We start from the raw sequence: 114646 nt of genomic DNA on the forward strand, positions 1-114646 counted from the left end.
GAAATAGCCGATGGCGGCGATGATGATCGTGCCGCAGCCGATGCCGCCTGCCTTGCCGGCGCCCCCGCTGGAGCGAACCTGGATATTGTCGGTATTGAATGGATTTAGCCGCATTCCTGCATCCCCCGCGATTGACCGTTCAGCGCTGCTGCGCAATGGCTTGTATGTTACTCACAACACTTGAGGCCACAAATGTTTCTCGAAGGAAAGCGCGCACTTGTCACCGGATCGACTTCGGGCATCGGTCTGGCGACTGCCCGGGCCCTTGCGGCAGAAGGCGCCGAGGTCGTCCTCAACGGCTTCGGAGACGAGGGCGAGATCGCCAGGCTTTGCGAGGAACTGGGCGCGACCCACTCGGGTGCGGACCTGACCGATGTCGCCCAGATCGAGGCGATGATGGCCGACAGCGGCGGGATCGACATCCTCGTCAACAATGCCGGGATGCAGCATGTCGCCCCGGTCGAGGAATTCCCCATCGCCAAGTGGGACACGATCATCGCGCTGAACCTGACGGCCGCCTTCCACACGACGCGGCTCGTGGTGCCGCACATGAAGGAGAAGGGCTGGGGCCGTATCATCAACACCGCCAGCGCGCACTCCAAGGTCGCCTCTCCCTTCAAGAGCGCCTACAACGCCGCCAAGCACGGCCTCGACGGTTTCACCAAGACCATCGGGCTCGAACTGGCGCCACATGGCATCACCGCCAACTGCATCAGCCCGGGCTACGTCTGGACCCCGCTGGTCGAAAACCAGATTCCCGACACGATGAAAGCGCGCGGGATGACCCGCGACGAAGTCATCAACGACGTGCTGTTGGTGAAGCAGGCCACGAAGAAGTTCGTCCAGCCGGAAGAGATCGGTGCGCTCGCGGTATTCCTCTGCCGGGAGGAGGCGCAGAACGTCAACGGCGCGAACTGGAGCGTCGATGGCGGCTGGACCGCGGAGTAATCCTCCCCGAGCCACTAGCTAATCCCGCGAAGCGTCGTTACATGGGCCGCCACATTTACTCCGGCAGGCGATTCTCCCAGTGGCATCCATCGACATCCCCCTCGGCCTCACTTTCGACGACGTTCTCCTGCGTCCGGCAGAGAGCGATATCCTGCCCTCGATGGCCAAGACCATCACGCGGCTGACGCGCGACATCCAGCTCAACATCCCGGTCATCTCCAGCGCGATGGACACGGTGACGGAAGCCGACATGGCGATCGCCATGGCGCAGCTTGGCGGCATCGGCGTCCTGCACCGCAATTTCGAGGTGAAGGACCAGGCGGCCGCCGTGCGCGCGGTGAAGCGCTATGAAAGCGGCATGGTGGTCAACCCGATCACCATCAATCCCGAAGCGACGCTGGGCGATGCGCAGCAGATCATGACTGCCAACCGCATCAGCGGCATTCCCGTGACGGATCGCGGCGGCAAGCTGGTCGGCATCCTCACCAACCGCGACGTGCGCTTCGCCGAAAATCCCAACCAGCCGGTCAGCGAGCTGATGACCACCGAAAACCTCGCCACCGTGCCGCTGGGTACCGGGCAGGAAGAGGCACGCCGGATGCTGCACCAGCGCCGGATCGAGAAGCTGCTCGTGGTCGACGATGACGGTCGCTGCGTGGGTCTCATCACGGTGAAGGACATCGAGAAGGCGGTGGCCTATCCCGATGCGACCAAGGACCTCAGCGGGCGCCTGCGCGTCGCCGCTGCATCGACCGTCGGCGACAAGGGTTTCGAGCGCACCGAAGCGCTGATCGATGCCGAAGTCGACGTGGTGGTGATCGACACCGCCCACGGCCACAACAAGGAAGTTTCCAAGGCCGTCGAACGGGTCAAGAAGCTGTCCAACAGCGTGCAGGTGATCGCGGGCAATGTCGCGACCGCCGAAGCCACGCGCGCCCTGTGCGATGCGGGCGCAGACGCGGTGAAGGTCGGCATCGGTCCGGGCTCGATCTGCACCACGCGTGTGGTCGCGGGTGTCGGCGTGCCACAGCTGACGGCAATCATGGATTGCGCCGAAGCGGCAGAAAAGGCCGGTGTTCCGGTCATCGGCGATGGTGGTCTTCGCACCAGCGGCGATGCGGCCAAGGCGCTCGCAGCAGGTGCCTCCAGCGTCATGATCGGTTCGATGCTGGCAGGCACCGAAGAAGCGCCCGGTGAAACCTTCATCTACCAGGGCCGCAGCTACAAGAGCTATCGCGGCATGGGCAGCGTGGGTGCGATGGCGCGCGGCAGTGCCGACCGCTATTTCCAGGCCGATGTCAGCCAGCAGAAACTGGTGCCCGAAGGCATCGAAGGACAGGTGCCCTACAAGGGTGCCGCCGCTGCCGTGGTTCACCAGCTCGTCGGCGGGATCAAGGCCGCCATGGGCTACACCGGTAGCGCCACGATCGACGATCTGCGCAAGCGCGCGCAGTTCGTGCGCATCACCAACGCGGGCCTCACCGAAAGCCACGTGCACGACGTTTCCATTACCCGCGAAGCGCCGAATTACCCTTCGCGATAACCCATGGAACTTTTCGTCCCTTTCATGCTGTTCGTCCTCAAGATCGTGGACGAGCAGCCGGTGCACGTCGTTCTCGAACGCCAGGCTATCCTGTTCGAGAGCCAGGAAGAGTGCTTCGCCGCTGCAGACGCGATGCTCGACGAAATTGCGCGCGAGGCCCACATGGAGCGCGACGATTTGCGCCACTGGTGCCTCCCGATGCCCGACCCGAGCGAGTTCGAGCAATTGATCGAACGGCGCGATACCGCGAAACGCGAAGGAAAATGACCCCCGCCGCCAGAGTCCAGACCTCGATCGAATTGCTCGATGCGATTATCGCGTCGGCACGGTCGAAAGGCGCGCCAGCCGACCGCATTCTCGCAGAATGGTTTCGCAACAACCGGTTCGCCGGGTCCAAGGACCGCCGCGCCATTCGCGAGCTGGTTTATGCGGCCATTCGCGCATGCGGTCCGGTCCCGAAAACGGGCCGCGCCGCGATGCTGCGCCTCGCAGAGACGGACGAGCATATCCGCGCTCTGTTCGACGGATCGAACTATGGTCCGGCAGAATTGGCTGGCGATGAACCTGTCGCGGCAGGCGGAATTGCGCCCGACTGGCTGGAGCGAAAGCTCGCCGGATCGGATATCTCGGGAGCCGAAGCGGGGGCTTTGCTGGACCGAGCACCGCTGGACATTCGCGTCAACACGCTGAAAGCCGAGCGTGCCACCCTGGCGCTCCCGGTCGAAAGCACACCTACCGCTGCGCCGAATGGCCTTCGCCTTGAAGCTGGCACGCAAGTCGAGCAGTGGCCGGAGTGGCGCGAAGGCAAGGTCGAGATCCAGGACACCGGCTCCCAGATCGCCTGCCTTGCCGTCGGCGCGCAGCCGGGTGAGACCGTCATCGACCTGTGTGCGGGCGGGGGCGGCAAGACCTTGTCGCTTGCAGCAGCAATGGACAATCTCGGCCGCCTTGTCGCCAGCGATACCGATCGGAATCGCTTGTCTGCCCTGATGCCGCGGGCGGAGCGAGCCGGGGCAACCAATATCGAGACGGTGCTGCTCAATCCGGGCCAGGAGCTAGAGGCGCTGTCAGGTCTCGAAGGGCAGGCGGATGCAGTCCTGATCGACGCCCCGTGTTCGGGCGTCGGCACCTGGCGGCGCAATCCCGAAGCGCGCTGGAGGCTGGACGAGAAGGAATTGTCCCGCCTCACCGACCTGCAGGCCCGCCTGCTCGACATCGGCGCTCGCCTCGTGAAGCCCGGTGGGCGCCTGATCTACGTCACCTGCTCCTTGCTGGACGAGGAGGGCGCGGACCAGTTCGACGCCTTCATATCGCGCAGCGAAGGTTTCAGCGCCGCAGCGATGGATCTCCCCGCCGGACTTGCACGAGGGCAGGGCATCCGCCTCACCCCGCACCACGACGGGACGGACGGTTTTTTCATCGCCCGTGCAGAAAAGTCGTGATAGCCTTGTGACATGGCCGATCCGCGCCCAACTGCGACTACGCCCCTGACGGAGACGATAATGCGTTTTGCTCCCGCCGCTGCTGCCCTTTCGTTAGCCCTCGCGCTTACGGCGAGCGTCAGCTGGGGGAACGAGCGCGATCCGGCGCCGCGGGCAGGTGTCTTGATTGCGGAAGGCCAGTCTGCGCTGGATGCCGGCGATACGCAGGGCGCAATCGACGCGTTCGAGGCCGCACTGGCAGTCGATCCCGGGTACACCCCCATTTTCATCCACCTCGCCGAAGCGGCGCGGGCGGATAACCTCCAGGGCAAGGCGATCCGCTATTATCGCGAGGCGCTCGACCGCGATCCGCAAAACCTCGTCGCCATGGCTGGCGAAGGTGCCGCGCTGGCAGAAAAGGGTGCCTTGGAAAAGGCGCGCGAAAAGCTGGCGGCGGTCCAATCGCTATGCGGCGAAACCTGCCCCGAAACGCAGCAAATCGCGGCCGCCATCGCCGCAGGTCCGCGCACTCCTGTGATGACCGCCGAGGCGACCCTGCCGGAAACGCAGGGCGTGCAAGCCAACTAAGCGGTCAGACCAGTTCGCGGAACGCCTCGACGACGGCGCGATAGACGCGCTTCTTGAACGGCACAATCAGCTCGGGAAGCTGCTCGGGTTCGGCCCATTTCCAATCGCAGAATTCCGCAGGATCATGGGCGTTGAGGTCGATATCCTCGTCGCTGCCGGAGAAACGGGCGAGGAACCAGACCTGCTCCTGCCCGCGATACTTCCCGCCCCATAGTTTGCCGATCAGTTCTTCGGGCAGGTCGTAGCGCACGGGTTCCGCCATGCGGTCGATGATGGCGACGTGTTCGGGCCTCGCGCCGGTTTCTTCCGCCAGTTCGCGCAGGGCGGCCTGGTCGAGGTCTTCGCCTTCGTCGACACCGCCCTGGGGCATCTGCCACCAGTCGCCTTCCTTGTTGTCGATCCGGCGACCGACGAACACACGCCCGTCGCCATTGACTAGCATCACACCGACGCAAGGCCGGTAACCCAGTTCACTCACCTGTAACGCTCCACCATCAGCTTGATCGCATCGAGGAAGGCATCGAGATCCTTCTGTCCGCTCGGTATCGCTTTTCTCAGCGTGGTAAAGCCGTGAATGATCCCGGGAAATTCGAGATAGATGACTTCGGTGCCCTGCTGGATCAGGTGCGAGGCATATTCGCGGCCTGAATCGCGCAAGGGATCGAGGCCTGCCGTGCACACCACTGTGGGCGGGGTATTGCTGCAATCGCCGACCATCGGCGTATTGCGCGGGTCCTTGGGGTCGCCGCCATATTGCTCGGTAAACCAGGCCATCGCCGCACCGGTGAGGAGGAACCCTTCGGCGAAGTCCTTGAGGCTGCGATGCTGCGACACGTCGCTCGCCACCGGATATATCGGTGCCTGGACGATGACCGGCACGTCGGCAGGTTCGTTCACGAGCTGGTTGGTGGTGACGATGGTGAGGTTGCCGCCCGCACTGTCACCCGTGATGACGAGCCCGGTGATTTCGCGGCCTAGCGCTTCGGGAGAGGATGCCACCCAGCGCGCCGCGGCCTCGCAATCGTCGGGTGCGGCGGGGAAGGGGTGTTCGGGCGCGAGGCGGTATTCGACCGACACCACGGGCAGATCGAGCTGGTGGGCGATTTCGGTGCAGAGCGAATCGTAAACCTCGATATCGCCGATCACGAAGCCGCCGCCATGGATGAACACCACGCAGGGACCGGCATCGCGCGTTTCCTTGGCGTCGTAGAAGCGCAGCGGAATGTCGCCTGCGGGGCCGGGGCAGGTGAGGTCCTTCTTCACCGCCAGGTCGCGGGGCGGGGCTTCTGCCAGCTGGCCCATGGTCTTCATCTGCACACGGCCTTCGACCGCGCCGACTTCCTCGACGCCCTTGCCGCCGATCTGCTCCAGCATGTCCAGGAAGCCGCGCACATCGTCGCGCACAAAATGTTCGGTATCGGCCATGGCGTCTCTCTCCTCTTTCGTTGCGAAAAGAGACTTAGCGTGTCGGCTACGCTTTTCCACTGCGCTTTTTACCGCTAGCAGAGAAACTTCATTGCGAGAGGAGGGAGCGGGTCCTAGGTGGCGCTCCCATTGACAATGCGCCGTGAAATTCGGTGCGCGACAAGGAATTGACCGGATGGCAACAGCCGCCCCGAGCGACGCCGACCGGCCGCATAGCGGCCTTCCCGCAAGCCCCGAAGCCGTGGTTGTGCGCTTCGCCGGAGATTCCGGCGACGGCATGCAGCTGACCGGCGGGCAGTTCACGCTCTCCACCGCGCTGGCGGGTAACGACCTTGCGACATTCCCCGATTTCCCGGCGGAAATCCGCGCGCCGCAAGGCACGCTGTTCGGTGTTTCGGCCTTCCAGATCAATTTCGGCAGCCGCGAGATCAATACCGCAGGCGACGCGCCCGATGTGCTGGTGGCGATGAACCCTGCCGCGCTGAAGGTGAACCTTGCCGCCCTGAAGCCCGGCGGCCTGATCATCGCCGACACCGGCGCCTTTACCAAGCGCAACCTCGACAAGGCGCATTACGACGCCAACCCGCTCGAGGACGGCAGCCTTGCCAAGTTCGACGTGCTGGCTTTCGACATTTCCGAGAAGACGATCGAGGCGGTGAAGCCCTTCGGTCTCGGCAACAAGGATGCGCTGCGGTCCAAGAACATGTGGACGCTGGGCCTTGCCCTGTGGATGTTTGATCGCCCGCGCGAGCCGATCCATGACTGGCTGAAAGCGAAGTTCAAGTCGAATCCCGATATTGCCGATGCCAACATCGCCGCGCTCGATGCAGGTCATGCTTATGGCGAGACGGCGGAACTCGCCGGTCCGCTCAAGCAGGTCCATATCGACCCGACGCCCAGCGCGCCGGGCCTCTATCGCACCGTTACCGGCGCGGAAGCCGTCAGCCTTGGCCTCGTCGCGGGTGCGCAGCTGGCCGAACTGCCGATGTTCTTCGGCGGTTATCCCATCACGCCCGCTTCGGCGATCCTCCATCACCTCGCGCGGCTGAAGGAATTCGGCGTCACGACCTTCCAGGCGGAAGACGAGATCGCCGCGATCTGCGCTGCCATCGGCGCGAGCTATGCCGGCCAGCTGGGCGTGACCTCGTCCTCCGGCCCCGGCATTGCGCTCAAGACCGAAGCCATTGGGCTCGGCATCATGACCGAACTGCCGCTGGTGATCGTGAACTCGCAGCGCGGTGGCCCCTCGACCGGCCTGCCGACCAAGACCGAACAGAGCGACCTTTACCAGGCCGTTTATGGTCGCAACGGCGACGCGCCCATGCCGGTGATCGCGGCCCGCAGCCCCTCCGACGCCTTCGAAGTCGCTATCGAGGCCTGCCGCATCGCAACCCAGTACATGACGCCCGTCATGCTGTTGACCGACGGCTACATCGCCAATGCGGCTGAGCCGTGGAAAGTGCCGAACCCGGCCGATTTCGAGCCGTTCCCCGCCCAGTTCCTGACCGAACCGCGCGGCGAGGAATTGCTGCCCTACAAGCGCGACGAGAAGGGCGCGCGTCCGTGGATCAAGCCCGGCACGCCCGGCATGATGCATCGCATCGGCGGCATCGAGAAGCACGAGCTTACCGGCAACATCGATTATTCGCCCGACAACCACCAGCGCATGACCGACCTGCGCAAGGCCAAGGTCGACAATATCGCCGTGCCCGACCAGGACGTCTGCCTCGGCGAAACGTCCGGCAAGCTGGCCGTGGTGGGCTGGGGTTCGACCTATGGTCCGATCCATCGCGCGGTCGACAATTGCCGCGCAAACGGCATGGACGTGAGCCACATCCATGTTCGCCACATCTGGCCGATGCCGAAAAATCTGGGCGACCTGCTGCGCGGGTTCGACCATGTGCTGGTGCCGGAAATGAACACCGGCCAGTTCAAGACGGTACTGCGCGACCAGTTCCTTGTCGATGCCCAGCCGCTCACCAAGACCAGCGGCCAGCCCTTCCAGATCGCCGAACTGGAACGCGAGATCGGCAAGTTCTTCGACGGCGTCCCCGGCAACGAAGGCGGGCAGGTCCCCGCCAACGACCAGCAGCTTCCGAGCACGGATGGAGGTGCGAAATGAACGCTCCCGTTAAAATCGAAACGACGCTCAAGGATTGGGAAACCGACCAGGAAGTTCGCTGGTGTCCGGGGTGCGGCGACTATGCCATCCTCAAGGCCGTGCAGCGCACGCTGCCGCAGCTTGGGGCAGACCCGGCGAACACGGTTTTCATCTCGGGCATCGGTTGTTCGAGCCGTTTCCCCTATTACATCGAAAGCTACGGCTTCCACACTATCCACGGCCGCGCGCCTGCTTTCGCGACCGGTGCTAAGCTCGCCAATCCGGACCTCGACGTCTGGCTCGTGACGGGTGACGGCGATGGCCTGTCCATCGGCGGCAACCATTTGATGCATGTCCTGCGCCGCAACGTGAACATGCAGATCATGCTGTTCAACAACGAGATTTACGGCCTCACCAAGGGCCAGGCCTCGCCGACCAGCCGCGAAGGCACCAAGTCGCCTTCCACGCCTATCGGCAGCTACGACCATCCGGCACGCCCGGCGGCATTCGCCCTTGGGAGCGGCGCGCGCTTCATCGGGCGCGGGTTCGACGTGTCGAAGAACTTGCCCGACGTGCTCAAGGCAGCCCATGCCCACAAGGGCGCGGCCTTCATCGAGATTTTCCAGAACTGCATCGTCTACAACAAGGACGTCTTCAACGATTTCGCAGCGCCCAAGGGCGCGGAAGATCGCCAGCTGTGGCTGGAAGAAGGCAAGCCGATGCTGTTCGCTGGTGACACCAAGGGCATTGCGCTCAATCGCGAGACGCTGAGCCTGGAAGTCGTCGATGTGACGGATGGCGATTGGGAAGCGGCGGGCGTGATCGTCCACGACGTCACCAACCGCTCGGTCGCGCATATGCTGATCGAAATGCCCTTCGGCCCGTTTCCGATGGCGCTCGGCGTCCTGTACGACGATCCGCGCCCGACGTTCGAGGACGCGGTAATCGAAGAGCGCAAGAAGGCGAGCGAGGGCAAGGAAGCCAATCTCGCCAAGCTGCTCGGCAAGGGTCAGACTTGGACCGTCAGCGGAACGGCGCAGGACCCGGTCTAGAGGCCGGGATAGCCCTGCCACATGGATAATCTGACGCACAGCCTCGTTGGCGCGCTGATCGGACAGGCGGGACTCAAGAAGAAAACCGGGCTCGCCATGCCCGCGCTGATTATCGGTGCGAACCTGCCCGATGTGGATGCAGCATGTTTCTTCTGGCTTGAAGGTGTGGAGCATCTCGGCTTCCGCCGCGGGATTACGCACGGGCCGCCTGCGCTGGTGCTGCTGCCGTTGCTCCTCGCGGGGCTGCTCTACGGCTTCGATCGCTGGCAGGCGAGCCGCGGGAAAAGGCCCGAGGGCCGCTTGCCGGTCAGCTTCAAATGGCTGTTCCTGTTGAGCTTTATCGGTTGCCTGACTCACCCGGCGCTCGACTGGCTGAACGTCTACGGCATCCGCCTGCTCGAGCCGTTCAGCAGTCAGTGGTTCTACGGCGACACGCTGTTCATCATCGACATCTGGTTGTGGCTCGGGATGGGCTTCGCGACATGGTTTTCCCTGCGGCGCGAGAAGCGGGGCGGGGAATGGAAGCAGCCTGCGCGCATCGCGCTTTCTCTCGCGGGCATTTACATCGCTCTGCAAGGCTTCATCACGGGCAGTGCGGAGCGCGGCGTCACCGGTAGTCCGACCGGCACCGAGATCGTGATCGCCAGCCCGCCGCCGCTGTGGTCGTGGGAACGCGACATAATTACCGGCGGGAACGGCCTCTACACGCTTGGCGAGGATACCACCTTTCCCGGCGTGCCGCTCGACCGCTGCGATCTCGAGCGTGCTCGGTCTGCGGATAGCCAGATCGATGCCTTCCTGTTCTGGGCCAGAACGCCCTATATCGTGCCTGAAGAAGACGGCACGTTTTGGCTGAGGGATGCGCGCTTTTCCGATCCCCGCGCCACGGGGCGTTTCGAGGTGAGGCTGCCGTCCGACATTTGCGAAGGCGTGAAAACGGAACCGTCGGGAGGGAACGGCGGTTAGATCCGCATGAGCTCTCCCCAAATCGTCTGGCTGCGGCGCGACTTGCGCATGGCCGACCAGCCCGCCCTCCATGCCGCCGCCCAGGCCGGTCCCGTCATACCCGTATTCGTCCTCGATCAGGACCGGGCAGGCGATCATGCCTATGGCGGCGCCTCGCTGGTGTGGCTGCATTATTCGCTGGAAAGCCTCGGCAAAAGCTTCGGCAGCCGCCGCTCGAAAATCGTCCTGCGCAAAGGCGATGCGCCGCAGATCCTGGCCTCGATCGCCGATGAGGTTGGGGCAAGCTGCATCCACGCCATGCGCCACTACGAGCCGTGGTGGAAAGAGGCAGAGGACGAGCTTCGCGATGCGCTGGGCGAAGATCGCAAGCTGTGCCTCTACGACGGAAATTACCTGCTGCCGCCCGGCTCGGTGACGACAGGCTCGGGTGATCCGTACAAGATCTACACGCCTTTCTCGAAGGCCATGCTGGAAGTGATGCCCCCGCGCGACGTGCTGGGTGAGCCGGAGACTATCTCGTCGCCCGAAAGCTGGCCGGAAAGCGATGAACTTTCCGATTGGGACCTGCTCCCCACAAAGCCCGACTGGTCAGGGGGCATCCTCGATTTCTGGGAATTCGGCGAAGCCGCCGCACACGAACGGCTCGACTGGTGGACAGACGAGGTCGCGGACTATGACGAGGGCCGCAACTTGCCATCGAAGGACATCACCTCGCGGCTCTCACCGCACCTTCACTGGGGCGAAATCAGCCCGGCGCAGGTCTGGCACAAGCTCAAGGACAAGCGCAGCGAGGGTTGGAAAACCTACGCGAAAGAGATCATCTGGCGCGACTACGCGCAGAACGTGATCAACCAGTTCCCCGACTATCCGCGCGAGAGCTATCGCGATTACGACGAGCGGACCTTGTGGCGTAATCCGAATGCCGGGCACCTCATCGAAGAGGACCTCAAGTGCTGGCAGCGCGGGATGACCGGCTACCCCATCGTTGATGCGGGGATGCGCCAGCTGTGGCAGACGGGCTGGATGCACAACCGCGTGCGGATGATCTGCGCCAGCTTTCTCGTCAAACACCTGCTGATCGACTGGCGCTTCGGCGAGCAGTGGTACTGGGACTGCCTGGTGGATGCGGATTACGGCAACAATGGCGTCAACTGGCAATGGATCAGCGGCACCGGCGTCGACAGCAATATGTTCAGCCGTATCATGGCCCCGCTTACGCAGAGCGAGAAGTTCGATGCCGCGGACTATATCCGCGAATACGTCCCGGAACTGGAAGGCCTTTCCGACAGCATTATTCACGATCCGCCGGACGAGAAGCGCGGCGATTATCCGGTAAAGATGATCGGGCATAAGGAAGCGCGTGAACGGGCCCTGGAAGCGTATAGGGCAAGCAAGTCGTAGCGGACTTGTCGCCCGCTTCGCCGCACGGCATAGCGGCGCCCATGGACATGCCAACCAGCCAGCGCGGACGCGACCTGCTCGACGGGGCGAAACCTTTCGCCCGCAAGCCGGGATTTCTGGCACGGCTAGTCGCTCCCGGCTTCGGCAAGATCCTCGATCGTATCGACGAGGCGATCGTCTCCGGTGCGATCCGCGCAACTTTGCCAGATGGTACGAAGCGTGTCCTTGGCGGCCGCAATCCCGGCTTCGAGTGCGACGTCGAGTTGCGCAGCTGGAATGCGCTGGTGCGACTTGCGAGCAATGGCTCGGTAGGTTGGTACCAGGCGTGGGAAGCGGGAGAGTGGTGGAGCCCCGATCCCGTGCCGCTGTTTGCCTTGTTCATGCTGCATGCGTCCCGCCTCGGCGACACGGCGCGGGCCAAGGGGCCTTTCCGCCACGGATTGAAACTGGCCCATCTGATCAATCGCAACACGCATGAAGGCGCGCAGAAGAACATCAGCGCGCATTACGATCTCGGAAACGATTTCTACGCCGCCTGGCTCGATCCGACGATGAGCTACTCCTCAGGCTTGGAAGTCGCTGAAAACGACCTCGAAGCCGGTCAGAGACGCAAGTGGGATGCCTTGGCGTCAAGGCTCGGCGATCACGAGCGCCTGCTCGAGATCGGGTGTGGATGGGGAGCGCTGGCGGATTTCTTTGCATCACGAGGCAGTGACGTCACGGCGATCAGCCTGTCCGACGAACAGCTGCAATGGGCGAGGCAGCGCCACAATCCGGCGGTCGACTTCCGCAAGCAGGACTATCGCGACACCGCAGGCAGCTACGATGCCATCGTCAGCGTGGAGATGGTCGAAGCGCTTGGCCGGGAATACTGGCCCACCTTCATGGACTGCATCGCGCGCAATCTGAAACCGGGTGGACGCGCCGCAATCCAGTACATCTCGATGCGCGACGAGCTGTTCGACGAGTATGCGAAGAGCGCCGATTTCATCCAGGCCTATATCTTCCCCGGCGGCTTGCTGATCAGGACGAGCGAGTTCCGCAAGCTCGCGGAAGAGCGCGGCCTTGCGTGGCGCGACCAGGCCGATTTCGGGCTCGACTACGCGGAGACCCTGCGCATCTGGCGCGAGGCATTCGACCGCGCCGAATGCGATGGCGAATTGCCGCAAGGTTTCGATGCGCGGTTCTGCAATCTGTGGCGCTACTACCTGATGTATTGCGAAGGCGGCTTCCGCGGGGGCGGCATAGATGTGCACCAGGTAACACTGGTAAATGAGGGAGAGAGATGATGCGTGCGATACTTGCTTCGATGACCGCCCTGGCCGTGGCCGGTTGCTCTGCAGCCTATTCGGGTCCGGTCGAGACGGCCGCCGCTACACCCCCCGCCGTCACGCAAAGCATGCCCACACAAATGGCCAGCATGGATCCGGGCGATTCGATCCTCTTCTGGAGCGACGAGCGCCGATCCGCTGCTTTCCGTGACATGGAATCCCTGTTCCCGGGCCTGGAAGTCGCGCCGGCCAATACGGTTCGCACTTTTCCACGCGGTGAAAGCCTTGATGCCGAAACCGTCGCCGCGATACGCAGCTTCATGGCCGACACGCAGGCCGGCGGGGTAATGGTGCTCGAAGACGGGAAGGTCCGGTTCGAGGAATATGGCCTGGGCCTCGGCGCGAAGGACCGCTGGACGAGCTTCTCCGTCGCAAAGAGCTTTACCTCATCGTTGCTCGGTTCGGCGATCGAGGATGGCTACATCGAAAGCCTCGAAACGCCAGTGACGTCGATAATTCCTGCGCTCGCGGGCACCGCTTATGATGGCGTCACGGTTGGCCAGATCGCCACGATGACGTCGGGTGTGGCGTGGAACGAGGATTACACCGATCCCAACAGCGATGTTGCGAAAATGCTGGCCATCGCGCCGGTTGCAGGGGAATCGCAGGCGGTGACCTATGCCCGCACGCTGACGCGCGAGGCGCCGGCGGGTGAGAAATGGGTCTACAAGACGCTGGAGACCAATTTGCTCGGCCTCATCGTCGAGGAAGCTACCGACAAGTCGCTTGCTGCCTATGCGGCGGAGAAGATCGTGGAACCCGCAGGCTTCGAAGGCGGGCTGTTCTGGATGCAGGACCTGACCGGCGGCAATATTGGCGGCTGCTGCCTTTCGCTGCGTTTGTCGGACTATGCCCGTTTCGGCCAGTTCGTGCTCGAAGGCGGGGAGGGTGTAGTGCCCGAAGGCTGGTTTGCCGATTCAGGCGCGGCGCAGGTTTCCTTCGCTCCCAATGCGCCGGGCTTCGGATACGGTTACCAGTGGTGGGCTTACCCGCAGGGTGCCTACGGTGCGCAGGGTATCTTCGGCCAGGCGATTACCATCGTGCCGGAAAGCGATCTTGTTGTGGCAGTGGTCAGCAATTGGCCGACGGCAACGAGCAACGCCTATCGGGGCAAGTTCCGCGATCTCGTCTATGGCATTGCAGCCGAAGCGGATTGAACCTCGAAACGAGTGGTGGCGGAGGCCGGTAGGGCGCACCGCCACCGACGACGAGATACCGGACGAAGGTTCAGGCCAGCGCCCAGCGGTCGCCGCCATTGCGTCGGCACTGTCGCCTGTCTCGCGAAGTCAGTAGGGGCGGTAGGCACCTTCGCCGCTGTAACGGGCGAGGATATTGTCGTGGACGATCGGCGAAAGTAGTTCGCTGAATGCGCAACCGACCATGCAGTTTTCCCACCACACGACCTGCGCCTGCAGCGATTCCAGGCCGGGCAGGGTGAGCCAGCACATCTGGCCTTCGTGCATCCGGTTGATGGCCGCTGCCGAGAAGCCGGAGATCGACAGATCGTGGACCACCGTCTGGAACGCGCGGCCACCGCTGGCGCGAAGCTGGCCGGGGATGGTGAGCTTGGTACGCGGTGCGCACCGGTCTTCCTGCGCTGCTACCGAGTAGCGATCCTGGGTCTGGTAGGTCATATCCGGCACCTTGCTGAGACTGAGTTATTCCGAAACTGCACGTCCGGGTAAAAACGCGCGTGTTGTTTAGCGGAATCTCTCTCAGGAGGATTACGGAAGAGTCGCGGTTTAGGGTTAACCTAGCTTTCGATCCGCTCTCGGTGACGGGTCTCGAAATCGTTAACCAGCAGCTCCACGAGGCGCGAGCCAACCGCTTGAGGCGGCTTGACCGTCTGCGGGTCTTCCCCGGGATAGGCCTTTGCCCGCATGGTGGTGCGCGTTGCGCCCGGATCGATGATCGCCACGCGCACGCCGGAGATTTTCTCGACTTCCTGTGCATAGGATTCGAGCAGATTGTCGAATGCGGCCTTCGTACTGCCATAGGCCGACCAGTAGGCTCGGGGCGTTTCGCCGACACTGCTGGTCAATCCGATCACGCGCCCTGCATCCGCACGCTTCAACAGCGGGTCGAAATTCGCCAGCAGCGCCTGCGTCGCCAGCACGTTGACCGTGACCGCCTGGCTCAATTGCTTGCCGTCGATCTGCGTAACCGGTGTCAAGGCCGGAAGGTAAGCTGCGGAAATAACAAGGATATCGAGCTTGTCCCAGCGGCCCGAAATAGCCGTCGCCAAGCGAGCGATGCCGTCGCTTTCGGCCAGGTCGACAGGGGCGATGGTCGATGCCCCGCCAACGGCATGGATCTGGTCCTCGACCTGCTCGAGCGCCCGGACATCCCTGCCGGTAAGGACCACGTGCGCGCCCGCTTCGGCAAGGGCGATGGCCGTTGCGGCGCCGATACCCTTGCTCGCACCCGTGACCAGGGCGAGTTTTCCATCGAGCGGTTTCGTCATGTCAGGCGACCTTGTTTACCGGAAATGCGAGCTGCTTCTGCTTGTCGTCGCGCCGGTTGAGATCGGTCAGCGAGGTGGGATAGTCCCCGGTGAAGCAGGCGTCGCAGAATTGCGGACATTCCTTCACGCGCGGCTTTTCGCCGACGGCGCGATAAAGGCCATCGATCGAAACGAACGCAAGGCTGTCCGCCTTGATGAATTCGCGCATGGGTTCGACATCCATGCGTGCCGCCAGCAGTTTGGAACGCTCGGGCGTATCGACGCCGTAATAGCAGCTGTGTGCGGTCGGCGGGCTGGCGACGCGGAAATGCACTTCCTTGGCGCCCGCATCGCGCATCATCTCCACGATCTGCATCGAGGTGGTGCCGCGCACGATGGAATCATCGATGAGGACGATCCGCTTGCCTTCCACCAGCTTGCGGTTGGCGTTGTGCTTGCGCTTCACACCGGCATGACGCGCGCCGTCGGACGGCTGGATAAATGTCCGGCCGACATAGTGCGAGCGGATGATGCCGAGTTCGAAGGGAATGCCCGCTTCCTGCGCATATCCGATAGCGGCCGGTACGCCGCTGTCCGGAACGGGGACGACGAGATCGGCCTCGACCGGCTTTTCCTTGGCGAGTTCCGCGCCGATGGCCTTGCGCGCTTCGTAAACGCTGCGGCCTGCGAAAAAGCTGTCGGGACGGCTGAAGTAGACGTGTTCGAAAATGCAGGGGCGCGGCTTGTGCGTGCCGAAGGGGTGGAGCGAATCCACATTGCCGTCGTAATCGACCCTGATCAGTTCGCCCGGCTCGACTTCGCGCACCATTTCCGCGCCGACGACGTCGAAGGCGACGCTTTCGCTGGCAAAGGCGATGGCATCGCCGATCCGGCCCATGACGAGCGGACGGATCCCGAGCGGGTCGCGGCAGGCGATCATGCCTTCCGGCGTCATGACGATCAGCGCATAGGCTCCTTCGAGCAGGCGTAGCGCATCGACAAGGCGATCGACGATGGTGGGATAACGGCTCGTCGCGACGAGGTGGATGATGACTTCGGTGTCGGAGGTCGACTGGAAGATCGCCCCGCGCTGCACCAGTTCTTCGCGCAGTTTGCCCGCGTTCGAGATATTGCCGTTGTGCGCGACCGCGAAGCCGCCGCTCGCAAGGTCGGCATAGAGAGGTTGCACGTTGCGCAGACCCGCGCCGCCCGTGGTCGAATAACGCACGTGCCCGGCTGCCATATGGCCCGGCAGTTCGGCGATCGCCTCTGCCGAAGAGAAGTTCTCGGCAACATGGCCGAGGCCGCGACGAGCGCGGAATTCGGCGCCGTCCCAAGCCACGATACCGGCCGCTTCCTGGCCACGATGCTGCAGGGCATGAAGTCCAAGCGCGGTGGCCGCCGATGCGTCTGCCGCGTTGATAACGCCGAATACGCCGCACTCTTCGCGCAGTTTGTCGCCATCCTCGTCGAGGAAAGGGTGGGTGAGGTTCCCAAGGGGCGTTTTCACAGGGTGCTGTCCGCGCTGCCAACCGATGGCGGTCCAATGGCGATGTTACGGCCCGATTACAAGGGTATTGGTCAGGAGAATGGTGGACCAAACGGCGCAATTCATTGCGCGGCCAGATTTGTCTGCCTAAACGCTGTGGCCACGGACAACGACAGACAAGAGCCGCCTTGATCCTTTCTCCATTCGAACGTGCCATCGCCAAGCGCTACCTGCTCCCGGGCAGGAGCGAGGCATTCATTGCGCTTGTCGCAGGCATTTCCATCACCGTGGTCATGCTCTCGGTGGCCATGCTGGTCATTGTGATGAGCGTCATGAACGGCTTCCGCGCCGAACTGCTCGACAAGATCGTGGGCCTGAACGGCCATGCCATCGTGCAGGCTTATGGCGGCAAGCTGGATGACTGGGAAAACGTGCTTCAGGATGTGCGCGAGACTCCGGGTGTGGTCGAGGCTTCTCCGCTGATCGAACAGCCCCTGCTGGTAACGTTCAATGGCCGCGCCAAGGCCATCCTGCTGCGCGGCAATACGCTGGAGGACCTGCGAGAACTGGGCCAGAAGACGCTCAGCGGCAATATGGACGCCTTGCAGCCCGGCGCAGGCAAGGTCGCGATCGGCGTGAGGCTTGCAGAAGATATCGGCGCACGTGTTGGCGATACGATCACGGTCATCAATCCGCAGGGCCGCTCTACCCCTTTCGGCACGGTCCCGCGCCAGGTCGGCTACGAGGTGGCAGCGATCTTCGAGATTGGCGTCTACGATTACGACGGCGCTTTCGTGGTCATGCCGATGCAGGACGCGCAGACCTTGCTGCTTATCGGTGACACGGTCGGTATGATCGAGGTGAAGGTAACCGATCCGGACGAGGTCGAAACCATCCTCGAACCGGTGCAGATGCAACTGGCGGGCAGGGCAGTCGTCCAGGATTGGAAGACGATCAACTCGACCCTTTTCGAAGCGCTTCAGGTCGAGCGTGCCGCGATGGCTTTCGCATTGAGTTTCATGGTCTTGGTTGCCGCTTTCAATATTCTTTCGAGCCTGGTCATGCTGGTCCGTGCCAAGACGCGGGACATCGCGATCATGCGTACGATGGGTGCGACGCGCCGCAGCCTGACCAAGATCTTCGTGACGACCGGCTTCACTGTTGGCGCGCTCGGCACCCTTGCGGGTCTGCTGCTCGGGGCGCTGGTGCTCGCATTCAGGGAGCAGATCGTGAAGGGCATCAGCTGGCTGACCGGCGCGGACCTGTGGGACCCGCAGGTTCGCTTCCTCAGCACGATCCCTGCCAAGGTGGATCCGGTCGAGATTGCCATGATCGTCGGGCTTGCGCTGGTGATGAGCTTCCTCGCCACCCTTTATCCCGCGCTCAAGGCGGCGAGCACGGATCCGGTACAGGTACTTCGCTATGAGTAATCCGGTAGTCGAACTCAAAGGCCTGACCCGCAGTTTCGAGCAGGGCGGCGAACGGATCGACGTGCTTCGCGGGGTCGATCTGAAGATCATGCCCGGCGAGATCGTGGCACTGCTCGGACCCTCGGGGTCGGGCAAGTCTACGCTCCTGCAAGCGGTCGGCCTGCTGGAAGGCGGCTTCGGAGGCGAGATCGTGATTGCCGGGAATTCGGCAGAGAAATCCGACGCAAACGCGCGCACCAGCTTGCGCCGCGATCACCTCGGCTTCGTCTACCAGTTCCACCACCTCCTCCCGGACTTCGATGCGCGCGAGAATGTGGTTCTCCCGCAGCTCGTAGCAGGACGGCCGCGGGGCGAAGCGGAAGAGCGTGCGGAGCAATTGCTTACCGCGCTGGGCCTCGGCCACCGCCTTACCCACCGGCCGAGCCAGCTTTCCGGCGGCGAACAGCAGCGCGTTGCGGTCGCACGTGGTCTCGCCAACCGCCCGGCACTGGTCCTGGCCGACGAGCCTACCGGCAATCTCGACGAGGCGACTTCGGACAAGGTGCTCGAGCAGTTCCTGCAGCTTGTCCGCGGGGAAGGTAGCGCGGCGCTGGTCGCGACGCACAACGAACGCCTCGCCCAGCGGATGGACCGCGTCGTCCGCTTGCACGAGGGCGTGCTGGGTTAGCGGACCCGAAGGTCTTCTCGCTCGTTGATCGGGAAAGGAGACAATCGATGACCGACCACCCAAGCACCTTCAAGGGGCAAGACACGCACACGTCCGGCATCCAGTGGGATGACAGGGCTTCGCTTCATCGCACGGGCGATGGCGACGGTGTCCTCGATGCTGCAAAAGGCTTGCGCTCCGGCACATTCGCCGACCTCGTGAAGCATTTGATGCTGCTGCCCGCAGAAGAGCGGGCAGGCTACTACATCGAGAAGGCCGGCGACCGTGAGTACCATGCAGAAGAGATAGCCGAGCTCTCCAAGCGTCCGGATTTTCCACGTTCGTAGGGGGTACTTGCCAGTCGGTCGAAAGCTTGTGACCTGGCGGAGCGCTTCAGGCTACGGCAGGATCAGGGAGGACCTTCCGCATGATCACGACGAGTATCGCGCTGCTAATCCTGCAAGCTGCCAGCACCGACGCGCCTCAACCAGCAAAGCCACCTCCGCCACCGCCTCGCTGCGAGGGGGAAAATTACGAGGCCTTCGATTTCTGGGTCGGCGAATGGCAGGTTACCCCTGCTGGAGGAGGCGATCCGATTGCCGACAGCCGGATAGAGAAAGTCAGCGCGAACTGCGCAATTCGCGAAACCTGGATGCCCTATCGCGGCGGTCACGGGACGAGCCTGTCGGCCTATGATCCGCAGACGAACAACTGGCACCAGCTATGGGTCGGTGCGCGCCCGGGGCGCGTTTTCTTCGACGGTGGGCCGCACGAAGGCAAGATGATCCTCACCGGCTATTGGGGCAAGGATGCGCAGGGCAATTCGCAGCTTGTGCGGATGACCTACAGCGTGCAAGGCGACGGTTCGGTCCGCCAGTATGGACAGGCCAGTGTCGATCACGGCCAGACCTGGACCGACAGTTTTGACCTCATCTATCGCCGCAAGGACGCAGCCGAATGACAACCATCGCCGATTTCACCGTAGCCAACAACAAGGGCGAGGAAGTCGACCTGTCGGAAAAGCTCGGCAAGGTCCTGCTGGTGGTGAATACGGCCAGCAAATGCGGTTTCACGCCGCAGTATGAAGGGCTGGAAAAGCTGTTCCAGAAATACTCGGACAAGGGGTTCGAGGTTATGGCCTTTCCCTGCAACCAGTTCGGCAACCAGGAACCCGGCGACGCGGAAGAAATCGAGCAGTTCTGCAAGGTGAATTTCGGCCTGACATTCCCGCTGATGGCCAAGGTCGACGTCAACGGCGATGATGCCAGCCCGCTGTTCGACTGGATGAAGAATGAAAAGCCCGGCCTCATGGGCTCCCGGTCCATCAAGTGGAACTTCACCAAGTTCCTGATCGATCGCGATGGCAAGGTCGTGAAGCGCTACGGCCCGAACGATGCGCCCAAGTCCATCGCAAGGGATATCGAAAAGCTGCTGTAACCGCGCGGGCGTAGCGAGCGAAAGATAGGCCATGCTAGCCGATATCAATCAGTGGTTTCTCTCGCTTGGCGCCGAGTACGGCGTCAATCCGTACATTTTCGGCGCCATTTATGTGGGCGCGATTCCCTTTTTCCTCGCCTCGATGGCGTGGCTCGTGAAGCGGGCGAGGGCGAAGAAATCGACGGTCCTCCCGACATTGTGCGCAGGGTTCTGCTTCGTGTCTGCCTATCTCTATCTCGCCATCGCGGGCCGCAATATCCCGGTCTGGGTGTGGGTATTCCTGGGCGTGCTGGTCGCCTATGGGGCGTGGTCGACGATCCGGGACGCACGGCGCAAGATCGCGGCGGTGAGGGACGACTGATTTTCTCCACCGTCTGTGGAGAATAAGACTTCCCGCGCTCTTCCGAATTGGTGGGAAATCACTAATTTGGAGCGATGCCCTACAAGCCCTTCGTCCCACTGCGTGTCCTGTCCGCCTATTCGATGCTCGAAGGGGCGATCGACCCCAAGGCAATGGCCAAGCTGGCGAAGGAACGCGGCTTTCCCGCGATCGCGATTGCGGACCGGAACGGGCTCTATGGCGCAGTCATGTTCGCCAATGCCTGCAAGGCGGAGGGCATCCAGCCGATCACCGGCACGCTCCTCGGCGTCGCGCGTGACGAAGAAGGGCGAGTGGTCGATTACGTGCCGCTCTATGCGCAGGACGAGAAGGGCTATGACAATCTCTGCCACCTCGTCAGCCGCGCGCATCTCGATCGGCCGCTGGAATTCGAGCCGCATATCAGGATCGAGGATTTCGAAGGTCATACCGACGGGCTGATTGCACTTACCGGTGCCAGCGAAGGCGGCGTAACGCGCTTGCTCGCCGAAGGTCAGGTAAGTCACGCGACGGCCATGCTCGACAAGCTCGAGGCGCTTTTCCCGGGCCGGCTCTATGTCGAACTTGCGCGCCGCGGAAACGCGGTGGAGGAGGCTGCCGAGGCTGCGCTGATCGACCTGGCGTATGACCGCGACCTGCCGCTGGTCGCCACCAATCCGGCCAACTTCGCCGAACCGCACATGTACAAAGCGCATGACGCCATGCTGTGCATTGCCAATTCCACGCATGTCGACGCGGAGGAGCGGCCCAAGTCCAATCCGGAAGGCTATGTGAAGACCGCGCATATGATGGAAGAGGCCTTCGCCGACCTTCCCGAGGCGACGGCCAATTCGCTCGTGATTGCGCAACGCTGCGCCTTTGCGCCGCCCTATCGCGATCCGATCCTGCCCAGCCTCGCAGGCGACCTCGAAGGCGAGGCGCGCATGCTCGAAGCCGATGCCCGCAAGGGATTGGAGGCGCGCCTCGAACCCTATGGCGAAATGTCGGAGGAAGAGCGCAAGGTCTATCTCGACCGGCTCGATTACGAGGTCGGGATCATCAACCAGATGGGCTTTCCCGGCTACTTCCTGATCGTTGCCGACTTCATCAAGTGGGCCAAGGATCACGATATCCCGGTCGGGCCGGGCCGTGGTTCGGGTGCGGGCAGCCTGGTAGCCTGGGCGCTGACGATTACCGACCTCGACCCGATCCAGCTGGGCCTGCTGTTCGAACGCTTCCTCAACCCGGAACGCGTTTCCATGCCCGACTTCGATATCGACTTCTGCGAAACCCGCCGCGGCGAGGTGATCCGTTATGTGCAGCAGAAATACGGGCACGATCACGTCGCGCAGATCATCACCTTCGGTAAGCTGAAGGCGCGCGCCGTGCTGCGCGATACGGGCCGCATCTTGCAGATGAGTTACGGGCATGTGGACCGCATCTGCAAGATGGTGCCGAACCATCCGACCGATCCATGGACGCTGCCGCGCGCGCTCAACGGGGCAGCCGATTTCAAGGCCGAATACGACAACGATAACGAGGTCAAACGCCTGATCGACCTCGCGATGCAGCTGGAAGGATTTCCGCGCAACAGCTCGACCCACGCGGCCGGCGTGGTGATCGGCGACCGTCCGCTGGCGCAGCTTGTGCCGCTTTACCGCGATCCGCGCTCGGATATGCCGGTGACGCAATACGACATGAAGAATGTCGAGAGCAGCGGCCTCGTCAAATTCGACTTTCTCGGGCTGAAGACGCTGTCGGTGCTCAAAAAGGCGACCGACCTCCTCAAGAAGCGTGACATCACGATCGACCTCTCGCAGCTCGAACTGGACGATCCGGCCGTCTACGAACTGATGAAGGCAGGTAACACGGTCGGCGTCTTCCAGCTGGAATCGGAAGGCATGCGCCGCACGCTGACCGCGGTGAAGCCGACCAACTTCGGCGACATCATCGCACTCGTCTCACTCTATCGTCCGGGCCCGATGGACAACATCCCGCTCTTCGGTAAGCGTAAGGCGGGCGAGGTGCCGATCGAGTATCCGCATGAGAAGCTGGAAGGCATCCTCGCCGAAACCTACGGCATTTTCGTCTACCAAGAGCAGGTCATGCAGGCCGCGCAAATCCTGGCCGGATACTCACTCGGCGATGCAGACTTGCTGCGCCGCGCGATGGGCAAGAAGGTCCAGGCGGAAATGGACATCCAGCGCGAACGCTTCGTGACCGGCTGCAAGGAAGTCTCGGGCATCGAGAAGGCTAAGGCGAACGAGTTGTTCGACTTGATCGACAAGTTTGCCGGCTACGGTTTCAACAAATCACACGCTGCCGCCTATGCACTGCTTGCGTACCAGACCGCGTGGATGAAGGCACATTACCCCGAAGAATTCTTCGCCGCTTCCATGTGCTTCGACATGCACCAGTCGGAAAAGCTGACCATCTTCGTTGACGATGCGCGGCGGCAGGGCATCGCGGTCGAACCGCCGTGCCTGAACAAGTCCGAAGCCGAGTTCACGGTCGAACAGACCGACGACGGCTATGCCGTTCGCTATGCGCTGGCAGGCATCCGCAATGTCGGCGAAAAGGCGATGGACGCGATCGTCCATGAACGCGAAGTCTCCGGTCAGTTCGAAAGCCTGCAGGACCTGTTCCAGCGCATCCCCAAGGGCTCGCTCAATTCGCGGCAGCTGGAAGCGCTGGCGAGTGCGGGCGCGCTCGACGCGTTGGAACCCAACCGTGCCAAGGTCTTCGAGAATGCCGACCTCCTCCTGGCCGTGGCCGATGCCGCGGAACGCGAACGCTCAAGCGGGCAGGCCGGCCTGTTCGGCGGTGAGGAAGAACAAAGCGATACGTTGCGCCTGAAGGAAGTCGAGGACTGGCCGCGGGTCGAACGCATGGCGCGCGAACGCGAGAATTTCGGATTCTACTTCTCCGCCCATCCGGTGGCAGCGTGGAAGGACGTAGCCTCTGCCAATGGCGCGCGGACCTACGCCTCGCTCATGGCTGGCGGTGCGCCTGCTGGCGGCCGCTCGAACGCGGTAATGGCGGCGATGGTGGAGAAGGTGAACAAAGGCACCACGCGGCGCGGCAAGCCCTTCATTCGCGCGGATTTTTCGGATGCCTCAGGCCAGTTCAGCGCAGCCTGCTTCGAAGAAAGCATGGTCGATAAATTCCTCACCTGGGCGGAAGAGCAGACCTGCGTCCTGCTGCAGGTGGAGCTGGATTCCCCCAGTCCCGACGAGCCGCCGCGGATCACCGTTCGCGGCGGGACGCCGCTTGCCGAAGTGCGTGGGTCCATGCCGATGATCATGACGCTGGACGTGCACGATGCTGCAGCGCTTGAGGCCCTGAAAGCAGAATTGCTCGAGGCCGTCGGGGGCAAGGACGAAGTGCTCGTGACGCTACGGACTGGCGAGGCTGCCGATCCCGTCATGCGACTTGGCCGCAATTTCGCGCTGGACGGGGAGCTAGCCGAACGCTTGGCAAGCGTGCCGAGCCTTGCCAAGGTGCAGCTCGACAAGCGGCGCGGCGGAGCACATCTCCGACTCGTTAGCTAATTCGGGCCCGCAAGGACGGGCCGGGGACGAGAGAGGAGAGACGAATGCTCGGAGCGATGCAGGACTGGACCATGCGCGTGACCCACGTGATCGATCACGCGGCGCGCGAAGCACCGGATCGCGAAATCGTCACACGCTGGGCGGACGGAAGCGAGACGCGCACCAATTGGGCCGGTATTCGCACCGATGCGCTGAAGATGGCGCAGGCCCTGCAGGCACTTGGCCTCAAGAAGGGCGACAAGATCGCCAGCCTCGCCATGAACCACTCCCGCCACCTCGTCAGCTGGTATGGTGTCGCGGGGATGGGAGGCGTCCTCCACACGGTGAACCCGCGCCTGTTCGAGGACCAGCTCGAATACATCGTCAACCACGCCGAAGACCGCGTGATGATCTACGACGCCGCTTTCCAGCCGATCGTCGACAAGATGCGCGACCGGTGGAAGACGGTGGAGCATTACATCTGCTTCGACAGCGGCGAGCATACGACTTCGTTCGAAGACTGGATCGGCGAGCAATCGGGCGATTTCGAATGGGTCGAAGGCGACGAGCGCGATCCCTGCATGATCTGCTACACCAGCGGTACCACGGGTAATCCCAAGGGCGTCCAGTACGAACACCGCAGCACGGTGCTTCATGCGCTTGCGGGCCTTCAGCCCTCGACCTTCAACTTCAGTGCATCCTCGGTGATGCTGCCGGTGGTCCCTATGTTTCACGCGGCCAGCTGGGGGCTTCCCTATGCAGGCGCGATGGCCGGCATCAAATTCGTCTTCAGCGCGGTCAACGACCCTGCGGTGCTGCACGAGATGATGCTCAAGGAAGGCGTCACCGACAGCGCGGGCGTTCCCACCGTCTGGCTCGCCCACTTCCAGTATTGCGATGCCGAGGGTATCGACCTGCCGCCGCTCAAGGCCGCCACCATCGGAGGGTCTGCTGCACCGAGGTTCATGATCGAGCGGCTGATGAAGAACGGCACGCGCGTCCAGCACGCCTGGGGAATGACCGAAACCTCGCCCATCGGTACGGTCGGCGGCCCGACGCATGACTGGGACCAGCTCAGCTTCGAGGAAAAAGTCCTCAAGACGATGAAGCAGGGCCGTCCGATCTTCGGCGTCGAACTGCGCACCATTGACCTCGACGATCCGACCAAGGTCCTGCCGCGCGATGGCGAGACTTCGGGCGCCTTGCAGATCCGCGGTCCCTGGGTGGTGAAGCGCTACTTCAAGGCCGAAGAGGATGCGGTGACGGAGGATGGCTGGTTCGACACCGGCGATGTCGGCATGCTGCATCCCGACGGCACTCTGCAACTGACCGACCGCACGAAGGACGTTATCAAGTCGGGCGGCGAATGGATCAGCTCTGTGGAGCTCGAAAACGCGGCCGTCGGCCACCCCGGCGTCGCCGAGGCTGCCTGCATCGGCATGTACCACCCCAAGTGGGACGAACGCCCGGTCCTGTTCGTGGTCAAGAAAGAGGGACAGGACGTCACTGCAGAACAGGTCGTCAACTTCCTGTCTGACAAGATCGCCAAGTGGTGGCTGCCCGATGCGGTCGAATTCGTGGACGACATCCCGCACACCGCCACCGGCAAGATCAGCAAGAAGGACCTGCGCGACCGGTTCGCCGACTACAAGCTCGAGACGTGAGCAGGCTTATCCTGCTGAACAAGCCCTTCGGTGTCCTGTCGCAGTTCACCGGGGGCAAGGAAGGGGTGGTCGATACGCTGGCGCATCTGGTCGACGTGCCGGGCGTTTATCCCGCGGGCAGGCTCGACAAGGATAGCGAAGGGCTGCTCCTGCTGACCGATGACGGCCGGCTGCAGTCGCGTATCGCCGAGCCGCGCTACAAGATGGCGAAGACCTATCTGGTGCAGGTAGAAGGCGATGCGGGTGACGATGCTCTGGAGAAACTGGCGCGCGGTGTCGAACTTAAGGACGGCATGACGCGGCCGGCCCGTGCAAAACGCATCGAACCGCCGCCCGTGTGGGACCGAGAGCCGCCAGTGCGCTATCGCAAGAGCGTGCCCGACAGCTGGATCGCGCTGGAGATCACCGAGGGGCGCAACCGCCAGGTCCGCCGCATGACGGCCGCCGTGGGGTTGCCGACGCTGCGCCTCATCCGCTGGCGCATCGGGGACTGGAGCGTCGACAGGATCGCGCCCGGCACTTATCGTGAAATCGAAGTCTGAGGAGAGAGACGTGAGCGCAACCTACATCGACCCGAGCCCCGCAAACTTCCAGGCGTTCAAGGACCTCCCGCGCGACGAGCCGATCCATATGCTCAATCTCCTCCAGTATCGCGAAGAGGCAGAGTATCCCGAGGGTCACGAGCACCACGGCAACGGCTGGAGTGGCCGCCGCGCCTACGAGGAATACGGCAAGACCAGCGGTCCGATCTTCCGGAGGGTCGGAGGCAGCATCGTGTGGCGCGGCGCGTTCCAGACTGTTGTGACCGGGCCGGCAGCGATGCAATGGCACGACGGCTTCGTCGCGCAATATCCCAATGCAGGGGCCTTCTTCGAGATGATCAAGGATCCCGACTACCAGAAGGCGGTGGTCAACCGGACGGCGGCTCTGGTGGACAGCAGGTTGGTGCGGTTCGCTCCGGGAGACGCGGGTGAAGGGTTTTGAGGAACAGTGATTGTCTGCTCTTAGCGAGCGTCGTGGCCTTGGCCGGATGCGCAACGACAGAAAAGCCGTTTCACTTCACCGTATCGGGCGACGAGATCATATCGGCGACGATCCGCGCCGACACCTCGAATTGCGATCCGGTGCATGGCTATTGCCCATGGCCTGATGATTATGGACCGGCAGAATGCAGCTACGTGAATTCCTATCTGCTCGAGGCGACTTGCGAGCAGAAGGCGATGGACATCTACGGCAAGCCATTCGTCATCGTTACGAGACTTGAACGGGAAACGCAGTATTCGGAGTGGTTTACCAAGGGTCCTGCAACGACCTACCGCCCCTAGGTGGCTCCCTAAAGTAGCCGTAGCTGACCGCCCACCGCAGGCGGCCTGAACTGCGTGCAATCCAGCTCGAATTTTGCCTTACCCAGTCCTGCGCGCTTGCACGCCACGCGGAACCGCGCGCGGAAGAGATCGGCCCATACGCCAGTGGGCCTCAGGCGTGAGAAGAAATTGGGATCGTTGTCCTTCCCCCCACCTGTTGCATCAGCGCGGATCGATTGGACGATGCTCATCACCTTGTCGCCGCGCTCGGGGTAATGGACGGATAGCCATTCGCGGAACAACGGGGCGACTTCATGCGGCAGGCGGAGCGGGATCCAGCCTACGCTATCGACCCCGATGGCGGCGGCGCGCTGGACGATCTCCTCCATGAACTCGTCGGTGATAGCCGGGATGACCGGCGCAACGGAGCAGTGGGTCGGCACACCTGCCTCAGCCAGTTTCTGCAATGCGGAGAGTCGCTTGGCGGGCGATGCTGCGCGCGGTTCGAGCTTTCCCGACAGCTTGGGGTCGAGGCTGGTCACCGAAATCGCGACCGCGACGAGCCTGCGCTCTGCCATTTCTGCCAGCAGGTCCAGATCGTCACATACCCTGTCCGACTTGGTGGTGATCGTGACGGGGTGGCGCGCGTCGAGGCAGACTTCCAGCACCTGGCGCGTGATGCGATAGCGCCGCTCGATCGGTTGGTAAGGGTCGGTGTTGGTCCCCATGGCAATAGGTTTGGGACGGTATCTTGGCTTTGACAGTGTCGCGCGCAGAAGCTCCGCCGCATTCGGCTTCGCAAACAGGCGGGTCTCGAAATCCAGCCCAGGCGACAGATCGTGATAGGCATGGGTTGGGCGGGCGAAGCAATAAACGCAGCCGTGCTCGCACCCTCGATAGGCGTTGATCGACCTGTCGAAGAAGATGTCAGGCGACTGGTTGAAGCTGAGGATGGTGCGGGGATTTTCCTCCGTCACATGCGTGCGCAGCTTTACCGGTGGTCCATCCAAAGCTTCCATGTGATCGCGCCAGTCGCCATCCGCCTCGCGCGTGGCAAGGCCGAAGCGGGTAGGGACCGCGCGCGACTGTGCTCCACGGCCCAGGACAGGCGACTCAAGGCTTTTCTCCATGGTCGGAACATAAGTAGAACATGAGGGTGCGTCCAGACAAAGTGTGGCGGTGTCTTGTATCGGCTCGCGTGATGCGCGAAGTTGTCGCCGATGGCTTTGAACGGACCTTATACCTATCGCGTTGCGGAGGCTGACCTTGCCGAGGCAGGGCGACATTATTTTCAGCGCCGCGTGTTCCAAAAACCGATGCGCTACCTCTTCATCGCGGTCATTTTGCTGGCGGCCGTGCTGGTGGTACTCGATCTATACGAGGATGGCGCCTTGCGGTTGACCACCGTTCTTCTGGTGGTCCTGGGTATCCCGCTGATCTGGCTGATCCCCTATCTGATCGCGCCCATCATCATGCGACGGCAGTATCGGCAAAGCGCCGCGCTGCGTGACGAAAACCAGATCGAATTCGATAACGAGGCGGTTCACTTCTCGAACCCGCGCGGCCATGCCCGCATTCCGTTCGAGGAGTTCTATGCCTGGTCGGAAACCCGCACGATGATCCTGCTCCACCAGACCGAGGCCTTTTTCAATCCGGTCCCGAAAGATGCACTGGGCGAGGATCATCGCCTGCTGATCGCCGCGCTAGAGGCGGCCGGGATCAGGCGCTTCTAACGCTCCCGCAGGCGCGGCATGATGTCGACGAAATTGCAGGGACGGTGCCTACTGTCGAGCTGGTAGGCGAGGATCTTGTCCCACCCGTCTTTCACCGCGCCATTCGATCCGGGCAGGGCGAAAATATAGGTGCCGCGCGCCAGCACGGCGCAGGCGCGGCTCTGGATGGTGCTGGTCCCGATGCTTTCGATGCTGATGTAGCGGAAATATTCGCCGAAACCGGGGATGTCCTTGTCCTTCACCCGGTCCAGCGCTTCGGGGGTCACGTCCCTGCCAGTGAGGCCTGTGCCACCGGTGGTGATGACGGCATCGACGTTCTCGTCGTCGATCCAGCGGTGTAGGTGCGCGGCTATCTCGTTCTTGTCGTCTTTGCTGATCTCGCGCGAAGCGAGGCGATGGCCGCTCGCCTCGATCCGGGCGGCGAGAATATCGCCCGAAGTATCTTCTGCGGCGCTACGGCTGTCGGAAATCGTCAGCAGCGCGATATTCACCGGCTTGAACTCGAGGCTTTCGTCGATCGCCATCAGCGTGTCCTCTTCATCGCGTCCGGGGGAATTGCGGCCAGTCATTCTGGGCCAGCGCAGTGCGACTTTCCGCCATGGCTTCGGCCTGGCGCAGGTACATCCAGTAATTGCGCATTACGATGGCGACATACCCGCGCGTTTCCCAATAGGGGATCGATTCCATCCAGAGCAGCGGATCGCCCTGGTCGTTGATTTCGCTGTTCCACCGCGAAACCGGCGTCGGCCCCGCGTTATAGGCCGCCATGACCTTGGGTAGGTGGCCCCGCGTGTATCCGGCATCGGCCAGCGCCTGCAACGCGCGTTGTCCGAAGGCGAGATTGGTGCGCGCGTCCTTGAGATTTGCGCTGGAGCTCATGTTGATCGAGGCGGCATATTCACGCGCGGCGATCGGGCGGATCTGCATCAGGCCGATGGCATTGGCCGGGCTGACCACGGTCTCGCGGAAATTCGATTCCTGTAGCGCATGGGCGAAGGCGAGGGCGGGATCGACGCGCCAGCCGCCGGTCGGCTCGTGATAGGCGATCGGGTAGCGCAGGTTCGGGGGCGACGATGCCCCGCGCGGTGCATTGTACGCCATGAAGGTCTGCGTCCCTGCCAGACCGAGCGCGCGGGCTAGGCGGGTGAGTGCAGGGTAATCGGATGCCTCGATATGGCGGGCCTGCCAGCGCAGTGCCTCGTCGGCGAGATCGCGGCGACCGACTTCGGCCAACATGACAGCTTCGCGCACGGCAGCCTCGTCCTGCAACCTGCGCCAGTCGTCGGACGTGAGATCGGGCGAGGCGTGGTCACCGGGCAGTTGCTGCGACAATTGTTCGTGTGCGAGCATGCCGTACAGCGTTTCGTCGAAGCGCGCGGCCCCGCGTAGCTGCTCGTCAGCCTTCTCCGGTTGGCGGCAGCGGACCAGCGCTCGCGAAGCCCAATAGTGGGCCGCCGCAGTGAGAGAGGGGTTGGTTGAACCGGCGGCGCTGCGACGGAAGAAATCGGCCGAGTTCGCGCAATCGCCAAGGCGCCAGGCTGCGAGACCCGCGACCCAATCACCTTCCGCGACCCAAGCGCCTGAGCCCTGCGCGACAAGCTGTGCCATGCCGAAAGCTTCGCGGTCGCGGTTCTCGATGTAGTAGGACCATGCGACGCGCTGACGCCATTCCGCGCGCGCCTCGCGGGAAAGCGAAGCATCGACACCGTCGAGCAGAAGGCGCGCACCATCCGGATCGTCATTGGAAATGCGCTCGAGGATGGCGCTCTTGATGTCGTCGCGCATGGTGCCGTCGTTCACGGTGCGCGGCAGGATGCGCTTGGTCGAATAGGGCTGGCGCGACAATTGCTGCGCGCGCGGGAGGGAAGGCGGGTTTTCGAGACCTCTGGTCTGACCCAGACGGATGATGCCCGCCGCATCGGGAAGACGGGAATAGCGCTCGAGCCATGCCTCGATGCGCGGCAGTTCGATCCGCGGACTTTCGGGATGGAGATAATAGGCCGCAAGCGCGGAGCCGTGGAGCGGCCCGTCACTGCGCTGCTGCAGCATGACCTCGACGCGGTCCCAGTTACGCGCCTCGATCGCCTCGAACAGCGAGCGGTAGTAAAGCTGGTCGTCCTGCGACAGCAGTTGCGGCAATGCTGCCGAATGCGAGCGCGTGAAGTAACGCAGGCTGTCAGACGACTGCGCCATCGCCGGAGTTGCGAGCGTGCCTGCCGCTGACGCGAGACAGGCGAGTATAAGCAGGCGTTTGGTCATGCGGTCCATTCGAGCCAGCGGTTCCAGAAATTGCGGCGGCGCTGCGGCGAGCGCGAAAGTTCTGCGAGATCGGGTGCGAGCAACAGCGGAACCTTGCGCCCTGCGATATCGAGCGAACCGGCCTCACGCGCCCGTGCCGCGTCGATACCGAAGAGCGGGGCAAGTCCGCGCCCAAAGGCAAGCACGCGCTCCGGCTCGGCAAGCTTGATGTGATGCGCCAGCACTTCGGACAGGCCGCTCGCTGCGAGAGCATTCCAGTCGGGATAAGCCGTGGGCGCGGGTAGGGCGCTCGCCAGATAGGCCTCGTGCGGGGCGATATTCATTGCCCGCAGGATTGCGGCTGCAAAGCGTCCTGCGCCGCCCGAGAGCAATTCTCCAGCATCATCGCCATAGGGTTCGGCCACGATAATCATCAGGCGCGACTTCGCGACTCCGCGCGGGGGAAGCCGGTCTTCGACCCGCGCATGGCCAAGCGAAGGTTCACTCAGCCACCATTCGCGAAATTTTGCGAGGTCTTGGGGCCAGCCTGTCCGATCGCCTCCAATGGACACGGATCGCGCAGTTCCCTCGAACGCCCTTTCGACCGGCGTCTGCTTGGGCTCTTCGATGCGTTTGACGGGCTTTGGCGCCGCTACGGCTTCTTCGACTTTGGGTTCTGCCAGCCAGTTGGCGGTGTCATCGGAATAATCCATGTCGACACCCGCCTCCAGCCACCAGTCGAAGGCCGCTTCGAGAGCTTCTGCGGTGGCGAAATCGCCGTTTTGCTTGGGATTTTCGTGCATCATCCGTCCAGCGCAGGTCTTGACCTCGAACGCTCCAACAATCAAGGCATCGCGCAAGCGAATAGCGACGAAAAGAGAGAGACATGAGCGAACGTGAATCCATGCCCTGCGACGTCGTCATCATCGGCGGCGGTGTGGCGGGCCTTGCAGCGGCAATCCGGCTGAAGCAGATCAACGAGGAACTCGAAGTCGTGGTGCTCGAAAAGGGCAGCGAAATCGGGGCGCACATTCTCTCCGGCGCGGTGGTCGATCCCAAGGCGCTCGACGAGCTGCTGCCCGAATGGCGCGACATGGACTGCCCCATGGCGCAGACGCCGGTTACGGAAAACCATCACTGGGTCCTTTCGGCCACCGGCAAGTCGGACCTGCCCGAATTCATGATGCCGCCCTTCATGTCGAATGAAGGCAAATACACCGGTTCGCTGGGCAATCTCGCACGCTGGCTCGGCGAACAGGCCGAAGGGCTTGGCGTCATGGTTTTCCCGGGCTTCCCGGCTGCAGAAGTCCTGTTCGACGACAAGGGCGCGGTCACGGGTGTCGTGACGCAGGACATGGGCATCGCCGAAGACGGAAGCCACAAGGGCGATTACCAGCCCGGCATGGAAATCCATGCGAAATACACGCTCTTCGCAGAGGGCGCGCGCGGCAACCTCACCAAGAAAATGAAAGCCAAGTACGATCTGGAGGCGGACTGCCAGCCGCAGGTCTACGGGCTCGGCATCAAGGAATTGTGGGATGTCGATCCGGCCAAGCACGAACCGGGGAAGGTCATCCACACGCAGGGCTGGCCCCTGTCGGAAAGCGATACGTGGGGCGGGGGTTTCATCTACCACCAGGCTGCAGGACAGGTCGCGATCGGCTTCGTTACCTCGCTCGACTACAAGAACCCCTATGTTTCGCCCTATCAGGAATTCCAGCGCTACAAGCATCACCCGGCCATCGCCGAGCTGCTCGAAGGCGGGAAGCGCGTGGCCTATGGCGCGCGCGTCATCAACGAGGGCGGCTGGCAGAGCGTGCCCAAGCTCGCTTTCCCGGGCGGCGCACTGATCGGCTGTGCAGCCGGTTTCGTGAACGTGCCGCGCATCAAGGGCAGCCACACCGCGATGAAGAGCGGTATGCTGGCAGCCGAAAGCATCGCAGCCGCCGTCGCAGCGGGTAGCGAACACACCGAACTGATGGATTACGACGAGGCCGTGCGCTCGAGCTGGATCGCGGACGAGCTCAAGCTGGTGAAGAACGCCCAGCCTGCCGTTGCGAAATACGGCGGCGACATTGGTACCGTGCTTGCTGGTATCGACATGTGGATGCGCACGCTCAAGATCGGCCTGCCGATCACGATGAAGCACCATCGTGACTACGAAACGCTCGAGCGGGCCGACCTGCACAAGAAGATCGCCTATCCCAAGCCCGACGGCGTGCTCAGCTTCGACCGCCTGACCAACGTGGCCTACAGCTACACCAACCATGCGGAAGACCAGCCGGTCCACCTCAAGGTCTGCGACCGCGAATTGCAGCGCGAAAGCGAGCTGGAAGTCTTTGCCGGTCCTTCGACCCGCTATTGCCCGGCCGGCGTCTACGAATGGATCGAGGAAGAGGGGCAGGAGCCCAAGTTCCAGATCAATTCGCAGAACTGCGTCCACTGCAAGACCTGCGACATCAAGGATCCGAACCAGAACATCGAATGGACCACGCCCGAAGGTGGCGGCGGGCCGAACTATCCGAACATGTAGCGCAGATCGGCTTTGCTGTTGATCGGTCAGCGCAGCGCGAAAAAGATCAAGGGGGTGGCAGTTTCGTTCTTCCTCCTTGCTCTTTTATCGACCCCTCTGCTCATTGTCTTTTGGGCCGCACAAGCCGAAAACTCTTCACGCGAAAACGTGCTCGCCAACGGAAATGCTGCCACGGCGACGGTGACGAGGTCGATACAATTCAATCTGATGCGTGGTTGCGCGTTCGACTACGTGTTTACGGTCGAGGGCGTGACATACGAAGGCGGCAAGGGCGGGTGTTCTCTGGTCGGGGACGATCCGGCGGGAAGCACACTGGAAATCCGCTACCTCGCATCGGACCCGCAGATATCACATGCCCCTGGCGCTGATATGTGGCCGGGTTGGGTGGTCGTGCCATTCTTCATCGGCATCCCGCTTTTATTTTTGTTTGGAGTTCTCATTTTCGAAATTCTTGCAAGGAATGGGCGGGGCTCGCGCCGGAAACCACATCGTGCGGGGTCCTAAGGCTATGCAAGAAACCGCATACGCCAAGATCAACCTCGCGCTGCATGTCCACAAGCGGCGCGAGGACGGCTATCATGAGCTCGAGACGCTGTTCGCCTTCGTCGATGCGGGTGACAGGCTGACCGCAAGCCCGGCAGAGCAGGACACGGTTTCATCTGTCGGGGAGTTTGCATCCGGGCTGGACGATCCCTTCGACAATCTCGTCGCGAAGGCGCTTTGCAAATTGCCACGCAATCGCGGGCTTTCGATCACTCTGGAGAAGAACCTGCCCGTCGCGGCTGGCCTGGGTGGCGGCTCTGCCGATGCAGGTGCCGTGTTCCGCGTCGTCCGCGAATTGCACGGCCTCCCGGACGATTGGCATGCGCGTGCAACCGCTCTTGGCGCAGATGTACCCGCATGTGTCGAAAGCCGCACGTGCATTGGGCGGGGGACCGGAACCGACCTCGAACCGGCCGACGACAGCCTCGCCGGCACGCCCGTATTGCTGGTCAATCCGCGCCAGCCACTCGCGACAGGGCCGGTCTTCAAGCTCTGGGATGGCGTAGATCACGGTCCGTTACCGCAAGGCGGTGCACGCGAAATCGCGCTCGCCGGTCGCAACGACCTCGAAAAGCCGGCGATTGAATTGTGCCCGGTCATTGCCCAGATACTAGATCAGATGCGCGGAACCGACCCGTTTCTGGCCCGTATGTCAGGCTCGGGTGCAACCTGTTTCGCACTCTACGACGATATTCCCGCGCGGGATGCGGCAGCAGAAACCATCGCTGCCTCGCATCCCGACTGGTGGCAGATGAAGGGCCTTCTCAGATGATGATCGACAATTTGCCGTATCGCCAGGTCGGCACGGACGACCTGCGAGCCGGCGGACTGCTTTGCGTTGCCGACCACGCGTCGAATTTCGTGCCCGATGATATCGAACTCGGCATCGATCCTGCACTGCTGGACCAGCACATCGCCGTCGACATCGGGGTGGAGGGCATCGCCGACCGTCTTGCACGCCGCCACAATATCCCCGCTCACATCGCCTGCGTCAGCCGCCTGGTCTGCGACTTCCATCGTACCGAGGACGACCCTGCCGTAGTTCCGACCGAAAGCGATGGCCGCCTTATTGCCGGCAACATCGGCGCAAACATCGAAGCGCGCCTGGAGCGTTTCCATCGCCCTTATCATGACGCCCTGAGCAAGCTCATTTCCAAGGTGCAGCCGCGGATGATCGTGGCCCTGCACAGCTTCACACCGAAGATGAAAACCAGCGACGAGGACCGTCCCTGGGAGGTCTCGCTGCTCTACAACCAGGACGACCGTGCAGCACGTCACGCAATCCGCCTGTTTGGCGAACAGGGCCTGACCGTCGGCGATAACGAGCCCTATTCGGGCAAGGAACTCAACGCCACGATGGATCGCCACGCGGAGGCTGCGGGCATTCCCTATTGCACGGTCGAAATCCGCCAGGACCAGATCGCCAACGAGGCGGGACAGGCTCGCTGGGCTGTTATGCTGGCCGATGTCATGGGCCGCGTCGCTCTCGAAGTCTGATAGCAGCGCGCGCCTAAAGCCCAACTTGGGCGATCTGCGGTAAATCTGCCGCCGAATACCCGTTATCCCGCATCGATCTGTCTGCTAGGGCTAGGGCTCCAGACGGAGAAGATTGCCATGCCCGCCTATCGTTCACGCACCACCACTCATGGCCGCAACATGGCCGGAGCGCGCGGCCTGTGGCGGGCGACAGGCATGAAGGACGAGGATTTCGGCAAGCCGATCATCGCCATCGTCAACAGTTTCACCCAATTCGTGCCGGGCCACGTGCACCTCAAGGACCTCGGCCAACTGGTCGCGCGCCAGGTGGAGGAGGCCGGCGGCGTCGCCAAGGAATTCAACACCATCGCCGTCGATGACGGGATCGCGATGGGTCACGACGGGATGCTCTATTCGCTGCCCAGTCGCGACCTGATCGCCGACAGCGTGGAATACATGGTCAATGCCCACTGCGCCGACGCGATGGTGTGCATCTCCAACTGCGACAAGATCACTCCGGGCATGTTGATGGCAGCGATGCGGCTCAACATTCCTGCCGTATTCGTATCGGGCGGACCGATGGAAGCCGGCAAGGTCGTGCTCGACGGCAAGGAGAAGGCGCTCGACCTCGTGGATGCAATGGTGGCCGCCGCCGACGATTCCTACACCGACGAGCAGGTGACCGAGATCGAACGCTCCGCCTGTCCGACATGCGGATCGTGCTCAGGCATGTTCACCGCCAATTCGATGAACTGCCTGACGGAGGCACTGGGTCTTTCGCTGCCCGGCAACGGTTCCACACTCGCAACCCACGCAGATCGCCAAGGCCTGTTCGAGCGTGCAGGGCGGCTGATCGTGACCCTTGCGCGCCGCTATTACGAGGAAGACGACGCCAGCGTCCTTCCCCGCAGCATCGCCAGTTTCGAAGCCTTCGAAAATGCGATGAGCCTCGATATCGCCATGGGCGGGTCGACCAATACCGTACTCCACCTGCTTGCCGCCGCGCACGAGGCAGGGGTCGATTTCACGATGAAGGACATCGACCGCCTCAGCCGCAAGGTGCCGTGCTTGTCCAAGGTCGCCCCCGCAAAAGATGACGTGCACATGGAGGACGTCCACCGTGCGGGCGGGATCATGTCGATCCTCGGCGAACTGGAGAAAGCAGGGCTGTTACATACGGCATTGCCCACGGTGCACAGCCCCACGATGGGCGATGCGCTGGACGATTGGGACATCGGCCGCACGCAGAACAACAAGGTTCGCGAGTTCTTCTCCGCGGCGCCGGGCGGTGTGCCCACGCAGACCGCCTTCAGCCAGTCGCGGCGCTGGGAATCGCTCGACCTCGACCGCGAGAAGGGCGTCATCCGCAGCGCAGAGCATGCCTTCAGCCAGGATGGCGGCCTTGCCGTTCTGTACGGCAATATCGCCCGCGACGGGTGCATCGTGAAGACCGCCGGTGTCGACGAGAGCATCCTGACCTTTTCCGGAACGGCGAAAGTCTACGAAAGCCAGGATGACGCCGTCACTGCCATTCTCACCGAACAGGTGGTCGCAGGAGATGTGGTCGTCATCCGCTATGAGGGGCCGCGCGGCGGGCCCGGCATGCAGGAAATGCTCTACCCGACCAGCTATCTCAAATCCAAGGGGCTGGGGGCAGCCTGCGCCTTGCTCACCGACGGTCGTTTCTCGGGCGGCACCTCAGGTCTGTCGATCGGCCACGTCTCGCCCGAAGCGGCAGAGGGAGGTGAGATCGCACTCGTCGAAAATGGCGACCGGATCGAAATCGACATCCCGAACCGCACGATCAACCTGATGATCGACGAAGGCGAGATGGAACGGCGGCGTGCGGCGATGAATGAGCAGGGCGATGATGCCTGGCAGCCTGCGAACGAGCGTCCCCGCGCCATTTCTCCGGCGCTGAAGGCCTATGCCGCAATGACGACTTCGGCTGCGCGCGGTGCAATTCGCGATGTCGATCAGCTGAGGCGCCGCTGAGCCGAGCACGCTTGCACCTTGGCGCACGAAGTGGCAGCGCCGCCAGCAATGAGATTAGTGCTCCCGACCCTCGCCATCGGTCTTCTCGCGGCCTGTTCGCCCGAGCCAGAGGCTGCTCCCGGTATTGCCGAACAGGGCGGTATCGCGATCGAATGTGCTCTCAATGGCTCGGATGAATTCGTCCGCCAATGTCGCCTGTCCGAGGAAATACCGGGCGCTAACGCCGAATTCGTCGTGCGCCATCCCGATGGTGGCTTCCGCCGTCTCGCCCTGTCCGAAAGCCCTGCCGGTTTCGACGTAGGCGACGGTGCCGGGGAGGCGAGTAGTGAGCGGCAGGGCGACTGGGTCGTCCTCACGATCGAGAACGACCGTTATCGCTGGAAGGAGCCGGTCGGTGAGTGAAGCCGTCCTGACCGTCGCGCAAATGGTTGCGGCCGAGAAAGCGGCGATGGCTGCGGATACCAGCGAATGGGAACTGATGCTCAAGGCCGGGCAGGGCGCCGCCCAATGGGTGCATCGCGCGGCAGGCGGCAGACCGGTCACCGTCCTGTGCGGTCCGGGAAACAATGGCGGCGATGGATATGTGATCGCCGAGGATTTGCGTTCCCGGGGATACGATGTCGACGTCATCGCACCGGTCGAACCCTCGACGGATACTGCCCGAACGGCCCGTAGCCGGTTCGGGGGTAACACGCGCGAGAAGGGTCCGTTCGAGTATGCAATCGTGGTCGATTGCCTCTTCGGCTACGGCCTGTCGCGGCAAGTCGAAGGAGTATTTCGCGAATTGCTCGAAGAACTATCTTCAAGTGACTGTTTTAAAATTGCAATCGATGTCCCAAGCGCTGTGCGAAGCGATTGCGGTTCCACTCTCGGACCTATGCCGCGATACGACCTGACGCTTGCACTGGGTGCGTGGAAGCAGGCGCATTTCCTGATGCCGTCCATGGCGATGATGGGCGCGAAAAAGCTGGTCGATCTCGGCTTGTCGCTCGACAACGCACATGGCGTCCTCTCAAACCGGCCTATGCTCACGGCACCGGCAGCGGGTGCGCACAAATATACGCGGGGCCTCGTCGCCGTTGTGGCCGGCGAAATGCCCGGCGCGCCGCTCTTGTCCTGCGAAGCAGCGATGCGCGCGGGTGCAGGTTATGTGAAGCTTTTCAGCGACCGATCGCATCCGGACGCACCGGCCGACTTGGTGATCGTCGAAGACGATCTCGATGAAGCGCTGGTAGACGATCGCATCGATGCTTTGCTGGTCGGACCAGGACTGGGTCGGGGCGGGACCTCGCGCGAAAGACTGGCAGCAGCTTTGGCGTCAGGCAGGCAATGCGTACTCGACGCCGATGCGCTTCACCTGCTCGACGACGACATTCTCGAAGGTGTCGATCCGTCCCGCCTTCTGCTGACGCCGCACGAGGGCGAACTGGCGGCATTGTGCAAAGCCTTCGGCGTCGAAGCGATTGGCAAGCTCGATCGGGTACGCTCTTTGTCGGCGGCGACAGGCCTGACGGTCCTGGCCAAGGGGCCGGACACGATCCTGGTGGGTGAGGGCACTACGGTGTTCTTCCAGCAAGGAAGCAGCTGGCTGTCGGTGGCCGGGTCCGGGGATGTGCTCGCTGGGATATGCGCGGCCCGCCTCGCCGGATCGCGTAGTCCTATGGAGGCGGCGCAGGACGCTGTCTGGTTGCATCACGAAGCAGCGCGCCTCGCCGGTCCGGCCTTTACCGCCTTGCAGCTTGCACATTGCGTCAAACCGGCCATGGCGTCGTTCTTATGAGCGAGACAGAGGAAATCGTCCGTATTGCCGCCAAGGGCGACGGCGTCACACAGTCGGGCAGGCACATTGCGGGTGCCGTCACCGGGGACACAGTGACGCCGGATGGATCGATCGAGGCCGGTCCACATCACGTGACGCCACCGTGCCGTCACTTCGGCAAATGCGGCGGGTGCCAACTCCAGCACGCGGATGAAACGGCCCTCATGCAATTCGTGACCGACCGAGTGGTCAATGCGGCCCGGGGCCAGGAGATAGATATCGGGGAGGTCCTGCCGACCCACCTTTCACCGCCGCGCTCGCGGCGGCGTGCGACCCTCCATGCGCTCAAGGCGGCAAAGGGCGCGGTCATCGGATTTCGCGAGGCGCGCAGCAACCGCATCGTCGACATGCAGCAATGCGAGATACTCGATGCGCGCCTGTTTGCGCTGGTCGCACCCCTTCGCAAGCTGGTCGCCAGCCATGCCGAACGTGGACCGGTGGATGTTTCGCTGACCCTTGCCGACCAGGGCATCGATTGCGCCATCACGGGGATCGAGGCTGACGGACTGGCAGCCACCGAAGCCCTGCTGGACTTTGCGCGGGAGCATTCCCTTGCGCGTCTCTCGCTGGACCAGGGATTTGGTCCGGAAGCTGTCTGGGAGCCCGAACCCGTGACGATTTCGCTCGGCGAGGTCCCGGTCGGCCTGCCGCAAGGCGCATTTCTCCAGCCGACGACGGACGGGGAAGAGGTGTTGCTCGCCGATGCGAAGCGCTGGCTGGCAGGGGCGAGCACGGTAGCCGACCTTTTTTCAGGCCTCGGGACATTCGCTTTCGCTCTCGCAGGTCCGGCCAAGGTTCTTGCTGCAGAAGCGGCGCGCGACGCGCATCTCGCTTGCAAGTCGGCCGCCAACAGCCGCGGCATCGCTGTACACGCTATGCATAGAGACCTGTTCAGGAATCCATTGCAAGCCGCTGAGATATCTAAGTTTTCTGCCACCCTCCTCGATCCGCCCCGTGCAGGGGCACGGGAGCAGGTCGCACAAATCGCCGCGAGCGAAATCGAACGGGTGGTCTATGTGAGCTGCAACCCGTCAAGCTGGGCGCGCGATGCGAAGACGCTGATCGATGCCGGCTTCAAGCTGGAGGCGTTACGTCCGGTGGGTCAATTCCGCTGGTCGACCCATGTAGAGCTTACCAGCTACTTCACCCGCTAGGACCGCAGCGCGGCCAGTACCTGTGTCCTCAGCCATTCCCGGGCGTGCGGTTCGGCATAGGCATGGCCGGCCGAACTGCAGATAGCCATACGCTCGTCGTGGCCCCAATCTGCAGCGAAAACCTGCGCAGTGCGGTCGTTTTCGGCGATGAGGAAGCGGACATTCCCTTCGAATTGGGAAAGACCCTCGCGGAGCGGGGCGATAAGGGGATTGGTTGTCTGGCCGCTTCCGGACGCGTGCCGGATACCGCTTGCCAGCTTCTCAAGGTTGACCTTGCCGCTCAGCAGGCGCCAGATTTCCTTCGGCTTGCCGAGCTTTGCGAGATAGCGCGATCGTACAGTGGCGGCAGGCGGTAGCGTCTGAGAACTGTCAGCAATCGCCCAAGGGTTGCTCAGTACGAGACCATCGAACCCGGCACCCTCGGCCAGCATAAGCGCCGAGGCACCATCGCAATTGCCAAAACCGACCACACGGTTCACCTGGGGCGAGAGCGCGCGAAACGCCTGTAGTGCGGAGGCGATGTCCTTGCGCGACTTCTCATATCCGCGATCTTCGCCTTCGCTATCGCCGATCCCGCGCCGGTCGAAACGGAAGACCGGAAAACCAGCTTTGGCGACTTCGGCAGCAAGTCGTGCCTGCCATCCGAACGCCCCCGCGCGCGGCTCCTGGCCTCCTGTCACGATCAGCAATCCGGTCGTGCCGGGCGCATTGTCGAGCGTTCCGCCAAGGCTCAACCCGCCGCAGTGGAAGGCAAGATGGAGGCGGCTCATGAGGCTCCAGCCTCTTGTGCGACGACAGCGGCGAGGGCTTTCGCCTGCTTTTCGTCTATACCGCCCTCGCTGCTTAGCCAGAGCGCGCGCCCTCCGATTTCCTCATGTGCGATAGGCGTGACCCCGTCGCTCTGGTCCGTTTGGGAATCGCAAAGCTGCTGCGCCATGGCAGGCCCGATCTGCCAACCCGCAATGGTACCTCCACTTGCGCGGGCGCTATCGAGGATTTCCGAGGGGCTGCGGTGGTTGCCTGCCTCCTTCTCGGCAAGGCTCTGCGCACGTGCCATGGCGCGCAGCAGTTTCGCGGGATCGTGCGAGGCGTAATGGAAGGCAGAAACCGCGCCGTTGTCGAGGGCACAGGCCGATCTTACGAAGAGTGCGCAGCTCACGCCAAAATGATCGGCCGCAGAAATGACTGCCTCGCGCCATGCCGGCAGGGTTTGCGCGGCCTGAGGCTGAAGGCTTTCGTTCGTTCCCGGTAAGTCTGGCATGACGCTGGTTACACCGAGATCCTGCAAGGTGCGCATCAACAGGACGAGCTGCGCGCGCATGCGGTTGGCCTCGTCGAACAGCGGCGGGATTATCAGCAGGTCGGGAGTGGCCTTGCGGGCAGTTGAGACCGCCATTTCCATGCTCGTCCCGCCATCGGGAAGCGGGGCGGGCCATTCAAGAAACATGGGAAAGCGCGCTCAGCCTTCGATGACCTTGGCTTCGGCAAAGGCCAGGAGAGCGCCGTAGGTCTCCAGCATTTCTCCGTCGACGTCGTCGTCTTCGATGATGATATCGAGGCGGTCTTCCATCTCGGTGAGAAGTGTTGCGACGGCCATGGAGTCGAGTTCCGGCAGGTGGCCGAACAACCCGGTATCGCCGTCGAATTCGGCAACCTGCTCGGGATCGAGTGCCAGCACGTCGGACATGATGGACCGCAAGGCGGTATCGATGGCGGTGCGGCTCGGACCGGTCGGCTCGGATGTGGCGGTTTCGCCCATAGGTCTGAAAGGTTCCCCTCTTGAAGCGGAGGCCGCCTTAGCCGTGCGCCTTGCGCGGTGCAAGGCGGCCAAGCATCCGCTTGGCAAGGGCCGGCCAGGCAGCCGGTTGCCGGATGTCGAGGCAGGTAAGGTGGAAGCGAGGGCGGCACTCCTCCATCCAGTCGCGTTTGTAAGGGTCCGAACCCGTCCCGAAGTCGATCAGGTCTACGCGATCGACGTCGATCGCATATTCGAACATCGCCGCGGTGAGGACAGTGCCTGCCGAATAGGGCTCCGCGCTCTCGAGGTGGGCGAGCTTGTGAATGGAGGCGACACCGTTCTCGACGCTCCAGAACTGCGCGGCGACGGGGTCACCGTCTACCCGAGCGATGCCGAGACGATAGGCTCCCCGACCATCTTCCAGCCGCGCGAAGGCTTTCAGGATGTCTGCCCGTTCCTCGCGTGGTTTCCAGCTCTTGGCATAGATCGATTCGTAAGTTTCCCACTCATCTTCATGGAATTCAGTCGAAATTTCGATAACGACCTTAGGTGCCTTGCGCCTGACTGTCGTTTTCATCCGGCCCGGACGCGCATTCCAGTATTCCGCGAAACTGCGTCCGTGGACTTGGAGGACATGGTTCTCATCCAAGTGCTCGCCATGCACGGACCAACCTGCATGCTCGAAAGCTTCGCATACCTGCTCGTAACACCCGTCTTCCGCCGCCAGCGGGTACAGGTCCAAACGGTGCGTGGTCTTCTTCAGGTCGTGAGCGATCTCGACGAGGATGCGCGATGTATCGCCGCCGCTGGCAAGCGGTTTCCAAGAAAATGCAAACCAGTTCGTGAGCGGCACGAGACCCTTTTGTCCGCGCGTCAGGGGAAGGGCCGCGACCCTTTCTCCATCGGTGCCGACAGCGACAAGCGGCGCCGCGCCATGCGATTCCAGCAAGCGGTACCATTCATATCGGTCGAAAGGTCCCGCTTCTGGGCTGCCGAGCCCTTGCAGTTTTGTAACCGTGTCGTGATAGCTGACCGTGATGACCACCGGTAACTCCCCGCCTGGATCGCCCAAGCCTGATCCCACGCCGCAACCGTTGGATCAACTCGCCGAGCTTGGCGATGCACAGTCACGCGCTCTCGTATTGCGGGACAAGGTCCTGACCTATGCCGACTTGCGCGCAGGTGTGGCGCTGCTTGCAGGGTGGCTCGCGAGCAAATGCGAAGTGGGATCGCGTGTCGCAAGCTGGGCCGCGAAGGGAGAGCTGACCTGTCTTCTGCCACTCGCGGCAGCGCGCGCTGGCCTGATCCATGTGCCTATCAATCCCCTGCTCAAGCATGGGCAGGTTGCGCATATCCTGCGGGACAGCGGCGCCTGCCTGCTGATGGCGACGCCTGCACGCCTCAAATCGCTGGAAGAAGGCGACATCCCGCCGCCCTGCGAAGTTATCGCCGAGGACGATGTTTTCGGGCTGGTCAGTGCTGCCGGTCAGTCGCTTGGTCCTTCGGATCGCAACCCGGAAGAGCTTGCTGCGATCCTCTACACCAGCGGATCCACCGGTGCGCCCAAGGGCGTGATGCTGAGCCATGCGAACCTGTGGCTGGGCGCGGTCTCGGTTGCCCATTACCTTGGCATGGAGGCGGATGATGTAACACTCGCCGTGCTGCCCTTGAGCTTCGATTACGGGCAGAACCAGCTGCTCAGCACGTGGTACGCAGGCGGCTGCGTCGTGCCGCTCGATTACCTGTTCCCCAAGGACGTGGTGAAGGCCTGCGCCAAACATGCCGTGACGACCCTTGCGGCCGTGCCTCCGCTCTGGGTGCAGCTTACCGAGGTCGAATGGACTGAAGTGGCTGTCGCATCGATGCGCCGGATGACGAACAGCGGCGGGGCATTGACCGAAGACCTAGTCGCAGACCTGCGGGCGATGTTCCCCGAAGCGAGCCTGTTCCCGATGTACGGCCTGACCGAAGCGTTCCGGTCGACATACCTCGATCCCTCTCTAGTGGATACGCACCCGACCTCGATGGGCCGGGCCATCCCGTTCGCGGAGATCCTGGTGATCGACGATAGCGGCGCTCCTGCGACTCCTGGCGAAGAAGGCGAGCTGGTCCACTGCGGCCCTCTGGTTGCCCAAGGTTACTGGCAGGATCAGGACCGTACCGCCGAACGGTTCAAGCCGGCTCCTGCTTCTTCCAGCTATGGCGGCGTTGCCGTTTGGTCCGGCGACAGGGTCAGGCGTGACCATGACGGCCTGCTGTATTTCGTCGGGCGACGCGATGCGATGATCAAGAGCGCGGGAAACCGCATCAGTCCGCAGGAAATCGAAAGCGCGGCGCTGGCGACGGGACTGGTAGCCGAGGCGGTCGCTTTCGGTATAGCCGACGCCAAGCTTGGCCACGCCATACACTTGGTTTCGCGTCCCGACGGGGAGGGGGCTCTCGATGAACTGGAGAAGCAATTGAAACGCCAGCTATCGCGCGAATTGCCCAATTTCATGCAGCCGCACGTCTATCACTGGCGCGATACGATGCCGCTCAACCCGAACGGCAAGATCGACCGGACCGCGCTTAAAAGGGAGCTGGAGGCATGAAGCCGACCGGTCCGATACCCGCAGGCTTCGAAGCCCTGGACGGTGAACTTGCCGTTGGCGGTGTTCGTGTGTCGGAGATGGAAGCCAAGGCGGGGCGTACGCCGTTCTTCGCCTATTCCAAGTCCCTGATCGCGCAGAGGATCGCGGATCTGCGTGCATCTCTGCCCGAGCGTATCAAGGTCAATTACGCAATCAAGGCAAACAGTTACGCACCACTTCTCGAATTCGTTTCGGGATTGGTCGACGGTTTGGACATCGCCTCGGGTGGCGAGCTGGAGATGCTGAAGGACCTCGGCATCGACGGTCGCCGCGTCAGCTTTGCCGGACCGGGCAAGCGCGACGCCGAACTGGAGGCGGCGATCGCTGCCGGGGTAACGCTAAACCTTGAAAGCGAAAATGAGGCATCGCGCGCGCTGGCCATTGCGGAGCGTATCGGGAAGACGCCCCGGCTCGCGGTGCGGGTCAATCCGGATTTCGAACTCAAGGGTTCGGGCATGAAGATGGGAGGCGGTGCGAAACCATTCGGTGTCGATGCCGATCGCGTTCCCGCGCTGATCCGGACGATCGTCGACGCAGGCTGCGAATGGCGGGGCCTGCATATCTTCACCGGCAGCCAGGCCTTGAGTGCGGATGCCATAATCGAGGCGCAGGCCAATATCCTCACCCTGGCCTACAGGCTGGCGCAAGAGGCCGATATCGCCTTGCCCAAGCTCAACATGGGCGGTGGTTTCGGCATTCCCTACTTCCACGGAGACGAGCAACTCGATCTCGATCCTGTGGGAGAAGCCTTGTCCAAGCATCTGGAAAACCTTCCGGAGTCCTTGAAGGATGCAGAGCTCTTCGTGGAGCTTGGCCGCTATCTGGTGGGGGAAGCCGGGGTCTATGTCACCCGCATCGTCGACCGGAAGGAAAGCCACGGACAGACCTACCTCGTGACCGACGGGGGCTTGCACCACCAATTGGCCGCCTCAGGCAATTTCGGCACTGTCGTCCGGCGGAACTACCCCGTCGCAATCGCAAGCCGTTTCGATGAGGAGCCTACGGAAGAGGTGAACATCGTGGGCTGCCTGTGCACGCCGCTCGACAGGCTGGCCGACAAGGCCTTCCTTCCACGTGCGGAAGTGGGCGACCTGGTGGCGGTGTTCTGTGCGGGGGCTTACGGAGCGAGCGCTTCTCCCAGCGCATTCCTTGGTCAGGGCCCCGCTGCAGAAGTCCTGATTTGAGACACTCTGATAATTCGTGCTAAATCCAAGCGATTCCGCGCGTTCGCGGGTCTATGACTAACGGTATGTTCACCTTTTTCGCGCAAGAAGCGGGGCGAATTTGGGAAGATGCGTTTGTAGCCTTCGCTGCAGGTGCATCCACTATCAGGGATTTTCGGAATGCTTTCGTCGCGATCTGCCGCTCTCGCTCTCGTCCTTGGCGCAGGCGTTTCCTTGGGCGGCTGTGCCACTACCGGTGGTGAAGAACTGCCGCCGGCAACCTTCGTGTCCGCCCAGGAAGAGCCGGGTGCGGAATACATCATCGGACCGCTCGACGAGCTGACCATCCACGTGTGGCGCAATCCGGAACTGGGTGCGGAGAACATCCAGGTGCGCCCCGATGGACGTATCACGATCCCTCTGGTCAAGGACCTTGCAGCAGTCGGCAAGACGCCTTCGGAGCTGGAAGAAGACATCCGGGCGCAGCTGAGCCAGTATATCGAAGAACCGCTCGTGTCGGTCATCGTCAACGAGTTTGCGGGCACTTTCAGCCAGCAGATCCGCATTGTCGGCGCGACGGAGAAGCCTGCCTCGCTGCCGTATCGCGCGAATATGACCGTGCTCGACGCCATGATTTCGGTCGGTGGCCTCAGCGAATTTGCTGCGGGCAATCGCGCCAAGCTTATCCGGTTCGACAAGAACGCAGGAACGCAGCGGGAATATGCGTTGCGTCTTACGGACCTGCTCAAGCGCGGCGATAGCGATGCCAACGTACTGCTCCAGCCCGGAGATGTGATCATCATACCGGAAAGCGCCTTCTAAGGCGGAGCAGGGGGCATGCAGGACATCATCGACCAGTTTCGCAGCGCGCTGCACACGATCTGGAACCGCCGCTGGATAGCGCTTGCGGTGGCCTGGGGCGTGTGCGTGCTGGGCTGGATGGCCGTGGCGCTGATCCCCAATAGCTACGAAAGCCGCGCGCGCATTTTCGTGGAACTGGAAGATGTGCTGGGTGAAGAGCTGAAGATATCAAATGGCGGTGAGGAGGCGATCACACGGGTTCGCCAGACCCTGACCAGCACGACCAATCTTGAGAAGATCATCCGCTCGACGCGATTGGGCGACAAGGTCCAGACCGATCTCGAAATGCAGAACGCGGTTGCGGACCTGTCCGACAATATCCGTGTCAGCCTGCAGCAGGAAAACCTTTTCGAAATCACCGCGACCATCGGGCGGAGCGGGTTCTCCGATGCGGAAAACGCCAAGCTTGCGCAGGAAGTCGTCCAGCGCATGATCGACCTGTTTCGCGAACAAAACATTGCCGACAACCGCGGCGATGTGGCGCAGACGATGATCTTCCTCGAGCAGGCCCTTGAAGAGCGCAAGGCCGAGCTCGAAGCGATCGAGGAGCGTCGCCTCGCCTTCGAAGCTGCCAATCCCGAAGCCGTTGCCGGAGCCGGTGCAAGCGCCATGCGCCTCCAGACGATGCGTAGCGAGATGCGCAATGTCGATTCGGATATCGCCGCAGCGCAAAGTTCTCTTGCCGCCATCAATGGCCAGATCGCGGGCACCCCGCGTACCATCGTGACCGCAGGCGCCGGGGGCGGCCCTCAGGGCGCGTTGATCCAGGCGGAATCGCAGCTCGCTGCGATGCGCGCACGCGGCCTCACCGACAGCCACCCCGATGTCGTAGCCCAGCTTCGGCAGGTAGAGGCGCTGCGGCAGCAAGCCAGCGCAGCACCGGCCAATTCCGGCGGCACGATCAATCCGGCCTATAGCTCGCTGATATCAATCCGTGCCGAGCGGCAGGCCAACGTGCAGGCTCTGCAGGCCCGCAAGGTTGCCTTGCAGTCCGATATCACGGCCCTGATCGCCTCGCAGGCTTCCGAACCGGCAGTCGCTGCCGAGGCCCGCCGCATCAGCCGCGATTATGAAGTCCAGAAAGAGAAGTACGACGAGCTTCTGCAGAGCAGGGAGCGCATGCGTGTTCGCGGCGATTATGAAACCAACCGCAACTCGTTCCAGTTCGACGTGATCGATCCGCCGATCCTGCCGCAGACACCTGCAGCACCCAACCGGCCCCTCCTGCTCGTGGGCGTCCTGATGGCCGGTCTTGCGATCGGCGCGGGCGTCGCCTTCATCCTCGGCCTGCTGCGTTCAAGCTTCACCACGGCCGAACGGCTCGAAAGTGCCCTCGACCTACCGGTCATCGGCACGATTTCGCGATCCATGACCGACGCTGCTGCAAGGCATCAGAAATTGAGGCTGAAGCAATTCTTTGCCGGCAGCGGTGCGCTTGCCGCATTGTGCCTGTTGCTGCTGGTCGTCGAGATCGTGCAAGTAAGCTCGGTTGCGTGAGGAGATGAGCGTGAACAAGCCCACCAAGCTTTCTCCTGACGGCAAGGCTGACGCGAAGGACAAGCGCGATTCGCTGCTCGAAAGGGCGAGCGGTGCCTATGGCCTGGACAAGCTGGCACCCGCCCCCGTTCCGGTCATGCTCGACGCCAATGCGAAGAAGAAATTCGCGCCTGCACGCAAGCCCGCACAGGAGCCCGCGCCGGTGGAGCGGCCAGCTGAGGCGAGGACACAGGCGGAGCCCGCAATGGAAGGTCGGCGCCGTAGCGATGCGCACCCGGCGGTCCAATTTAGCGGTGAAAAACATCCCGTTTCGCGAGAGCTTCTGTGCGAGCAGGGCCTTATCGATCCCGACGGCGGCGCCTCGCGGCTGTTGGAGGAATTCCGGATCGTGAAGCGTCAGGTCCTGGCCTCTGCACGCTCCGAGGGAACCTCTGTCGCAAGGCGTGTGCTGCTCTGCTCGCCACATCCGGACGAAGGAAAGACCTTCTGTGCGCTGAACCTGGCGCTGGCCATGGCCGCAGAGCGTGACAGCGAAGTCCTGTTGATCGATGCCGATTTCGGGAAGCCCAGCATCCTTTCCAAGCTCGGCCTCTCCAGCGATACCGGCTTCATGGACGTGCTGGCCGATCCTGCCAGCCACGTGGAAGATCACGTAATCGGCACCGACATTCCCGGCCTCTGGGTGCTGGGGGCAGGGGCCCGTACGGGGCGTGACAGCGAGTATCTCGCAAGCGAGCGGACGTGGGAAGTCCTCAACCGCCTCACCCGCGGTGCACCGAACCGCATGATCGTATTCGACAGCCCGCCGGCTCTTGCAGCGACGCCTGCGAGCGAGCTGGCGAAACACGTCGGCCAGGCGCTGCTGGTGGCCCGCGCCGACGTGACCGGCCAGGTTGCGCTCGAAGATGCGATCGACCTGCTTTCGGCGTGTCCCGACATCCGCCTCTTGCTGAACGATGCCACGTTCAGCCCGAGCGGCCGCAAGTTCGGCAGCTATTACGGGTACGGGGATTAAGAGTGTGACCCGCTTCTTCGCTCTCCTAGCGACAGTGCTTGCGCTGTGTGCGGCCCCTGCGGCTGCACAGGGCTATGGCAATGGCGAGCGCGAGGAAGAACGCTCGGGCGGGGTCGAGCGGACGCGGATCGATCCCTACATCGAAGCCTCGCAGATTTTCACGTGGCAAATGTCGCCGGGCGACGATGTCGTCACTTACACGCAGCTTGCTGCCGGTGTGGACGCCCAGTTGCGCGGACGGAACAGCGGGGCTGCCGTCTCTGTGCGCTACGAGCGTAATTTCGCCTGGGCCGACAATGCCCGCGATACCGACCGCATTACCGGCATCGCGCGCGCCTATACGGCCATTATCCCGCGCACTCTGCAAGTCGAGGCGGGCGCTCTTGCCAGCCGTACGCGCACGGCCGGGGCGGGCGGTTCGGTCATTGCCCCGATCATCGGCGACGACGACACGACCACCAAGACCTATTCGCTCTATGCGGGACCCACGCTGACGACGCGCGTGGAGGATGTTCAGATCGATGCGAATTACCGCATCGGCTATACCCGGATCGACGGTCCGGAATTCGTGACATTGCAGGGCGACGAAGTCGATCTGTTCGATGAGAGCGTCTCTCACTCCGCAATGGTGCGTGCGGCAACCTCGCCGGGGATGCCTTTCCCGGTCGGCGTGGGAGTGGGCGCAGGCTTTTACCAGGAAGATATCGACAACCTCGACCAGCGGGTGAGGGATGCCTACGTGCGCGGCGACGTGACCATTCCGGTTTCGCGCACGCTCGCGATCGTCGCCGGTGCCGGCGTTGAAGATGTCGAGGTCTCGTCGCGCGATGCGGTCCGCGATAGCGAGGGCAATCCGGTTATCGGTTCGAACGGCCGCTATTTGGTCGACGAAGGCAGCCCCCGGCGCATCGCCTACGAGGCCGACGGCCTCATCTGGGATGTCGGTGTTATCTGGCGTCCCAGCAGCCGCACGCAGCTGCAAGCCAGTTTCGGCCGTCGCTATGACAGCGACACCTTCTACGGCAGTTTCAACTGGCAGCCGAACAGCAGGTCCACCGTGTCCGTGGGTGTTTACGATTCGCTGCAGGGTTTCGGCGGGCGCGTGAACGATGCGCTGGCCGCGCTTCCGACCGATTTCGATGTGCTGCGCGATCCCGTTTCGGGCGATATCACCGGCTGCACCAGCCCGACCCTGGGCAGCAATTGCCTGGCGGGCCTGCTCGGCTCGGTCCGCTCCTCTGTGTTCCGCGGACGCGGGGTGGTCGCCAGCTACTCGCAGCGCGTCGGCCTGATGACCGCCGGCTTTGCTGCCGGATACGACAACCGCAAATTCATCGCCGCACAGGGCACCGTGCTTGCTGCGGCGAACGATGTGGTGGATGAAACCTACTACGTCACCGCCGGGGTAAGCGGACCTATCTGGGAAGGCAGTTTCAGTGTGAACACCTTCGGCAGCTGGTTCGACAGCGGTGTTGGCGAATTCGGCGATACCTTCTCCTACGGAAGTTCCGCCTCCTACTACCAGTCGATTTGGCAGAACCTTTCCGCACGTGCGGCGGTTTCCATCTATGCCGTTGATTCCGAACTCAGCGATGCGGATATTCGTGCGGCAACTGCGCTTCTCGGCCTGCGCTACGATTTCTGATAAGGACGCCCTGATGTACGAGGAATTCTACGGCTTTACCGAGCGCCCTTTCCAGCTCACCCCCGATCCCGCTTTCTATTTCGAAAGCATCACGCACAAGAAGGCGCTGAGCTATCTCGGCTATGGCCTCAACCAGGGTGAAGGCTTCGTCGTCATCACGGGTGAAGTCGGCGCAGGTAAATCCACGCTGGTGGCGCATCTCAAGCAGAAGCTCGACGATCGCCGCATGACGGTGGGCGAAGTCGTGACCAGCGCACTCGACGGCGAAGAGATGATCCACGTCGCGGCGCGCAGCTTCGGCCTCGATGTTGAAGGCGGCGACAAGGCGAGCGCGCTCGCGGCGATTGAACTGTTCCTTCATGAGGAAGCGCGCGGCGGCCGCCGTGTCCTGCTGATCGTCGACGAAGCGCAAAACCTGTCCATTGGCGCGCTCGAAGAATTGCGGATGCTGTCGAACTTCCAGCTCGGCTCGCACCCGCTGCTGCAGACGCTCCTGCTCGGCCAGCCGGAATTCAAGCACCTGCTCGCCCAGTCGGACGAGCTCGAACAGCTGCGCCAGCGCGTGATCGCGGCACATCACCTGGAGGCCATGCAGCCGGGCGAGATGGAGCCTTATGTCACCCACCGCCTCGAACACGTTGGCTGGACCGGTAACCCCGAATTCGCCAGCGCGATCTGGCCGCGTCTCCACAAGGCGACGCTCGGCATTCCGCGCAAGGTGAACCAGGTGATGAACCGCCTGCTGCTGATGGGCGCGCTCGAAGAACAGTCGATGCTCGAAGTCGATATGCTCGACGCGGTGATCGAAGAGATGAGCGGCGATGCTTCTCCCGAAGCACAGGAGGCGCCGCAGCGTGCGCGTCCCGATCGCAACCTGCCTGCCTCCGATGCGATCGCCAAGGCTCGTACGGAAGCTGCCCCGGCCATGTCGAAAGCCGACGAGGCTGCTCGCAAGAAAGGCCTTCTCGATCACCAGATCGAAGCGATTGAAGGTGCTTTCGCCCAGCGCGACAAGCACATGGCGGCGCTGCGCCGCGAGGTGGAAAAGCTTGCCGCCGCCAAGGACAGCGGAGCAGCGATGCCGGAAGATCTCGACCAGCGCCTCTCCGCCATCGAACAGCGCCTCGACGACCAGGAACGTTCGCTGCGCCACGTGCTGACCATGATGATCGACTATTTCGAGTCGACCGGAACCCGCGAAGCGGCGTGACGGCGTCTGAGGGGGCGTCCATGAAACCGGGTAACATCGTCAACGGCCTGTCGGTCGACGTCGAGGACTGGTTCCAGGTGGGCGCTTTCGAAAAGACCCTCAAGCGCGAGGATTGGGACGGGTTGGAACTGCGCGTCGGCGACAATGTCGCGCGCATCCTCGACCTGTTCGACGGGGCTGGGGTCAAGGCGACCTTCTTCACGCTTGGCTGGATTGCCGAACGCAACAAGGCTGCCATGCGGGCCATCGTCGAGCGGGGTCACGAACTCGCCAGCCATGGCTATGACCACACGCGGGTTTTCACCTTCACGCGGCAGCAGTTTTCCGACGATCTCGCGAAATCGCGGGCGATCCTCGAGGACGTGGGCGGGTGCGCGATCACCGGCTACCGCGCGCCGAGCTTCTCCATCGATGCGCGCAATGCCTGGGCGCACGAGGTCCTGGCCGAGCACGGCTACGCCTATTCCTCCAGCGTCGCGCCGGTGGTGCATGACCATTACGGTTGGCCCGACGCGCCGCGATTTGCCTTCAATCCGGTTGCGGGTAGCGACCTCGTCGAAATCCCGGTGACCACCGCCGTACTCGCCAACCGCAGGCTGGCAGCGGGAGGCGGGGGCTTTTTCCGCGTGCTTCCCTATGGCTTCAGCCGCTGGGCCATCCGGCAGGTCAACCGCGCCGAGGGCCGTCCGGCGATCTTCTATTTCCACCCATGGGAAATCGACCCCGAGCAACCGCGCGTTGCCGAGGCGCCGCTGCGTTCGCGCCTGCGTCATTACACCAATCTCTCCCGCATGGCGGGCAAGCTGGGCGACCTGCTGGACGATTTTTCCTGGGGCCGCATGGACCAGATTGCCCGGATCGAACGCTCGCGTGCCATGGATTGGGCCGCGTGAATGCGCCTGTCGCCATGAATGTATCGGTCGCACTCGCAGATCTGGGGAGTGCGCAGACACGCGCGCGTATTGAGGATTTCGTGCGCGACCGGAACGGCAACGTTTTTCAGCGTCCAATGTGGCTCTCCGCGATCGAAGCGGGCACCGGGCAGACGGCCTTGGGACTGGTCGCCGAACGCGGCGGGGTGATGTGCGGATGGTTGCCGCTCAGCGATGTCAATTCGCCGCTCTTCGGCAGGGCCTTTGTATCGAGCGGTTTCGCGGTCGGGGGAGGCCCCCTGTTTGCCGATGAGCGGGTGCTCGAGGCGCTTCTCGCTTCTGCAGCCGAGCTCGCCATGCGCAACAGTGTCTCGACCATAGAACTACGCTCACCCGATGCGGTCGAAGGCTGGGACCGGATCGGAGGTCAGCACGCCGGATTCGTCAGGGTTCTGGAAGGCGACGACGAGGCGCAATTGCTCGCCATCCCCCGCAAGGCGCGCGCTGAGGTCCGCAAGGGCCTGGCAAACGATCTGGAGATCACTGTCGGTCGCAGCGAGCAGGATCTGGAGGCGCACTACCAGTGTTATTCCGAAAGTGTCCGCAACCTCGGTACGCCGGTCTTCCCGCGCAGCCTGTTTGCGTCGGTGATCGAGGCGTTCGGGGACGAGGCGGATATCCTCACGGTATCGCACGAGGGCCGCCCGATCTCGAGCGTCCTGTCGCTCTATCACGATGGGGCGGTCATGCCTTACTGGGGCGGCGGGCGTTGGGAAGCGCGGGGCCTGCGCGCGAACGAGCGGATGTATTACGAACTGATGTGCCATGCCCGTCGCAAGGGGATGGACCGGTTCGATTTCGGTCGCTCCAAGACTGGTAGCGGTCCCTTTGCATTCAAGAAGCACTGGGGATTCGAGCCGGAGCCGCTCACTTATCGGCGCTGGACTGCGCCGGGGGTTGAGGCCCGCAATATCGACCCCACCGACGAAGGCTATTCGGCCAAGATCGAGCTCTGGAAGAAACTGCCCCTGCCGGTCGCGAACCTGATCGGTCCGTGGATTGCGCGCGGGTTGGGATAGGCATGGGCGAGATACTTTTCCTCGCGCACCGGATGCCGTTTCCGCCCAACCGCGGAGACAAGATCCGCTCGCATCACTTGCTCAAGGCCCTGGCGCGCCTTGGCCCCGTGCATGTCGGCACATTTGCCGAGACGCAGGAAGACCGAGATCATCGCGCCGAGCTGTCTGCTATCGCGGCGTCGAGCCATGTGGCCGACAGGACCAGGCCCCTGGTGCTTGCTGGCATTCAGGCGGTCATGTCGGGCAGGCCGGTCAGCCTCGCGGCTTTCCATGACCGTGGGTTGCAATCCTGGGTCGAGCAGACGCTCGCCGCAAACCCGATCGACACCATTGTTATATTTTCGGGCCAGATGGGCCAGTACGTGCCCGATGGTTTCGACGGGCGTGTGATGATCGACCTTTGCGATGTCGATAGCGCGAAGTTCGATACCTACGCCAAGGCAGGTGACATGGCGTGGATCAACGGGCGGGAAGGGCGCCTGCTCGCCGCGGAGGAAGACCGCCTTGCACGGCGCGCCGATGTGACGACCCTGGTCAGCGAAAGCGAAGCCGATCTCCTGCGTTCGCGCCTGGCGCCGGAAACCTCCGCCGAGATCCGTGTCTTCGGAAACGGCGTCGACACGCATTTCTTCGATCCCCAAGCCGACCTGCCATCTTCGCCAATCGGGGAGGCGGGCCCCAATATCGTCTTCACGGGCCAGATGGATTACGCCCCGAACGTAGCGGCGGTGGAGCGGTTCGCCCACGGCGTACTGCCGGGACTTGCAGCCAAATACGACGCGCATTTTCACATCGTCGGACGTGCGCCGACCGATAAAGTGCGCGAGCTCGGGAAGCTCCCCGGCGTCACGGTATGGGGAGGGGTACCGGATATGCGACCGTTTCTCGGCGCGGCAACCGCTGTAGTCGCGCCGCTGGCGATCGCTCGCGGGGTACAGAACAAGGTCCTGGAAGCGATGGCGATGGCGCGGCCGGTCGTGCTGAGCGAAGAAGCCGCAACCGGCATTCCGGCGAATGATGGCGAGCATTTCCTGATCGCGCGAGATGACGCTGCCATGGTTTCGAGATTGCAGGACCTGCTCGACGGTCGTCTCGATGGGAGGGCAATCGGGGCACAGGCCCGGCAATTCGTCGCGAGCGAAATGAGCTGGGAAGCGATTTACGAGCAGGTGGCCACCCTCGTGCAGCCCGATGGTAAGAACAGCCGTGCAGCTTGACGTCGCTTCTTCGGAAAGCCCGACTCAGGAAGGGCGGCGCTGGTCGGGCGCGGTCCTGCGCGTCCTTGTCGCATGGGCGGCCCTCTTCGCACTCACATTTCGCGAATGGGCACGCATGGCGCACCAGTGGTGGAATATCGACACCTACAGCCACATCCTCCTCATCCCGGCGATCATCGCCTGGCTCGTGTGGTTGCAGCGCGAGGAATTGCGCAAGATTCGCCCCTCGGCGGGCTGGATCGGAGTCGTGTGGCTGGCCCTCGGCTTGGTCGTCTGGCTTGCAGGGCGTGCACTCGACATCAATCTGATCGCGCAGGCAGGGACGCTGGCTGCCTTCCAGGGCGCAGCGATGGCCATGATCGGCACGCGCGCCAGCCTCGTCCTCGCCTTTCCGCTGTTCTATTCATCCTTTCTCGTGCCGTTCGGTGACGAGATCATCCCGCAGCTTCAGGCGATTACCGCGCACATCACCACATGGCTGACCGTCGCAAGCGGGATCGAAACGGTTTCAGACGGTATCTACATCGATACGCCCGCCGGACTGTTCATCGTGGCGGAGGCCTGTTCCGGGGTGAAGTTCCTGATCGCGATGGTAACGCTCGGCATTCTCGTGGCACACGCCTGTTTCACCAGCTGGAAGCGGCGTCTCTGGTTTCTGTTTGCCTGCGTCGTCGTGCCTATCATCGCCAACGGCGTAAGGGCATGGGCGACCATCTTCATCGCGCAATATGTCGGCGCGGAGGCGGCGGGCAGCTTCGACCACATCGTCTATGGCTGGTTCTTCTTCGGCATCGTGATTGCTCTGGTGCTGGGCGTGGCGTGGCGCTGGTTCCAACGCGACCCGGAAGATGCGGGGTTCACTGCTGAAGAGGCTACCGGATTCCCTGCCATCGTGCGCTTCGACGGCGCACCCACGGCCATGCATGTCGGCCTCGCTATCGCAGCGGTGCTAATCGCTTTTGCCGTTCTGGTGCGTCTGGTCTAGGGCACTCCGCCATGTGCGGGATCGCGGGTATCTTCCATTACGAGACGGTGAAGCCGGTCGATCCCAAGCGGGTCGAGGCCATGACCCTTGCACTGGCCCATCGGGGGCCGGACGGGGCGGGCGTATGGACTGCGCCAGGCGTAGGCCTGGGTCATCGACGGCTTTCGATCATCGATCTCGAAGGTTCGCCGCAGCCGATGCATTCGGCAGATGGCCGCACGACGATCGTCTTCAACGGCGAGATCTACAACTACCGCACGCTTCGCCGCCAACTCGCGCAGGACGGGGCCAAGTTTCGTACCGAAGGCGACACCGAGACCATCCTAGCCGCCTGGCAGAAATGGGGGCCGGATTGCCTATCGCGGCTCGATGGGATGTTCGTCTTCGCATTGTACGACCATGACCGGCGCAAGCTGTTCATTGCACGCGACCGACTGGGGGTAAAACCGCTCTACCTGGCGCATCTTCCCGGCGGTGCGCTGGGCTTTGCGAGCGAGTTGAAGGGCCTGATAGCGCATCCGATGATGCGGCGGGAGATCGATCCGCTCGCGATCGAGGATTACATGACCTGGGGCTATGTCCCCGATCACCGCGCGATCCTGAAGAATGTCACCAAGCTGCCGGCCGGGCATTTCATGCTGCTGGATCACGGACGGCCCCTGCCTGAGCCCAAACGATGGTGGGATGTGAGCTTTGAGGGAAGGGGGAAGGGCAAAACCGCCGACCGCTCCGCCGAATTGCTGCACCTGATGCGCGAAGGCGTGACCAGCCGCATGGTCGCAGACGTTCCGCTGGGCGCTTTCCTATCCGGCGGTGTGGACAGTTCTTCGGTCGTCGCCCTGATGAGCGAGGCGAGCAATCGCGCGGTGACGAGCTGCTCGATCGGCTTCGATGTCGAGAGCGTCGATGAAACGGCACACGCCCGGCAGGTGGCGGAGCTTTTCGCGACGGACCATCATGAGCGCATCGTATCGGCCGACCAGTTCGGCGAGATCGACCGTATCGCCGCTATCTTCGACGAGCCCTTTGCCGATGCCAGCGCCCTGCCGACCTTGCGGGTCTGCGAATTGGCGAGGGAGCATGTGACGGTTGCCCTGTCCGGCGACGGGGCGGACGAGGCCTTTGCAGGCTACCGCCGCCACCTCTTCCAGCTGAGGGAAGAACAGGCGCGCTCGGTTCTCCCCGCTAGGCTTCGCGGCGCTGTATTCGGTGCGCTTGGCAAGGCATGGCCCAAGGCGGACTGGGCGCCGCGCCCCCTGCGCGCGAAGACGACTTTGCTGTCCTTGGCCGAAAGCGGGGAGAGCGGATATGCTCGGGCGCTGGCGATCCTTTCCCCGGAGCTGCGCGAAGGACTTTACGGAGACGCGTTGCTCAAGGCGCGGGGCGAGTACCGTGCCGAACAGCCCTTCGAGCAGTTGATGCGCGATGCACCGGCGCGCTCAGGGCTCGACCGGGCGCAATATGCCGACCTCAAGTTCTGGCTGCCCGGCGATATTCTCACGAAGACCGATCGCACCAGCATGGCAGTCGGCCTCGAAGCACGCGAACCGCTGCTGGATCATCGCCTCGTCGAGTTCGGTGCCACACTGCCGCAGCGCGAGCGCGTCCGTGGCAGTGATGGCAAATGGCTGATGAAGCGCACGATGGAGCGCTATCTCCCGCACGACATCCTCTATCGCAAGAAGCAGGGGTTCGTGACACCGTTGGCGCAGTGGTTCCGCGGCTCGCTGGCCGACGAGGCGCGGCGGATCGCGTCGAGCAGCCTGCTGGTGGACAGCGGTTGGTTTCAGCGCAATGCGCTTGTCCGCCTCGCGGAAAACCATATCGAAGGGCGGTCCGACAACGGTCGCACCCTGTGGCAATTGCTGATGCTGGAGCGCTCGCTGCGCCACCTGCGGCCGAGCGCCTAACCCGCCAGGCCGTGGCCCCGCGCCATGTAATCGGCGCTTTGCATTTCCTTCAGGCGGCTGACGGTCCGCTCGAACTCGAACGATCCATCGCCCGATGTGTAGAGGTCTTTCGGTTCGGCCGCAGCGGTTGCGAACAGTTTCACGCTGTTTTCGTATAGCGCGTCGATCAGCTTGGTGAAGCGGATCGCCTCGTTGCGGTTTTCCGGCGACAGGCGCGGGATGCCGACGACGATGACCGAGTGATAAGCATGTGCGATGGCGAGGTAATCGGCAGCGCCGCGGTTCTCTCCGCAAAGGCGCTTGAAGCTGAACACGCCGACGCCCTTGAAGCTCTTGGGCACATGCAGGGTGCGCCCGCCGCCGAGGTCCAGTTCGCCGCTCGGCACGTGCTCCGCATCTTCGGGAGCGTAATCGGTGAGCCGGAAGAACGCTTCCCGGACCTGCGCGGTAGCTTCATCCCCCAGCGGCGTGTGCCAGGTTGCCAGATCGCCGAGGCGGTCGAGGCGATAATCGGTCGGCCCGTTGAGTGGAACGACATCGAGTTCTGCCTGCACGAGATCGATGAACGGCAGGAAGAGGGAGCGGTTCAGGCCGTCCTTGTAGAGGTCGCTCGGCGGGCGGTTCGAGGTTGTGACGATGGTCACACCCTCGTCGCAAATCAAGGCAGTAAACAGGCGCGCCATGATTGCCGCGTCCGCGGTGTTGTTGACCACCATCTCGTCGAACGCGAGGCAACGGACGTCGTCTGCGATCCGGGCAGCCACAGGCGCGATGGGATTGCCCGCTTCCTTCTTGCGCTCGTCGCGGATCATGCGATCCACCTCGAGCATGAACTCGTGGAAATGAACCCGCCTCTTTTCCGCGATCGAAAGGCTCTCCACGAACAGGTCCATCAGCATCGACTTGCCGCGTCCGACGCCGCCCCACATGTAGACGCCTTGCGGCCGCGTTTTCTTTGCCTGGAACAGTCGCGAGAGGAGACCGCCGGGCTCGTCGGCCTCAAGGTCTTTCTGTAGCCTGTCGAGCCGCTCGGCAGCGCGCCTCTGGTCGGGATCTGGCTGCAATTCGCCTGCCGCCACCAGGCGTTCGTAGCGGGCGAGCATTCCGGTCATTGGGAGAGGGGGCGCGGGCGCATCTTCTTCACGATACCGGAGAAGGCGCAGATGACATCCTCTTCCTGCACGACCGAGCCCCGAACGAACACGAGACTTCCGGTCTCGCGAACGATCTCGCACACCGCGTCCAGCGGCCTTTTCGGATCGCCACCGCCGACGAACTGGGTGGAAAGTTCCAGCGTGACCGAAGGGCCTGCGTTACCCGTCCCGATCGTGTGCATGGTCGTGAACAGGGAGATGTCGATCAGGGACAGCGAAACCGCGCCGTGAATGATGCCCTGCAGGTTTTCGTGCCGGCGTTCCGGGAACATCCGCAGGCGGGACCGCCCGTCTTCGTCGACGCGCGTGATGAGCTTGCCCATCACGGCGCCGTTGAAAAGGCTCTGGTCTTTCAGGTTCCAGTGCCGCCAGCCCGGATTTTCCGGATCGGGGCCATGTTCGAAAACGGTGTCGGGCAGAACCACGTCAGATTGCGCGTTCGGCCATCATCTTCTTGGTTTCCGCGATCGCCTTTGCCGGGCTGAGACCTTTGGGGCAGACATTCGCGCAGTTCATGATCGTGTGGCAGCGATACAGGCGGAAGGGATCTTCCAGCTGGTCCAGGCGCTCGCCGGTCATTTCATCGCGGCTGTCTGCTAGCCAGCGATAGGCCTGCAGCAGGATGGCGGGGCCGAGGAACTTGTCCGAATTCCACCAATAGCTGGGGCAGGCGGTCGAGCAGCAGGCGCACAGAATGCACTCGTACAGGCCGTCGAGCTGTTCACGCTGTTCGGGGGTCTGGAGCCGTTCCTTGCCGCTGGGCGTCGGGCTGACGGTCTGCAGCCAGGGACGGATGGAGGCATATTGTGCGTAGAAGTGCGTGAAATCCGGCACCAGGTCCTTCACCACTTCCATATGCGGAAGCGGGGTGATGCGGATTTCGCCCTTGAGGTCGTCGATCGCCGTGGTGCAGGCGAGGCCGTTCTTGCCGTTGAGGTTCATCGAGCAGGAACCGCAAATGCCCTCACGGCACGAGCGACGGAAAGTCAGCGTGGGATCGATCTCGTTCTTGATCTTGAACAGGGCGTCGAGGACCATCGGGCCACACTCGTCGAGATCGATCTCGAACGTGTCGTAGCGCGGGTTTTCGCCGCTGTCGGGATCGTAGCGATAGATCTTGAATTTCTTTACCCGCGTCCCGCCGTCTGCCGTATGCGCACGGCCCTTGCCGCTGATCTTGGAGTTCTTGGGGAGGGTAAACGTAGCCATTTTCAAGCGATCCTGTTGCTTTACGCAACCCATCTAGCGGTTCGTGCGAGTGGCGCAAGGCCCGGAACGGCCAATTTTCAGCGGACTTGCGTGCAAAACACGCACATGGCAGCGCATCGAAGTGCACATCGCGATTTACGACCTCGACCGGACCTTGACCCGCCGTCCGACCTTTACCCCGTTTCTCGCCTTTGCGGCGCGGCGGCTTGCGCCTTGGCGACTGGGCCTCTTGCCGATCTGGGTGATAGCCATGATCGGTTACCGGGTGGGTTTCTACTCGCGCACTGCTCTAAAGCGGTTCGGGATGAAGTTGATGCTCGGAAATGTCCGGCTCGACCGGTTGGAGGAGATCGGCGATGACTATGCGGGGGCGCGCATCGAGCATCCGGGCCTGATGCCGGCGGTCATGAAACTGGTCGAAGAGGACCGGAAATCGGGTGCGGAAATGATGGTGGCGACTGCCGCCTTCGGCTTCTACGCCCAGTCCTTCGCCAAGCGCCTCGGTTTCGAACATGTGATCGCAACAGGCTGGGACGGCTCGCAAATTCCGGGGGGCAACTGTTATGGCGAGGTGAAGAAAGCCCGCGTCCTTGCATGGTTTGACGAACAGGCCATCGACCGGGATGCCGTGCATGTGCGGTTTCTCAGCGACAGCTTCGCCGACGCGCCATTGCTCAACTGGGCGGACGAGCCCTTTTTCGTCACCGGTTCGCCTGCCGAGACCGCGAAGGCGAGGGCGCGTGGCTGGAAGGTTATCGACCCGCTTGCTCCTTGACGGCGTCGGCAATCGCGTCTGCCGCGCGCTCGCTGGCCGGCCGATCGCCGAGGTCGATGGTGTAGGAGAACAGCTCGACCTGCTTGTCCCGATATTGCGACGCGATCTCCCGGTATTCGGGTAGAAGTGTCGTCAGTTCCGCGGTCGTCTGGACGACGGGGCCGGCGTCCCAGAACAAGTGCCATTCGTCGTCTTCCTCCAGCTTCTCGCGGCGGCTGTCGTAGAAGAACGCGGCGCGCGGACGGGCGAGGAATTCGTAGATCTGGCTCGACACGTCACCGATATAACCATCGGCGGCGAGCGTGTAGCTCATGTCGAACAGGCGCGGTGAATCGACGTCGATTAGGACGTTTTCGGCTTCGAGTGCCTCTTCCGGCACATCCGGACGCTTGCGGGCGATCTTGTACTCGGGCGAAACATGGAGCTCTTTCTTGAACAGCATCACATGCGGCGCGAAGATGAGGTTGAAGTCCTTCCCCGCATCGCTTGTGAACCATCTCAACAGCTCCGGTCCCTCGTCGTACCAGCTGGACAGGTTTGGGTCGAAGTGCGGGTTATAGACGAAGGTCGGGTTGTCGTTGTCGAAGAAGCGCTCCCTGGCATCGAGGTCGATGCCTTCGAACTTGGGATATCCGACGATGACGAGTCGTTCGCGCGAGACGCCGTGGGCGACAAGCTGGTCAACGACCTTTGGGCCGGCAACGAAGCTGCGGTCGAAGCGCGTGTAATCGGGATGGTAGGCCACGCTGCGATCCCCCGCGCCGTGTGGCACTTTCGCAAAATAGGGCATGCTGTCTTGCGGGAGGTGCTTCTTCAGCCGCAGGCAGGTCCGCTCCGTCGAGATGATCATGTTTGCGCTCGCAAACAGCGGAATATTGGCGCGCAGGCGCATCAGGCGACTTGCAGGAAGCACGCGGTCGAAGGTCGTAGCGACAGCCTTGCGCCAGCCGGGCAGTTCCAGTTCTTCCCAGCGGATCAGCTGAGCCGAGGCAGGCTCGATCAGTTCTTCCAGACGGCCACGTATTTCGGGAGTCGCATAGGCAACCACCGTCTCGATATCGGGATGCAATCTGGCCGTCGCGGCGGCGATACCGGCAAGGTGAGCAACCTGGTGACCTGCGTCGTGATTGAAAAGGAATATGGCCCTCATGGAAGGCGCCATAGTGCGGGCGGTGGGTAGTCGCAAACCATGCAATTGCACCGCAAGGACAATTCGTTCAAAGGTCCGCGCCATGCAGCCGGCTTCAGAACCCGCAAAAAGACGTGACGGGTTGTCCAATATCCTGCGCAACCTTGCCTGGATTCTCGGTGGCAAGGGGTTCGGCGCGGTCTGCAGCTTCTTTTATCTCGCCATCCTTGCCCGCTCGCTAGGACTGAAGGATTTCGGGCACTTTTCCCTGATCTTCGGCACTGCGCAGGCGCTTGTGGCCGTCGCCGGTTTCCAGACCTGGCAGACCTTGGTGCGGTTCGGCGCGCAGCCCGTTCTCGAAGAAGACCATCCCCGGTTCGGTCGCCTGATCTGGTTCTGCACCTCTGCCGATGTGCTCGGAGCGATCACGGGCTGCGTGATCGCGGCCTTGCTCTATTTCGGGTTCGCCGAAATACTCGAGCTGAACCCCGAATATGTGACGATGGGCTTCCTGTTCGCCTGCGCCCTGATGTGGTCGCGCCTGACCACGCCGAGCGGCATCGTCAGGGTTCTCGGGCGTTTCGACGTGGGCATGTATATCGAAGCGGTCGTTCCAACCGGACGCCTAATCGCCAGCGGCATCATCCTCTGGACAGGTGCGAGCGTGGGCAAATTCCTCTTCGCCTGGGCATTTTTCGACCTGCTGTCCGCAGCGCTGTACTGGATCGCGGCACGGCGCCTTGCCCCGCAAGCCTTCCATCGCAGGCACTTCGGGCACTGGAACCAGATGCTGCGCGAAAACGAGGGGGTCAGGAGCTTTTTCGGCGTGACCTACGTCGCAACGACGCTCGACGCGGCCGTGCGGCAGGGCCCGCTCCTTGCTGTCGGCTATTTCCTCGGGACGTCGGCCGCGGGTCTATACCGGCTTGCGGATCAACTGGCCCAGGGGGTGAAGCAGTTCGCTGTCCTGATCGCGCGCGCCGTCCTGCCGGAATTCGCTATTTCCTCCATGGCGGACGAGGCCCATCGCTTCGAAGGCCTGGTCAGGAAAGTCACCCGGATTGCTGCCCTGGCCGGAGTAACCGTGCTTGTGCTGGCGGTGTTCCTCGGTGAACCGCTGCTCGTCCTGATCGGCGGTTCCGACTATGCGCGCGGAGCGGTGGTGCTCATTCCGCTGGCCGTCGGTGCCGCGTTCGAACTGGCCAGCGTGTCTTACGAACCGATGCTCTATTCCACCGGCCATGCGAAATATGCCCTTCGCGTTCGCGTGCTGGCCCTTGCGGTGCTGGTCGGCGCAGTCCTTGCGTTCGTGTCGTCGGGTCCGGTCGGCGTTGGTTGGGCGGTGGCGCTGGCCATGAGCATTTTCTACCTCGCCATGAGCGCGACCGTGTGGGTCATCCTTCGTCAGCTCCGCAGGAAGGCGGCTGCGGCGTGACTTACTCGGCATTGATCCTCGCGGGCACACGGTCGGGTGGAGATCCGCTGGCCGGAACCGAGGGAAAGCCGCACAAGGCGCTGATCGATCTCGAGGGCACAGCGCTGCTCGAGCGTGTATCGAGCGCGCTGCGAGAGGCAGGTGCGGACCGCATCGCGGTATCCTGCGATCACCCGGATGTCGTAGCCCTGGCTCGCTCGCTCGATCTGGAGGTTCTCCCTACCGGGCAGGGGCCGAGCGAAAGCACGGCGATCGCATTTGCTGCGCTGGGTGCTCCGCTCCTGGTGACTACCGCGGACCATGGCCTGCTGAAGCCCGAATGGGTCAGGCATATCGTCGAAACCACACCGCAAGCGGCAGACCTGTCGATCATGCTGGCAGAGCGTCGCGATATCGAAGCGGCGATGCCTGGCTCGAAGCGGACCTACCTTCGCCTTGCCGACGGGGCATGGTCCGGGTGCAACCTGTTCTACCTCCAGCATGAAGGGGCAGGGCAGGCCATCGAAAGCTGGAAAGCGGTGGAGGCCGACCGCAAGCGCCCGTGGCGTATCGTGCGCCGACTGGGTTTTTCCACGCTCGTCAAATACGCGCTTGGCCGCTTGTCGATGGCGCAGGCTATCGAAATGCTAGGCCTGCGGATGGGGGTGCGGGCAAATCTCGTGAAGGCACCTGACGGCCTTGCCGCAGTCGATGTCGACAAGCCGCAAGACCTCAACGATATCCGCGAGTTACTCCGCCAGCGACGCGCATAGACGGCAAAAGCGGTTTTCACCGCCAAATTTTCAGGCATAGTGCGGTCGAAACGTGGGGAGAGAGCGTTTGGGCTTGCGCAGTCTTTACGACCGGCACGTCATGCCGAGGATGATTACCCTTGCCTGCGGGCAAAAGGGGATCGAGGACAGGCGCAGGCAGGTAATTCCGCTCGCTGAAGGCCACATTTTCGAACTGGGGTGCGGCGGCGGCCTCAACCAGTCGCTTTACGATCCCGACCGCGTGGAAAGCTTCGCGGGCATCGATCCCAACGAGAAATTGCTCGAAAATGCACGAGACAGGGCGCGCGAGCGTGGCTGGAATGCAGATATTCGCGAAGGCGTCGGGGAAGATATTCCGTTTGCAGACAGCACGTTCGATACGGCGGTTTGCACTTACACGCTTTGCAGCGTCGAGGACCCTGCCAAGGTGCTGGGAGAATTACGCAGGATATTGAAGCCGGGAGGGCGTCTGCTCTTCCTCGAGCATGGCCGCGCGCCCGATGCATCGGTTGCCAAGTGGCAGGACCGGATCGAGCCGGTCTGGAAGCCGCTGGCTGGCGGATGCCATCTAACGCGACCGATCGGCTCTGCCCTGCGCGGCGCAGGCTTTGAAGTGGAGCCGCTGGGCCAGGCTTATCTCGACCATGCGCCCAAGGTGATGGGCTGGATGGAATGGGGCGTGGCCCGCCGGGCCGGGGTCTGAAAGAAAACCGCCCACCTGACAGGAGCCAGGCGGGCGGTTAGCTTCCAATTATTCGCCGAAAGTGCGTTGCCACCAGCCGCGCTTGGGCTTGCCGCCTTCGTCGGATGACTGGTCGTCCTGCTTCGCTGCCGCTTCGGCAGTTTCGGGAGTGCTTTCGGGACCGGCGACGACGGGCATGTCTTCCTTGACCTGCTCGGCTACGTCTTCGGTCGCCTTCTTCTTGCGCGTACGCTTGGGCTTGGGCTTCTCTTCAGCCTCCGCAGCGGCTTCCGCAGGTTCTGCCGGAGCCTCGTCCGCCTTTTTCTTGCGAGTGCGCTTGGGCTTCGGCTTTTCCTCGGCAGCATTGTCGCTGGAGGTTTCGTCCGCAGCTTTGTCGTCGGCCTTTTTCTTGCGCGTACGCTTTGGCTTCTCGGCAGGAGCTTCCTCGGCAACGGCCTCGGTTTCTTCGGCTACCTTCTTCTTGCGCGGGGCCCGCTTCTTCTTGGGCTTTTCCTCTTCGGCGGCCTGTTCGGCAGTTTCCGGAGTGTCCTCGGGACCGGCGACGACTGCCATGTCCTCGGCCACCTGTTCCGAAACCTTCTCGAGCTTCTCGGCGTCCTGCGACGTTACTTCGTCGGACTTGCCGCCACGACCGCGACCACCGCGCCGGCGTCCGCCGCGACGGCGGCGCTTCTTCGGTTTGTCGTCACCGTCGTCGTCTTCGGAATGCGCGTCGCTATCGCTATCCTCGTCGGACTCGTCTTCGTTGTTGCCGTCCGAATCCTGTTCGCGGTTCCGGTTGCGGCCGCGTCCACCCCGGCGACGACGGCGCTTCTTGCGCGGACGATCATCGTCTTCGTCCTCGTCCGAGCTGTCGACGAACTCTTCTTCGTCGTCGTCCTCGTCATCGACGATAGTGTCGAACTTCGGCGCGTCCTTCGGCTTGGGGCCGTGGCTCGACACCGTCATCTTCGCGCCTTCGTCTTCGCCTTCCGGCACGACTTCGGCGATGACGCCGTAACGCTGTTCGATCTCGATCAGGTCGTTGCGCTTTTCGTTGAGGAGGTAAACGGCAGCCTCGGTGCTGGCAGCAAGGCGGATGCGCGAACCCTTGCCCTTGGCAGCTTCCTCTTCGATCAGGCGCAGCGCCGAAAGACCGGCAGAGCTGGCGGTGCGGACGAGGCCGGTACCGTCGCAGTGCGGGCATTCGCGGGTGGTCGCTTCGAGAACGCCGGTGCGCAGGCGCTGGCGGCTCATTTCCATGAGACCGAAGCTGGATATGCGGCCCACCTGGATGCGCGCGCGGTCGCTCTTGAGCGCATCCTTCATGGCGCGCTCGACCTTGCGGGTATTCGAATGGTGTTCCTGGTCGATGAAGTCGATCACGACGAGGCCGGCCATGTCGCGCAGGCGCAGCTGGCGGGCGATTTCCTTGGCCGCTTCCAGGTTCGTGTGGAGGGCCGTCTGCTCGATATTGTGCTCCTTGGTGGAGCGGCCCGAGTTGATGTCGATCGAAACGAGGGCTTCGGTCGGATTGATGACGAGATAGCCGCCGCTCTTCAGCTGGACGACCGGATCGTACATCGCCTTGAGCTGGTCTTCCGCGCCATAGCGCTGGAACAGCGGCACCGGGTCGACATATTGCTTAACCCGCCGCGCATGGCTGGGCATGAGCATTTTCATGAAGGCCTTGGCGGATTTGTATCCTTCCTCGCCTTCGACCACGACCTCTTCGATCTCGCGATTGTAGATGTCGCGGATGGCACGCTTGATCAGGTCGCTGTCCGAATGGATCAGGGCAGGCGCCGCAGAAGACAGCGTCTTTTCGCGGATTTCGTCCCACAGGCGGGCGAGGTAATCGAAGTCGCGCTTGATTTCGGTCTTGGTGCGCGAAAGGCCGGCGGTGCGAACGATCAGGCCCATGGTCTTGGGCAGGTTCAGATCGCCGACGATCTGCTTCAGGCGCTTGCGGTCGCTGGCGGAATTGATCTTGCGCGAAATGCCGCCGCCGTGGCTGCTGTTCGGCATGAGAACCGTGTAGCGCCCGGCGAGGCTGAGATAGGTAGTAAGGGCAGCGCCCTTGTTGCCGCGCTCTTCCTTGACGACCTGGACGAGCAGCACCTGGCGGCGCTGGATGACGTCCTGGATCTTGTACTTGCGACGCAGGGCCATGCGCTTGGCGCGGGCTTCATCCACTTCCTTGGCGCGGCTGCGACCCTTGCCCTGGCGGCGGCCACGGCCACGGCGCGAGCGGGACTTGGACTTCGAGCCGTCGTCCTCGCTCTCTTCATCGTCGTCGCTATCATCCGAATCGTCGTCGTCTTCGCCGTCGAGATGGCCTTCCTCGATAGTGGCGACCTTGTCCTTGTCGGACGTGTCGACTTCTTCGAGGCCGTCTTCGGCGAGATCTTCTGCAAGCGCTTCGGAGCTTTCATCCTCGGCGTCGTACTCTTCGCCCGGAAGTTCGCCGCGCTCTTCCTCTTCGGCGCGCAGGCGCTGTTCTTCCTCGGCAGCTTCCGCTTCGGCGGCGAGCAGCGCGGCGCGGTCTTCCTTGGGAATCTGGTAATAGTCGGGGTGGATTTCGCTGAAGGCGAGGAAGCCGTGACGGTTGCCGCCGAAGTCGACAAATGCCGCCTGCAACGAGGGTTCGACCCTCGTGACCTTGGCTAGATAGATATTTCCTTTGATCTGCTTCTTGTCGGCAGATTCGAAATCGAATTCCTCAATCCGGTTTCCCTTGAGGACTGCCACCCGGGTTTCTTCCTGGTGGCGCGCGTCGATGAGCATGCGCGTTGCCATTAATTATTCTCCATGCGCGGCGGGGCGGGGCGAGCCCGTCCTTCCTGCTGCGCGATTGTGTGTGAAATCCGCGTCCCATGCGTGGAATCGCGGCATTAGCGGTCCGGTTCAGAACACTGCGATCGTCTGTCCGGATATTCGTGTCTGCATCCGACGCACTGCGCAAAATCTGCGCCCCTGCATCCGTCGCGGCAGCCGTCTTGCCGAAGATCGGCGCAGGGACTGCGGAAAGGGATGAGTGCGTTCTGTGCATCAACCTGTACAAATAAGGGCCACGCCAGGATGGCGGGGCGAATACGATATCGGCGACCCTCTTCGTCGCGACTTACGCGCCGATCGGAGGCACCGAACCGATATGAGGAGCGCTAGCACCGTGGGTTTCGATCGGCAACTATATTGCGCATAAGGTGCACGAAGCCTTAAGGTTTTGGTGACCATGAAATCGATCATGCATCTCGCCGCGCCCCTTCTCGTCACGGTAACCGCGCTTGCCGCAACGATCGGTGTCGTCGCTGGCGGCGGTTTGGCCGCAGCCGAGCCCGGGCTGGTCTTGAGGGCGGCTTTGCCGGGCAAGGCGGATGAGCCCGAATTGCCCGAGGTTCGCGGTCAGGCGGAACTGCCGCTGGTCGTCATCGACCCCGGTCACGGTGGTTTCGACCCCGGCGCCACCGCATCGGGATACCGCGAAAAGACACTCGTGCTCGGACTGGCGCGGGCGCTTCGCGACGAGATCGAAGAAAGAAATATCGCGCGCGTGGCGCTTACCAGGGACGATGACCGATACCTTCTCCATTCGGAGCGGTACGGCTTGGCCCGGCGGCTGAATGCGGACCTGTTCATCTCCATTCACGCCGACAGTGCGGGGGACGCCGGAGAGGTCGAGGGCGCGAGTATCTATACGCTGTCCGATCGCGCATCGAGCGCGGCAGCGGCCCGGTTCGCCGCGCGCGAGAACGCCGCCGACACGCTGAACGGCGTATCCCTTGGCGGGGCCAGTGCCGAAGTGAACGAAATTCTCGTCGAATTGTCCCGGCGGCGGACCCGCGCCGAATCCGACGAATTTGCAAGGCTCATACAGCGGGCAGGCGAAGGAAAAGTGCAATTCCATCCACAGCCGCGCCATTCCGCGGACCTCCTGGTGCTGCGCGCGCCCGACATTCCCTCGGTCCTTTTCGAGAGCGGCTTCATCACCAATGAGGAAGACGCGAAACGGCTCGCTTCGGCCGAGGGGCGGGAAGACTTCGCCGAGGTGATGTCCCAGGCAATCGGTCTGTATTTCGCCCGCCAGCAGCAGCGCTCGTCGCAAATGCAAATGTAGGTATAGCGCGTCGGATGAACGGCGTGCTAGAGGCCTGCGTTGATCATGGATTACGCCAGCCACCTCCAGTATTATCGCGAGCGCCTCACCGGCGATCCCGTGCGCTTTGTCAATTGGATGCGCGAGAACTGGCACGACAACCAGCGCCTGCGGGTCATGACCTACCTGATCGGCATTGCGCTGATGCTGCTGGTGCTCTTGTGGGCCTCGCTTGCGCGCAACCTTCCTGACGCCGAATCCCTGCTGGAATATGAAACGCCGCTTCCTTCCGTGGTGCGCGGCGTGGACGGCGAAATCGTCCATTCCTATGCCCGGGAACGGCGCGTCCAGTTGCAATATGTCGATTTCCCGCAGCCGATGATCGAGGCTTTCCTTTCGGCGGAAGACAAGACCTTTTTCAGCCACGGCGGGGTCGATTTCACCGGCACGCTGAATGCGGTGTTCGATTATGCCACCAAGTACGGCTCTGGCGAACGCGCGGTCGGCGGTTCCACCATCACCCAGCAGGTGGCCAAGAACCTCCTGCTTGGCGACGAATATTCGGTCACCCGCAAGCTCAAGGAGATGATCCTTGCGCAGCGGATCGAGCAGGTCCTGACCAAGCAGGAAATTCTCGAACTCTATCTCAATGAAATTCCGCTCGGGCGGAGAAGCTTTGGCGTACAGGCAGCCGCTCGCGCCTATTTCGACAAGGATGTCGACGAGCTGGACCTGCATGAGACCGCGTTCCTCGCGATCCTGCCGAAGGCGCCGGAGCGTTACGGACGCGAGCGCTACCGCGATCTTGCCGTGACGCGCCGCAATTTCGTGCTCGACCAGATGGTCGCCAACGATTTCGTCTCCGCCGCAGAGGCGAACACTGCCAAGGCGCAGCCGCTTGGCCTCGTCCAGCAGCGCAGCGAACGTTCGGCCGATGCCGGCTATTTCCTCGAAGAGGTACGCCGCCAGCTCATCTCGGAATTCGGCGAAACCGCCGATGATGGCGGAAATAGCGTTTACGCCGGCGGCTTGTGGGTACGCACGTCGCTGGACGTAGAGCTCCAGGACGCGGCGCGCGATGCTCTGAGGGCGCAGCTGCTGAGCTATCACGGCAACCGCGGTTTCACTGGTCCGATTGCAACGCTGAACCCGGAGAATGGCAGCCTGCACTCTCAGCTCGCCTCTTCGAACCTCAGCATCAATTATGAAAATTGGCGTGTCGGCGTCATCACCAAGGCAGGCAGTTCGCCGACCATCGGCCTGACCGATGGTGAGGACTATGCACTCTCGGGCGCCCCTAACACGCTCAAGATCGGCGACGTCGTTGCTGCGGAGCCATCGGGTTCCGGTTACCGGCTGCGGATCGTGCCCGAGGTGTCGGGCGGCTTCCTGGCGGAGGCCCCGCAGACCGGCCGGATCCTCGCCATGCAAGGCGGGTTCGACAGCCGCTTGGGCAGCTTCAATCGCGCCACGCAGGCCAATCGCCAGCCCGGTTCTACAATCAAGCCCTTTGTCTACGCCTCTGCGCTCGACAACGGCATGACGCCTGCCACGCAGGTTCCCGACCAGACGTTCTGCGTATGGCAGGGCGCACAGCTGGGTGAGAAGTGCTTCCGCAACTTCGGCGGTGGCGGCGGCGGTGAACATACGCTGCGCTGGGGGCTCGAGCAGAGCCGTAACCTGATGACCGTCCATATCGCCGACGACACGGGTATGCAGAACGTCGTCCAGACCATCTCGCGCGTGGGCATCGGCGACTACGAGCCCTACTATTCCTTCGCGCTCGGCGCCGGGGAGACGACCGTGGCGAAGATGGTCAATGCATATGCCGCGCTTGCGAACTGGGGACGCCAGAACGAAGGCTCGGTCATCGACTACGTGCAGGATCGCCGCGGAAAAGTGATCTACCGCACGGACAAGCGCGAATGCACTGGCTGTAATATGGCGGAATGGGACGGGCAGCCGATGCCTCGCTTCGAACCGTCGGGCAAGCAGGTCCTCGATCCGCGCACCGCTTTCCAGATGGTCCACATGCTGCAGGGCGTCGTCACGCGCGGTACCGCCGTGCGCCTGCGCAGCCTCGAATTGCCGCTCTTCGGCAAGACCGGAACCACCAACGGCCCGACCAATGCATGGTTTGTCGGGGGCACGCCCGATATCGTTGCGGGCATGTATGTCGGCTTCGACCAGCCACGGAACCTTGGTGGCTGGGTGCAGGGCGGCAATACCGCCGCGCCCATCATGAAGCGCTTCGTCGAAGCCACGAAGGACCGCTGGACATCGCCCGATTTCGTCGCTCCGCCCGGCATTCGCATGGTCAAGATCGACCGTCGCACAGGCAAGCGCGTCTTCGACGGCCAGCCTTCGAACGATCCCAAGGCATCCGTGATCTGGGAGGCTTTCAAGCCCGATACCGAACCGCCGCGTTCGACCCGTTCCGACGAAATGGCAGCGCAAAGGGCCGAGATTCTCGAGCTCATCAAGCGGGCTCGCGAAGGGGTCAGGGCGAACCGCCGGATCGAAGCCGAAGGCCGCGAGGATTCCGCCGGCGACTTCGTCGAGGAGAACGAGGGGCTCTACTAGGGCGTCCCCTCCAACCCGGCCCGCGCAGCTTTACAATTGCGGCCTGCGCGCTAGGTGGGCGAACCAACGGAATACAAGGAATTCGACTTATGCGTGCCGAAGGGCAGGCCAATATCGACCGTATCGAAGCTGCTCTCGCGCTTGTGCGCCAGTCGCTCGACTGGGACCATGCACTGCGCCAGCTGGACGAGCTCGACGCGCGGGTCCAGGACCCGACCCTGTGGGACGATCCCAAGCAGGCCCAGGCCATCACGCAGGAGCAAAAGCGCCTCGAAACCGCAATCAACACGGTGCGCGAAATCGAGAGCGAAATGGGCGATGCCATCGAGTTCGTCGAAATGGGCGAAGCAGAGGGCGATGACGATATCGCAAACGAAGGACTCGCGAGCCTTGCCGCGCTCGCCGACCGGGCCGACCGCGACAAGGTGCAGGCGCTTCTTTCCGGCGAGGCCGACGCCAACGACACCTACCTGGAAATCCACGCAGGCGCGGGCGGTACCGAAAGCAACGACTGGGCGGAAATGCTCTTTCGCATGTACGCGCGCTGGGCGGAACGCCGCGGTTTCAAGGTCGAAACGGTGGAATACCAGGCGGGCGACCAGGCCGGCATCAAGTCGGCGACGCTGCTGCTCAAGGGCGAAAACGCCTATGGCTATGCCAAGACCGAGAGCGGCGTCCACCGCCTCGTCCGCATCAGCCCCTATGACAGCTCGGCGCGGCGCCACACCAGCTTCTGTTCGGTCTGGGTCTATCCGGTGATCGACGACAATATCGACATCGAAATCAATCCGGCCGACCTCAAGATCGACACCTATCGCGCATCGGGTGCAGGCGGACAGCACGTCAACACGACCGATTCCGCCGTGCGTATCACCCACCAGCCGACCGGTATCGTGGTCGCCAGCCAGAACGACCGCAGCCAGCACAAGAACCGCGCCACCGCGATGAACATGCTCAAGGCGCGCCTGTTCGAGCGCGAGATGGCGGAGCGCGAAGCGGCTGCATCGGGCGAATACCAGGAAAAGAGCGATATCGGGTGGGGACACCAGATCCGTTCCTACGTCCTGCAGCCGTACCAGATGGTCAAGGACCTGCGCACAGGCGTGACCTCGCCAACGCCTGACGACGTGCTCGACGGCGCGCTCGATCCGTTCATTTCGGCGGCTCTGGCACAGCGGGTCACCGGCGAAACGGTCGAGGTGGAGGACGCCGAGTGAGGCGCGCCCCGCTCATCCTGATTGCATTCGGCACCCTTGCCGGATGCGATGCGGTCATGAGCGACACCGATGGTGGAGCCGTATTCCCCGAGCCTGACCGGCCCGTGTCGGAGGTCATCTCCTACCAGTTCTCGACCGAAGATGCCCGCGACAGCCGCGGCGAAGCGCAGAAGGTCATGGACCTGGCGGAAATCGAGCCGGGCATGACCGTGGCCGATATCGGCGCGGGCAATGGCTATTACACCGTTCGCCTCGCGCCGCGCGTGGGCGACTCCGGACGGGTGCTCGCACAGGACATCGACCCCGAAGCGATCCAGAGGCTGGGGCGGCGGGTCGAACGCCAGCGGCTCGACAATGTGTCGATCAGGCTGGGCGAACCCAGCGATCCGCGCCTGCCGGACAACAGTTTCGACCGGATTTTCATGGTTCACATGTACCATGAGATCCAGCAGCCCTACGAGTTCCTGTGGAACATGTGGCCGGCCTTGCGGGACGGAGGACAGGTGATCGTCGTGGACGTCGATCGCCCGACCGACCAGCACGGGATCGATCCCCTGCTGCTGTCGTGCGAATTCCGCCGGGTCGGTTACGAGCTCGTGGCATTCAAGGACGCGCCCGAGCTTTCGGGGTACTATGCACAGTTCAAGGCAGCGGCTAACAGGCCAGAGCCGGAAGAGATAACGCCCTGCCGCGCAGATAGCGGCAACGAGGGCTAAGGCACGACAAAGTGCCCAATCAGGGAAAGAGGATTGCATGAGTTTCAAGGGTCTTAGCCCGATCGTCTATGGTGGACGCGAAGTCTGGCCGCTTATCGAAGGCGGCAAGGGCGTCTCCGCGACCAACCACGCAAGCTCCGGCGCCTGGGCGGCAGCCGGGGGCATCGGCACCGTCAGCGCCGTGAATGCGGACAGCTATGACGAGGACGGCAACCCGATCCCGCAGGTCTATCCGCAGGCGACCCGTGTGGAGCGTTTCGAACAGCTCGTGCGCTACGCCATCGACGGCGCGACCGAGCAGGTAAACCGCGCCTACGAAATCTCCGAAGGCCGCGGCGCGATCAACATCAACGTCCTGTGGGAACAGGGCGGGGCGCAGCAGGTGCTCGAAGGCGTGCTGGAAAATTGCGCCGACAAGATCACCGGCGTCACGTGCGGCGCAGGCATGCCCTACAAGCTGGCCGAAATCGCCCAGCGCTATAACGTCAACTACCTGCCGATCGTCTCGTCCGCGCGCGCCTTCCGCGCCCTGTGGAAGCGCAGCTATTCGAAGGTTCCGGACCTCCTCGCCGCCGTGGTCTACGAAGATCCGTGGCTGGCGGGCGGCCACAATGGCCTTTCCAACGCGGAAGACCCGACCAAGCCGGAAGATCCCTATCCGCGCGTGAAGGCCCTGCGCGAAACGATGCGCGCGGAAGGTGTTTCCGAAGATACGGCAATCGTCATGGCGGGCGGCGTATGGTTCCTGCGCGAATGGAACGACTGGATCGACAATCCGGAGCTCGGCAAGATCGCTTTCCAGTTCGGCACGCGCCCGCTGCTGACCGAAGAAAGCCCGATCCCGCAGGTCTGGAAGGACATGCTGCGCACGGTCGAGCCGGGCGACGTCCTGCTGCACAAGTTCAGCCCGACCGGTTTCTATTCGAGCGCGGTGAAAACGCCGTTCCTTTACGATCTGATGCACCGTTCGGAGCGCCAGATTCCGATCTTCAAGCGCGACGAGGAAGAGGGCACTATCCCGCTGTCGGACCACGGCAAGGCGAAGTACTTCTTCGTCCACCCGGGTGACCAGCGCAAGGCGCAGGCGTGGATGCACGAAGGCTTTACCGAAGCGCTGAAAACCCCGGACGATACCGTCGTCTTCGTGACGCCCGAAAGCGCGGAGCAGATCCGTGCCGACCAGCAGGGCTGCATGGGCTGCCTGTCGCACTGCCAGTTCTCGAGCTGGAAGGATCACGACAACCACACTACCGGCCGTCTCGCCGACCCGCGCAGCTTCTGCATCCAGAAGACGCTGCAGGACATCGCCCATGGCGGCGACCCGGACGAGAACCTCGCCTTCGCGGGCCATGCTGCCTACCGGTTCAAGCAGGACCCGTTCTATTCGAACAACTTCACCCCCACGGTGAAGGAACTGGTCGAACGGATTTTGACGGGGGACTGATTAGATGAGGGGCGACCGTTCGGCGATTTTCCTTTTAGTCGTTGTGGCAGGCCTCACGCTTGAAGCTGCCAAAGCCCCTATTGTGACTTGGCTATTCAGGACGGTTTCAGGTTGGTTTGTAATCGTTCCTGATCTCGAACCCAATCTTGCCAAACTCGCAGGGGAATTAGCCTGGCCCCTAGTTGGCCTAATTTTTTTGCTCATCTTTCGACAAGATTTGAGCAGAATTATCGGTTCGGTTAAGAGATTCACCTGGGGCGACAAGGTTATCGATCTTTCGAGTGAGCTCGATAGGATTGAGGAGACCGTCGAGCAAGTTGATCCCCTTGCCCAGGTGGAGGGCTTAGAGCTGCCAGATGATCGCTTCCAACGACTCCTCGAGATTTCACCTGCTGCAGCGATTTTGGATGCTTGGGCGTCGATTGATGAGAGAATTACTTCTCTAGCGGCACAGCTAGGATACTCCGATCCAGTCAGAGCGTCGGTCCGGAGGTTGATTGATTTTCTTAAAAAAGAAGGGCAGATTAATGAGCCGGGCTATGCTCTGCTGTTAGATTTGTCGAAAATAAGAAATCGCGCTGCACACCTGCATGATATTAGCACCGTCGACGCCATACGATTCTATGATCTCGCCCAGAGTGCAAAGCGTTACTTGCCAGCTGGATTTTAGATAGCCGGCCTAGCGCCACAACTGCATCGACCTGATGGCATCGGGCATCTTGCCGTCCGTATCGGGCCGCGAGATGGTGCGTTCGACGATCCGCCATTTGCGGCGCACCTTGCCCTTTTGCCACAGGTCCATGAGCCAGGTTTCGCCCGACCAGTCATGGTCGCCCATGGTCGCGTCGAGCGTCATGCGGGTGGCGAAAACCGCGATATTGCCGTGACGGCGGACGTAAACTTCGTCGAAGCGATAGCCGTTGCAGCGAAAGCGGGTGGTCGCCGCCTCCAGCCAGCTTGCGCGGTCGAGGATCGCGGGGCTGTTCGATCCGAGCAGGAAAATGAAGTCTTTCGACGCGAGCGTCTTCATCACGTTGCGGTCGCGTTGGGCCCAGGCGCGCATCCACTGGTGTTCGAGCGCTTCGATCCGGCTTGAGAATTCATCCATGTCGACAAGCGATTAGAGGTCCTGAACGACATTGCAATGCCGCTGATCGAAGCGGGCGTGCAGCAAGTCTTTTCCTACTCGCCTGATTTGTGCTCGTCATGCCTCTATGCCTCGCCGTAATCCTCAGGACTTTCCCGGCAGGTTTGCGGCGCCTCTGCATGACCGTGCGGTACAAATGCGGCGGGCGAGGTGTCACCCTGCCGCCGGCGATCAAAAGCTTAAATATTCCAGTGGTTTAGACTGGAAGTCTGAAGGCGACACCCTGTCGCCTTTGTCACCTTCGGTGTCAGAAACCGCTCAGCACCTGGTCGGGCGGCCGATGGCCGTCGGCCCACATGCGGATATTGGCAATGACCTTGATGCCCGATTCCTCGCGGCCTTCGCGCGTTGCGCTGCCGATGTGGGGCAGGGTCATGACATTGGGGTGCCGGATCAGCCGCTCGTCCACATTGGGTTCGTCCGGATAGACGTCGAGACCTGCGCCGGCGAGCTGGCCGCTCTCCAACGCGGCGATCAGCGCCTCGTAATCGACGAGGTCGCCGCGCGCGGTGTTGATGAGGCTCGCACCCTCTTTCATCAGGCCGAGCCTGCGCGCGTCGATCATGTGGCGGTTTTCCGCATCTGCGGGGCAGTGCAGGGTAAGGATGTCCGCTTCGGCCACCAGATCGTCGAGACTTTCGACGTAACGAGCACCGAACATCCGCTCGATCGCCTCGGGGAGGCGCTTGCGATTGTGATAAATAACCTCCAGTCCGAAAGCGCGTGCGCGATGCGCAACGGCCTGGCCGATCCGTCCCATGCCGACGATGCCGAGGGTCTTTCCGCCAAGCTTGCGGCCGAGCATGGCAGTGGGGGCCCATCCGGTCCACTTGCCGCTCCGGATAAGCTCGACACCCTCGCGGATGCGCCGGGGAACGCCGATGATCCCGGCCATGGTCAGATCGGCCGTATCGTCGGTGAATACACCGGGCGTGTTGGTAACGAAGATGCCCTTTTTCGCCGCGGCCTTGAGATCGATATGCTCTGTCCCGGCGCCGAAATTCGCGATGAGGCCGAGGTCGCTTCCGGCAGCCTCTATCATCTCCGCATCGATGCGGTCGGTGACCGTGGGAACCAGCACGTCGCAGTCCTGCATCGCGGCGACGAGCGCATCGCGGTCCATCGGGTGATCATCCGTGTTGAGCCGCGCATCGAACAGTTCGGACATGCGCTGTTCCACCGCTTTGGCGAGGTGGCGCGTAACGGTCACGCGTGGCGTCCTGTCGAGGCGCTTTTCGGGTCGGTCGAATGAAGTGTCGTGCTCGCTCATGTTGTTCACATCGCTACGCTTACGTGCGGGAAACGGTCAAGCGATGCTTGAAGCGAAACCCTCGCCATTCTACAGCTACCGCCATGTCGCGAGTGCCGCTTCTCCTCCTGCTTGTCCCGATGCTCGCATTCGCGTCGCCTGCCTTTGCGCAGGATCGCGAAGTGCCTTACTGGGCGAGCATTCGGGCCACCGAACTCAACATGAGAGTTGGGCCGAGTGCGGACTACAAGATTGCGTGGGTCTACCGGCGCAAGGGACTTCCGGTGAAGGTTTTGCGCATCATGGAAGGATGGCGCCTGATCGAGGATCCGGACGGTTCTCGCGGATGGGTCGTCTCGCGTTTGCTGACACCCGATCGCGCAGCCATCGTTATCGGCGAAGGCGAGGGGGCCATTCTCGCAGATCCGGAAACCGGCGGTGCGGTCAAATGGCGCGTGGAGCCCGGTGTCGTCGGTACGCTTGGCGATTGCGACGAGGGCTGGTGCGAATTCGCCGTGGGGAACCGGGCGGGATATATCGAGCAAGCCCGCCTCTGGGGTGCGGGCGAGCCCTGATCACTCGGGGGTCGGTGCCTCGGCTTCGATCCGTTTCACCGATGCATTTGTGCCCTGGTCGTAGCAGGCTTCAGGCTCGCTGCCTTCGGGATCGTAGCAAATCTGGGTTCCCTCCAGCCGCCAGTTGCCGTTCTCGACCGGGTTCCCATCCGCGTCCAAGTCGAGATAGGTCCCGTCGGCATTCAGAGTGTGCCGGATGGTGGAACCATCGGCCAGCGTCGCCTCGTAGGTCCCGGCGATTTCCTCTGGGGAGGGAGCTTGCTGCGCTGGCTCGGGCTCGGACTGAACCTGATTGCAGGCTGTAAGCAGGAGCACGGCAGCGATCGGACGGCAGGAGGCGCGTCGGCCCCTCCTGCCGTTCCGTTGGCTGTCGAAAGTCACCTCAGGCCAGTTCGACGGCAACGGCAGTCGCCTCGCCGCCGCCGATGCACAGCGATGCTACGCCGCGCCTCTTGCCCTGCTGCTTGAGCGCATTGAGCAGGGTGACGATGATGCGGGTGCCGCTTGCACCGATGGGGTGGCCGAGTGCCGTGCCGCCGCCATTGACGTTGATCTTGTCGTGCGGGATGCCGATGTCGCGCATCGCGAACATCGCGACGCAGGCAAAGGCTTCGTTCACTTCCCACAGGTCGACATCGTCGGCCGACCAGCCGGCCTTTTCGAGGACCTTGTTGATCGCGCCGACCGGAGCGACCGTGAATTCGGAAGGCTCCTGCGCATGGGCGGCCATTGCGACGATCTTCGCGACCGGAGTCTGGCCGTTTGCCGAGGCCACGCTCTCGCGGGTCAGCACCACGGCAGCTGCGCCGTCGGAAATGGAAGAGGACGTCGCGGCGGTGATCGTGCCATCCTTGGCGAAGGCAGGGCGCAGTTGCGGAATCTTGTCGGGGCGGCCCTTGCCGGGTTGCTCGTCGTGTTCGACCGTTACGTCGCCCTTGCGGGTCGAGAAGGTGACGGGGACCACTTCGTCGGCAAAGGCGCCGCTGTCGATGGCTGCATTCGCGCGGCGGAGCGATTCGATGGAATATTCGTCCATCTGCTCGCGCGTCAGCTGGTAGTCGTTGGCGGTGTCCTGAGCGAAAGTGCCCATCGCGCGGCCTTCCTCGTAGGCATCCTCCAGGCCGTCGAGGAACATGTGGTCATAGGTCGTGTCATGGCCGAGGCGCGCGCCGGAGCGGTGCTTCTTGAGGAGGTAAGGCGCATTGGTCATGCTCTCCATGCCGCCGGCCACGACATAGTCCACCGTGCCGCTCGCGAGGGCTTCGGCGCCCATGATAACGGTCTGCATGCCGCTGCCGCAAACCTTGTTCACCGTCGTTGCCTGGACGGATTTGGGGAGGCCTGCCTTGATCGAGGCCTGGCGGGCAGGGGCCTGGCCGAGGCCTGCGGGAAGGACGCAGCCCATGTAGGTCCGGTCGAACTTGTCGGCAGCGACGCCAGAGCGCTCCACCGCGGCCTTGACTGCCGTCGCGCCGAGATCGGTTGCGGATACGTCGGCAAGGGCGCCCTGCATGCCGCCCATGGGAGTGCGGGCGTAGGAAAGAATTACGACGGGATCGTTTGCGCTGAACTGGGTCATGCTTGTGCTGGTCCTCTGGTTCTGGAATATCTTGCCACCGAGATAGGATAGGCGTCGCTGCGGCGCAACACAGACCAAGGGAGAATATCATGGCCGATGAGCGACTGAACCGGATGGAAGAGGTCCTTCGCAAGCAACGCGCGGCTCACCACCAGATGCGGCCCGAGCCCATGGCGTTGCGCAAGGATCGTATCGAGCGTTCGATCAAGCTCCTGAAAGACCACGCCGACGATCTGTGCAAGGTCATGAGCGCAGACTTCGGCAATCGCTCGCCGCAGCAATCGATGATGACCGACATCGTCGGCACGATAAACTTCGGAAAATACTGCCTCAAACGCATGGATGGCTGGGCCAAGCCGGACAAGCGCCACGTGCAGTTCCCGCTCGGCCTGCTGGGGGCAAAGGCGGAGGTCCGTTATGAACCCAAAGGGGTGATCGGCATCCTCAGCCCGTGGAATTTCCCCGTGAACCTCACGTTCGGACCGCTGATGCAGATTTTCGCTGCCGGAAACCGGGCGATGATCAAGCCGAGCGAATTCACGGAGAAGACCAGCCTGCTCATGAAAGAGCTGGTCGAGGAATATTTCACCGAGGACGAGTGCGCCGTGTTTACCGGCGGCCCGGAAATTGCCGGAGCGTTCTCCGAACTGCCGTTCGACCACCTTGTCTTCACCGGTTCGACCGCAACGGGCCGCAAGGTCATGGAGGCGGCTTCCAAGAACCTGGTCCCGGTCACTCTCGAGCTTGGAGGCAAGAGCCCCGTGTTCATGGGCGAGAGCGCCGATTTTGCGAAGGCTGGCGAGCGGATCGCGATGGGCAAGATGATGAACGCGGGCCAGATTTGCCTCGCGCCCGACTATCTCTATGTTCCAGAAAGCAAGCAGGACGAAGCGATCCACGGTGTCTGGCAGGGCACGGCCAACATGTATCCCACGCTGCTCGACAACGACGATTATGCAAGCGTCGTAACTGACCGCCATTTTGACCGCCTGCAGGGCCTGGTTGCCGACGCGCGCGACAAGGGTGCGGAGGTCATCGAGGTCAATCCGGGCAATGAGGATTTCTCGAACACCAACAGCCGCAAGATGCCTCTGACGATCCTCAAGAACGTTACCGAGGACATGAAGGCGATGCAGGAGGAAATCTTCGGGCCGGTCCTGCCGGTAAAGACCTATCGCCACATGGATGAGGCGATCGAACATGTGAACGAGCACGACCGTCCGCTGGGTCTGTATTATTTCGGGCAGGATTCCGACGAGCAGTCGAAGGTCCTGACGAAGACGATCAGCGGCGGCGTCACCGTCAACGACGTGATTTTCCACGTTTCCATGGACGACCTGCCATTCGGCGGGGTCGGTCCTTCCGGCATGGGAAGCTATCACGGTATCGAGGGCTTCCGCGAATTCAGCCATGCGCGCAGCGTCTACACCCAGCCGAAGATCGACGTTGCCAAGCTGGCCGGTTTCAAGCCGCCGTATGGCGATGCCACACGCAAAGCGATCGACAAGATGATGAAATGAGGGCGCTGCTTGCGAGCGCCGCCCTCCTTCTCGCTGGATGCAGCCAGTATTCTCTGGCCGATGTCGGGGCAGACCCGCAAGAGTTGGCTTGGGCAGGAGCGAACTCCGAGACCGGGCAGGTTCGTGACCTGCAAGGCCTAGAGAACCTGGCATCGTCGTTTCCCGACAGCACTTCGGTTCGCCTTAGATTGCTCAATGCACAGCTTGAAGCTGAGACTTACGAGGACCTGCTGGGGACCCTGTCCTGGCTGAACGATCGGGGGTATGTCTTCTCATCCACTGCACGGGCGCAGATCCCCAAGCTTGTCGGTGAGGAGTACGCGGAGCGAGCCACCAGGCTTCTACGTGAGCCTCCCGAGCCGTTGGAACGAAGCGAAATTGTGGCGACGGTGCCTGCGGATGCCGGTCTGGTCGAGAGCGTTCTGATGGATTTGTTGGGCGGTAGTATCGCCGTCAGCTCCGTGTCCGGCAAAAACTTGTGGGGGAAGGGCCCGCGCGGCAACTGGAGCGAACATACCCTCGAGGGAGCCGGAAATTTGAGCGGAATTGTCTATGATCCCGGGCGCGCCCTCGTGTTGGCGGCATCGGGCAAGATCGATGGCTCAGATGCAGGCCAGCCCTATTTCTCCGGTTTGGTGGGCATCAGGTTTCCTGGCGACGCACCGCGCTTCTTTCCTGCGCCTGTAGGGTCGAACCTTTCTGATCTTCATCGTTCGCCCGATGGCACCATCTACGCCAGCGATCCGGTTGGAGGCGGCATCTACCGTCTCCTATCGGGTGCCGAGACCATCGAGATTCTCGTTGCTCCCGGCACCTTCCGCTCGCCACAGGGCTTGGTCACGAGCGACGACGGAAAACGGCTTTACGTGAGCGATTATCGCTATGGGCTTGCTGCTGTCGACCTCGATAGTGGCGACGTTCACCTGGTCCCGGCGAAAGGCCCGTTCCCGCTCGATGGGATCGATGGCCTTTGGCGCCGCGGAGACGAGCTGATTGCCGTACAGAACGGCACCAGCCCTATGCGGATAGTGGCGTTGCAGCTCTCGTCCGACGGGAAATCGGTGGTCGGCCAGCGCAATCTGGAGGTATCTCACCACGACTGGACCGAACCCCTTTCCGGTTACCTTGCTCCTGATGCACTTTATTATGTCGGTAATGGGCAGTGGGACCGTTGGGTCGCGGGGCAGACTGCGCAGGACAAGCCCTTCGCGCCGACGCAGATACGAAGATTGCCTCTCGACTGACGTCGATTGTGCGTCTGCTGCAATCATGCTTACGGGAATTGCGCCTTTCGCACCCTTGCACCTGTCACGCGAGGGGCCTAGAGGCGTGCCCGAACCAAGCCCCGCTTAGGAATCATTCGTGGTCGACCTCGAACAATATCTACCGATCCTGATCTTCCTCTTCATCGCAGTCGTCCTGTCGACTGCCTTCGTGTTCCTGCCGATGGGCGTATCCCGCCTGACCGGCGCGCACGCTCCCGATGCGGAGAAGCTCAGCGAATACGAGTGCGGATTTCCCGCATTCGACGATGCCCGCAGCCAGTTCGACGTTCGCTTCTACCTTGTCGCGATCTCGTTCCTGCTGTTCGACCTCGAAGCCTCGTTTCTTTTCCCGTGGGCTGTCAGCCTCGACATCACCGGATGGACGGGCTGGATTTCAATGGTGATTTTCCTTCTCATTCTGGCGATCGGCCTCGCTTACGAATGGAAGATGGGCGCACTGGATTGGGACTGATATGAGCCAGCAAATGACCTCCAGCCCGCACGGACGCGATGCCCTGCTGCAGCCGACTGCCCAGCCGGGTGACGTGCGCCAGCCCGACCAGGACTATTTCAACGCGCTTCAGACAGAAGTGAACGACAAGGGTTTCCTCGTCACCAGCACCGAGGACCTTTTCCAGTGGGCGCGTACGGGTTCGCTGTGGTGGATGACTTTCGGCCTCGCATGTTGCGCGGTCGAGATGATCCACGTGAACATGCCGCGTTACGATATGGAACGTTTCGGCGTCGCTCCGCGTGCATCGCCCCGTCAGTCCGACGTGATGATCGTCGCAGGCACGCTCTGCAACAAGATGGCGCCTGCGCTGCGCAAGGTTTACGACCAGATGTCGGAACCGAAATACGTTATCTCGATGGGTAGCTGCGCCAATGGCGGCGGCTACTATCACTATAGCTACAGCGTCGTTCGCGGCTGCGATCGCATCGTGCCGGTCGACATCTACGTACCTGGCTGTCCTCCGACGGCAGAGGCGCTGCTTTACGGTGTGATGCAGCTGCAGCGTAAGATCCGCCGTGTCGGCACGATCGAGAGGTAAGGGCGAAGAGATGACAACGCTTCATTCCGCGCCCCGGTTCACCCAGATCGACGGCCTCAAGAACACGATTTCGAAAGCACTTGGCGATCATCTCGTCGAGGCACACGAAGAGCATGGCGAGCTGCTTTTCCATGTCCAGCGCGGCAGCATCGAAACCGCGCTGCGCATCTTGCGCGACGATTTCGAATACCAGCAGCTGATGGAAATCGCCGGTGTCGACTACCCGAGCCGGGATGAACGGTTCGAAGTGGTCTACATGCTGCTTTCGGTCACCACCAACAATCGCATCATGGTCAAGTGCCGCGCATCGGAAGATACGCCGGTACCGACGGTGACGACGCTCTGGCCCAATGCGGGCTGGCTCGAGCGCGAGGTGTTCGACATGTACGGCGTGCTGTTCGACGGGAACGCCGACCTGCGCCGCATCCTGACCGACTACGGCTTCGAAGGTCACCCCTTCCGCAAGGACTTCCCCCTCACGGGCTATGTCGAGCTGCGGTATTCCGAAGACGAAAAGCGCGTCGTCTACGAACCCGTGAAGCTGGCACAGGACCTGCGCCAGTTCGACTTCATGAGCCCGTGGGAGGGCGCGGATTACGTCCTTCCGGGCGACGAAAAGGCGGATATGCCGCCGATCGACGATCTCAAGACCACAGAAAGCCCCAAGCAGACGGGCGCTGGTGCGAAGGCTGATGAAAAGGCCGCCGAAAAAGTCAGCGCCGATGCGCCGGCCGAAAAGGACGGCGGACCCGACGCTCCGCCGCCGGAGCCGACGGAAGATCAGCCGGGGCGCAAGAAGCGGGTCGGCAAGACGACCGATACCGCGAAGGCCACCAAGCCGAAGAAGGGCGCCGATTGATGCGCGCGCTTATCCTTCCTCTGTCTGCGCTCGCGCTCGCGGCGTGCTCTTCCGAGCCTGCGCCTCAGGAAAGCGCGGATGACTTCGCTAGCCGTATCAACGGCGGGGAGCAGGGTGCTGCTGCGCCCGTCGATGCCGATGCGCCGAATGTCGCTGCGGAAGCCCCTCCGGCGGGTGCCAACGTCACGCAGCTCGAGCAGCTTCGCGATATTGCCAATGTCGACATGGGTCCGCGCGATGGCGGCTGCACCTTCATGGACGGCAATCGCGAACTCGTCATGGCGAGCGCGCTGAAGGAACCGACCTTGCCGGGCAAGGCCGTGATCCGTGTCGGAGGCGGACTGACGCTGCTCGACACGGGCCCCGGAGGCCTCGACTCGCTCAAGGCAGGAGCCACATTTTCGGGTGAGGGCGTGACCGTCCAGGTCGCACCGCAGGCAGGCGATGCGGCTTCGCGTCCCGCCAACCTCACCGTAAGCGCTGCCGACGGCAGCACCGCCACCTACTCCGGCAAGTGGATTTGCGCATGAGTACCGGTTTCCAACTCGAAGAATCGCCGACCACCGGTGACGAAACGATCACCAATTACACGATCAACTTCGGGCCCCAGCACCCTGCGGCCCACGGCGTGCTGCGCATGGTCATGGAGCTTGACGGCGAGATCATCGAACGCATCGATCCGCACGTCGGCCTGCTGCACCGCGGCACCGAAAAGCTGATCGAGCACAAGACCTACCTGCAGGCGCTGCCGTATTTCGACCGGCTCGATTACTGCTCGCCGCTGGCCCAGGAATACAGCTACGTTCTCGCGATCGAGAAGCTGCTGAATGTCGAGGTGCCCGAGCGTGCACAGTACATCCGCGTGCTGTTCGCCGAGCTGACCCGCATCTGCAACCACATGCTCAACATCGGCGCGCACGTCATGGACGTCGGCGCGATGACGCCGAACCTGTGGGTGTTCGAACTGCGCGAAGACTGCATGAACTTCTTCGAGCGGATGAGCGGCGCGCGTATGCACCACGCTTACCTGCGCCCGGGCGGCGTCCACCAGGACGTACCGGAAAAGCTGCTTGTCGACATCGGCGAGTGGATCGACACGCGCCTGCCAGAACTCTTCGGCGATGCGATGAGCCTCGTGCTCGACAACCGCATCTTCAAGCAGCGCAACGTCGATATCGCCGTGGTGAGCAAGGAAGACGCGCTGGCTTGGGGCTTCTCCGGCCCGATGATCCGCGCCGCCGGTATCCCGTGGGATTTGCGCAAATCGCAGCCTTACGATGTCTATGACCGGATGGAGTTCGACATTCCCGTCGGCACCAATTCGGATTGCTACGATCGCTTCGTGGTGCGCGTGAAGGAAGTTTACGAAAGCGCCAAGATCATCAAGCAGTGTCTGCGCGATATGCCGACCGGCCCGATCGCCAGCAACGACCGCAAGGTTTCGCCGCCCAAGCGCGCCGAGATGAAGCAGTCGATGGAAGCGCTGATCCACCACTTCAAGCTCTACACCGAGGGCTTCCACGTGCCCGCGGGCGAAGTCTATGTCGCCACCGAAAGCCCCAAGGGTGAATTCGGCGTCTACCTCGTCAGCGACGGCTCGAACAAACCCTATCGCTGCAAGATCCGCCCCACGGCCTTCAGCCACCTGCAAGCAATGGATTTCATGAGCAAAGGCCACATGCTGCCCGATGCCACGGCCATCCTCGGCGCCATCGACGTCGTGTTCGGGGAGTGTGACCGCTAATGGCTGACCGTAATCCCGCACCCGATACTCCCGAGCTGCGCGAGCGCTGGGGTGCTTTCGAGTTTACCGAGAGCTACCGCGAGCGTGCCGACAAGGCGATTGCGCGCTATCCCGAGGGACGTCAGCGTTCTGCGGTGATGCCGCTGCTCGACCTTGCCCAGCGCCAGGTCGGTGAAGAAACGAACACGCAGGGCTGGCTCCCGCTGCCGGTGATCGAATATGTCGCCGACTATCTCGACATGCCGGTCATCCGCGTGCTGGAAGTCGCCAGCTTCTACTTCATGTACAACATGAAGCCGGTGGGTAAGTACCACGTGCAGGTTTGCGGCACGACGCCCTGCATGCTGCGCGGTTCGGACGGTCTGTTCGAAACCTGCAAGAAGCGCGGCATGAAGAAGGGCCACGTGTCGGAAGACGGCCTGTGGACCCTCACCGAAGTCGAATGCATGGGCAATTGCGCCACTGCGCCGATGGTCCAGATCAACGACGACAATTACGAAGACCTTACGCCCGAGCGCCTCGACACCATCCTCGATGCATTGGCAAAGGGTGAGCAGCCCAAGGCTGGCACGCAGGAGCCGGGCCGTCACACCAGCGAACCGGCCAACGCTCTGAGCTCGCTCGAAGCGATGGTCGAGGAAAACCACGATTATCGGAGTGAGTGGTCATGAGCGCCGACTGGCTCACCATCATCCTCGCGCTGGTCGCGATCGTGGTCGCGTGGAAAGTCTTCAAGGGCGTCGTGAAGACGATCGCCCTGGTCGTGATCCTGATCGCGGCTGCCATTTTCGTATTCGGAGGTCTCGCCTGATGCTCGCCGACAAGGATCGCATCTTTACCAACCTCTACGGCTTCCAGGACTGGGGCCTGAAGGCGGCGCAGCAGCGCGGCGACTGGGACGATACCAAGTCGCTGATCGCGCGCGGGCACGACAATATTATCGAGGAAGTGAAGGCCTCCGGTCTGCGCGGGCGCGGTGGTGCAGGCTTCCCGACCGGCCTCAAATGGTCGTTTATGCCGAAGGAATCGAAGGACGGCCGTCCGAGTTTCCTCGTCATCAACGCCGACGAATCCGAACCCGGTTCCTGCAAGGACCGCGAGATCATCCGCCACGATCCGCACAAGCTGATCGAAGGCGCGTTGGTCGCCGGCTACGCCATGCGGGCGAGGGCGGCCTACATCTACATTCGCGGCGAATATATCCGCGAGGCGGAGACGCTTCAGGCTGCCATCGACGAGGCCTATGACGCTGGCCTGATCGGCAAGAACGCCTCGAAATCGGGCTATGATTTCGACGTCTTCCTGCACCGCGGCGCGGGCGCTTACATCTGCGGCGAAGAAACCGCGATGATCGAAAGCCTCGAAGGCAAGAAGGGCCAGCCCCGCCTCAAGCCGCCGTTTCCGGCAGGTGCGGGCCTCTACGGCTGCCCGACCACGGTCAATAATGTGGAATCGATCGCCGTCGTCCCGACCATCCTGCGTCGCGGCGCGAGCTGGTTCGCGAGTTTCGGGCGCGAGAACAACAAGGGCACCAAGCTTTTCCAGATCAGCGGCCATGTGAACAAGCCCTGCGTGGTCGAAGAAGCACTCAGCATTCCGTTCAGCGAGCTGATCGAGAAGCATTGTGGCGGCATCATCGGCGGCAAGGACAACCTCCTCGCCGTGATCCCCGGCGGTTCGTCGGTTCCGCTGGTCCCGGCCGAGCAGATCTGGGACGCGCCGATGGATTTCGACGGTCTGAAGGACCTCGGCTCGGGCCTCGGTACGGCCGGCGTCATCGTTATGGACAAGTCGACCGACATCGTCCGCGCGATTTCCCGTCTCAGCTATTTCTACAAACACGAGAGCTGCGGCCAGTGCACGCCCTGCCGCGAAGGCACGGGCTGGATGTGGCGCATGATGGAGCGCCTGCGCACCGGCGATGCGGCGATCGAGGAAATCGATATGCTCCAGCAGGTCACCAAGCAGGTCGAAGGCCATACCATCTGCGCGCTCGGCGATGCAGCGGCCTGGCCGATCCAGGGCCTCATCCGCCATTTCCGCCCCGAGCTCGAGCGCCGGATCGAAGAACACAACGCAAAGTTTGCCCCCGATACTCTGGAAGCAGCTGAATAATGCCCAAGGTCACAGTAGACGGACAGGAACTCGAAGTCCCCGAAGGCGCCACCGTCCTTCAGGCGTGCGAGCTTGCGGGCAAGGAAATCCCGCGGTTCTGCTATCACGAGCGGCTGAGCATTGCCGGCAACTGCCGCATGTGCCTCGTCGAAGTGAAGCCCGGGCCGCCCAAGCCGCAGGCAAGTTGTGCGCTTCCGGCCACGGAAGGCCAGGAAATCCGCACCGATAGCGAGATGGTGAAGACTGCGCGCGAAGGCGTGATGGAGTTTCTCCTCATCAACCATCCGCTCGATTGTCCGATCTGCGACCAGGGCGGCGAATGCGACCTACAGGACCAGTCGGTCGCTTACGGCCGAGGCGCGACGCGCTACGAGGAGAACAAGCGCGCCGTTACCGAAAAATACATGGGCCCGCTGATTAAGACGGTCATGACCCGCTGCATCCACTGCACCCGCTGCGTGCGCTTCAGCGAGGAAATCGCTGGCGTGGACGAAATCGGCGCGGTGGGTCGCGGCGAGGACATGCAGATCACGACCTATCTCGAGCAGGCAGCCGAGCACGAGCTGTCCGCCAATGTGATCGACCTCTGCCCGGTCGGCGCGCTCACTTCGCGCCCCTATGCATTCGAAGCGCGTCCGTGGGAGCTCAAGAAGACGCTCAGCATCGACGTTTCGGACGCCGTCGGCGCGAATATCCGCCTCGATAGCCGTGGCCGTGAAGTCATGCGTGCACTTCCGCGCGTCAATGATGCGGTCAACGAGGAATGGCTGTCCGACAAGGGCCGTTATATGGTCGACGGCCTGTCCAAGCGCCGCCTCGACAAGGTCTTCATGCGCAAGCGCGGCAAGTTGCAGCCTGCGACCTGGGACGAGGCTTTCAAGGCCATCGCCAAGGCCAAGCCGGGCAAGGCCATTGCCGCCGTGGCCGGTGACATGGTCGATTGCGAAACGATGTTCGCCGCCAAGTCGCTGCTCAAGGCGTGCGGTTCGAAGCTGATCGAAGGTCGTCAGACCGGCATGGATTATGACGTGTCGAACCTGGCCGCGGTCAACTTCAACTCGACCTTCGAGGGTCTGGAACATGCAGGCGCGATCCTCATCGTCGGCAGCCACATCCGCTGGGAAGCCCCGCTGGTCAACGTGCGCATTCGCAAGGCCGTGAAGCGCGGTGCGAAGGTTTACGTCGTCGGACCTTATTGGGACACGACCTATCCCGCTGAATTCCTCGGAGAAGACCTTGGCGTTCTTAACAGGCTTCCGAAAGACGTTGCGGACGCATTCAAGAATGCCGACCGCGGCGCAGTCATCGTCGGCGGCGGTGCGCTCAAGGGTGCGCATGCCAAGGCAATGGCGCTCGCCAGCGATTGGGGTGCGGACTTCAACGTGCTGCATTTCTCCGCTGCGCGCATGGGCGGCCTGATGCTCGGCTTCGCGCAGAACGGCGGCATGGCGGACATAGTCAAAGCCAAGCCCAAGGTCCTGATCAGCCTTGGCGCTGACGAAATGGATTACGAGCCGTTCGCCGATACGATGAAGGTCTACATCGGCCACCACGGCGACAAGGGCGCGCATTCGGCCGACATCATCCTTCCGGCAGCCAGCTATGCCGAAAAGGATGGGACCTACGTCAACACCGAAGGCCGCGTGCAGTTCGCCGAGAAAGCCGTATTCGCACCGGGTGACGCGCGCGAGGACTGGACGATCCTGCGCGCGCTTGCCGATGCACTCAAGGTGGAAGTCGGTTTCGACAATTTCGCTCAGTTGCAGTCTGCGATGATCGCTGAAGTCCCGGCTCTCGGCGAAGAAGGCCTGGCCGATTATGGTGCGCTTCCCAAGGCCGACGCCAAGGCGAAGGCGGAAGGCACGATGAGTGCCTATCCGATCAAGGATTTCTACCTCACCAACCCAATCGCGCGTGCCAGCGAGGTGATGCAGCGCTGCTCCAGCGAACTCCTGCATGGCGGCGAGCTTGCGGAGGCGGCGGAATGAGCGATCCTTTCACCCGCGTGGTGGCGCGTTTCACGCCGCACTTCCTGATCCTGTTTTTCATTGCCGCTGTTGCCGCGACGATCGCTTCGGGCGGTCCGGTAATCGATAATGTCTTTTACGGCAGCTGGTTGCTGGTCGCCGCCGCTGCTCTCGTGCGGTTCGATATTCACATGGAAGGTCGCAAATGACCGAGTTCTTCCAATCCCTCGGCATGAGCTATGAATGGGCGTGGGGCGTTGCCACCGTCGCCGGCATCCTGCTCATCGCGCTGCCGCTCATGCTGGCAGTGGCCATGATCATCTACGTCGACCGCAAGGTCTGGGCGGCGATCAACCTGCGCCGCGGCCCCAACGTGGTCGGGCCCTTCGGCCTGCTGCAGAGCTTTGCCGACGGTCTGAAGGTCTTCCTCCAGGAAACCATCATTCCGAGCGCGGCGAACAAGGGCATCTTCCTGCTCGCTCCGATCGTGACATTCACCGTCGCGCTGGCGGCATGGGCGGTCATCCCCTTCGATGCAGGCATGGTGCTGGCCGATATCAATGTCGGACTGCTCTACATCCTCGCAGTGAGTTCGCTGTCGGTCTACGGCATCATCATGGCGGGCTGGGCTTCGAACTCGAAGTATCCGTTCTTCTCGGCGATGCGCGCTTCGGCACAGATGATCAGCTATGAAGTCTCGATCGGCTTCATCCTCGTCTGCGTCGTCCTGTTCGCAGGCACGTTCAATCTCAACGAAATCGTGCGGGCGCAGGAAGGTTTCGGCCTCGGGATCGTGAACGCCTATGTCGTCCACCCGCTGATCTTCCCGATCTGGGTGATGTTCTTCATCTCCTGCCTCGCGGAAACGCAGCGTGTACCGTTCGACCTTACCGAGGCGGAATCGGAACTCGTCGCCGGTTACCAGACCGAATACAGCTCGATGAGCTTCGCGCTCTTCTGGCTCGGAGAGTATGCGAACATCCTGCTGATGTGCATTCTCAACGCGCTGCTGTTCTTCGGTGGCTGGCTGCCGCCGCTCGATATCGACCTGATCCCCTGGTTCGATATCCCCGGCATCGTCTGGCTGCTGCTGAAGGCATTCTTCTTCTTCTTCATGTTCAGCTGGGTCATGGCTACCGTCCCGCGCTATCGCTACGACCAGCTGATGCGCCTGGGCTGGAAGGTCTTCCTCCCGCTGAGCCTCGTTTTCGTCCTTGTCATTTCCGGTTACCTGATGGCGACCGGTCACTTCGGAGCCGCCGCATGAGCGTCGCCCATCTGATCAAGTCGTTCACCCTGTGGGAGTTCGTGAAGGCGCACGCCCTCACGCTGAAGTACTTCTTCAAGCCCAAGGTGACGATCAACTATCCGTTCGAAAAGAACCCGCTGAGCCCGCGTTTCCGCGGTGAGCATGCCCTGCGTCGCTATCCCAACGGGGAAGAGCGCTGCATCGCTTGCAAGCTGTGCGAAGCCGTCTGCCCGGCGCAGGCTATCACGATCGAGGCCGAACCGCGTGAAGACGGCAGCCGCCGTACCACGCGCTATGACATCGACATGACCAAGTGCATCTACTGCGGTTTCTGCCAGGAAGCCTGCCCGGTGGATGCGATCGTCGAAGGTCCGAACTTCGAATACGCAACCGAAACCCGCGAGGAGCTGCTTTACGACAAAGCCAAGCTGCTCGCGAATGGTGACAAGTGGGAGCGGGCCATCGCCGCGAACCTTGAAGCCGACGCACCCTATCGCTAACCGCGCCGCAACCGTAACCGGGGCAACATGATCCAGACTATCGCCTTTTACATGTTCGCGATCATCATGATTGCATCGGCCGTGATGGTAATCACGGCCCGCAATCCGGTGCATTCCGTCCTGTGGCTCATCCTCGCCTTCTTCAACGCCGCCGGCCTTATGGTGCTGGTCGGTGCCGAGTTCATCGCGATGCTGCTGGTCATCGTCTACGTCGGGGCAGTCGCCGTGCTGTTCCTGTTCGTGGTCATGATGCTCGATATCGATGTCGCGGCCATGCGCGCGGGCTTCATTCGCAATTTCCCGCTGGGAATCGTCGTGGCGCTGATCCTGCTTGCCGAACTGGTGCTGGGCATCGGTGCCTATAACGTAGGCGCGATCAACCTCGGTACGCCGCCTGCAGGCGATGCGTCGGTCGTGGCCGAAAGCAATACTGCCGCCATCGGTGCGCTGCTGTACAGCAAGTATGTCTTCCTGTTCGAGATCGCCGGCATCATTCTGCTCGTCGCGATGATCGGGGCGATCGTCCTGACCCACCGTCCTTCCAAGTCGAAGCGCGGCCAGCAGGACATCGGCAAGCAGGTCCGCCGCAATCCCGACGAGGCAACCGTCATGAAACAGCCCGAAGTGGGCAAGGGAGTCGAGCTGTGATTGGCATCGAACACTATGTCGTCGTCAGCACGATCCTGTTCGTGCTTGGCGTGCTGGGGATTTTCCTCAATCGCAAGAATATCATCGTCATCCTGATGGCGATCGAACTGATCCTGCTCGCGGTGAACATCAACATGGTCGCGTTCAGCGCCTTCCTGGGCGATCTGGTCGGGCAGGTCTTTGCCATGTTCATCCTGACCGTTGCTGCTGCCGAAGCCGCCATCGGTCTGGCGATCCTGATGATCTATTTCCGTGGCCGCGGCACGATTGCGGTCGACGATGCGAACCGGATGAAGGGGTAAGCAACCGTGCAATCGATCCTCGTCATCGTATTCCTGCCGCTGCTCGCGTCGAGTGTCGCGGGACTGGTCAACAAGAGCGCGCCGAGCGTGTTCGCCAAGAGCATCACCACGGGCGGCCTGTTCGTCTCCTGCGCCCTTAGCTGGCCGATCTTCCTGTCGTTCTGGTCCGGCAATGCCGAAGCGACAGTCGTCCCGGTCCTCACGTGGATCCAGTCGGGTGCGCTGAGCTTCGACTGGGCGCTGCGCGTCGACACGCTTACTGCCGTCATGCTTGTGGTCATCACGACCGTGTCGGCGCTCGTCCACCTCTATAGCTGGGGTTACATGGACGAAGACCCGGACCAGCCGCGCTTCTTCGCCTATCTCTCGCTCTTCACCTTCGCCATGCTGATGCTGGTGACCGCCGACAACCTCGTGCAGATGTTCTTCGGTTGGGAAGGGGTGGGCCTCGCCAGCTACCTGCTGATCGGTTTCTGGTTCAAGAAGCCGAGCGCGAATGCGGCCGCTATCAAGGCCTTCGTGGTAAACCGCGTCGGCGATCTCGGCTTCATGATGGGCATCTTCGGCACCTTCTGGGTATTCGGCACAGTGTCGATCCCCGAAATCCTCGAAGCGGCCCCTGGCATGAGCGGGGCGACCATCGGCTTCCTGGGCCTTCGCGTCCACACGATGGATGTACTGTGCATCCTGCTTTTCATCGGCGCGATGGGTAAGTCGGCGCAACTTGGCCTGCACACATGGCTTCCGGATGCAATGGAAGGCCCGACGCCCGTCTCCGCGCTGATCCATGCCGCGACGATGGTCACCGCCGGCGTCTTCATGGTCTGCCGCCTGTCGCCCATGTTCGAGACCGCGCCGATCGCGCTTGCGATGGTGACTTTCGTAGGTGCTGCTACCTGTATCTTCGCTGCGACCGTCGGCACGACGCAGTGGGACATCAAGCGCGTCATCGCCTATTCGACCTGTTCGCAGCTTGGCTACATGTTCTTTGCCGCAGGCGTGGGCGCCTATGGCGCGGCAATGTTCCACCTGTTCACGCACGCCTTCTTCAAGGCGCTGTTGTTCCTCGGTGCAGGCTCGGTCATCCACGCGATGCACCACGAGCAGGACATGCGGTATTACGGCAATCTGCGTAAGCACATCCCGCTCACCTTCTGGGCCATGATGATGGGCACGCTCGCGATTACAGGCCTCGGCATCTATCACCTCGGCGTTGGTTTCGCAGGCTTCTGGTCGAAGGATGCCATCATCGAGGTCGCGTTCGCGCGCGGTACCGAGCTCGGCAATTTCGCGTTTTGGATGGGCGTGTTCGCAGCGCTGCTCACCAGCTTCTACAGCTGGCGCCTGATGTTCCTCACCTTCTGGGGCAAGCCGCGCTGGATCGAGAGCGAGCACATCCAGCACTCGGTCCACAAGACGCCCGAAGAAGCGGGCGAGGACACGACCGGTGGCTATCACCCGCATGAAAGCCCCATTTCGATGCTGATCCCGCTTGGGGTCCTTTCGCTCGGCGCAATCTTCGCTGGTCAGGTGTTTGCGCCTGCATTCCTCGACAGCGCGTCATTCTGGAGTGGTTCGATCTTCTACAATGAAGCGCTGATCCATGCGATGCATGCGGTGCCTTACGCGGTGAAGTATGCCGCCCTGATCGTCATGCTGATCGGCCTTTTCGTCGCCTGGCTTGCCTACATCAAGGATACCTCGATCCCCGGCAAGGCGGCCGAGCAACTCGGTCCGATCTACCGCTTCCTCTACAACAAGTGGTATTTCGACGAGCTCTATCACTACCTCTTCGTCGTGCCGGCCTTCTGGCTGGGCCGCCAATTCTGGAAGCTGGGCGATATCGGCACGATCGACCGCTTCGGGCCCAATGGCGTGGCCTGGGTCGTCGAGAAAGGTGCCGTGGGCGCCAAGAAGTTCCAGACCGGATATTTGTATAGCTATGCGCTGGTGATGCTCCTCGGACTTGTCGCCGCCGTCACCTGGGTGCTGTTCTGATGGAGTTCCCCATCCTCTCGCTCATGCTCGCCGTGCCGCTGGTTGCGGCCATCGCCTGCCTGTTCCTGAATGCCGGCAGCGCGCGAATGGTCGCGTTGTTCGCGACGCTGTTCAATCTCGCGCTCGGCATCCTGCTGTGGCTCAATTACGAGATCGGCGGCGCGCAGTGGCAGTTCGTCGAGCGCGCCGAGCTCTTCGCCGGGTTCAGCTATGCCCTCGGCATCGACGGCATCGCGCTGATGCTCATCATGCTGTCGGTATTCCTGATGCCGATCTGCATTCTCGCCAGCTGGGATTCGATCACCAAGCGTGTGGGCGAATACATGGCGGCCTTCCTGCTCATGGAAGTGTTGATGATCGGCGTGTTCGCCGCGCAGGATCTCTTCCTGTTCTACATCTTCTTCGAGGCCGGCCTGATCCCGATGTACCTGATTATCGGTGTCTGGGGCGGCGATAACCGCATCTACGCGTCGTATAAGTTCTTCCTCTATACGCTGCTCGGTTCGGTGCTGATGCTGATCGCCATGCTGTGGATGGTGAACGAGGCGGGCACGACCGACATTCCCACGCTGATGCAGTACGACTTCCCGGTCGATGCGCAGCTGTGGCTGTGGCTGGCGTTCTTCGCGAGTTTCGCAGTGAAAATACCGATGTGGCCTGTCCATACCTGGCTCCCGGACGCCCACGTCCAGGCACCGACGGCGGGTTCGGTCATTCTGGCTGGCGTCTTGTTGAAACTCGGTGGCTATGGCTTCATCCGTTTCAGCCTGCCGATGTTCCCCGATGCCAGCGCCGATCTTGCCTGGCTGGTCTTCGCGCTTTCGATGGTCGCCGTGATCTACACCTCGCTGGTCGCGCTGGTGCAGGAAGACATGAAGAAGCTCATCGCCTATTCCTCCGTCGCCCACATGGCGATCGTGACCGTCGGTCTCTTCGCGTTCAATGTGCAGGGCCTCGAGGGCGCGATGATGGTCATGCTCGGCCACGGCCTCGTCTCGGGTGCGCTGTTCCTGTGTGTCGGCGTCATCTACGATCGCCTGCATACGCGTGAGATCGCCCGTTACGGCGGCCTGTCGATCAACATGCCGAAATACGCGCTTTTCTTCCTGCTGTTCACCATGGCATCCATCGGCCTGCCGGGGACCAGCAACTTCGTCGGCGAATTCCTCGCCCTTGCAGGTATCTACAAGGTTTCGACTTTCGTGACGCTGGTGTGCACCACCGGCATCATCCTTGGCGCTGCCTACATGCTTTATCTCTATCGCCGCGTGGCATTCGGCGAGCAGGTCAATGCCGACGCTGCCCGCATGCCCGATCTCAATGCCCGCGAATGGGCCATGCTCGCACCCATCGCCGCCGCCGTGCTGTGGATGGGTGTCTATCCGGAAAGTTTCCTCGCCCCGATGCGCCAGGACATTGCCACCCTTGAAGCCCGCCTCGCCAGCGTCGCGCCCGAATATGACAGCGCACTGACGGTAGGCACGCCCGATGAACACGCTGCGAATTACATCGACGCAGAGCACGGATCGGAGGGAGAGCACTGATGTCCTACGCCAACTCGCTCTACCTGACCGGTGCGGAAGTCGGACTTTCGATTGCCGGCCTGGCCCTTCTGCTCGCCACCGCCTGGACGACGCGTTCTTCGGCCCGCGCCATTACGATCGCCGCGGTTACCGCGCTTTTCGGCGCCCTGATCTTCAATCTCTCGCTCGCGAATGATGGCGTAGGCGCTGCGGCATTCGGTGGCCTGCTGGAAGTGGATGCATTCAGCATCTTTGCAAAGTCGCTCGTCTACATTGCGACCATCGCCTGCCTGATCGTCGCCCCTCGCTACTTCGGGGATCGTGGCCAGTTCCGCGGCGAATTCGCCGTACTGATGCTGTTCAATGCAGTCGGCATGGGCATCATGGTGTCCGCGGTCGACCTGATGACGCTGTATATCGGTCTAGAGCTGTCGAGCCTATCGTCCTATGTCCTCGCAAGTTTCGCGCGGCGTGACGACAAGTCCAGCGAAGCCGGCCTGAAGTACTTCATCCTTGGTGGTCTCGCCTCGGGTATCATCCTTTACGGCGTCAGCCTCGCCTACGGTTTCTCGGGTACGACAAGCTATGACGGCGTCAGGGCAGCATTCGATGCGGACTTCTCGACCGGCGCGCTGTTCGGCGTGGTGTTCGTGCTCGCCGGCCTTGCCTTCAAAGTCGCGGCAGTCCCGTTCCACATGTGGACGCCGGACGTCTATGAAGGCGCACCGACACCGGTCACTGCATTCTTCGCCAGCGCACCCAAGGTTGCTGCGGTCGCCATGCTCGTACGCATGGCAGCCGTCCCGTTCGGCGGTCAGGCGGATGCGTGGCAGCAGATCGTCATCTTCGCGGCCCTCGCTTCGATCGTTGTGGGTGCACTTGGCGCCATCGGGCAGCAGAACCTCAAGCGCTTGCTGGCCTATTCGTCGATCAACAATGTCGGCTTCATCCTTATCGGCCTTGCCGCGGCGACACCGGCCGGGATTTCCGGCGTGCTCGTCTACCTTTCGATCTATGTCTTCATGACCATCGGCAGCTTCGTTGCCCTGCTCATGCTGCGTACCGAGAAGGGTGAGGCGCTTGCGACCTTCGACGATATCTCCGGCCTTTCAACCAGCAGTCCGGCGCTGGCTTGGTGCCTGCTCGCCCTGATGTTCAGCCTTGCGGGTATTCCGCCGCTGTTCGGGTTCTGGGGCAAGTTCGTGGTCTTCCAGGCAGCCGTGCAGGCCGACATGATCGCACTGGCCGCCATCGGTATCGCAGCCAGCGTCATCGGCGCGTTCTACTACATCAAGTTCGTCAAGGTCATGTTCTTCGACGAGCCTAAAGGCGACGCTCCCGCAAAGGCACCGGTTTCTCACTGGGTTGTCCTCGGCCTGTGTGTCCTGGTCATTTCCCCGCTCGGATATCTGCTTACGCCGTGGCTGGGATCGGTAGCTGACGCTGCGGCCCAGGCGCTGTTCTTCGCAGCTTGATCGAGTACCTAGCCGAAACCGGTTCGACCAACGCGGATCTGCTGGAGCGCGTTCGTCAGGGCGAACGCGTCAGCGAAGGCAATTGGCTGGTCGCCGACCGCCAGCTGGCCGGGAAGGGCCGGCAGGGCCGCACGTGGTTCGACGGTGCGGGCAATTTCATGGGTTCTACCGTCGTAAAGGTCCGCGAGAGCGATCCTCCCCCGGCGAGCCTTGCGCTAGTTGCAGGCCTGGCGGTCTATGAAACCGTCGTCGCGATGGTCAGCGAGCCGGGCGCTCTGGCCCTGAAATGGCCCAATGACCTGCTCCTGCGAGGCGCCAAGCTTGCAGGCATCCTTCTGGAGCGCGAGGGTGATGCGATCGTTGTCGGCATCGGTGTGAACCTCGGCAAGGCGCCCGATCTTCCAGACCGCGAGACCATCGCCCTGTCGGCCCTGGGACCCGCTCCCGATCGTAACCAGTTCGCGACTTCGCTCGCCCGGCAGCTGGATACCGAACTCGACCGCTGGCGGACCTTCGGCCTGCCACCCATGATCCGGCGCTGGGAGCTTGCGGCGCATGCTTTGGGGACGGAGCTTCGCGTCCAGCCACCGGGTGAAGATGTATTGCTGGGTGCATTCGCCGGACTGGACGAAAGCGGGGCATTGCAATTGCGGTTGCCTGATGGCGAAGTGAAGGTCATCCATGCTGGTGACGTGATGTTGGCACGAGAGGAGGGCTGATCCATGCTGCTTGCAGCCGATGTCGGAAATACGAATGTGGTCTTTGCGCTTTTCGAAGGGCGGCAGATCAAGGCACGCTGGCGCATCGCGACCGATCCGCGGCGGACCGGTGACGAATATGCGGTGTGGCTGCTGCGCCTGCTCGAACTGCAGGGACACGCGCGCGATGACATCGACCAGATCATCATTGGTTCGGTGGTCCCACGTTCCATCCACAATCTCACCGTATTGGCGCAGAAGTACTTCGGGATCGAACCGCTGATCGCAGGCCAGGATGCGGCAGAGTGGGGCATCGCCATCGATGTAGACGACCCGCGAACGCTGGGCGCCGACCGTGCTCTCAACACAATTGCGGCCCATGCGAAGTACGAGGGCGATTTGATCGTTATCGACTTCGGCACCGCCACGACCATCGATGCCGTCGATTTCACCGGTGCCTACAAGGGCGGGATCATCGCGCCGGGGATCAATCTTTCGCTCGATGCGCTTGTCGGAAACACGGCCAAACTGCCGCGTATCGCGATCAGGAAACCCGACGACGAAAACGTGATCGGGCGCAACACGGAAGACCAGATGCTGATAGGCGTATTCTGGGGTTATGTAGCCCTTATAGAGGGTCTTGTGGACCGTATGCGCCGCCAGATTGGCCGACCGGCCAAAGTTGTCGCAACCGGCGGACTGGCTCTCCTGTTCGACGAAATCACCGACCTGTTCGACGAGGTGGATAGCGACCTCACCTTGGATGGTCTTGCCATGCTGGCTGAAAGGGCCTCCGCTTGAAAAAGAACTTCACCCCCGAAGACGAACTGCTGTTTCTCGCGCTCGGCGGCTCGGGCGAGATCGGGATGAACGTCAACCTCTACGGCTGCAACGGCAAGTGGTTGATGGTCGATCTGGGCATGACTTTCTCGGGCGGCGAGTATCCGGGGGTGGACCTTGTGTTCGCCGACCTCGAATTCATCGAGGAGCGGACGAAGCAGCTTGAAGCTATCGTCCTCACCCATGCGCATGAAGACCACATCGGCGCCGTGCCATACTTCGCAGCCGACCTTGGCGTGCCGATCTATGCGACGCCGTTCACGATGGAACTGGTACGGCGCAAGCTCGAGGAAGCGGGCCTGCTTGGCGAAATCGAGCTGCACGAGATCGAAGAGGACCACGGGAGTTTCCAGGTCGGTCCTTTCGAGGTCACCTACATTCCGCTGGCCCACTCGATCGCAGAGGGCAATGCGCTGCTGATCGACACGCCGCATGGCAAGATCTTCCATACCGGTGACTGGAAGCTGGACGACGACCCCATCATTGGTGAGCCCGCGACGGATGAAGAACTGACCGAGATCGGCGACGATGGCGTACTCGCGCTGGTGTGCGATAGCACCAATGTCTTCAACCCTTCGCCGAGCGGTTCGGAAGGCGCGGTCTACAAGGGCCTTCTCGAGGAGGTCCAGAAGCACAAGGGCAAGCGGGTCCTCGTGACGACATTCGCCAGCAACGTGGCCCGTTTGCAGACACTCGGAAACGTCGCGCGCGAAACCGGACGACAGCTTTGCGTGGCCGGTCGATCGCTCGACCGGATCATCGAAGTGGCGCAACAGAACGGATACCTCGAAGACCTGCCGGAACCGGTGGATTTCGACACCGCCATGGGCCTGCCACGAGGCGAAGTAATGATTCTGGCAACCGGCGGGCAGGGTGAGCCGCGGGCGGCACTTTCGCGCATTTCCGAGGACAATCACCCGCTGGAACTCGTGCCGGGCGACGTGGTGCTCTTCTCAAGCCGCCAGATCCCGGGCAACGAGCTCTCCATCGGCGCTGTCCAGAATCGTCTTGCCGAAAAGGGCGTGACGATGGTGACCGACCGGCAGAGCATGATCCACGTATCGGGCCACCCTGGCCGTCCGGAGCTCGAGGCGCTCTATGGCTGGCTCCGGCCCGAGATACTCGTCCCTGTCCATGGCGAGATGCGGCACATGCAGGAGCAGGCGAGGTTCGGCCGCGAAAACGGCATTCCCGATGCCGTCGTCCAGCAAAACGGCGATATCGTGCGACTTGCGCCCGGTGCGCCGGGCACGATAGCCAAGGTCAGGGCAGGGCGCCTGGTCCTGGATGGCGACATCATCGCCCCGGCCGATGGCGATGCGATCGTCATGCGCAGGCGGATCATGCATGAGGGCGTAGTAATCGTCGCGCTGGACAGCGATCTATCCCCGCGCATCGACAGTATCGGCTTGCCACTCGACGAGGACTACGGGGATTTCACCGAAGAAGCGTTGGCCGACATCCGTCAGGCCATAGGCAAGCTCAAGGGCAAGGACGCCCGCAGCGCCTCGGCGGTACATGAGGCGGCGCGGCTTGCAGCACGTCGGGCAGCCCAGCGCTGGTCAGGCAAGCGTCCGCAAGTGCGTGTCCTCTTGCCAGAGAACCTGGGGTAAGCGTCATGGAACTGCCGATGCAGTGGACCTCGATCCTTGCGATCTACGTTCTGTTCTGGGTCGTCAGCGCCTTCGTGCTGCTGCCGTTCGGGGTTAAGACGCCGGACGAGGTCGGGGCGACGAAGGTGCCCGGCCAAGCCGACAGCGCGCCGGTGAACTTCCGACCCGGCGTGATTGCAGTGCGCGCCACGATCCTGTCGATCGTCCTCACCACGCTCTACGTGCTGAATTACGCCTACGGGTGGATCGAGGCGGAAGACCTCATATTCTGGGGACCGACCGTCAACCGGTGAGCCTTTAGTTACGCAGGCGTTCCAAAGCCTGTGCCATCGCCACGTACAGCTTGCCCATGTCGCTCGATAGCAAGGTGACGCTGATCGCGTTGCCGTCGCGCGTGGACAGCAGGTTGCGGAGCAATGCTTCGAAATCGTGGATGTAGCGATTGGCGTGTTCGCGGAAGTCCGGATCTTCGTCGTAAAGTTCGGCGATCTCGCGGGCTTCACCATTGTCGATCAGGCGGACTGCGCGGCGTGTGAAAATCCCGCGATCCCCGCGTAGGTAACTCGCCCAGGCACTGTCGGTCACCTCGGCCGAAAGGGCCTTGGAGATATCGATCGCGTTCGAGTTCAAGCTTTCGGTGATGAGCGCGACGCGGCGCGCGAAATCGCTGTCGACGCTGTCGGTGGCTTTTTCGCGTGCATGGGCGATGCGGGCTTCGAGATTGCCCGTCAGGTCGTTGAGCCGCTTCAACTGGTCGCGCAGCTGCTTGGTCGCGTCGCGCGCAGCATCGCTGGACCGCTTGCGAGCCTCGTCGAGGCGGGCGAGGGCGGTATCGGTATGTTCCGCCAGGGCGTTGTCGATCGCTTCGGCGCTGCGTTCCGCAACCGATTTGGCGAGTTTTTCGACCCGCGCCGTCTCTTCGCTTTCGATTGCCGTCATCGCATCGCGTGCGCTCGTTTCCAGCGCTGCAATTGCTGTGCGCAACTCGCCCTGGACGCGTTCGGCGAGCTGTTCGCTCTCGGCCGATAGGGCAGTGATACCCGAGCGCAGGCGTTCGACGCTGTCGACCTGGGCTGCGGCTGTCTCTCCGAAGCCTGACTGGAAGTTTTCGAATCCTTCCATGGCTTCACGCGTACGGCGTTCGACCTCGGCCATGCCTTCGGTCAGCGTGTCACCGGACCTGCGTGCTTCGCCAAGCAAATCGCGGATTTCCGAAGTCCGACGCTCGATCTGGGCAAGACGATCCTCCGAAGCCTCCATGGCGACGGGCAGATCCTCGCGGCTTTGGCGCGCGCTGGCCTGGATTAGTTCGAGCAGGCGCACGCTGGCGTCGGTTAGTGATGCCACGGCTTCGTCGGTCCCATCGAGAGCCTCGCGGCTGCCGATCAGCTTCTCGTTCAAGGCATCGATTGCCGTCGCTAGCGTTTCGTTCGCTTCGCGGCCCTGGCCGGTGACGGTTTCGAACGTCGTGCCGAGATTGGCGATCTTTTCCGCCAGCGCATCACCTTCGGCGGCGATAACAGTCATCTGGTTGCGCTGGGCTTCGCGGCGTTCCGCGATCGCTGCGTCGATCGCGCCCAGTTTTTCGGCCAGTTCGTTGCTGATGCGATCCTGCTGTTCGCCGAGAGCGGTAAGACGCTGCTCCGCCCCGTGATCCAGCGCTTCGCCATTGGCGCGGATTTGGGTGTTGATGGATTCCGCCCGTTCGAACAGTACGTTAAGTCGTGCGGTCGCCGCTTCGATGACGGCAGCGTCCATCTTCTCGATCTCGCTTACGGCATTGGCAAGACGGTCCTTCATCTCGGCGACCTGGGTGTTCCAGGCATCCATGGCACCTTCTTCACCCTTGCGGATCGCTCCCGATGCCTGCGCGGCTTCGACCCGCAAGGCGGTGAAACGTTCGCGCATCGAGGATAGTGCCAGCTCTTCTTCGGCATTGGCGGTCTGTTGTGCTTCGGCCAATTCGCCGCGCAGCGTTTCGGAACGCGTGCGGATAGCGGCAAGGGCCTCTACCTCACGGCTGTCGAGGTCTGCGCGGGCTGCCTCGCTGCCTTCGCGAAGAGCCGCGAAGCGTTCCTCAGCGATGCGTTCGAGATCGCCGGCCTGTGTCGAGAACGCCTCGACCGCTTCGTCGACCCGCTCGCGCAGGGAAACGACCTGGCGTTCGCTGGCGGCACCGAATTCGTTGAGCCGCTCGAACCCTTCGACCAGTTTGTCGAGCTGTTCCTGCGCATTCCGGCCGGCTCCACCGATCTGATTCGTCACATCTTTTGCCGAAGTGGCGATGACGGGGAGGCTGTCCCGCAGGCGGGTCATGTTGTCGAGCGCTGTAGTGCTGACGCTAGCAATGGCGTCGACCTGCTCGCCATTATTACGGACAAGGCCCTGCAGCCGGTCGGCGTGTTCCGACAGGCGCTCGCTCGCGGAACGGCCCGCAAATTCGAGTTCGCGTGACTGGCTTTCGAGAAATTCGCGCGCGAGGCTCAGTTCGCGGTTCACGACTGCAAGCTTGGCTTCGAGCCGGGCCGATTCCTCGGAAAGCGACCTTGAAACCTCGCCAAAGCGGCGCGCCTCCACCGTGGAATTGCGACGCGCCAGCATCAGGAGGGAAACAATCAGGAGGACCGGGATCGCCCACGCGGTGATCCAGCCGCTCCATTGCTGCGGCGTGCCGCCAAGAAGGATCTCGCTACGGTGGGCCCAGGCGTAAAAGCCGCTCCAAGCCGCAGTCAGCAGCGCGGCAAGGGCAGGGGCGATCCATCCGGCGCGGGAAAGCGGTTCGGGCTCTTCGTCGAACCATTCCTCGGCCTCGACAAATTCCTCTTCAAGTTCAAGAGCTTCCGGTTCCTGGACCGTTTCGGTTGCAGGCTCACCCTCGACGACACTGATGTGCGAACGCTTTCTCATAGTCGGCAAGGCTACCACTTTTGCCGTATCCTTAAAGCCTCTTTAACTCCGTTCGACGTATTTCGTGGCTCCATGGCCTATCATTCTGCCAGTTTTGACAGTGCCTTGGCGAAGGCGGCGGGTGAGGATGCCCGGATCGCTGCCGAATTGCGTTCGGCGTTCCTGGGCAGCGTCGAACAGCGGTTGGACCTGCTCAAGAGAGCGCGCTGCGATGCCAATTGGTACCAGGCGGCAGAACGGTTGCGCGGCCTTGCGGCGAGCTTTGCGGCAGATGAACTGATAACGCTCGCCGAAAGCGCCCTGGATGCGGCGCCCGGAGAACCAACCGTGGTTCGCTCCATCGAGGCGTTCATCGATAATTTCGGGGAATAGGCGAGGGCGACATTGGTCGCTCCTTCCAACTCAGGCACTGTGCTCCTAAGGTCGACTGACGTCGTCGGAGAACAAAAGTCGTGCGCATTGCCTTGCTGTCTACTCTCGACCGGGACCCCAAGCCCGGACGGACGAGACCGGCATTCGTCCCATTCGCAGGGGCACGCGTGATTGACCGCCAGCTGGACCTCGCCCTTTCGCTTGGATGCGAGGCGGTCGCCTGCATGGCCGACGGTATCGGGCGCGAAGTCATCGAGTTGCAGCACCGTGCCGAACGTGCCGGAGCCAAGTTCATGGCCTTGCGCGAGCCTGCCAAGCTTTCGGGTCTCGTCACGGCAACCGATGAAATATTGGTCATCTCTTCCGGCGTCTTGCCCGACGCACGAACGACAGAGCGCCTGCTGACGAAACCTGCCGTCATCGCCTTTCCGGCCGATATTGCGGTCCCGGCCGGGTTCGAACGTATCGATCCCGAATTCGCCTGGAGCGGCGTATTGCTGACACGGGGCAATCTGGTCGAACGGCTTGTCGAGATGGAACCGGACATCGATGTGCCCTCGGTGCTGATGCGGCTCGCGCTTCAATCCGGGACAAGGTTGGTCCCCGCAGAACGCAAGCTCGTCGACCAGAACGACTGGACGATCGATGCGACACGTGAAGGGCTGGCCGCAAGGGAACTGCGGTGGATAGAGGCACAGCGTGAACCGGTATCCTTCCACGCTCCGGGTATCGCGGTTGCCGAGCGCGCGGGCACGCGCCTTGCGCGCGATGTCGTCGGGGGGCGGGGCGAGAATGGGCCGGTGGTCGCTTCGGGTGTGTTCGCGCTCTCTTCGGTGGCCGCCGGTGCTCTCTCCATGCCGGCTGTCGGCTTGGCGCTCGTTACACTGGCCGCGCTGTTCTCCCGGATGAGCCGCGTGGTGGAGCGCGTCGCAAACAAGGGGCAGGTGGCTGCCAAGCGCAGCCCGCTGCTCAAGTTCCTCGAAGCCTCGTTAGACATCCTCTTCATCCTGTTGATTTATTTGTCAGCGCCTAACGAAAGTGACCTGACGCGAATATTCGTTCCGCTTGTCCTGATGGGTCTGCTGAGGCTCGGGGAACGTCACGGCAGCGAGGTTTGGAAGCGAACCTATGCCGACCGGATATTGCTCGGTTTCCTCCTTGCGCCTGCTGCATTCCTAGGTTTTGGCGTGCAAGCAGCCGCCGTCATCGCGCTGCTGGTCTTGCTGACGAGGTTTTTCGGCCCATTTCGCAACGACTAACTCCGAATTAACCAAGTCACTGCTACGCGCGGAGAATGATGATGGCGAAGGATTTTGCTGGGGCGAAGGATGGGGGCGAGGCCGACCTGCGCGCCGCGCTTTCCCGCGGCGACCAGACACTTTCGCGCATCGAACCAATTCTGGGTCATCTCCTGTCGACGCCCGACCACTCCCTGTTCAGTGACGAGATACTTGCCCGCCTTCGCGGCATGCTCAACGACCTTGCGTGGCAAATATTGCGCGTGCAGGCCCAGGCGACGGGCCAATCGGGTAGCGAGGCCTTCGCCGAACGCCACGGGGAAGCGCTTGCGATGCGATTGCAGGAAAATTCGGCCTTGCTCTCGCATTGCCACGCGCTTGCGGTCGAATGGCAGTTGACGGAGCGGCTCGAAGCGCAGTTTGGCGTTGATCCGGTCCTCTCGCCTCTCTTGCAGGACCTTATCGCCAGCGAAGATACGGGGACAGCCAGCACAGCCATGTCGGCCCTGGCTGCCCAGGCGCGCTTCGTGCAGGCGCAGCGGCGCATGGAACTGCCCGTGTCGGAGCTGCCAGGCGACCTATTCCATAGCGTCTTGCTGACATGGCGCGCATACAACGGGGACCGCGCCTCGGACGCTCTCACGAGGGCCGAGGCCAAATTGCGCAGCGATTTCGACGAAGCATCCGGAAGGTTGGCGCTGATGGCGCGGCTCGCCACGGGTGTCGAACGGGGTAACGAGAATGCCCTGCTTCCGGAAAGAGCCGGGGTAGCCCTGTTCCTGACGATACTTGCTGCGAAATCGGGGCAGGACCGAAGCATGGTCGTTCTGGCAACCAATGCGAGGCAGGTCACGCGTCTCGCGGTCAGCTTGAGATCAGCCGGCCTGGCAGCGACGCAAATCGATGAGGTCCTGTTGCAGTTGCATCCCCAAGCCGCGCCTGTCGCAGGCTTGGCGAACCTGAGCTCGAACGAAGCGCGCTCCATGCTGGACGATACAAGGCCGGATTTCGGGCAATGAATGTAAAGACAAGCCATATCGCCAAAGGCCGCAGTGACGAAGCCGACCGCCTGACCGAGGCGACGGGTGTGCTCGCCCAGCTTAATCGTGATTGCGGCGGAAGTATTGGCTCGACAATCGCCATTCCGGGCCTGCTTTCTCTTGTCGAGAAAGCCCGCTCATACGGCCTCAAGCTCGCCCGCCAGTTTGAAGCAATCGACGGTGAAAACCGTATCACGGCCTGGGCCGAGATTACCCCTGTCGACGGGGGTAAGGGCGGCTGCGAAATCACTATTGCCAGCTGGCAGGCAGAACAATTGCCGCCAGAAAACGATATCGATGCCGAGCGGCGCAGGATCGAAGTAAACCGCCACCTCGCTGAATGTACCGCGCGGCTCGACGCAAACCAGTCCATTCTGTCGGTAGAGACCGAGGCACCCGATCTCGAAGAGTTCCGTTCGCGCTCCTTGGCCGCAGTCGGCCAATCGTGGACCAGCCTGGTCGACATGCCGACCAAGGATTACGAACAACCGCTGCACTGGCGCCTGCTCGACGGTGTCGAATGCACGATACCAGGTTCCAAACGACAATGGACGGCGCATCTCGAGCCTCTGGGTAAGGGTGAACCCGGCAGTGCGGGCTTTGTCCTGTATCTCGCGGCCAGCACACCTCTTTCCGAGCGTTCCGGCGATCTTCAGGCGGACACGCCTTCGCTCGGCAAGGACTTAACGCCAGTCCTTCGCCAACCGATCAACCGGATCATCGCAAACGCCGAGACGATCCGGACCAAGCTCGCAGGGCCATTGGCGGAAGAATACAGCCAGTATGCGGCGGATATTGCGAGTGCAGGGCAGCACTTGCTGGCGCTGGTCGACGATCTTTCCGATCTGGAAATCGTGGAGTCTGACGATTTCGTCACCGCACCCGACCGGATCGACCTAGCCGATGTGGCTCGACGTGCTTGCGGAATTCTCGGGGTCAGGGCGCAAGAGCGCGGTATCACGCTGGTGCCGCCTGTTGAGGGGGAGAGCCAGCTGGCAATCGCCGAATTCCGCAGGGTGCTGCAGATACTCCTCAACCTTGTCGGCAATGCAATCCGCTACTCGCCCGAAGACAGCCAGGTCTGGCTGCGCCTCGACCAGATCGGGTCGCGCGCGCTGATTACCGTGGCTGACCAGGGACACGGTCTGGAAGAGGACCAGCAGGCCCGTGTGTTCGAGAAGTTCGAACGGCTTGGCCGCAGCGGTGACGGAGGTTCGGGCCTTGGTCTTTATATTTCCCGCCGGATCGCACGCGCGATGGACGGGGATCTGACGGTGGAAAGCGCTCCGGGCCTTGGCGCGCGCTTTACCCTTTCGGTCCCCGCCGCCGAAGACCTGCGTAGCGAGCGGCGCGATGGGCCTGGATCGACGGTTCCTGACGCCGACAGCTAACAAGAAAAAGGGGCGCCGCAGCGCCCCTGATCCCACTCATCGATCTTTCGCTTAGCGCTGATCCATCATCGGATAATCGCGCTGCGTCGGGCCGGTGTACAGCTGGCGCGGACGACCGATGACCTGTGCAGGATCGGAAATCATCTCGTTCCACTGCGCGACCCAGCCCACAGTACGGGCGAGAGCGAAGAGCGCGGTGAACATGGTCGTCGGGAAACCGATCGAATTGAGGATGATCCCGGAATAGAAGTCCACATTCGGGAAGAGCTTCTTTTCCTTGAAGTAATCGTCGTTCAGCGCGAGCTCTTCGAGCTGGAGCGCGGTTTCGAAAACCGGATCGTTGACGTTCAGCGCCTCAAACACTTCACGCAGGGTCTTCTGCATGACCGTCGCACGCGGATCGTAGTTCTTGTAGACGCGGTGACCGAAGCCCATCAGGCGGAACGGATCGTTCTTGTCCTTGGCACGCTCGATGTAGTGCGGGATGCGATCGGGCGATCCGATTTCCTGCAGCATGTTGAGCGCCGCTTCATTGGCGCCGCCGTGTGCCGGACCCCAGAGGCAGGCAATGCCGGCTGCGATACATGCAAACGGGTTCGCGCCCGACGAACCGGCAAGACGCACGGTCGAGGTCGACGCGTTCTGTTCGTGGTCGGCGTGGAGGATGAAGATGCGGTCCATCGCGCGTTCGATCGCGGGGTGTATCTCATATTCCTCGGCCGGAACACCGAAAGTCATACGCAGAAAGTTTCCGGTGTAGCTGAGGTCGTTCTTCGGCTGAAGGAACGGCTGACCGACGGCATACTTGTACGCCATGGCTGCGATCGTCGGCATCTTGGCGATGAGACGGTGGCTGGCAATTTTGCGCTGCTCGGGATCCGCAATATCGGTGCTGTCGTGATAGAAGGCCGACAGTGCACCGACGACGCCGCACATGATCGCCATTGGGTGCGCATCGCGGCGGAAGCCCTGGTAGAACTGGCGCAGCTGGTCGTGGACCATGGTGTGGCGCGTAATCGTGTAGACGAAATCGTCGAGTTCGCCCTGGTCCGGCAGTTCGCCATTCAGCAGCAGGTAGCTGACTTCCATGAAGCTGGAATGTTCTGCCAGCTGGCCGATTGGGTAACCGCGGTGAAGCAAGACGCCTTCTTCGCCGTCGATATAGGTCAGTGCGCTTTCGCAGCTGGCGGTCGACTTGAAACCGGGGTCATAGGTGAACTTGCCGGTCGTGCCGTACATCTTGCGGATGTCGATGACATCCGGGCCGATGCTTCCTTCGAGCACGGGGAATGTCTGGCTCTGTCCGCCCAGATCGAGAGTTGCCTGTTTATCGGCCACGCGAGTCTCCTCAGTCAGTTTTGCCCGTGCCTGCCGGGGAGGCCTGCGCGTCGATCCGCGCGAGAGATTCCTCCTTGCCCAACAGGACCAGAACATCGAAAATTCCGGGCGACGTGGTTGTGCCCGTTAGTGCGGCGCGCAGGGGCTGCGCGAGCTTGCCGAGACCCAATTCAAGCTCTTCGGCATACGATTTCGTAGTGGCTTCGAGAGCCTCGATTGTCCAGCTATTTTCCGCGCTCAAACGCTCCGAAAGGCCAGCGAGGCGGGTGCGTGCGTCGTCATCGAGCAGACCAGCAGCCTTTTCGGTCAATTCCAGCGGTCGCGTCTTGAACAAAAAGGCAGCACCTTCAGCAAGTTCATGAACGGTCTTGGCACGCGGCTTGAGGACCGGCATCGCTTCGGCGAGCACGGAGGTCTCGCCTGGCTTGCCGATTTCCTGTGCTACCAGTTCCGCCAGTCGCTGGTCGTCTGCCTCGCGGATGTAATGCGCGTTCAGGTTCTGCAGCTTCTTGATGTCGAAGCGGGCGGCGCTCTTGCCGACACCGTCGAGGTCGAACAACTGGATTGCCTCTTCGCGGGTGATCTCTTCGCGGTCGCCATGTCCCCAGCCCAGGCGCAGCAGGTAGTTGAACAGGGCTTCGGGCAACACGCCTTCCTCGTCGCGATAGGCCTCGACGCCGATGGCCCCGTGTCGCTTGGACATTTTCGCGCCGTCCGATCCGTGGATCAGCGGGACGTGGGCATAGACCGGATCAGGCCAGTTGCCTTCGATCTCTTCCATTGCACGGATGATCGGCAATTGGCGGAAAGCATTATTGAGGTGGTCGTCCCCGCGGATGATATGGGTGACGCCCATGTCGTGGTCGTCGACCACCACCGCCAGCATGTAGGTCGGGGTGCCGTCTGCGCGCAGGAGGATGTAGTCGTCGATTTCCGCGTTCTGCACGGTGACATCGCCCTGCACGGCATCCTTGATCGTGGTCGCGCCTTCGGTCGGGACCTTCAGGCGGACGGTGTAGGGCGCGCCTGCCGGAGCTTCCGCCTCGTCGCGATCGCGCCAACGGCGGTCATACCGCATGGGCTGTTTGTTCGCCCGCTGTTCGGCGCGCATCTGTTCGAGTTCTTCGGGCGTGGCGAAGCACTTGTAGGCATGGCCGGCTTCGAGCAGCTTTTGCGCGACGTCCGCATGGCGTTCTGCGCGGTCGGACTGGAAAACCGGCGGCTCGTCATAGTCGAGCCCGAGCCAGTCCAGCCCTTCGAGGATCTTGTCGATCGCTTCCTGCGTGCTGCGCTTCTTGTCTGTGTCTTCGATCCGTAGCAGCGCCTTGCCGCCGTGATGACGGGCGAACAGCCAGTTGAACAGCGCAGTCCTTGCCCCGCCGATGTGCAGGAATCCGGTCGGCGAGGGGGCAAAGCGGGTCACGACTTGCTTTGCGCTGGTACCTGCCGCGGTTTCACTTGCCATCTGCTTTTCTTTCCTTTCAAAGACTTCCATGGCGATAGAGGGGACGCCACAGGTGCCGTTTGGCGAGCCGGACGGCATCGCCGATGTTGCAGTGCAGCGCCCTTGGCGCATGCGCGCTGTCTTGTCCAGAACGGGTGAGGCCGCAGAGAGGTTTCTGACCGCCTCGTCATTCGACCGCGGGCCATGGATCACGGTGGCTTTTGCAGCGGGGATCGGGGCCTGGTTCTTGCTTGATAACCGCTGGCAATGGTCGGTTGCCATTGGTGCTGCCGCGCTGGCGGCCCTGGCTGCGATAGCCGTGTGGCGTGGGCGGGGTGATCGCGCGGCCTTGCGGCTCGCCGTTATTGTCCTTTCCGTAGCTTTCGCCCTTGGCATGGCGACCGTGTGGAGCAAGTCGGAACTTGTCGGCGCAGCTGCAATCGAACGTCCGACCGTAGTCAGTCTCGATGCCCGCATTCTCGATCGCGGGGAGCAACCGGCCGAAGACCGCGTTCGCCTGACCCTTGCGGCAAGGGACGCAGAGGCTGGCCGGCCGATCAAGGTGAGGGTGAACGTACCTCTCGAAAAGGACATGGGCGGGCTTGAGGAGGGCGCTCGCGTTCGCCTCAAGGCACGGCTCATGCCGCCGTCCGCGCCCATCCTGCCCGGCGCATATGACTTCGCCCGCGCGGCTTGGTTCAAGGGGCTGGCAGCGACCGGCTCCGTGGTCGGGGAGATAGAATTGGTCGAACAGGCCGGTAATCGCAATTCGCCGATCGCGCAGGCACAACGGTTCCTGTCTGCCCACGTGAGAACTCGGCTCGATGGAGCGCCGGGCACGATCGCAGCGGCATTCGCAAGCGGCGATCGCGGCGGCATATCAGCCGTGGATGAAGACGCCATGCGTGACGCGGGTCTGACGCACTTGCTGTCGATCAGCGGGCTGCATGTCAGCGCAGTTATCGCGGCTGCCTATTTCCTCGCCAGCAAGCTCTTTGCATTGTGGCCATGGTTTGCCCTGCGGGTCCGCCTGCCACTTGTTGCGGCGGCGGTCGGCGCGGGGGCGGGGATCGCCTATACCTTGTTGACCGGCGCGGAGGTCCCGACCGTGCGCAGCTGTATCGGAGCGATGTTGGTGCTCGGTGCGCTGGCCCTGGGACGCGAACCCCTATCGATGCGCATGGTCGCTGTGGCCGCTGCGGCTGTCCTGTTCGCCTGGCCGGAGGCACTGGTCGGACCCAGTTTCCAGATGAGCTTTGCGGCGGTTATTTCGATCATCGCGCTGCACAATTCAGAGCCGGTACGGGCTTTTCTGGCGCCTCGGGAGGAAAGCCGCGCGAGGTGGCTGGCGCGGCGTACAATGATGCTGTTCGTGACAGGGCTCGTCATCGAAATTGCCCTGACACCCGTGGTGCTTTTCCACTTCCATAGGGCAGGCCTCTACGGCGCGTTTGCCAACGTTCTCGCCATTCCGCTGGTCACTTTCATTTCGATGCCTCTAATCGCGATCGCGCTACTGTTCGACCTGGTCGGGGCAGGGGCACCGTTCTGGTGGCTTGTAGGCGTGTCGCTCGACCTATTGCTCGACCTCGCTCACTTTACCGCATCCCAACCAGGAGCGGTGAAACTGGTGCCGCATATGGGGCTGGGTATTATCGCCCTCTTCGTAGCGGGCGGGCTGTGGCTCGCGCTGTGGCGGGGCAAGGCACGGTTGTGGGGTCTGATCCCGGCAGCACTGGCTGCACTGGTTCTGGCAGTATCGCCCGTGCCGGATATTCTCGTGACACGCGATGGCGGAAACCTCGGTCTCGTCGATAAGAGGGGCAATCTCTTCGTCCTGCGAGGTGCACCGGGGACCTATGCGCGTACCAACATCGTCGAGCTTGCAGGAAGCGAGATTGAACCCCGGAATATCCGTGCCTACACGGGCGCCAATTGCAGTGCCGATTTTTGCACGATCGGGCTGAGGACCAGTGATAGGGAGTGGATCGTCCTAGTGGCGCTAAACAAGCAGCGCATCGACGAGCGACAGTTGGCTGCAGCGTGCGAGCTCTCGGATATCGTTGTCGCGGACCGCTGGTTGCCGCGTAGCTGCATGCCGCGCTGGCTGAAAGTGGATCGGCGCTATCTCGAGCGTAATGGCGGCATCGCCGTCTATCTGGAGGACGAGCAAGTCCGCACCGTGGCATCATCGCAAGGCGATCATGGCTGGTGGCAACCCGCCCAAGAGTGACGAAACCCAAAGAGAAAGGGCGCCCTGCTGGACGCCCTTTCGAAAATTCAAATTATAGATGGGTCTCAGTGGTAGCGACGCAGGAGGCCCGCCAGCTTGCCCTGAACCTGCACACGATTGGCTTCGTAGATCTGCGGATCGTAAGCGCCATTGGCCGGATCCAGGCGGATCATCGGTCCTTCCTTGCGCAGAAATTTTAGAGTGGCTTCCTCGTTATCGACAAGTGCCACCACGATTTCCCCGTCGCGGGCCGAATCGGCCCGGCGGACGAGGGCGAAGTCGCCATCGAAGATACCCGCTTCGATCATCGAATCGCCCGACACTTCCAGGGCATAGTGATCGCCCGGTCCGAGCAGCGCTGCGGGGACAGGCATGCTCGACTGGCCTTCGATCGCTTCGATCGGGGCGCCGGCCGCGATCCGGCCGTGCAGCGGAACTTCGATGATATCGTTCGCAGGTGAGGGCGCCACTGGTTTCGCCGCGTGGGCCGCGAGTATCGTGTCGTTCGCCGCGGGAGCGGGCGAGGGTGCGGGAGCATTCGATCCGGTCACTGCATCTTCGGGCAGCTTGATCACTTCCAGAGCGCGCGCACGGTTCGGCAAGCGGCGGATGAAACCGCGTTCTTCCAGCGCCGAGATCAGCCGGTGAACGCCAGACTTGCTCTTGAGATCGAGGGCTTCCTTCATCTCTTCGAACGAAGGCGAAATACCGGTGTCTTCCAGCTTTTGCTGGATGAAGCGGATCAGTTCATGCTGCTTTGCGGTCAGCATAGGTCACTCCCATATTCCTGTTCACAACCTTGTGAACGAATGTGGAACAATTAGGCAACCAATTTTCGTAAGTCAAGCAATTCAGCCATTTCGGAGGTGATTGCAGCGGAACAACCGTTCCCGTTTCAGTCCCGAGCGTGCCAGTCGCCGGATTTGCCACCGGTCTTGGCGATCAGGCGGATGCCGTCGATCCGCATTCCCTTATCGAGCGCCTTGCCCATGTCGTATAGGGTGAGCAAGGCGACGCTCGCGGCGGTCAGCGCCTCCATCTCCACACCGGTTTTGCCATGAAGCGAAGCTGTTGCAACGACTCGTAAGGCATCGTCTTCAGGGTGGAACTCTATAGAAACAGCTTCGAGACCAAGCGGGTGGCACAGCGGGATCAACTCACCGGTCTTCTTCGCCGCCATTAT

110 protein-coding genes (2 of these 110 only partly in view) are annotated in these 114646 nt (G+C 62.4%); 82 read left to right on the forward strand and 28 right to left on the reverse strand.

Annotated elements, in window-relative coordinates; translation table 11 throughout:
- On the reverse strand, positions 1 to 114 hold the beginning of the coding sequence (locus LCM24_RS12125; protein ID WP_224804663.1) for a neutral zinc metallopeptidase. 735 nt of this gene lie to the left of the window's left edge; 114 of the gene's 849 nt are visible here — the first part of the coding sequence; it begins with the start codon at positions 112 to 114; its stop codon lies beyond the left edge, outside the window.
- Between the two features lie 78 nt (positions 115 to 192).
- On the opposite strand from LCM24_RS12125, the gene LCM24_RS12130 reads away from it, so the two are divergent.
- The 5 genes from LCM24_RS12130 (at position 193) to LCM24_RS12150 (ending at position 4500) form a co-directional block, all read left to right on the forward strand.
- Positions 193 to 948 carry a 3-hydroxybutyrate dehydrogenase gene (locus LCM24_RS12130; RefSeq protein ID WP_224804665.1) on the forward strand — a complete coding sequence of 252 codons (756 nt, stop codon included), beginning with the start codon at positions 193 to 195 and terminating at the stop codon, positions 946 to 948.
- 88 nt (positions 949 to 1036) lie between these two features.
- Complete coding sequence (gene guaB / locus LCM24_RS12135; protein WP_224804967.1) at positions 1037 to 2491, forward strand: IMP dehydrogenase; 1455 nt, start codon at positions 1037 to 1039, stop codon at positions 2489 to 2491.
- A 3-nt stretch (positions 2492 to 2494) separates the two neighbouring features.
- Positions 2495 to 2758 carry a hypothetical protein gene (locus tag LCM24_RS12140; RefSeq protein WP_090479538.1) on the forward strand — a complete coding sequence of 88 codons (264 nt, stop codon included), beginning with the start codon at positions 2495 to 2497 and terminating at the stop codon, positions 2756 to 2758.
- Positions 2755 to 3933: an RsmB/NOP family class I SAM-dependent RNA methyltransferase gene (locus tag LCM24_RS12145; RefSeq protein WP_224804667.1), complete on the forward strand. Its 1179-nt coding sequence runs from the start codon at positions 2755 to 2757 to the stop codon at positions 3931 to 3933. Before LCM24_RS12140 ends, LCM24_RS12145 begins: the two co-directional genes overlap by 4 nt.
- Before the next feature lie 60 nt (positions 3934 to 3993).
- Positions 3994 to 4500 (forward strand): tetratricopeptide repeat protein, encoded by a 507-nt coding sequence (locus LCM24_RS12150; protein ID WP_143089599.1) that lies wholly within the window; start codon positions 3994 to 3996, stop codon positions 4498 to 4500.
- A 4-nt stretch (positions 4501 to 4504) separates the two neighbouring features.
- On the opposite strand, the gene LCM24_RS12155 is transcribed toward LCM24_RS12150, so the two are convergent.
- Positions 4505 to 4942, reverse strand: a complete 438-nt coding sequence (locus LCM24_RS12155; RefSeq protein ID WP_247713068.1) for an RNA pyrophosphohydrolase — start codon at positions 4940 to 4942, stop codon at positions 4505 to 4507.
- Positions 4943 to 4974: 32 nt separating this feature from the next.
- Positions 4975 to 5925 (reverse strand): alpha/beta hydrolase, encoded by a 951-nt coding sequence (locus LCM24_RS12160; RefSeq protein ID WP_224804669.1) that lies wholly within the window; start codon positions 5923 to 5925, stop codon positions 4975 to 4977.
- A gap of 175 nt (positions 5926 to 6100) precedes the next feature.
- Between LCM24_RS12160 and LCM24_RS12165 the strand changes: the two genes are divergently transcribed.
- The 6 genes from LCM24_RS12165 to LCM24_RS12190 are packed head-to-tail and all read left to right on the forward strand — an operon-like array spanning position 6101 to position 13933.
- Positions 6101 to 8047 (forward strand): 2-oxoacid:acceptor oxidoreductase subunit alpha, encoded by a 1947-nt coding sequence (locus LCM24_RS12165; RefSeq protein ID WP_224804672.1) that lies wholly within the window; start codon positions 6101 to 6103, stop codon positions 8045 to 8047.
- On the forward strand, positions 8044 to 9078 hold the full coding sequence (locus tag LCM24_RS12170; protein WP_224804674.1) for a 2-oxoacid:ferredoxin oxidoreductase subunit beta: 1035 nt from the start codon (positions 8044 to 8046) through the stop codon (positions 9076 to 9078). The genes LCM24_RS12165 and LCM24_RS12170 overlap by 4 nt, the downstream gene beginning before the upstream one ends.
- Positions 9079 to 9099: 21 nt before the next feature.
- Entirely contained in the window at positions 9100 to 10044 is a 945-nt protein-coding gene (locus LCM24_RS12175) for a metal-dependent hydrolase (protein ID WP_224804676.1), read from the forward strand.
- A 6-nt stretch (positions 10045 to 10050) separates the two neighbouring features.
- Positions 10051 to 11445 (forward strand): cryptochrome/photolyase family protein, encoded by a 1395-nt coding sequence (locus LCM24_RS12180; protein WP_224804678.1) that lies wholly within the window; start codon positions 10051 to 10053, stop codon positions 11443 to 11445.
- A 41-nt stretch (positions 11446 to 11486) separates the two neighbouring features.
- Complete coding sequence (locus LCM24_RS12185; RefSeq protein ID WP_224804680.1) at positions 11487 to 12734, forward strand: SAM-dependent methyltransferase; 1248 nt, start codon at positions 11487 to 11489, stop codon at positions 12732 to 12734.
- A complete protein-coding gene (locus LCM24_RS12190; protein WP_224804682.1) occupies positions 12731 to 13933 on the forward strand; it encodes a serine hydrolase in 1203 nt (400 codons plus the stop codon). The genes LCM24_RS12185 and LCM24_RS12190 overlap by 4 nt, the downstream gene beginning before the upstream one ends.
- A gap of 129 nt (positions 13934 to 14062) precedes the next feature.
- Here LCM24_RS12190 and LCM24_RS12195 read toward each other — a convergent pair whose 3' ends face one another.
- The 3 genes from LCM24_RS12195 to purF form a co-directional block, all read right to left on the reverse strand.
- Positions 14063 to 14410, reverse strand: a complete 348-nt coding sequence (locus LCM24_RS12195) for a PilZ domain-containing protein (protein WP_090479507.1) — start codon at positions 14408 to 14410, stop codon at positions 14063 to 14065.
- Between the two features lie 119 nt (positions 14411 to 14529).
- On the reverse strand, positions 14530 to 15240 hold the full coding sequence (locus LCM24_RS12200) for an SDR family NAD(P)-dependent oxidoreductase (RefSeq protein WP_224804685.1): 711 nt from the start codon (positions 15238 to 15240) through the stop codon (positions 14530 to 14532).
- Between the two features lies 1 nt (position 15241).
- Positions 15242 to 16729, reverse strand: coding sequence for an amidophosphoribosyltransferase (gene purF / locus LCM24_RS12205; protein WP_090479502.1), 1488 nt, complete (start codon positions 16727 to 16729; stop codon positions 15242 to 15244).
- Positions 16730 to 16896: 167 nt separating this feature from the next.
- On the opposite strand from purF, the gene LCM24_RS12210 reads away from it, so the two are divergent.
- The 11 genes from LCM24_RS12210 to LCM24_RS12260 all read left to right on the forward strand — a co-directional run bounded on the left by LCM24_RS12210 (position 16897) and on the right by LCM24_RS12260 (position 27098).
- The gene (locus LCM24_RS12210) at positions 16897 to 18138 is read left to right on the forward strand and encodes a lipoprotein-releasing ABC transporter permease subunit (RefSeq protein ID WP_224804687.1); all 1242 of its coding nucleotides are present in this window, start codon (positions 16897 to 16899) and stop codon (positions 18136 to 18138) included.
- Entirely contained in the window at positions 18131 to 18805 is a 675-nt protein-coding gene (locus tag LCM24_RS12215) for an ABC transporter ATP-binding protein (protein WP_090479497.1), read from the forward strand. The genes LCM24_RS12210 and LCM24_RS12215 overlap by 8 nt, the downstream gene beginning before the upstream one ends.
- A gap of 47 nt (positions 18806 to 18852) precedes the next feature.
- Positions 18853 to 19131 carry a hypothetical protein gene (locus LCM24_RS12220; protein ID WP_224804689.1) on the forward strand — a complete coding sequence of 93 codons (279 nt, stop codon included), beginning with the start codon at positions 18853 to 18855 and terminating at the stop codon, positions 19129 to 19131.
- Positions 19132 to 19211: 80 nt separating this feature from the next.
- Positions 19212 to 19745, forward strand: a complete 534-nt coding sequence (locus LCM24_RS12225) for a hypothetical protein (protein ID WP_224804691.1) — start codon at positions 19212 to 19214, stop codon at positions 19743 to 19745.
- Positions 19742 to 20221 carry a glutathione peroxidase gene (locus LCM24_RS12230; protein ID WP_224804693.1) on the forward strand — a complete coding sequence of 160 codons (480 nt, stop codon included), beginning with the start codon at positions 19742 to 19744 and terminating at the stop codon, positions 20219 to 20221. Before LCM24_RS12225 ends, LCM24_RS12230 begins: the two co-directional genes overlap by 4 nt.
- A gap of 31 nt (positions 20222 to 20252) precedes the next feature.
- The gene (locus LCM24_RS12235; protein WP_160594829.1) at positions 20253 to 20582 is read left to right on the forward strand and encodes a hypothetical protein; all 330 of its coding nucleotides are present in this window, start codon (positions 20253 to 20255) and stop codon (positions 20580 to 20582) included.
- 74 nt (positions 20583 to 20656) lie between these two features.
- On the forward strand, positions 20657 to 24130 hold the full coding sequence (gene dnaE, locus LCM24_RS12240) for a DNA polymerase III subunit alpha (RefSeq protein ID WP_224804695.1): 3474 nt from the start codon (positions 20657 to 20659) through the stop codon (positions 24128 to 24130).
- Positions 24131 to 24174: 44 nt separating this feature from the next.
- On the forward strand, positions 24175 to 25773 hold the full coding sequence (locus LCM24_RS12245; protein WP_224804696.1) for a long-chain fatty acid--CoA ligase: 1599 nt from the start codon (positions 24175 to 24177) through the stop codon (positions 25771 to 25773).
- Positions 25770 to 26315, forward strand: coding sequence for a pseudouridine synthase (locus tag LCM24_RS12250; protein ID WP_224804698.1), 546 nt, complete (start codon positions 25770 to 25772; stop codon positions 26313 to 26315). Before LCM24_RS12245 ends, LCM24_RS12250 begins: the two co-directional genes overlap by 4 nt.
- Before the next feature lie 10 nt (positions 26316 to 26325).
- Positions 26326 to 26757 (forward strand): DUF1330 domain-containing protein, encoded by a 432-nt coding sequence (locus LCM24_RS12255; RefSeq protein WP_224804701.1) that lies wholly within the window; start codon positions 26326 to 26328, stop codon positions 26755 to 26757.
- Positions 26758 to 26789: 32 nt separating this feature from the next.
- Positions 26790 to 27098: a hypothetical protein gene (locus LCM24_RS12260; RefSeq protein ID WP_224804702.1), complete on the forward strand. Its 309-nt coding sequence runs from the start codon at positions 26790 to 26792 to the stop codon at positions 27096 to 27098.
- An 8-nt stretch (positions 27099 to 27106) separates the two neighbouring features.
- Here the strand turns inward: LCM24_RS12260 and LCM24_RS12265 are convergent, their stop codons facing one another.
- Positions 27107 to 28207: a PA0069 family radical SAM protein gene (locus LCM24_RS12265; RefSeq protein ID WP_224804705.1), complete on the reverse strand. Its 1101-nt coding sequence runs from the start codon at positions 28205 to 28207 to the stop codon at positions 27107 to 27109.
- A 171-nt stretch (positions 28208 to 28378) separates the two neighbouring features.
- On the opposite strand from LCM24_RS12265, the gene LCM24_RS13110 reads away from it, so the two are divergent.
- A complete protein-coding gene (locus LCM24_RS13110; RefSeq protein ID WP_224804707.1) occupies positions 28379 to 28810 on the forward strand; it encodes a YcxB family protein in 432 nt (143 codons plus the stop codon).
- On the opposite strand, the gene moaB is transcribed toward LCM24_RS13110, so the two are convergent.
- The 3 genes from moaB to LCM24_RS12285 are packed head-to-tail and all read right to left on the reverse strand — an operon-like array spanning position 28807 to position 31851.
- Positions 28807 to 29334, reverse strand: a complete 528-nt coding sequence (moaB, locus tag LCM24_RS12275; protein ID WP_224804969.1) for a molybdenum cofactor biosynthesis protein B — start codon at positions 29332 to 29334, stop codon at positions 28807 to 28809. The two genes, LCM24_RS13110 and moaB, sit on opposite strands and share 4 nt — an antisense overlap.
- 13 nt (positions 29335 to 29347) lie before the next feature.
- Positions 29348 to 31069: a lytic transglycosylase domain-containing protein gene (locus LCM24_RS12280; RefSeq protein ID WP_318247371.1), complete on the reverse strand. Its 1722-nt coding sequence runs from the start codon at positions 31067 to 31069 to the stop codon at positions 29348 to 29350.
- Positions 31066 to 31851: a hypothetical protein gene (locus LCM24_RS12285; protein WP_224804711.1), complete on the reverse strand. Its 786-nt coding sequence runs from the start codon at positions 31849 to 31851 to the stop codon at positions 31066 to 31068. The genes LCM24_RS12280 and LCM24_RS12285 overlap by 4 nt, the downstream gene beginning before the upstream one ends.
- 83 nt (positions 31852 to 31934) lie before the next feature.
- Here LCM24_RS12285 and LCM24_RS12290 point away from each other — a divergent pair, with 83 nt between their 5' ends.
- From LCM24_RS12290 to LCM24_RS12325, 8 genes are all read left to right on the forward strand, one after another.
- Positions 31935 to 33581, forward strand: coding sequence for an electron transfer flavoprotein-ubiquinone oxidoreductase (locus LCM24_RS12290; protein ID WP_224804713.1), 1647 nt, complete (start codon positions 31935 to 31937; stop codon positions 33579 to 33581).
- 18 nt (positions 33582 to 33599) lie between these two features.
- On the forward strand, positions 33600 to 34085 hold the full coding sequence (locus tag LCM24_RS12295; protein ID WP_224804715.1) for a hypothetical protein: 486 nt from the start codon (positions 33600 to 33602) through the stop codon (positions 34083 to 34085).
- A gap of 4 nt (positions 34086 to 34089) precedes the next feature.
- Positions 34090 to 34896: a 4-(cytidine 5'-diphospho)-2-C-methyl-D-erythritol kinase gene (locus LCM24_RS12300; protein WP_224804717.1), complete on the forward strand. Its 807-nt coding sequence runs from the start codon at positions 34090 to 34092 to the stop codon at positions 34894 to 34896.
- Positions 34896 to 35621: an N-formylglutamate amidohydrolase gene (locus LCM24_RS12305; RefSeq protein ID WP_224804972.1), complete on the forward strand. Its 726-nt coding sequence runs from the start codon at positions 34896 to 34898 to the stop codon at positions 35619 to 35621. The genes LCM24_RS12300 and LCM24_RS12305 overlap by 1 nt, the downstream gene beginning before the upstream one ends.
- Positions 35622 to 35738: 117 nt before the next feature.
- Positions 35739 to 37595: a dihydroxy-acid dehydratase gene (ilvD, locus tag LCM24_RS12310; protein WP_224804718.1), complete on the forward strand. Its 1857-nt coding sequence runs from the start codon at positions 35739 to 35741 to the stop codon at positions 37593 to 37595.
- A gap of 48 nt (positions 37596 to 37643) precedes the next feature.
- Positions 37644 to 37997 (forward strand): hypothetical protein, encoded by a 354-nt coding sequence (locus tag LCM24_RS12315; RefSeq protein ID WP_224804720.1) that lies wholly within the window; start codon positions 37644 to 37646, stop codon positions 37995 to 37997.
- Positions 37990 to 39375, forward strand: a complete 1386-nt coding sequence (locus tag LCM24_RS12320; RefSeq protein WP_224804722.1) for an NAD(P)H-hydrate epimerase — start codon at positions 37990 to 37992, stop codon at positions 39373 to 39375. Before LCM24_RS12315 ends, LCM24_RS12320 begins: the two co-directional genes overlap by 8 nt.
- Positions 39372 to 40568 (forward strand): class I SAM-dependent RNA methyltransferase, encoded by a 1197-nt coding sequence (locus LCM24_RS12325; RefSeq protein WP_224804725.1) that lies wholly within the window; start codon positions 39372 to 39374, stop codon positions 40566 to 40568. Before LCM24_RS12320 ends, LCM24_RS12325 begins: the two co-directional genes overlap by 4 nt.
- On the opposite strand, the gene LCM24_RS12330 is transcribed toward LCM24_RS12325, so the two are convergent.
- Genes LCM24_RS12330 through LCM24_RS12345 form a run of 4 tightly spaced genes read right to left on the reverse strand, consistent with a single transcriptional unit; the run spans position 40565 to position 43351 of the window.
- A complete protein-coding gene (locus LCM24_RS12330) occupies positions 40565 to 41338 on the reverse strand; it encodes a hydrolase 1, exosortase A system-associated (RefSeq protein WP_224804727.1) in 774 nt (257 codons plus the stop codon). The genes LCM24_RS12325 and LCM24_RS12330 overlap by 4 nt on opposite strands.
- Entirely contained in the window at positions 41335 to 42015 is a 681-nt protein-coding gene (locus tag LCM24_RS12335) for a hypothetical protein (protein ID WP_224804729.1), read from the reverse strand. The genes LCM24_RS12330 and LCM24_RS12335 overlap by 4 nt, the downstream gene beginning before the upstream one ends.
- Positions 42016 to 42027: 12 nt before the next feature.
- A complete protein-coding gene (locus tag LCM24_RS12340; RefSeq protein WP_090479434.1) occupies positions 42028 to 42327 on the reverse strand; it encodes a phosphopantetheine-binding protein in 300 nt (99 codons plus the stop codon).
- Between the two features lie 37 nt (positions 42328 to 42364).
- Complete coding sequence (locus LCM24_RS12345) at positions 42365 to 43351, reverse strand: GNAT family N-acetyltransferase (protein ID WP_224804730.1); 987 nt, start codon at positions 43349 to 43351, stop codon at positions 42365 to 42367.
- Between LCM24_RS12345 and LCM24_RS12350 the strand changes: the two genes are divergently transcribed.
- From LCM24_RS12350 to LCM24_RS12405, 12 genes are all read left to right on the forward strand, one after another.
- Complete coding sequence (locus LCM24_RS12350) at positions 43344 to 44897, forward strand: acyl-CoA ligase (AMP-forming), exosortase A system-associated (protein ID WP_224804732.1); 1554 nt, start codon at positions 43344 to 43346, stop codon at positions 44895 to 44897. The two genes, LCM24_RS12345 and LCM24_RS12350, sit on opposite strands and share 8 nt — an antisense overlap.
- Positions 44894 to 46120 carry a pyridoxal-dependent decarboxylase, exosortase A system-associated gene (locus LCM24_RS12355; protein WP_224804734.1) on the forward strand — a complete coding sequence of 409 codons (1227 nt, stop codon included), beginning with the start codon at positions 44894 to 44896 and terminating at the stop codon, positions 46118 to 46120. The genes LCM24_RS12350 and LCM24_RS12355 overlap by 4 nt, the downstream gene beginning before the upstream one ends.
- A 159-nt stretch (positions 46121 to 46279) precedes the next feature.
- Positions 46280 to 46921 carry an XrtA/PEP-CTERM system exopolysaccharide export protein gene (locus LCM24_RS12360; RefSeq protein ID WP_224804736.1) on the forward strand — a complete coding sequence of 214 codons (642 nt, stop codon included), beginning with the start codon at positions 46280 to 46282 and terminating at the stop codon, positions 46919 to 46921.
- Between the two features lie 15 nt (positions 46922 to 46936).
- Positions 46937 to 48457, forward strand: a complete 1521-nt coding sequence (locus LCM24_RS12365; RefSeq protein WP_224804738.1) for an XrtA system polysaccharide chain length determinant — start codon at positions 46937 to 46939, stop codon at positions 48455 to 48457.
- 4 nt (positions 48458 to 48461) lie between these two features.
- Positions 48462 to 49472 (forward strand): capsular biosynthesis protein, encoded by a 1011-nt coding sequence (locus tag LCM24_RS12370; RefSeq protein WP_224804740.1) that lies wholly within the window; start codon positions 48462 to 48464, stop codon positions 49470 to 49472.
- A gap of 4 nt (positions 49473 to 49476) precedes the next feature.
- Positions 49477 to 51117 (forward strand): preprotein translocase subunit YajC, encoded by a 1641-nt coding sequence (locus LCM24_RS12375; RefSeq protein WP_224804742.1) that lies wholly within the window; start codon positions 49477 to 49479, stop codon positions 51115 to 51117.
- Positions 51118 to 51130: 13 nt separating this feature from the next.
- The gene (locus LCM24_RS12380; RefSeq protein WP_224804744.1) at positions 51131 to 52327 is read left to right on the forward strand and encodes an XrtA/PEP-CTERM system-associated ATPase; all 1197 of its coding nucleotides are present in this window, start codon (positions 51131 to 51133) and stop codon (positions 52325 to 52327) included.
- 20 nt (positions 52328 to 52347) lie between these two features.
- On the forward strand, positions 52348 to 53220 hold the full coding sequence (locus LCM24_RS12385) for an XrtA system polysaccharide deacetylase (RefSeq protein ID WP_224804745.1): 873 nt from the start codon (positions 52348 to 52350) through the stop codon (positions 53218 to 53220).
- Positions 53217 to 54278 carry a FemAB family XrtA/PEP-CTERM system-associated protein gene (locus tag LCM24_RS12390; RefSeq protein ID WP_224804747.1) on the forward strand — a complete coding sequence of 354 codons (1062 nt, stop codon included), beginning with the start codon at positions 53217 to 53219 and terminating at the stop codon, positions 54276 to 54278. Before LCM24_RS12385 ends, LCM24_RS12390 begins: the two co-directional genes overlap by 4 nt.
- 2 nt (positions 54279 to 54280) lie before the next feature.
- Positions 54281 to 55495 (forward strand): TIGR03087 family PEP-CTERM/XrtA system glycosyltransferase, encoded by a 1215-nt coding sequence (locus LCM24_RS12395; protein ID WP_224804749.1) that lies wholly within the window; start codon positions 54281 to 54283, stop codon positions 55493 to 55495.
- Positions 55485 to 56480: an exosortase A gene (gene xrtA / locus LCM24_RS12400; protein ID WP_224804751.1), complete on the forward strand. Its 996-nt coding sequence runs from the start codon at positions 55485 to 55487 to the stop codon at positions 56478 to 56480. The genes LCM24_RS12395 and xrtA overlap by 11 nt, the downstream gene beginning before the upstream one ends.
- 11 nt (positions 56481 to 56491) lie before the next feature.
- Positions 56492 to 58390, forward strand: a complete 1899-nt coding sequence (locus LCM24_RS12405) for an XrtA/PEP-CTERM system amidotransferase (RefSeq protein WP_224804753.1) — start codon at positions 56492 to 56494, stop codon at positions 58388 to 58390.
- On the opposite strand, the gene zapE is transcribed toward LCM24_RS12405, so the two are convergent.
- The 3 genes from zapE to LCM24_RS12420 are packed head-to-tail and all read right to left on the reverse strand — an operon-like array spanning position 58387 to position 60753.
- Entirely contained in the window at positions 58387 to 59502 is a 1116-nt protein-coding gene (gene zapE, locus LCM24_RS12410) for a cell division protein ZapE (RefSeq protein ID WP_224804755.1), read from the reverse strand. The genes LCM24_RS12405 and zapE overlap by 4 nt on opposite strands.
- Positions 59499 to 59969: a PaaI family thioesterase gene (locus tag LCM24_RS12415; RefSeq protein WP_224804757.1), complete on the reverse strand. Its 471-nt coding sequence runs from the start codon at positions 59967 to 59969 to the stop codon at positions 59499 to 59501. The genes zapE and LCM24_RS12415 overlap by 4 nt, the downstream gene beginning before the upstream one ends.
- 1 nt (position 59970) lies before the next feature.
- Entirely contained in the window at positions 59971 to 60753 is a 783-nt protein-coding gene (locus tag LCM24_RS12420; protein ID WP_090479401.1) for a succinate dehydrogenase iron-sulfur subunit, read from the reverse strand.
- A 121-nt stretch (positions 60754 to 60874) separates the two neighbouring features.
- On the opposite strand from LCM24_RS12420, the gene LCM24_RS12425 reads away from it, so the two are divergent.
- Positions 60875 to 61528, forward strand: a complete 654-nt coding sequence (locus LCM24_RS12425; RefSeq protein WP_224804759.1) for an HAD family hydrolase — start codon at positions 60875 to 60877, stop codon at positions 61526 to 61528.
- Here LCM24_RS12425 and LCM24_RS12430 read toward each other — a convergent pair.
- Positions 61506 to 62678: a CDP-glycerol glycerophosphotransferase family protein gene (locus LCM24_RS12430; protein ID WP_224804761.1), complete on the reverse strand. Its 1173-nt coding sequence runs from the start codon at positions 62676 to 62678 to the stop codon at positions 61506 to 61508. The two genes, LCM24_RS12425 and LCM24_RS12430, sit on opposite strands and share 23 nt — an antisense overlap.
- Before the next feature lie 82 nt (positions 62679 to 62760).
- On the opposite strand from LCM24_RS12430, the gene LCM24_RS12435 reads away from it, so the two are divergent.
- From LCM24_RS12435 to LCM24_RS12445, 3 genes are all read left to right on the forward strand, one after another.
- Positions 62761 to 64092 (forward strand): lipopolysaccharide biosynthesis protein, encoded by a 1332-nt coding sequence (locus LCM24_RS12435; RefSeq protein WP_224804764.1) that lies wholly within the window; start codon positions 62761 to 62763, stop codon positions 64090 to 64092.
- Positions 64089 to 64844, forward strand: a complete 756-nt coding sequence (locus LCM24_RS12440; RefSeq protein ID WP_224804766.1) for an NTP transferase domain-containing protein — start codon at positions 64089 to 64091, stop codon at positions 64842 to 64844. Before LCM24_RS12435 ends, LCM24_RS12440 begins: the two co-directional genes overlap by 4 nt.
- A gap of 109 nt (positions 64845 to 64953) precedes the next feature.
- Positions 64954 to 65547: a class I SAM-dependent methyltransferase gene (locus tag LCM24_RS12445; RefSeq protein WP_318247372.1), complete on the forward strand. Its 594-nt coding sequence runs from the start codon at positions 64954 to 64956 to the stop codon at positions 65545 to 65547.
- Positions 65548 to 65595: 48 nt separating this feature from the next.
- Here the strand turns inward: LCM24_RS12445 and LCM24_RS12450 are convergent, their stop codons facing one another.
- The gene (locus LCM24_RS12450) at positions 65596 to 68325 is read right to left on the reverse strand and encodes an Rne/Rng family ribonuclease (RefSeq protein ID WP_224804770.1); all 2730 of its coding nucleotides are present in this window, start codon (positions 68323 to 68325) and stop codon (positions 65596 to 65598) included.
- A gap of 436 nt (positions 68326 to 68761) precedes the next feature.
- Here LCM24_RS12450 and LCM24_RS12455 point away from each other — a divergent pair, with 436 nt between their 5' ends.
- The 6 genes from LCM24_RS12455 to LCM24_RS12480 all read left to right on the forward strand — a co-directional run bounded on the left by LCM24_RS12455 (position 68762) and on the right by LCM24_RS12480 (position 76252).
- Complete coding sequence (locus LCM24_RS12455; RefSeq protein ID WP_224804974.1) at positions 68762 to 69643, forward strand: N-acetylmuramoyl-L-alanine amidase family protein; 882 nt, start codon at positions 68762 to 68764, stop codon at positions 69641 to 69643.
- 117 nt (positions 69644 to 69760) lie between these two features.
- Entirely contained in the window at positions 69761 to 72205 is a 2445-nt protein-coding gene (locus LCM24_RS12460) for a penicillin-binding protein 1A (RefSeq protein ID WP_224804976.1), read from the forward strand.
- 89 nt (positions 72206 to 72294) lie between these two features.
- Positions 72295 to 73422, forward strand: a complete 1128-nt coding sequence (prfB, locus tag LCM24_RS12465) for a peptide chain release factor 2 (RefSeq protein ID WP_224804772.1) — start codon at positions 72295 to 72297, stop codon at positions 73420 to 73422.
- 56 nt (positions 73423 to 73478) lie between these two features.
- The gene (locus LCM24_RS12470) at positions 73479 to 74138 is read left to right on the forward strand and encodes a class I SAM-dependent methyltransferase (RefSeq protein ID WP_224804979.1); all 660 of its coding nucleotides are present in this window, start codon (positions 73479 to 73481) and stop codon (positions 74136 to 74138) included.
- Positions 74139 to 74175: 37 nt separating this feature from the next.
- Positions 74176 to 75582 (forward strand): NAD(P)H-dependent flavin oxidoreductase, encoded by a 1407-nt coding sequence (locus LCM24_RS12475; RefSeq protein WP_224804774.1) that lies wholly within the window; start codon positions 74176 to 74178, stop codon positions 75580 to 75582.
- Positions 75583 to 75586: 4 nt separating this feature from the next.
- Positions 75587 to 76252: a hypothetical protein gene (locus LCM24_RS12480; protein ID WP_224804776.1), complete on the forward strand. Its 666-nt coding sequence runs from the start codon at positions 75587 to 75589 to the stop codon at positions 76250 to 76252.
- A gap of 9 nt (positions 76253 to 76261) precedes the next feature.
- Here the strand turns inward: LCM24_RS12480 and LCM24_RS12485 are convergent, their stop codons facing one another.
- Complete coding sequence (locus LCM24_RS12485) at positions 76262 to 76690, reverse strand: nuclear transport factor 2 family protein (RefSeq protein ID WP_224804778.1); 429 nt, start codon at positions 76688 to 76690, stop codon at positions 76262 to 76264.
- A 286-nt stretch (positions 76691 to 76976) separates the two neighbouring features.
- Positions 76977 to 77999 (reverse strand): 2-hydroxyacid dehydrogenase, encoded by a 1023-nt coding sequence (locus tag LCM24_RS12490; protein ID WP_224804780.1) that lies wholly within the window; start codon positions 77997 to 77999, stop codon positions 76977 to 76979.
- Positions 78000 to 78082: 83 nt separating this feature from the next.
- Between LCM24_RS12490 and LCM24_RS12495 the strand changes: the two genes are divergently transcribed.
- On the forward strand, positions 78083 to 78553 hold the full coding sequence (locus LCM24_RS12495; protein WP_224804782.1) for an SH3 domain-containing protein: 471 nt from the start codon (positions 78083 to 78085) through the stop codon (positions 78551 to 78553).
- On the opposite strand, the gene LCM24_RS12500 is transcribed toward LCM24_RS12495, so the two are convergent.
- Both LCM24_RS12500 and LCM24_RS12505 read right to left on the reverse strand, forming a co-directional pair.
- Complete coding sequence (locus tag LCM24_RS12500) at positions 78554 to 78868, reverse strand: hypothetical protein (RefSeq protein ID WP_224804784.1); 315 nt, start codon at positions 78866 to 78868, stop codon at positions 78554 to 78556.
- Between the two features lie 67 nt (positions 78869 to 78935).
- Entirely contained in the window at positions 78936 to 80132 is a 1197-nt protein-coding gene (locus LCM24_RS12505; RefSeq protein WP_224804786.1) for a thiolase family protein, read from the reverse strand.
- A gap of 89 nt (positions 80133 to 80221) precedes the next feature.
- Here LCM24_RS12505 and LCM24_RS12510 point away from each other — a divergent pair, with 89 nt between their 5' ends.
- The 23 genes from LCM24_RS12510 to LCM24_RS12620 all read left to right on the forward strand — a co-directional run bounded on the left by LCM24_RS12510 (position 80222) and on the right by LCM24_RS12620 (position 101793).
- Entirely contained in the window at positions 80222 to 81652 is a 1431-nt protein-coding gene (locus tag LCM24_RS12510; protein ID WP_224804788.1) for a coniferyl aldehyde dehydrogenase, read from the forward strand.
- Complete coding sequence (locus LCM24_RS12515; RefSeq protein ID WP_224804790.1) at positions 81649 to 82896, forward strand: hypothetical protein; 1248 nt, start codon at positions 81649 to 81651, stop codon at positions 82894 to 82896. The genes LCM24_RS12510 and LCM24_RS12515 overlap by 4 nt, the downstream gene beginning before the upstream one ends.
- A gap of 118 nt (positions 82897 to 83014) precedes the next feature.
- Positions 83015 to 83389 (forward strand): NADH-quinone oxidoreductase subunit A, encoded by a 375-nt coding sequence (ndhC, locus tag LCM24_RS12520; RefSeq protein WP_090479351.1) that lies wholly within the window; start codon positions 83015 to 83017, stop codon positions 83387 to 83389.
- Positions 83390 to 83402: 13 nt separating this feature from the next.
- A complete protein-coding gene (locus tag LCM24_RS12525; RefSeq protein ID WP_245755806.1) occupies positions 83403 to 83969 on the forward strand; it encodes a NuoB/complex I 20 kDa subunit family protein in 567 nt (188 codons plus the stop codon).
- Between the two features lie 10 nt (positions 83970 to 83979).
- On the forward strand, positions 83980 to 84828 hold the full coding sequence (locus LCM24_RS12530; protein ID WP_224804795.1) for an NADH-quinone oxidoreductase subunit C: 849 nt from the start codon (positions 83980 to 83982) through the stop codon (positions 84826 to 84828).
- Positions 84828 to 85358 (forward strand): hypothetical protein, encoded by a 531-nt coding sequence (locus LCM24_RS12535; RefSeq protein ID WP_224804796.1) that lies wholly within the window; start codon positions 84828 to 84830, stop codon positions 85356 to 85358. The genes LCM24_RS12530 and LCM24_RS12535 overlap by 1 nt, the downstream gene beginning before the upstream one ends.
- Complete coding sequence (locus tag LCM24_RS12540) at positions 85355 to 86572, forward strand: NADH-quinone oxidoreductase subunit D (RefSeq protein WP_221565815.1); 1218 nt, start codon at positions 85355 to 85357, stop codon at positions 86570 to 86572. The genes LCM24_RS12535 and LCM24_RS12540 overlap by 4 nt, the downstream gene beginning before the upstream one ends.
- Complete coding sequence (locus tag LCM24_RS12545; protein ID WP_224804798.1) at positions 86572 to 87243, forward strand: complex I 24 kDa subunit family protein; 672 nt, start codon at positions 86572 to 86574, stop codon at positions 87241 to 87243. The genes LCM24_RS12540 and LCM24_RS12545 overlap by 1 nt, the downstream gene beginning before the upstream one ends.
- Positions 87240 to 87383, forward strand: a complete 144-nt coding sequence (locus tag LCM24_RS12550; RefSeq protein ID WP_177201835.1) for a hypothetical protein — start codon at positions 87240 to 87242, stop codon at positions 87381 to 87383. Before LCM24_RS12545 ends, LCM24_RS12550 begins: the two co-directional genes overlap by 4 nt.
- On the forward strand, positions 87383 to 88687 hold the full coding sequence (nuoF, locus tag LCM24_RS12555; RefSeq protein WP_090479338.1) for an NADH-quinone oxidoreductase subunit NuoF: 1305 nt from the start codon (positions 87383 to 87385) through the stop codon (positions 88685 to 88687). The genes LCM24_RS12550 and nuoF overlap by 1 nt, the downstream gene beginning before the upstream one ends.
- Complete coding sequence (gene nuoG, locus LCM24_RS12560; RefSeq protein WP_224804800.1) at positions 88687 to 90675, forward strand: NADH-quinone oxidoreductase subunit NuoG; 1989 nt, start codon at positions 88687 to 88689, stop codon at positions 90673 to 90675. Before nuoF ends, nuoG begins: the two co-directional genes overlap by 1 nt.
- Positions 90672 to 90863 (forward strand): hypothetical protein, encoded by a 192-nt coding sequence (locus LCM24_RS12565; protein ID WP_224804802.1) that lies wholly within the window; start codon positions 90672 to 90674, stop codon positions 90861 to 90863. The genes nuoG and LCM24_RS12565 overlap by 4 nt, the downstream gene beginning before the upstream one ends.
- Complete coding sequence (gene nuoH, locus LCM24_RS12570; RefSeq protein WP_224804804.1) at positions 90860 to 91921, forward strand: NADH-quinone oxidoreductase subunit NuoH; 1062 nt, start codon at positions 90860 to 90862, stop codon at positions 91919 to 91921. Before LCM24_RS12565 ends, nuoH begins: the two co-directional genes overlap by 4 nt.
- A complete protein-coding gene (gene nuoI / locus LCM24_RS12575) occupies positions 91918 to 92403 on the forward strand; it encodes an NADH-quinone oxidoreductase subunit NuoI (protein ID WP_160607036.1) in 486 nt (161 codons plus the stop codon). Before nuoH ends, nuoI begins: the two co-directional genes overlap by 4 nt.
- Positions 92404 to 92430: 27 nt before the next feature.
- Entirely contained in the window at positions 92431 to 93051 is a 621-nt protein-coding gene (locus tag LCM24_RS12580) for an NADH-quinone oxidoreductase subunit J (RefSeq protein ID WP_090479324.1), read from the forward strand.
- A complete protein-coding gene (nuoK, locus tag LCM24_RS12585; protein ID WP_090479321.1) occupies positions 93048 to 93353 on the forward strand; it encodes an NADH-quinone oxidoreductase subunit NuoK in 306 nt (101 codons plus the stop codon). The genes LCM24_RS12580 and nuoK overlap by 4 nt, the downstream gene beginning before the upstream one ends.
- A 6-nt stretch (positions 93354 to 93359) precedes the next feature.
- Positions 93360 to 95351, forward strand: coding sequence for an NADH-quinone oxidoreductase subunit L (gene nuoL, locus LCM24_RS12590; protein ID WP_224804806.1), 1992 nt, complete (start codon positions 93360 to 93362; stop codon positions 95349 to 95351).
- Positions 95351 to 96895 (forward strand): NADH-quinone oxidoreductase subunit M, encoded by a 1545-nt coding sequence (locus LCM24_RS12595; protein ID WP_224804808.1) that lies wholly within the window; start codon positions 95351 to 95353, stop codon positions 96893 to 96895. Before nuoL ends, LCM24_RS12595 begins: the two co-directional genes overlap by 1 nt.
- A complete protein-coding gene (gene nuoN, locus LCM24_RS12600) occupies positions 96895 to 98349 on the forward strand; it encodes an NADH-quinone oxidoreductase subunit NuoN (protein WP_224804810.1) in 1455 nt (484 codons plus the stop codon). The genes LCM24_RS12595 and nuoN overlap by 1 nt, the downstream gene beginning before the upstream one ends.
- Positions 98346 to 99068 carry a biotin--[acetyl-CoA-carboxylase] ligase gene (locus tag LCM24_RS12605; RefSeq protein ID WP_224804812.1) on the forward strand — a complete coding sequence of 241 codons (723 nt, stop codon included), beginning with the start codon at positions 98346 to 98348 and terminating at the stop codon, positions 99066 to 99068. Before nuoN ends, LCM24_RS12605 begins: the two co-directional genes overlap by 4 nt.
- Before the next feature lie 3 nt (positions 99069 to 99071).
- Entirely contained in the window at positions 99072 to 99848 is a 777-nt protein-coding gene (locus LCM24_RS12610) for a type III pantothenate kinase (protein WP_224804814.1), read from the forward strand.
- The gene (locus LCM24_RS12615) at positions 99845 to 101500 is read left to right on the forward strand and encodes a ribonuclease J (protein WP_224804816.1); all 1656 of its coding nucleotides are present in this window, start codon (positions 99845 to 99847) and stop codon (positions 101498 to 101500) included. Before LCM24_RS12610 ends, LCM24_RS12615 begins: the two co-directional genes overlap by 4 nt.
- Before the next feature lie 17 nt (positions 101501 to 101517).
- A complete protein-coding gene (locus LCM24_RS12620; protein ID WP_224804981.1) occupies positions 101518 to 101793 on the forward strand; it encodes a DUF1467 family protein in 276 nt (91 codons plus the stop codon).
- Between the two features lie 4 nt (positions 101794 to 101797).
- On the opposite strand, the gene LCM24_RS12625 is transcribed toward LCM24_RS12620, so the two are convergent.
- The gene (locus LCM24_RS12625; RefSeq protein ID WP_224804818.1) at positions 101798 to 104407 is read right to left on the reverse strand and encodes an ATPase; all 2610 of its coding nucleotides are present in this window, start codon (positions 104405 to 104407) and stop codon (positions 101798 to 101800) included.
- A gap of 72 nt (positions 104408 to 104479) precedes the next feature.
- On the opposite strand from LCM24_RS12625, the gene LCM24_RS12630 reads away from it, so the two are divergent.
- The 4 genes from LCM24_RS12630 (at position 104480) to LCM24_RS12645 (ending at position 108448) form a co-directional block, all read left to right on the forward strand.
- Entirely contained in the window at positions 104480 to 104779 is a 300-nt protein-coding gene (locus LCM24_RS12630) for an Hpt domain-containing protein (RefSeq protein ID WP_224804820.1), read from the forward strand.
- 167 nt (positions 104780 to 104946) lie between these two features.
- Complete coding sequence (locus tag LCM24_RS12635) at positions 104947 to 106038, forward strand: hypothetical protein (protein WP_224804822.1); 1092 nt, start codon at positions 104947 to 104949, stop codon at positions 106036 to 106038.
- A 41-nt stretch (positions 106039 to 106079) separates the two neighbouring features.
- Positions 106080 to 107036 (forward strand): hypothetical protein, encoded by a 957-nt coding sequence (locus LCM24_RS12640; protein WP_224804824.1) that lies wholly within the window; start codon positions 106080 to 106082, stop codon positions 107034 to 107036.
- Positions 107033 to 108448, forward strand: coding sequence for a sensor histidine kinase (locus LCM24_RS12645; protein WP_224804826.1), 1416 nt, complete (start codon positions 107033 to 107035; stop codon positions 108446 to 108448). The genes LCM24_RS12640 and LCM24_RS12645 overlap by 4 nt, the downstream gene beginning before the upstream one ends.
- Before the next feature lie 51 nt (positions 108449 to 108499).
- Here LCM24_RS12645 and LCM24_RS12650 read toward each other — a convergent pair whose 3' ends face one another.
- Together LCM24_RS12650 and gltX are read right to left on the reverse strand one after the other, a co-directional pair.
- Positions 108500 to 109786 (reverse strand): citrate synthase, encoded by a 1287-nt coding sequence (locus tag LCM24_RS12650; protein ID WP_224804828.1) that lies wholly within the window; start codon positions 109784 to 109786, stop codon positions 108500 to 108502.
- Positions 109787 to 109796: 10 nt separating this feature from the next.
- Positions 109797 to 111251 carry a glutamate--tRNA ligase gene (gltX, locus tag LCM24_RS12655; RefSeq protein WP_224804830.1) on the reverse strand — a complete coding sequence of 485 codons (1455 nt, stop codon included), beginning with the start codon at positions 111249 to 111251 and terminating at the stop codon, positions 109797 to 109799.
- A 28-nt stretch (positions 111252 to 111279) separates the two neighbouring features.
- Here gltX and LCM24_RS12660 point away from each other — a divergent pair, with 28 nt between their 5' ends.
- A complete protein-coding gene (locus LCM24_RS12660; protein ID WP_224804832.1) occupies positions 111280 to 113463 on the forward strand; it encodes a ComEC/Rec2 family competence protein in 2184 nt (727 codons plus the stop codon).
- A gap of 65 nt (positions 113464 to 113528) precedes the next feature.
- Here LCM24_RS12660 and lexA read toward each other — a convergent pair whose 3' ends face one another.
- The gene (lexA, locus tag LCM24_RS12665) at positions 113529 to 114233 is read right to left on the reverse strand and encodes a transcriptional repressor LexA (protein WP_224804834.1); all 705 of its coding nucleotides are present in this window, start codon (positions 114231 to 114233) and stop codon (positions 113529 to 113531) included.
- 125 nt (positions 114234 to 114358) lie between these two features.
- Positions 114359 to 114646, reverse strand: partial view of a cyclic pyranopterin monophosphate synthase MoaC gene (gene moaC, locus LCM24_RS12670; RefSeq protein ID WP_224804836.1) — the 3' portion only. The gene runs 186 nt beyond the window's last position; 288 of the gene's 474 nt are visible here — the last part of the coding sequence; its start codon lies beyond the right edge, outside the window — the gene reads right to left on this strand; its stop codon occupies positions 114359 to 114361.

This window comes from Qipengyuania aquimaris (assembly GCF_020171965.1).
GTDB classification, from domain to species: Bacteria; Pseudomonadota; Alphaproteobacteria; order Sphingomonadales; family Sphingomonadaceae; genus Qipengyuania; species Qipengyuania aquimaris_A.

Coding starts and splice junctions, on each gene's coding strand:
- LCM24_RS12130 (WP_224804665.1), top strand. CDS start 193: ATGTTTCTCGAAGGAAAGCGCGCACTTGTCACCGGATCGACTTCGGGC.
- LCM24_RS12140 (WP_090479538.1), top strand. CDS start 2,495: ATGGAACTTTTCGTCCCTTTCATGCTGTTCGTCCTCAAGATCGTGGAC.
- LCM24_RS12145 (WP_224804667.1), top strand. CDS start 2,755: ATGACCCCCGCCGCCAGAGTCCAGACCTCGATCGAATTGCTCGATGCG.
- LCM24_RS12150 (WP_143089599.1), top strand. CDS start 3,994: ATGCGTTTTGCTCCCGCCGCTGCTGCCCTTTCGTTAGCCCTCGCGCTT.
- LCM24_RS12155 (WP_247713068.1), bottom strand. CDS start 4,942: ATGCTAGTCAATGGCGACGGGCGTGTGTTCGTCGGTCGCCGGATCGAC.
- LCM24_RS12160 (WP_224804669.1), bottom strand. CDS start 5,925: ATGGCCGATACCGAACATTTTGTGCGCGACGATGTGCGCGGCTTCCTG.
- LCM24_RS12165 (WP_224804672.1), top strand. CDS start 6,101: ATGGCAACAGCCGCCCCGAGCGACGCCGACCGGCCGCATAGCGGCCTT.
- LCM24_RS12170 (WP_224804674.1), top strand. CDS start 8,044: ATGAACGCTCCCGTTAAAATCGAAACGACGCTCAAGGATTGGGAAACC.
- LCM24_RS12175 (WP_224804676.1), top strand. CDS start 9,100: ATGGATAATCTGACGCACAGCCTCGTTGGCGCGCTGATCGGACAGGCG.
- LCM24_RS12180 (WP_224804678.1), top strand. CDS start 10,051: ATGAGCTCTCCCCAAATCGTCTGGCTGCGGCGCGACTTGCGCATGGCC.
- LCM24_RS12185 (WP_224804680.1), top strand. CDS start 11,487: ATGGACATGCCAACCAGCCAGCGCGGACGCGACCTGCTCGACGGGGCG.
- LCM24_RS12190 (WP_224804682.1), top strand. CDS start 12,731: ATGATGCGTGCGATACTTGCTTCGATGACCGCCCTGGCCGTGGCCGGT.
- LCM24_RS12195 (WP_090479507.1), bottom strand. CDS start 14,410: ATGACCTACCAGACCCAGGATCGCTACTCGGTAGCAGCGCAGGAAGAC.
- LCM24_RS12200 (WP_224804685.1), bottom strand. CDS start 15,240: ATGACGAAACCGCTCGATGGAAAACTCGCCCTGGTCACGGGTGCGAGC.
- LCM24_RS12215 (WP_090479497.1), top strand. CDS start 18,131: ATGAGTAATCCGGTAGTCGAACTCAAAGGCCTGACCCGCAGTTTCGAG.
- LCM24_RS12220 (WP_224804689.1), top strand. CDS start 18,853: ATGACCGACCACCCAAGCACCTTCAAGGGGCAAGACACGCACACGTCC.
- LCM24_RS12225 (WP_224804691.1), top strand. CDS start 19,212: ATGATCACGACGAGTATCGCGCTGCTAATCCTGCAAGCTGCCAGCACC.
- LCM24_RS12230 (WP_224804693.1), top strand. CDS start 19,742: ATGACAACCATCGCCGATTTCACCGTAGCCAACAACAAGGGCGAGGAA.
- LCM24_RS12235 (WP_160594829.1), top strand. CDS start 20,253: ATGCTAGCCGATATCAATCAGTGGTTTCTCTCGCTTGGCGCCGAGTAC.
- dnaE (WP_224804695.1), top strand. CDS start 20,657: ATGCCCTACAAGCCCTTCGTCCCACTGCGTGTCCTGTCCGCCTATTCG.
- LCM24_RS12245 (WP_224804696.1), top strand. CDS start 24,175: ATGCTCGGAGCGATGCAGGACTGGACCATGCGCGTGACCCACGTGATC.
- LCM24_RS12265 (WP_224804705.1), bottom strand. CDS start 28,207: ATGGAGAAAAGCCTTGAGTCGCCTGTCCTGGGCCGTGGAGCACAGTCG.
- moaB (WP_224804969.1), bottom strand. CDS start 29,334: ATGGCGATCGACGAAAGCCTCGAGTTCAAGCCGGTGAATATCGCGCTG.
- LCM24_RS12280 (WP_318247371.1), bottom strand. CDS start 31,069: ATGACCAAACGCCTGCTTATACTCGCCTGTCTCGCGTCAGCGGCAGGC.
- LCM24_RS12285 (WP_224804711.1), bottom strand. CDS start 31,851: ATGCACGAAAATCCCAAGCAAAACGGCGATTTCGCCACCGCAGAAGCT.
- LCM24_RS12290 (WP_224804713.1), top strand. CDS start 31,935: ATGAGCGAACGTGAATCCATGCCCTGCGACGTCGTCATCATCGGCGGC.
- LCM24_RS12300 (WP_224804717.1), top strand. CDS start 34,090: ATGCAAGAAACCGCATACGCCAAGATCAACCTCGCGCTGCATGTCCAC.
- LCM24_RS12305 (WP_224804972.1), top strand. CDS start 34,896: ATGATCGACAATTTGCCGTATCGCCAGGTCGGCACGGACGACCTGCGA.
- ilvD (WP_224804718.1), top strand. CDS start 35,739: ATGCCCGCCTATCGTTCACGCACCACCACTCATGGCCGCAACATGGCC.
- LCM24_RS12315 (WP_224804720.1), top strand. CDS start 37,644: ATGAGATTAGTGCTCCCGACCCTCGCCATCGGTCTTCTCGCGGCCTGT.
- LCM24_RS12325 (WP_224804725.1), top strand. CDS start 39,372: ATGAGCGAGACAGAGGAAATCGTCCGTATTGCCGCCAAGGGCGACGGC.
- LCM24_RS12330 (WP_224804727.1), bottom strand. CDS start 41,338: ATGAGCCGCCTCCATCTTGCCTTCCACTGCGGCGGGTTGAGCCTTGGC.
- LCM24_RS12335 (WP_224804729.1), bottom strand. CDS start 42,015: ATGTTTCTTGAATGGCCCGCCCCGCTTCCCGATGGCGGGACGAGCATG.
- LCM24_RS12340 (WP_090479434.1), bottom strand. CDS start 42,327: ATGGGCGAAACCGCCACATCCGAGCCGACCGGTCCGAGCCGCACCGCC.
- LCM24_RS12350 (WP_224804732.1), top strand. CDS start 43,344: ATGACCACCGGTAACTCCCCGCCTGGATCGCCCAAGCCTGATCCCACG.
- LCM24_RS12355 (WP_224804734.1), top strand. CDS start 44,894: ATGAAGCCGACCGGTCCGATACCCGCAGGCTTCGAAGCCCTGGACGGT.
- LCM24_RS12360 (WP_224804736.1), top strand. CDS start 46,280: ATGCTTTCGTCGCGATCTGCCGCTCTCGCTCTCGTCCTTGGCGCAGGC.
- LCM24_RS12365 (WP_224804738.1), top strand. CDS start 46,937: ATGCAGGACATCATCGACCAGTTTCGCAGCGCGCTGCACACGATCTGG.
- LCM24_RS12370 (WP_224804740.1), top strand. CDS start 48,462: ATGAGCGTGAACAAGCCCACCAAGCTTTCTCCTGACGGCAAGGCTGAC.
- LCM24_RS12380 (WP_224804744.1), top strand. CDS start 51,131: ATGTACGAGGAATTCTACGGCTTTACCGAGCGCCCTTTCCAGCTCACC.
- LCM24_RS12385 (WP_224804745.1), top strand. CDS start 52,348: ATGAAACCGGGTAACATCGTCAACGGCCTGTCGGTCGACGTCGAGGAC.
- LCM24_RS12395 (WP_224804749.1), top strand. CDS start 54,281: ATGGGCGAGATACTTTTCCTCGCGCACCGGATGCCGTTTCCGCCCAAC.
- LCM24_RS12405 (WP_224804753.1), top strand. CDS start 56,492: ATGTGCGGGATCGCGGGTATCTTCCATTACGAGACGGTGAAGCCGGTC.
- zapE (WP_224804755.1), bottom strand. CDS start 59,502: ATGACCGGAATGCTCGCCCGCTACGAACGCCTGGTGGCGGCAGGCGAA.
- LCM24_RS12420 (WP_090479401.1), bottom strand. CDS start 60,753: ATGGCTACGTTTACCCTCCCCAAGAACTCCAAGATCAGCGGCAAGGGC.
- LCM24_RS12430 (WP_224804761.1), bottom strand. CDS start 62,678: ATGAGGGCCATATTCCTTTTCAATCACGACGCAGGTCACCAGGTTGCT.
- LCM24_RS12435 (WP_224804764.1), top strand. CDS start 62,761: ATGCAGCCGGCTTCAGAACCCGCAAAAAGACGTGACGGGTTGTCCAAT.
- LCM24_RS12445 (WP_318247372.1), top strand. CDS start 64,954: ATGATTACCCTTGCCTGCGGGCAAAAGGGGATCGAGGACAGGCGCAGG.
- LCM24_RS12450 (WP_224804770.1), bottom strand. CDS start 68,325: ATGGCAACGCGCATGCTCATCGACGCGCGCCACCAGGAAGAAACCCGG.
- LCM24_RS12455 (WP_224804974.1), top strand. CDS start 68,762: ATGAAATCGATCATGCATCTCGCCGCGCCCCTTCTCGTCACGGTAACC.
- LCM24_RS12460 (WP_224804976.1), top strand. CDS start 69,761: ATGCGCGAGAACTGGCACGACAACCAGCGCCTGCGGGTCATGACCTAC.
- prfB (WP_224804772.1), top strand. CDS start 72,295: ATGCGTGCCGAAGGGCAGGCCAATATCGACCGTATCGAAGCTGCTCTC.
- LCM24_RS12470 (WP_224804979.1), top strand. CDS start 73,479: ATGAGCGACACCGATGGTGGAGCCGTATTCCCCGAGCCTGACCGGCCC.
- LCM24_RS12475 (WP_224804774.1), top strand. CDS start 74,176: ATGAGTTTCAAGGGTCTTAGCCCGATCGTCTATGGTGGACGCGAAGTC.
- LCM24_RS12480 (WP_224804776.1), top strand. CDS start 75,587: ATGAGGGGCGACCGTTCGGCGATTTTCCTTTTAGTCGTTGTGGCAGGC.
- LCM24_RS12485 (WP_224804778.1), bottom strand. CDS start 76,690: ATGGATGAATTCTCAAGCCGGATCGAAGCGCTCGAACACCAGTGGATG.
- LCM24_RS12490 (WP_224804780.1), bottom strand. CDS start 77,999: ATGAGCGAGCACGACACTTCATTCGACCGACCCGAAAAGCGCCTCGAC.
- LCM24_RS12495 (WP_224804782.1), top strand. CDS start 78,083: ATGTCGCGAGTGCCGCTTCTCCTCCTGCTTGTCCCGATGCTCGCATTC.
- LCM24_RS12505 (WP_224804786.1), bottom strand. CDS start 80,132: ATGACCCAGTTCAGCGCAAACGATCCCGTCGTAATTCTTTCCTACGCC.
- LCM24_RS12510 (WP_224804788.1), top strand. CDS start 80,222: ATGGCCGATGAGCGACTGAACCGGATGGAAGAGGTCCTTCGCAAGCAA.
- LCM24_RS12515 (WP_224804790.1), top strand. CDS start 81,649: ATGAGGGCGCTGCTTGCGAGCGCCGCCCTCCTTCTCGCTGGATGCAGC.
- LCM24_RS12525 (WP_245755806.1), top strand. CDS start 83,403: ATGACCTCCAGCCCGCACGGACGCGATGCCCTGCTGCAGCCGACTGCC.
- LCM24_RS12530 (WP_224804795.1), top strand. CDS start 83,980: ATGACAACGCTTCATTCCGCGCCCCGGTTCACCCAGATCGACGGCCTC.
- LCM24_RS12535 (WP_224804796.1), top strand. CDS start 84,828: ATGCGCGCGCTTATCCTTCCTCTGTCTGCGCTCGCGCTCGCGGCGTGC.
- LCM24_RS12540 (WP_221565815.1), top strand. CDS start 85,355: ATGAGTACCGGTTTCCAACTCGAAGAATCGCCGACCACCGGTGACGAA.
- LCM24_RS12545 (WP_224804798.1), top strand. CDS start 86,572: ATGGCTGACCGTAATCCCGCACCCGATACTCCCGAGCTGCGCGAGCGC.
- LCM24_RS12550 (WP_177201835.1), top strand. CDS start 87,240: ATGAGCGCCGACTGGCTCACCATCATCCTCGCGCTGGTCGCGATCGTG.
- nuoF (WP_090479338.1), top strand. CDS start 87,383: ATGCTCGCCGACAAGGATCGCATCTTTACCAACCTCTACGGCTTCCAG.
- nuoG (WP_224804800.1), top strand. CDS start 88,687: ATGCCCAAGGTCACAGTAGACGGACAGGAACTCGAAGTCCCCGAAGGC.
- LCM24_RS12565 (WP_224804802.1), top strand. CDS start 90,672: ATGAGCGATCCTTTCACCCGCGTGGTGGCGCGTTTCACGCCGCACTTC.
- nuoH (WP_224804804.1), top strand. CDS start 90,860: ATGACCGAGTTCTTCCAATCCCTCGGCATGAGCTATGAATGGGCGTGG.
- nuoI (WP_160607036.1), top strand. CDS start 91,918: ATGAGCGTCGCCCATCTGATCAAGTCGTTCACCCTGTGGGAGTTCGTG.
- LCM24_RS12580 (WP_090479324.1), top strand. CDS start 92,431: ATGATCCAGACTATCGCCTTTTACATGTTCGCGATCATCATGATTGCA.
- LCM24_RS12595 (WP_224804808.1), top strand. CDS start 95,351: ATGGAGTTCCCCATCCTCTCGCTCATGCTCGCCGTGCCGCTGGTTGCG.
- nuoN (WP_224804810.1), top strand. CDS start 96,895: ATGTCCTACGCCAACTCGCTCTACCTGACCGGTGCGGAAGTCGGACTT.
- LCM24_RS12610 (WP_224804814.1), top strand. CDS start 99,072: ATGCTGCTTGCAGCCGATGTCGGAAATACGAATGTGGTCTTTGCGCTT.
- LCM24_RS12620 (WP_224804981.1), top strand. CDS start 101,518: ATGCAGTGGACCTCGATCCTTGCGATCTACGTTCTGTTCTGGGTCGTC.
- LCM24_RS12625 (WP_224804818.1), bottom strand. CDS start 104,407: ATGAGAAAGCGTTCGCACATCAGTGTCGTCGAGGGTGAGCCTGCAACC.
- LCM24_RS12630 (WP_224804820.1), top strand. CDS start 104,480: ATGGCCTATCATTCTGCCAGTTTTGACAGTGCCTTGGCGAAGGCGGCG.
- LCM24_RS12640 (WP_224804824.1), top strand. CDS start 106,080: ATGGCGAAGGATTTTGCTGGGGCGAAGGATGGGGGCGAGGCCGACCTG.
- LCM24_RS12645 (WP_224804826.1), top strand. CDS start 107,033: ATGAATGTAAAGACAAGCCATATCGCCAAAGGCCGCAGTGACGAAGCC.
- gltX (WP_224804830.1), bottom strand. CDS start 111,251: ATGGCAAGTGAAACCGCGGCAGGTACCAGCGCAAAGCAAGTCGTGACC.
- LCM24_RS12660 (WP_224804832.1), top strand. CDS start 111,280: ATGGCGATAGAGGGGACGCCACAGGTGCCGTTTGGCGAGCCGGACGGC.
- lexA (WP_224804834.1), bottom strand. CDS start 114,233: ATGCTGACCGCAAAGCAGCATGAACTGATCCGCTTCATCCAGCAAAAG.